Source organism: Pseudoalteromonas sp. OFAV1 (assembly GCF_021532595.1).
Taxonomy (GTDB): Bacteria; Pseudomonadota; Gammaproteobacteria; order Enterobacterales; family Alteromonadaceae; genus Pseudoalteromonas; species Pseudoalteromonas lipolytica_C.
Genome location: NZ_JAKGBG010000007.1, coordinates 57672 through 156616, shown reverse-complemented (window position 1 = coordinate 156616; position 98945 = coordinate 57672). Strand labels below are relative to the sequence as shown.

Genomic DNA, 98945 nt, shown 5'->3' with positions numbered 1-98945 from the left:
AGCACCTATGGGTTTAATAAATCAGCAAGTTATTTGAATTTTGAAACAACAACAAAAACCAGTATCCAAGATATTGCTAAAGTATCTGACGATACAGTCATTGTTATTGCTGGTTCTAAATAATTATGATGAATTCTAAGTAGTAGGCCGATACCGGCCTGCTACACACCCTAACCCTATTATATTAACGCAGCGATAAGACCAAATAAGCCGCCAAACACCCCGCCCCAGATCACTAACCAACCTAAATGTTCTTTGATCATGGTTTGAATAATATCTTTTACCATAGTTGGCGTTAGTTCATTTAAACGCTCATCAACTAAACGCTCAACTGTACCATGTAATGACCCACCTAGATGAGAGTTGGCAAATAGCTTTTCATCAAGAATCGTTTTAAATTCGTCGCTCTTTGATATATCAATCACCGCCGCTTTCATTTTTTCAATGAAAGGTTCACGCATAGGCTCTAACGCATCTCGGCCACCAAACATAGACAGCATGCCACCAAATTGTGAGTTTTCAATGACCTCAATTAAAGAATCATAAGCCGGACTTAAATTAACTTCACTAATAACTGGCTCAAGATCAATATTAGGTTTCGCTAAAGCCATGACTTGATCAATTTTCTCTTCTGCAAAAAACTCGGTCATAACTAAGTTACGTATAGCAACTTTAAAAGAGGCAAATTTAAGAGTAATGACACCTGATCCGTAAAGAAAAGGGACTTTTTCAAACAGCATATGAATTGCAAGCCAGTTTGTTACAGCCCCAGATAAGGCAAATAAACCAACCGTTAATACAACTGTTTGATCAAATAAAAATCCGACTAATACTAAGGCAACTGCCACTAAATTAGTGATGAGACTTTTATTCATCTGAATCCTCGTAAATTAATTACTAAACTTTAATAATATTAACGCCATGGGTTTGTTAATTCACCGTCTTTTTGCCATAGTTTAATTATATGGTTAAAAGGTGAACAGAATTATGTGGAATTCGGTGAATGAGCAGATAAGCCAAGCGATGCATTTTGAGTTTAAGCATACTTTTAAACGCCAGTTACAATCACCCAATAACGATAAATACTTCCATATTGGTGATGATCTACACCACTTCTTTGTTAAGGTAGCTCACTTAAGTGATTTAGAGCGACTCGAATGTGAAGCTTTTAATTTAGAGCTGCTCACGCAAGAGAGTTTATTTATGATACCCGATTGCATCACTACAGGTTGTAACATTGAGTATTCATTCATCGTTCTAGAATGGTTAGAACTTGATAAGCAACCACATTCAAATTGGTATCAAATGGGTGAACATTTAGCCATGCTTCATCAAAAACATACTCAAGCCATGTTTGGCTTTGATAATGATAACTTTTTAGGTCCAACTGTTCAGCCCAATCGATGGCACAGAAAGTGGGATGTTTTTTTTGCAGAGGAACGAATAGGCTGGCAACTGCAATTGTTACAAGAAAAAGGCATTGAGTTAGTAAACCAAGAAATGTTCATCGCCTTTATTAAAGATGCACTGCATAGCCATGTAGTGGAACCATCTCTACTCCATGGTGATTTTTGGCGAAGAAATATGGGGTTTTATAACACCGTACCCAGTATTTTCGATCCAGCTTGTTATTATGGTGATCGGGAATGTGATATCGCAATGAGCGAATTATTTGCTCCACTGCCAGACGCCTTTTACGAGGCATACAACGCGTTATACCCATTACAATCTGGATATGAGCAACGAAAACTCATCTATCAACTTTACCCTGTTCTTAACCATGCAAACATTTTTGCAGGACACTATCTTACTGAAGCAAAACAACAAATCGAATTACTCCTTAAATAACATTAAAATCGTTGTAAAACGAATGTCATAAACCGTTAATCGTGGCTATAGTTTACTTATAACGCGTTCAGATACAGGTGCTAGCCGCTTGTTTAGCGGTTAGTAAGTTATACCAATCTGATTAAATCTAGATTCATTTTTCATGGGTTAAGGTTTAATTCTGATTGCAATTTAACGAACTCAGGCATGCCTGATTAAGGTAAAAGCTGATGAAAGAACATTTCACACAACGTATTTCATGCCCTCATTGTGGCCACTATATACATGTTGCTCTTGATGCAAGCGACGGTGACCAGGATTACTACGAAGATTGCAGCGCATGCTGTAACCCGATCCACTTAAATATGCATATTGATTACGCACACAACAAACTAGAACTTTTCGTTGACAGCGACGACGAGCAAATTTTTTAATTTGCTCGTTTGCTATGTTCTTGTTGGGATAGGTAATTTTCTACGGTGTTTATAATGGTATAGGTTTGTTGATCAACTTCGATATTAAGCTTATCACCAACACTGTACTTATCTAAATTTGTGATTGCGAGTGTTTCTGGGATTAGGTGCAACCAAAAGCCCTGTTCATCAACTTCGCCAACGGTCAAACTTGCGCCATTAACACTAACAAAACCTTTGTAGAGTACGTATTTTTGCCAATCAGCTGCTAATGATAAGTGCATTTTACAATTATTTTGATCATCGTTAATTGCAATAATTTCTGCCATACAATGAATATGACCAGAAACAATATGCCCTCCTAATTCTGTGCCAAAGGTAACTGAACGCTCAAAATTTACTGTGTCATGCTCAGTTAATGCACCTAAATTAGTTAGTCTTAGTGTTTCATCTATTACATCAAAATCAATAAAACTGAACTCTGCTGATTGTTTTTCAAAACTCACGACTGTCAAACAACAGCCATTAATAGCAATACTCGCCCCCAAAGTTAAGTTAGCAGCATAGTCATTAGCTACCTGTAAAGTGAGTCGTAAAATTCCACCTTCGTGAATCGCTTTTTTTACAATAGCTTGGGTTTGTACAATTCCGGTAAACATAGCAACACTTCTTTTCTTCACTAAATAGATAACTGCGATTTTTATTGATCTATGAATAGATTACAATGTTTGTCTGTTTTTTTAGTTGTGTGTTTTTTATGCTTTTTTGTAGTTGGGAAGCCAAGCGCTTAATTTCTTTAGCCATCCCTGTGTTTTTGGCGCAAGTTACACTTATTTTAATGACTGTGGTTGATACAGTAATGGCAGGTCAAGTAAGCGCAACTGACTTAGCTGCTTTATCAATTGCAACTGGTATCTGGAACCCATTAATGCTTGCCCTTCAAGGAATTTTACTTGCGCTTACAGGAATTATTGCGCAATTTTCAGGTTCAAATGATAAACAAGGAATTAGTCATTATTTTCAACAAGGCTTATATTTAGCACTGATACTCAGTTTCATAGGTGTCTTAGTGGCAGGTTTTGCTGATAGCGTATTAAATCAACTGGACACCAGCGCTGCGATTACATCTCTGGCTGAGCAATATATTTACTTTGTTAAATGGGGAATGCTGGGCTTTTTGCTATTTAGCGTGTATCGCAATATTACTGAGGGTATGGGTATGACAAAGCCAGCCTTCTATATCAGTCTAATCGGTTTAGCTGTAAATGTTCCTGCAAACTATGTGTTTATCCACGGTAAATTAGGGTTTGATGCCTATGGTGGTGCCGGATGCGGTATAGCCACAGCACTTGTATTTACTTCTATGGCGCTAACTCAAGTCATTTACTGTCATTTCAGTAAAAAAGTAAATGCTAAAGAACTCCTCGCTAATTTTGCATTACCAAAATTCTCAACAATGTGGATCATTACCAAAGTAGGTATTCCTATCTCACTTGCTACCTTTTTTGAAGTAACCTTATTTGCTTGTATTCCTTTATTTATAGCTCATTTAGGTGCTGTAGCAGTCGCTGGCCATCAGATTGCAGCTAGTGTAACCACCTTGCTATTTATGATGCCACTAAGTCTCTCAATTGCGATAAGTATACGTATTGGCAATTTATTTGGTCAGCAGCACTTTGAGCAATTAAGAAATGCAGTAAGAACTAGCTATATTCTGGCAGCTGTAATTGCATTTATGCTAGCCAGTATTACTTTCTTTGCTCGTGATATCATCAGCCAATTGTATTCAGATAATCCTGAGGTATTAGCACTTGCCTCTTCAATTATGGTATTGGCTTGCATCTACCAATTGCCAGACGCTTTACAGGTCTCAGCTAACGGCATTTTACGTGGATTAAAGCACACAGCCCCTATTGGCTACATAACATTTGTTTCATATTGGCTGATCGGATTTGCGCTTGGATTCGTACTTGCTCGTACAGATTTAATTGTTCCAGCAATGGGCCCTCATGGCTTTTGGATAGGCATTATTGTGGGGTTAAGTGCCGCAGCGATTATGTTGATGTTCACTGTTCATAGGCGATTTAAACATGCACCATTTTTGCAAAACCAATAGCCTTCTAAACTCTATTATTGCTCTAGTGTGTGTGGCACTTATTGCCTGCACACCCTCTTCTGGTGATGTAAATCACACCTATGCGCAAAGACTAAATAACGTGCTTAAAACCGAAGGTTTTAAGCTATCTAAACCGAGTACACTAACTGTTAAGCACTTCTCTTATGACGATGAAGACAAAACAACGATCGGCATGCTTGAACTTGCCCAGTTACGTCAGTGTAAGCTTGCAACTCTGATTGCTGAGCACAATAACCAGCTTGGCAAAACGGCAACACCCGCTAATGTTTTGAGTTATCAAATTAAGTTTATACAAAGCGCAAATAAATGCTTAGAAAGCATTGATGAACAAGATGAACTTTCTGAAAAAATAAAACTCACCGCAGCAAAAAAACAAGCAAACTTAGCCAACTACTTTAAAGCTATGCTGTTCAACGAAACCGAGTTTAAACAAAGCTGGCAACTAAGTTCGACTTATATTGATGAAAATACGTCAGGTTTTAGCGAAACCGTGAGCGCATTGGAGCAGATTGCTAAATTAAACAATCAAATTACTACCAGCAAAATAAACGATATGGAGCCCGATAAAATCATCAGCCAACTTGAAGTGTTAAACCGTTTTAAATACAACAAGCTGTTAATTTCGGCGGCTCGAGCCCAAACACATTACAATCAACAATTAACAGAGCTGCTTATGCAGTACACAAATGATGAACTCTGTCCTGCCAACAAGAATAAACAAAAAGCACAAACGCTAAGTAATGTGTTTAAAAAGTTTTATTTGGAGCAGTTACAACCTTATCAATCATTCTTGGTGGGAAGATTAGAAACCCTACAACCACTTTATCATCAAATATGGCGTGACACTGAAATGAGCCCATTAGTAGATAGCGAAAGTAATGAGGCAATTTTACGTAATCTTAAGCGCTCTGCTAAAAGCCATGTAACTTGGTGGCAAGGTTTTTATCGAGCGTGCGAAATTAGTCCGTTATGAGTAAAAAACCAGCACTTAACATAAAAATAGCTAAAGCTGCTTGATTCACACAAGCAGTCGCTATATATTAGCCTCCGTTGTTTAGCCAAGCTGACAACTTTTTAAATCAAAATACAACCGTAGCTCAGTTGGTTAGAGCACTACCTTGACATGGTAGGGGTCGGTGGTTCGAATCCACTCGGTTGTACCATGATTTAGGTATAACCAAAAGAAAGAGCACTACCACTCTTAATGGCCCGGTCCAAAGGTCGGTGGTTCGAATCCACTCGGTTGTACCACGATTTAGGTATAACCAAAGGAAAGAGCACTACCACTCTTAATGGCCCGGTCCAAAGGTCGGTGGTTCGAATCCACTCGGTTGTACCACTATTGATTTTGACACTTCTGTACGACCGTAGCTCAGTTGGTTAGAGCACTACCTTGACATGGTAGGGGTCGGTGGTTCGAATCCACTCGGTCGTACCAATTCTAAATATCCTATAGCATAAAGCTCAGTCGCTTAGCGCACTACCACTCTTGATGGCCCGCTCCAAAGGTCTGTGGTTCGAATCTACTCGGTCGTACCAAATTTATTCCAACCTTTACTAAGATATTACCCGAAAATCTGAATTGTACAGTTGTAGCTAAGTCGGTTAGCGCACTACCACTCTTAATGGCCCGGTCCAAAGGTCGGTGGTTCGAATCCACTCGGTTGTACCACTATTGATTTTGACACTTCTGTACGACCGTAGCTCAGTTGGTTAGAGCACTACCTTGACATGGTAGGGGTCGGTGGTTCGAATCCACTCGGTCGAAGCAAGTTTATTCCAACCTTTCAAAGATATTACCCGATAATCTGAATTGTAAAGTTGTAGCTCAGTCGGTTAGCGCACTACCACTCTTTATGACCCGCTCCAAAGGTCGGTGGTTCGAATCCACTCGGTCGTACCAATTCTAAATATCCTATAGCATAAAGCTCAGTCGCTTAGCGCACTACCACTCTTTATGACCCGCTCCAAAGCTCGGTGGTTCGAATCCACTCAGTCGTACCAATTCTAAATATTCTAATTTGATAATTGGGATCACTCATACCCTAATAGCTTCGACAACTCTAAAGCTGTTACCTGCATATTTTCGTGGATCATTGCCATATCAGTTGTATGAGAGCCATCAGTGAAATCAATAAATGGCACAACTAACGCCGCTGCGATTTGACCTGTGGCATCAAACACTGGATAACCAATATCATTTACTCCATGAGCTTGCGCACTAATTACACTCTCATAACCCTGACTTTTAACGCGATTGATTATATCCTCGAGTTGTTCAGAATTTGCTTGTGGGTGGTCACTTGGCACACGACTTAGCATTAAATCACGCTTTTCTCGTTCAGAAAACGCCAACAATAAATGCCCTGAACAGGTATTTACTAAGGGTGCTTCAGCGCCAAGTCTAACGCTAAAGATACGCGCCGAAGGTGAATCTTGCTGCACTACAACATGACCTTTACCTTCGTAGTAGATCACTAAATGGCAAGATTGCTCTATGGTATAAGATAATCTGTGCATCAAAGGGTTAGCTAGCGATGTTAAACGCTTAATAGGTGGAAACCGATTGGCTAGCCCAAAGAGCTTTAAGGTTAATCTATGCCTATCACTTCCCGCTGGCGTTTCAATATAGCCGCGTTGCTCTAATACCGCCAACATTCTAAACAACTCGCCGACCGAACGATCGAGTCGTGCTGTGATATCCGTGATATTGAGACCGTCTACTTCACTTGACAGCAATTCAAGCAAATCCAATCCTTTTTCAAGCGCAGGAGCTGAATACACTTTTTTCCGTGATTTAGAATCCGTTTCTTTTTCCACTGATATTCACCTTAATATAACTCACTAGTTTTTTGAGACTAGTTATAAAATTTCCTCAGATTACAAAAGTATACATTAGTTTCATTTATGAGAAAAAGCGCCATACCCATTTAATAAGCTGCTATTTGTTCATCCAGTGAAAAAATCCTCTCAACAAGCTTCCACTTAGCAGATTTACTGGATGACGTATCAACCTTTTGAAACTTTTCCATTAATGCTTCCCATTCTTGAACTTTACTATTTTGAGCATCGAATCTGGCTTTGTGTTCAAAACTAAAATCATCGCTGGTATCAAGTATCATAATTAATTGTGTGCCTAGCCGATGAATCACCATGTTCGTTATACCCACTTCTTTGATTGCCGCAACAACTTCAGGCCATACATTTCCCGGGGCATGGTATTTCTCATATTCGGCTATTAAATCATCGTTGTTTTCTAGCTCTAATGTTAAGCAGTATTGCATTTCATTTCTCCACTGATGTTTTATGTATATAGATAACGCGATAAGCAAAAACAGCTATCACCATAAAACTAATTAAAGGTAGTAAAAAAGAGGTTTGTACTGCACTTAGTGACTTTATCAGTGGTCCTGCATCAATCATCTGCCCTTGTAGAGGTGGCATTAGCGCTCCTCCAACAATCGCCATGACCAACCCTGAGGATGCGATACTTGCATCGGCTTTTAAACCGCCTAAACTGATAGCATAAATTGTTGGGAACATTAAAGACATACACCCCGAAACAGCAATAAGACAATACAATCCGAGCATGCCCCCGGTAAAAATGACAGCAAACGTCAAGCTCGCTGCAGCAATTGCAAAGATCATCAGCAGTAATGCGGCGTTAACCCAATTAAGTAAAAACGTACAAATAAAGCGACTGGCCAGAAAAACACACATAGCAACAATGTTGTAATTCTGCGCTTCAGAAGCGGTTAAGCCTACTTCAGTCATCCCGTAATGGATAATGAAAGTCCAGCACATAATTTGTGCACCAACATAAAAAACTTGAGCAATCACACCTTCAACATAGCGCTTATTTTTAATAAGTTTTACAAAAACCTCCTTCGCGCTATTGTCACTTTGATTTACTTTAACAGCCTGTGTATTAGGCAAGCGATAAAATAAATAGATAAAAAATAAGACAATGACAATCATAGCAATTACCACATAAGGGTCTCGTATTGTCGCCAAATCAGCTGCCTGCATCGCCATATGATTAAATGGTTCTTCTTTTGAAAAGGTATAAAGTGCTTCGGTAAGCTTTTCATCAACAACTGCGGGGAGCCAATGTGCATATTCTGGATGTTGTAATTTTTCTTCAGCTCTAAACTGTTCTATTTCAAGCTTATTTAGAATCATAGTTGAGGCAACAAACATGCCCATCAACGAACCAACAGGGTTGAATGCTTGCGCTAAATTTAACCGCTTTGTGGCTGTCCGCTCATCTCCCATCGATAAAATATAAGGATTTGCAGTTGTCTCTAAGAGTGCCAATCCACAGGTTAAAATACACAAAGAAGCCAAAAAATAATTAAATTCCATGTAATAACTGGCAGGAATAAATAGTAATGCACCCAGTGCATATAGCCCAAGTCCAAGTAGTATCCCAGATTTATAAGAATAACGCCGAATATACAATGCGGCAGGAATAGCCATCACTCCATACCCTAAGTAAAAAGCAAATTGCACAAGAGAACTCTGTGCATTTGAAATTAGAAAAATATCTTTGAACGCTTTTACCAGCGGGTTGGTAATGTCATTTGCAAAGCCCCAAAGAGGAAAAAGTGCTGCAACCAGAATAAAAGGTATCAGCATATCCGTTGCGATTAATGGTGCAGTTTCCCCTCCCTCTTTTGTACCTAATTGATATGTGTTCATTGTTAATTACGCTCTTAGTTAGATGCTGTTAATACGAACTGCTTAGTACAGTTCATGTTTAAAAGATTGCACGATAAATTCATATATACAATTAAATTTCATATAAGAAAAATATTATTTTGAATATGTCTATTAAAAACAATTGGTTATTTACTATTTTTTTAAAGGTTCCTGGCTGTAGCAACAAATGACAGTGGCTAGAGACAAAAGAAAGATGTTGACTTGTTAAATCATTACAAATATTTTAAATATGAAAAAATAATTCATACTTAAAATAAATTGCTAATGTACCAACAAACTTTAATTGTGAGGATTGAATGTCTGGAAATAAATTTGTGTTACTGCATGAACAAGACAACGTCATTGTTTGTTGTCAGGCTGCATACCTTGGTGAAGCGATCACCATTGCAAATGATGAGCTAACGCTAAATACAGATGTCACTGTTGGTCATAAAGTTGCCTGCCGTGCAATTCAAAAAGGCGAACAAATTTTAAAATACGGTGTGCCTATCGGATCTGCCACTGACGATATTGAAAAAGGACAGCATGTGCACCTTCACAATATGAAGAGTGACTATATAGCAAGCCACACTAGGCACTCAGTTAGTGGAGATTAATATGCAGGGCTATTTAAGAAGTAATGGTAAAAAAGGTATTCGTAACACTGTGGTTGTAGCCTACTTAGTTGAATGTGCACACCATGTGGCAAGAACAATCGTTAATAAGTCAAATAACCAAGACATCCAACTTATTGGCTTTCCTGGCTGCTATCCAAACAATTATGCACTTTCTATGATGACTAAACTGTGTACCCACCCTAATGTTGGCGGTGTGTTACTCGTTTCTTTGGGATGTGAAGGGTTCAACCGTGAACACTTAAGTGAAGCTATCAGTCAGTCTGGTCGCCCCGTTAGTACGCTTGTTATTCAAAATAACGGCGGAACAAAAAACACCATTGATAAAGGGGTTCAAGAAGCTGCGGCTATGCTAGAACAAATTTCTTCATGCCCTGTTGTTGATATGACAGTTGATGAATTAGTTATTGGCACAATTTGTGGTGGTTCAGATGGCACCAGTGGTATCAGCGCAAACCCTGCTGTTGGTAAGTGTTTCGACCGTTTAATTACGCAAAATGCAACCTGCATTTTTGAAGAAACCGGCGAACTTGTGGGCTGCGAGCAAATAATGGCGCAAAGGGCCGAATCGAAAGACCTTGCAGACAAGCTTGTATCTTGTGTAATTAAGGCTGAGAAATATTACACGAAAATGGGCTATGGCAGCTTTGCTCCGGGTAATGCAGAGGGTGGCTTAACAACACAAGAAGAAAAATCAATGGGAGCTTATGCTAAGTCAGGTGGCTCGTTAATTAATGGCATTATTAAACCGGGTGAAGAGCCTCACAAAAAAGGCTTATTCTTGATGGATGTAGTCCCTGATGGAGACCCTAAATTTGGATTTCCAAACATTTCTGATAATCAAGAAATCATCGAAATGATTGCATCAGGTGCCCACATCACATTATTTACAACCGGTCGTGGCTCCGTTGTTGGTTCAGCTATTTCGCCAGTAATTAAAATCTGCGCAAACCCTGAAACATACAAAAACTTAAGTGATGACATGGATATAAATGCTGGAAGTATTATCGAAGGTCAGAAAACGGTAGAGCAAGTGGGAGATGAAATCTTTGATCTTATTGTCCGCATTGCAAGTGGTGAACAAAGTAAATCTGAACAAATGGGACATCAGGAATTTTTGTTAACTTATAAAACATTCGACAGCATAGGACCTGCTTGCTTGAATTAATGTGAGCAGAGGACATCATCATGAATAATTACTTTAATCATAAATACCCTGATATATCGGACCTCAAGAAAAAAGCCAAACAACGCATACCACGCTTTGCATTTGACTACCTTGAAGGTGGCTGTATGGAAGAGCGAAGTGTTCAGAGAAATCGAGACGAGATCAATGCTGTACAATTGCGTAGTACATTATTAAAGCCTTTTTCTGGCAGCGATCAATCAGTTGAACTATTTGGCCACACCTACTCTGCTCCTTTTGGAATTGCACCCGTTGGTTTGCAAGGCCTAATGTGGCCAAAAGCGCCTGAGATACTGGCTAAAGCTGCCGCTGAAAAAAACATCCCTTATGTATTAAGTACTGTTTCGTCATCTAGCCTTGAGCGTATTGCAGAAGTGTCTGAGGGTCATGCTTGGTTCCAATTATACAACCCAACAGATGAGAGCATTCGTAAAGATCTATTAAGTCGCATAAAAGCAGCACACTACCCTGTATTGGTTGTCACAGTTGATGTGCCAACATTTGGCTATCGCCCAAGAGATATCCGCAATGGTTTGGCGATGCCACCTAAAATGACACTCTCAAACATCATGCAAATGCTAAGTAGACCCCGTTGGTTTTACGAAACATCGCTTGCTGGCAAGCCTGAAATGCAAACCCTAAAACCCTATATGCCTAAAGACATGCCAACCGATGAACTTGCAGCATTTATGAATAAAACAGTTATGGGCCGTGTAGATATTGAGGGACTAAAGCCTATACGAGATATGTGGCAAGGGCCATTAGTAATAAAAGGATTAATTAGTGAACAAGATGTGAAATCGGCTATAGAACTTGGCGCTGATGCTGTCGTAATTTCTAATCATGGTGGTCGACAACTTGATGCAGGTGAATCACCAGTAAAACCACTACAAACTATCGCATCTAAGTATTCAAAAGACATAAAGATATTTATGGATAGCGGTTTACGAAGCGGCACTAATATTGTGAGTGCCCTAGCAAGTGGAGCAGATTTTACTTTTCTGGGTAGACCTTTTGTATATGGCGTTGGCGCATTAGGTGATAAAGGAGGCATTCATACCATTAATGCATTGATGATGCAGGTAACGCAGATAATGAACCAATTAGGCTGTGAAAAAGTAACGGACTTACCAAGCTTCCTAGTTAAATAGCTGAACAATATGGTAGGAGTATTATGAAAAACGTTTTCAACACTCGTCAACTTGGTAACACAAACCTAAATATATCAACGTTAGGTTTTGGGGCTGCGTCTATGGGTAATTTATATCAACCAGTCAGTGATGAAGAAGCTAAAAAAACTTTATCATCGGCTATTGATATAGGTATCAACTATTTTGATACAGCTCCGCGTTATGGTGCAGGACTAAGTGAACGTCGAGTGGGAGATGCACTAAGGGAACTTCCAAAACAGGATTATATATTATCCACAAAAGTTGGAAGACTCATTAAACCAGACGCGAAAGCGGATGTAACGCAGCTTCGCCATGGTTTTGCTACTCCGATGCCTTTTGATGCTCAATATGACTACAGCTACGATGGCATTATGCGCTCATTTGAGGATAGTCAGCAACGTTTAGGGCTCGCTGAAATTGATATTCTTCTGGTTCATGATCTTGGCAGAGATACTCATGGAGATAGAGATTCATTTTATTTTATGCAGTTCGAGCAAGGTGGTTATAGAGCACTTGATGAACTTAAAAGTAGCGGACAAATCAAAGCGATTGGTTTAGGTGTAAACGAAGTCGAAATTTGTAAGCGAGCCATGAATATTGGCCAGTTTGATTGTTTTTTATTAGCCGGCCGATACTCATTACTTGAACAAGAACCAGTCAACGAGTTTCTTCCTCAATGCATTACAAATGGTACGTCGATAATTCTCGGCGGTCCTTACAACTCGGGCATATTAGCAACTGGCGTTCGCACTAACAAAACGCCCTTTTATAACTACAACCCTGCCCCTAAAGAAGTAATTTTAAAAGTAGATAAAATTGAGCAAATTTGTATAGACCATAATGTCACTCTCGCAGCTGCTGCACTGCAATTTCCGCTTGCACACCCGGCAGTTGCATCGGTTATTCCAGGCCTTGGCAATGCAAAGCGAGTTGCAAAAACTGTACAGCTATTTAATGAAGTGATCCCTTGTGCATTTTGGCAAGATTTAAAATCTGAACAGTTACTTGCTGAAAATGCCCCAGTACCGATGTAATGAGCGTAATTATGAAATCAACATCTAGCTCAATAATAGAAAAAGTAGATAGCCATCAACACTTTTGGCAATTAAGCCGAGGAGACTATAACTGGCTAACTTCTGACTTTACTTGTCTCTATAAAGATCATTTGCCTGAATTACTAGCTCCAGCATTAGAGTTATATGGCATAACGAGCACAATTGTGGTTCAAGCTGCAGATTCAATAGATGAGACATACTTCTTGCTCGAACTAGCTAATAAAACTGATTTCATAGCAGGTGTCGTCGGTTGGGTTGATTTTCAAGCCAACGATGTCATTTCTTATTTAGCGTCATTAAGTAAAAATCCCTATTTCAAAGGTATTCGTCCAATGTTGCAAGATATTGACGACCCTGACTGGATACTCAATGACGATTTTGCTGCTATTTTTGATTTTTTAGCAAACAACAGCCTTACATTTGATGCACTCATACTTGATATACATCTTGAGCAGATAACATCAATTGCAAAGCGCTATCCACAATTAAATATTGTAGTTAACCACCTTGCTAAACCTGACCTAACAAAACCTATGTCAACGAAATGGCAACACCAGTTAACCTGCTTGGCAAAGTTAGAAAATGTTTCTATTAAGTTTTCAGGACTAATGACACAAGCTGCAACAGATTGTGTTGATGTTGCTATTTATCGTCAATATTTTCAGCTCATTTATCAATTGTTTGGTCCGAAAAGAATTCTTTGGGGCAGTGATTGGCCTGTTGTCAACATGAATGGCAGTTATGCTCTGTGGCATGACATTAGTCAGGCATTGATCAATGAATTGCCTAAAGCAGAACAGCAGTTGATATGGTCAGAAAATGCGCGAAATTTTTATAAGTTACTCTAATCACACCTTTTAAGGACACATTATGAATCAGCAAAGCTCAAAAAAAATTGCCTTAGTTACAGGAGGTGGTAGCGGAATAGGTCGAAGTATCTGTTTACGTTTAGCGAAACGGAATATGCATATTCTTGTTGTTGATTTAAATATCGATGCTGCAAACACAGTGATGCAAGAAATAAATGAAAACGGTGGATCTGCACAAGCATTTGCAGTAGATGTAGCTAACCATCAACAAGTTGCAGAGTTGTTTGCAACTATAAAAAAACACTATGCCATTGATATTCTGATAAACAATGCAGGTATAGCCCACATTGGCAATATCGAAAATACCACAGAATCAGACTTAGACAGACTCTATAACATCAATGTTAAAGGTGTGTATAACTGTATGCATGCAGCCATTGCAAGCATGAAAGAAAAACAAAGCGGCGTCATCATTAACCTAGCATCTGTTGCTTCATCCGTAGGAATTGCCGATAGGTTTGCCTATTCAATGACTAAAGGTGCCGTTTTAACTATGACCTACTCTGTTGCAAAAGATTATTTATCATACGGTATTCGTTGTAACTGTATTGCCCCTGGTCGTGTTCATACCCCTTTTGTTGATAACTTTTTAGCACAAAGCTACCCAGATAATCAGACTGAGATGTTTGAAAAGCTCTCAAAAAGCCAACCTATTGGTCGCATGGGTAAACCTGAAGAAATCGCAGGACTTGTTGATTACTTATGCTCAGACGACGCTGCATTTATAACAGGCAGTAATTTCCCGATTGATGGCGGTTTCGTCACACTTAATAATTAACTGAAGTAAAGAGAATCATTATGAAACTACTCAGATATGGCCCTGAAGGCCAAGAAAAACCCGGTATTATAGATGGTGACGGTAAAATTCGTTGCTTAAGTGGCATTATTAATGATGTTAATGGAGCCGCTCTTTCAGTTGAGAGCCTAGAAAAAATAAAACGCTTAGACCTTACATCACTACCTATTGTAGATGAGTCAGTAAGAATCGGCGCATGCGTTGCTAACGTTGGTAAGTTCATTTGCATTGGTTTGAACTACGCAGATCACGCTGCAGAATCTGGCATGGCAATCCCAAAGGAGCCTGAAGTATTCAGTAAAGCCACCAGCGCCATCAGTGGACCTAACGATAATATTATCAAACCTAAAAACAGCGAAAAATTAGACTGGGAAGTTGAACTTGCCATCGTCATTGGTAAGCACGCCTCCTATGTCGATGTTGAAAATGCCAATGACTACATAGCTGGTTATTGTGTTTGTAATGATGTATCTGAGCGTAACTTTCAACTAGAGCGTGGCTGCCAATGGGATAAGGGTAAAGGCTGTGACACATTTGGTCCACTTGGTCCTTGGCTAGTAACCAAAGATGAGATTGCTGATCCACTTAATTTAGATATGTGGTTAAAAGTAAACGATACCCAATTCCAAAATGGTAATACTAAAACCATGGTATTTGATCCTGCGTTTATTGTTAGCTATCTCAGCCAATTTATGAGCCTACAACCAGGCGATGTTATCTCTACAGGTACTCCACCGGGAGTTGGTTTAGGGCAAACTCCGCCAATTTATTTGAACGATGGTGATGTTGTAACCCTAGGCATTGAAGGCTTAGGTGTACAACAGCAACGGGTCGTTGATTATAAGAAATTACACTAAGTAATAAATCCCAAATTACATTTGATCAGGACCAAAATCCGATAGAGCGACAGCCTATCGGATTTTTATTTAATACCAATCCTAAAGATTACTTAATTATTTTCAGAGATAAAAAATCTAACTCGCTAGTTTCAAACCAATAATTCCAAGGGCAATCAGCAGTAAGCTGGCTATTTTTAATAGACTCACGCCTTCTGCTAGTAGCGTCATACCTAGTATTGCAGACCCAATCACGCCAATACCTACCCAAACGGCATAAGCCAAACTAAGTGGTAATGATTTAAGCGCCACACTTAAGCAATAAAAGCTCGCAGCCATAGTTAAAATTGTAAAGAATGAGATGAGTGGTTTAGTAAAACCGTTTGATTGTTTTAGGCCATAAGCCCAAGCGACTTCAAGTAAGCCAGCGGTAATAAGTAGGATCCAATTCATGGTCGACCTCTTTATGGGGTCGTCCCCGAATTTAATTTCAACTTTAAGGTCGTCCTCAAAGCGGTGTAACACTTCGCCACACCCGACGAAATCTACTATGTTGCGAATACCCTGTCAACGATATGAATTAGATTTAAGCCACAGCTTAGAGGTATATTGATCAAGTGATTAGGTTGTATATTTACAGCAAAAGACTAAGCTATATGTAAATAACAAAACTTAAATACTATATGAAACTGTTTGCAGCGTTATTTTTATTTTTTTCATATCAAGCTATTGCTAACCTTACTCCTGTTACTTATGAAATGGATGGCGAATTTATTACAGAGCAAGCGGTACGCTTTAATGGCGGGTACGGTTATAACCTAGATGCCAAACACGTTCTAAAGCTCGTTACCCTCGATTGGCCCCCTTATATAGACGAAAACTTATGTAATAAAGGTTGGCTTTTCCAATTTACGGTCAGTGCTCTTCTTGAAAAAGGCTACGGCGTCCATATTAGTTTTTACCCTTGGGCACGTGCAGTTAGAGAAGCTGAATTAGGCCGAGCTGACATCCTCTTTCCTGAGTACTTCATTGAAGGTAATGTGATTTCTGATAACTTTTTAGATAAAACCCGTAACGATTTACTCGCTTTAAGTCATGCACTCCCGGGAGGAGATCTATCTTTCGTGGCGTTAAAAGGAAACCAAATCCCTTTCAATGGTGACTTAAACTCAGTAAAAGACCTGCCTATTGGAGTGGTACGCTCATATAAAAACACCAAAGAATTAGATGCCATGATCGATAACAAAGAAATCGATACAATCGTGGCAAATAATGAGTATCAATTAATACACCTCTTATTAAGTAATCGTGTAAGCCTCATTGTGGCAGATCTTGAAGTGTTAAAAGCCAGCGTTCATAAATCTGAGTTATCAATTAAGGGTAAGCGACAAATATTAGAATCACTGGTCGCACTAGAACCAAAACTTGAATACAAAGCACTTTATTACTCTGTCAGTAAATCAACACCGCATTGGCAAAAAGTTTTACAAGATTTGAATGATGAAATAGAAATGATGCAACAAAGCGGCAAGTTTGATGAGTTTATTGAAGGCATGAAACAACAGTGCTACGGATTAGAAAAAGCGACGTAACCGCCGCTTTATTTTGAGCATATCAGTACGCTATAGAGTACTACTCAGGCACTCTAACCCAGCCTTCCATTAACACGCGCGCACTTCGGCTCATACTTGCTTTTGTGACTTGCCATTTGTCATCAACAAGCGTTGCAGCGGCACCCACTTTTAAAGTACCAGAAGGATGACCAAAGTTTACCTCCTGACGCTCACCACCGCCTGCAGCAAGGTTAACCAAGGTGCCAGGAATAGCAGCTGCAGTACCAATAGCAACAGCAGCTGTGCCCATCATCGCATGGTGTAATTTACCCATCGACATAGCACGTACCACTAAATCAATATCAGTATCACTAACAACTTTACCGCTTGACGCATGATAAGTTTTAGCTGGTGCAACCCAAGCTACTTTTGGCGTATGTTGACGTGCTTTTGCTTCATCAATATGAGAAATTAGCCCCATTTTCAATGCTCCGTAAGCACGAATCGTTTCTAATTTTTCAAGCGCAGATACATCACCGTTAATGGCTTCTTGCAGCTCTGTACCATCATAGCCAACTTCACTGGCGTTAATGAAAACCGTTGGAATACCCGCATTGATCATGGTCGCAGACAACATACCAATGCCTGGCACTTCTAGTTCATCGACTAAGTTACCTGTTGGGAATAAGGCCCCTTCGCCATCTGCAGGGTCCATAAATTCAAGTTTCACTTCAGCGGCAGGGAATGTCACACCATCAAGCTCAAAATCACCAGTTTCTTGTACTTCACCATTTGTAATTGGCACATGCACTATGATGGTTTTACTAATATTGACTTGCCATACTTTAACTTCGACAACGCCGTTTTCTGGAATTTTGTTGGCATCAACAAGGCCGTTCGACACAGCAAAGGCCCCGACTGCTGAAGTTAAATTGCCGCAATTACCACTCCAATCAACAAACGCTTTATCGATAGCCACTTGACCAAACAAATAATCGACATCGTGATCAGCTTTAGCGCTTTTCGATAAAATCACCGTTTTACTGGTGCTTGACGTTGCGCCGCCCATGCCATCAGTTTGTTTTTGGTAAGGATCGGGGCTGCCAATTACACGCAATAACAGGTTATCGCGCGCCTCACCTGCCACTTGGGCAGGCTCAGGTAAATCAGTTAAGTTAAAGAACACCCCTTTACTGGTGCCGCCACGCATATAGGTCGCTGGCACCTTAATTTGTGGTTTAAACCCCATTACTTAGTGCTCCTCAGATTCTAAGAAATCTTGCGCGAAACGTTGTAGTACACCACCTGCTGAATAAATTGACACTTCTTCAGCGGTATCTAAACGACACGTCATTGGTACTTCAACAGTTTCACCATTGGCACGGGTGATCACTAAAGTCAGGGTTGCACCTGGTGTTGGCTCACCTTTCACACTAAAGGTTTCACTGCCATCAATACCTAATGTAGTTCGCGTAGTACCTGCTTTAAACTCAAGCGGTAATACGCCCATACCAATTAAGTTAGTGCGGTGAATACGCTCAAAGCCTTCCGCTGCAATCACTTCAACACCTGCAAGGCGTACACCTTTTGCAGCCCAGTCACGTGATGAGCCTTGACCATAATCGGCACCTGCCACAATAATAAGCGGTTGTTTACGCTGCATGTAGGTTTCGATTGCTTCCCACATACGTGTCACTTTGCCTTCTGGTTCAATACGAGCGTATGAACCTTGCTTCACTTCACCATTTTCTTTAACCATTTCATTCAATAACTTAGGGTTAGCGAATGTTGCGCGCTGTGCAGTTAAATGGTCGCCTCGGTGCGTAGCATACGAGTTAAAATCTTCTTCTGGAAGGCCCATTTTAGCTAAGTACTCGCCAGCTGCACTTGACGCTAAAATCGCATTTGAAGGCGATAAGTGGTCAGTGGTGATGTTGTCACCCAGTACCGCTAATGCACGCATATTACTAAGCGAACGTTCACCCGCTAATGCACCTTCCCAATAAGGAGGACGGCGAATATAAGTACTTTGTGGACGCCATTGGTAAAGCGGATCGTTGTCTTCACCGTAATCTACACTTAAATCAAACATTGGCTCGTAAACCTTTTTAAATTGTTCAGGTTTAACACTTTGTTTGATCACTGCATCAATTTCTTCATCTGATGGCCATAAATCCATTAAGCGAATTTCGTTGCCTTGTTGATCGTACCCTAATACATCTTTTTCGATATCAAAGCGAATAGTACCAGCAATGGCATAAGCAACAACCAGTGGTGGTGAAGCTAAGAATGCTTGTTTAGCATAAGGGTGAATACGGCCATCAAAATTACGGTTACCCGAAAGTACAGCTGTTGCATATAAGTCACGGTCAATCACTTCTTGCTGAATCTTTGGATCAAGCGCACCACTCATGCCATTACAGGTCGTACATGCAAAGCCAACGATACCAAAGCCAAGTTGCTCGAGTTCAGGTAATAAATTTGCTTCTTCTAAGTAAGATTTAACCGCTTTAGAACCCGGTGCCAGTGATGTTTTAACCCATGGCTTACGGGTTAACCCTTTAGCGTTAGCATTGCGCGCAAGTAAACCAGCAGCAATTACGTTGCGTGGGTTACTGGTATTAGTACAACTTGTGATTGCTGCAATGATACAGGCGCCATCTGGCATTAAGCCTTCTTGATTTTCAACGATGCCAGTGATACCCGCTTTATCAAGGTCCTTTGTTGCAACACGGCGATGTGGATTCGATGGGCCCGCAATATTGCGCCCAACTGATGACAGATCAAAGGTTAACACACGCTCATATTCTGCCGTTTTAAGGCTATCGCTCCAAAGACCGGTTTCTTTTGCGTAAGTTTCTACTAGTTTAACCTGCTCTTCTTCGCGACCTGTTAAGCGTAGGTAATCAAGTGTGTTGTCATCAATGTAGAACATCGCAGCTGTTGCGCCAAACTCTGGCGTCATATTAGAAATAGTTGCTCTGTCACCCAAGGTAAGTGCATCGGCACCTTCACCATAAAACTCAAGGTAGGTCGACACAACTTTTTCATTGCGTAAAAACTCGGTGATCGCTAATACGATATCAGTTGCAGTAATACCTGGTTGTGGTTTGCCTGTTAGCTCAACCCCAACAATGTCAGGTAAACGCATGTAAGACGCTCGGCCAAGCATCACGCTTTCAGCTTCAAGACCACCCACGCCTACAGCAATAACACCTAATGCATCGACCATAGGTGTATGGCTATCAGTACCAACTAGTGTATCTGGGAATGCCACGCCATCGCGGTTTTGGATCACCGGTGACATTTTCTCTAAATTGATTTGATGCATAATGCCGTTACCCGGCGGGATCACATCAATATTTTTAAATGCTGTTTTCGTCCAATTGATAAAATGAAAACGGTCATCATTACGACGATCTTCAATAGCACGGTTTTTTTCAAAAGCATCCGGTTCAAAACCTGCGTGTTCAACCGCTAATGAATGGTCAACAATTAACTGTGTTGGTACCACAGGGTTTACTTTTGCAGGATCGCCGCCTTTTGAAGCAATAGCATCACGTAGGCCCGCTAAATCAACTAACGCTGTTTGACCTAAGATATCGTGGCACACAACACGAGCAGGAAACCATGGAAAATCTAAATCACGCTTACGGTCAATCAATTGCGACAGCGCATCATTTAGCATTTCAGGTTCACAACGACGAACTAAGTTTTCGGCAAGTACTCGCGATGTGTAAGGAAGTGTGGCATAGCTGCCCGGTTTAATTGCATCAACAGCAGCGCGAGTATCAAAGTAATCGACTCCTGTGCCTGCTAATGGTTTTCTAAAATTTGTATTCATGATGATTCTACTTGTACTTGGTGACGGTGAACAAAGGTGGGCTGATTGTTTTTGTATTTATTTCGCCCCTTCATAAAGGGGCAGCTAAGCTACCCCTATCACTGATTTAATTAACGATTAACGCTCAGAAATTGGCGTATAGCTGCGTGCTTCTGGGCCCGTATAATCTGCACTTGGGCGAATGATACGGTTGTTAGCACGTTGCTCTTTCACGTGTGCTGTCCAACCCGTAACACGGCTCATCACGAAAATTGGCGTGAATAACTTAGTTGGAATACCCATGAAGTGATACGCAGATGCATGGAAGAAATCAGCATTACAGAATAATTTCTTTTCACGCCACATAACTTCTTCACAGCGAACAGACACTGGATAAAGAACATCGTCACCCACTTCTGCAGCCAGTTTTTCTGACCATTTTTTGATGATCACGTTACGTGGATCTGATTCGCGGTAGATAGCGTGACCAAAGCCCATGATCTTGTCTTTACGCTCAAGCATACCCATCAGTGCATCTTCAGCTTGATCTGGGCTTGTGAAGCCTTCAATCATATCCATAGCGGCTTCGTTTGCACCGCCATGCAGTGGACCACGTAAGCTACCGATAGCACCCGTTACACAAGAATGAATATCCGACAATGTCGATGCACACACACGCGCAGTGAATGTCGATGCATTAAACTCATGCTCAGCATAAAGAATTAAAGACACATTCATTACTTGCTCAAACAGTGCTGATGGTGCTTTGTCATGTAATAAACGTAAAAAGTGTGCACCTACCGAATCATCATCAGTTTCAGTGTCGATACGAACGCCGTCATGACTAAAACGATACCAGTAACAAATAATGCTTGGGAATACGGCAACTAGGCGGTCAATCGCATCATTCGCTTGTGAGAAATCTTGCTCCATTTCTAGGTTACCTAGCATAGAACAACCGGTGCGCATTACATCCATTGGGTGTGCGTCTTTAGGGATGTTTTCAAGCACTGTTTTTAGTGCTTCAGGTAAACCACGTAGTGATTTTAGCTTTGCTTTATATTCAGTAAGCTCAGATTCTGTTGGTAATTCACCACGCGACAGTAAAAAAGACACTTCTTCAAACTGCGCTTTATCTGCTAATTCACTAATATCATAACCACAATAAGTTAAACCTGAACCTGACTTACCTACTGTACACAGTGCTGTTTCACCTGCTACTTGACCACGTAAACCTGCGCCGCCTAATGCTTTATCTACCATGAGTGTTCTCCTTATATGTTGTCGTTATGATTTTTTAGCTGAGAAAAGGTTATCGAGTGTGTTTTCATATGAGTGGTAATCTAAAAACTCATATAATTCTGCACGTGTTTGCATGTTGTCTAATTGGCTTTGTTGTGAGCCTTCGTTAAGAATAGACGAATACACATTAAGCGCTGCTTTGTTCATCGCTCTAAATGCACTTAATGGATAAAGTACAATTTCAACACCAACTTCGCTTAACTGCTCTTTTGTATAGAGCGGTGTTTGACCAAATTCAGTGATATTCGCAAGAATTGGCACATTTAACGCTTTAGCAAACGCTTGGTAATCTGCTAAATCATGCACAGCTTCTGCAAAGATAGCGTCTGCGCCAGCTTCAACACACGCTGCTGCGCGGTCAATCGCTGCATTTAAGCCTTCTTTTTGGAATGCATCAGTACGCGCCATAATGTAAAAATCACTGTCTGTTTTGGCATCAACCGCAGCTTTAATACGGTCAACCATTTCATCTTTAGACACGATCTCTTTATTAGGACGGTGACCACAACGTTTTTGTGCTACTTGGTCTTCAATATGGAAGCCCGCAGCACCCGCTTTAGTCATTTCTTTAACGGTACGAGCAATATTAAATGCACCGCCCCAACCTGTGTCAGCATCAACAAGAAGCGGTAAGTCGGTAGCGCTGGTAATTCGACGAATATCTTCAAGTACGTTATCTAGGCTAGTCATACCTAAATCTGGCATGCCGTATGACGCGTTAGCAACACCTGCACCTGAGAGGTAAAGTGCTTGGTGACCTGTTTTCTCTGCCATCATTGCGCAGTACGCATTGACGGTGCCAACCACTTGCAATGGCTTGTTGTTGGCAATTGCCTGTTTGAACTTTAATCCTGCTGACATTGGATAACTCCTATCTTTGAACGGTTTCAGCTCTTTGGCTGACTCTATTTTTAAATCTAAATTGTGACTGTTTAACTACGGTGCTACTGATTTTTTGCTGCGAGTAAGTCAAACTTAGTCTGAATATTTGCCTGAGACGCGCTGATATGGCGTTTCATAAGCATTTCGGCTAATTCACCGTCATGGTTTTCAATGGCATTAATAATAGCCAAGTGTTCATCAAATGCTTTTGATACACGTGGCCCAACCATACCCATTTGTACACGGTACATACGAATTAACTGGTACAACTCATTGCATAAAAGATGAATTAAATGTGCGTTTTTCGACCCTTTTATAATGCGATAATGAAAATCAAGGTCGCCCGCTTCTTGGTAGTATGATTCACCTTCTTTTACACGCTGTGTTTGTAAGTGCTGGTTCAATAACTGCTTTAAACCCTGCACTTCTTCAGGTTCCATGTTGTCGGCAGCTAACCGACAAGCGAGCCCCTCAAGGGCACTACGTACCTGATAGACTTCGATTAAACGCTCAGCGGTCAGTGCGACTACACGGCAACCAACATTGGCTTTACGCTCGACCAAATAACAGCTCTCTAAACGATTTAGCGCCTCGCGAAGGGTGGCACGGCTTACACCATAGCGTTTAGCAAGTTCTGGCTCAGAAATTTTGCTACCCTGCTCAATGGTGCCTTGTACAATTTCACGACGCATGTCGACAAACACTTGGTCTGATGCCGTTGTTATCGTGATATCGTTGTAGTTATCGTTGGCTTTTTGCTCTGTCATAAATAGGTCTATTTAAGTACTAAATTAAGATTGTCGACAATTTGTGAGTTCACTATGCGCCCTATCATCGAATGTGTCAACCTTGAGATCGGAAAAACAGACTAAAAAACCAGCAAAATGTCGACATAAAATGATACTTATCAAAAATAATGACTATAAAAGACATTTATACCGGCAGTTTGTCGACACTTTAATATCGCCCGTAAAAAGCTAAAAATATCCCCTGACAGCGCTATAAATGGTATGATCCGCCTATTATTACGTGACGTGAGAGCCATTTAGTGGACGCTAATACATATATTCCAGATTCATTTATTGATGATGTAAAAAGCTACCTTCCTGAACATTTATCATTAGACGACTTTATTGCAGCCTGTCGTCGCCCACTTAGACGCTCAGTTCGCGTAAATACATTAAAAATGTCAGTCTCAGAATTTCAGCGTCAATGCGCCAAAAAAGGATGGGAGTTAACAGCAATTCCATGGTGCGAAGAAGGATTCTGGTTAACACGTCCAAGTGAGGAAGAAGAAGCCCTTGCAATCGGTAATACCGATTTACACTTAAGTGGCGCTATGTATGTGCAAGAAGCCAGCTCAATGCTGCCGCCGGTTGCACTGAGAGCCGAGGTTGAGCAAAGCAATACGGTATTAGATATGGCATCGGCACCAGGTTCAAAAACATCACAAATCGCTGCCATGATGGATAATAGTGGCGTGTTAGTTGCCAATGAATTGTCCTCGTCACGCTTAAAAGTATTGGCAGCAACCCTCAAACGTATGGGTGTTGGTAACTGTGCGTTATCACATTTTGATGGTGTGATCTTTGGAGATTACATGTATGAGTGCTTCGACAGTATTTTACTAGACGCCCCGTGCTCAGGTGAAGGCACAGTTCGTAAAGATGCAGACGCCCTAAAGAATTGGTCAATCGAATCTAATATTGATATTGCTGCTGTGCAAAAAGCACTCATCAAAAGTGCCTTTTATGCCCTAAAACCCGGCGGCACATTAGTTTATTCGACTTGTACTTTAACACCCCTTGAAAACCAACAAGTGTGCGAATACCTATTAGCTGAGTTCCCTGATTGCATCGAAGTACAATCACTCGATAGCCTGTTCGATGGCGCAGATAAAGCGACAACCAGCGAAGGTTATTTGCACGTTTGGCCGCAAACTTACGATAGTGAAGGTTTCTTCATCGCTAAATTTAAGAAAATAGCGTCAAGCGATAACCCCAATCAAAAAGTTAAGAAAGGCGCATTTCCGTTTGCTAAGTTTGATAAAAAGCAAAGCGAAGCGTTTATGCAAACAATTAAAAAACAGTTCGGTCTAAAATCACTTAAAGGCACCTTAATGCAGCGTGATAAAGAGCTTTGGTTGTTTCCTGATGGCTTTGATGAACTGCAAGATAAAATTAAATACTCACGTTTAGGTATTCAACTTGGTGTAATTCACAAAGGTGGGGTTCGCTTAGCGCATGAATTTGCCACCGTATTTGGTCAAGATTGCGATAAAAATACCTTTGAGATGTCTGCTTGCCAAGCAAACGATTACTTTAACGGTAAAGATATTCGGCTCGAAAAACCAACTCAAGATAATGGTGAAGTAGTGTTAATGTTATGTGGCTGTCCTGTAGGCCTTGGTAAGTGGCAAAAGAATAAAATTAAGAACTCATTACCACGTGATTTAGTACAAAATGCCCAGTTGATAACTTGGGTATAACTTGCGCATAAGGCTTGTATAAAGTAGGCACCTTTTTAGGTAAAAAGCCGTAACAGGCTGATTTTAAACTAGTATAAAATTTGTACATTTACCGTGCAATTTCCTGCTTATTAACTACACTTAAAAGTACTTTCTACTTCTCCCTACTGAATTTAGAAGGTGTTTTTTTATAGTTAGCGCAGGCTCGCACGAGCCACCCCTAAGCCCAGAACAATGCGGATTCGTTCTGGGCGTTTTTTTATTCTGAGTATTCGATTAATGTGTGTTTAAATCGAATTCTGTAATTTGGTTGTCAGCATGAATTAGTTCATATTTTGCGAGCAAACCATCATTGAGCTCTATCAAACTGATAGCTGCATTACTAACCAAATACTTTTGCCCTTCACCCATGGTTTGGTGTTTATCAACTTCCATCTGCCAACGTTTAGTAAAAAAGTTAAGTGGGCTTTTTGGGGCATATAAAATCGAATCTAGCTTATCGAGTACATTAATGAGCTTGCGAGGAAACTCATTTTTAATACCACTGGCGGTTAACTGCCAAATACGGTTTTTATGTTTGCCAAACCGCTTTTGCACTGAAAAACAAAATGAATAATGTACATCACCAGAGAGTATCAAGGTTTCTTTTGGTGTATCTTCACGGCGGAAAGTATCAAGTAGCTTTTTAGCGGAACCTTCGTGGGCCATCCAGTTTTCAACATCAACTAGTAAAGGTTGCCCACAAAAATTAAAAATAGCTTGGATTGCTTCAATTGATTTAACACCAAACACTGGGGCTGGAGATACAATAATCACTTTATCGTGAGACAATAAGCTTTCTTCTAATTCCGTTAGCCTCTCCCAATCAAGTAAGCCAGATGGTTCATTGAAGTTTTGTTCATTACGCCAGCGATGGGTTCGGGTATCGAGCACCACAACTTTGGGTATGGTATTAAGCTCATAATGCCAATGGTTAAAATTGAGTATTAGCTTATCAAAGTCTTTAAAATGCCAACTCTGCTGCTTTAAACTCTGCTTAAAACTTGGCAATAAAGACAATGAGTTAGTACCCGCATCATTACCAATCCCTTGCATTAACCAATAACTAATCAGGCCATTATTTACTATGCGTCGGCTAGCTGGGTGCTGATAAATAGCCTGCTCCCATCCTGCGGTTAAGTTCCAATCATCGGTGACATCATGATCATCAAACATCATCAATGTCGATACATTGGCAAATAATCTTTCGACACTACCAAGGCCTTTTGCGAAACCAAGTAAAGCGTCTTTTTCAAGTTTGAATAAATTAGCGTATTTAGGAGCTAATGCTGGGCATTCAATTGTTTCAAACTCGATTAACTGCCAAGTAATAGTGCTAAAGTTTAGTAAATAAAGCGCTATAAATTCTTGAAAATGGATTAAGTGGTTTTCAGCTTTTAAACTTGAGAAGTGCGGCTCATCTTTTTTGAGCCAATAACCAACACCAAATTTACTGCGTTTTTGCCAAGGCACTTTAGGTAAGTGTAAATGGCGCTTATAAAGTTGTTGTTCAAACCCTGCTGGTAAATCTAAATCAAGTTCGGGCTCTACAAACACACCAAATAAACTAATCACTTTTTCAATCGCAAGTAACATGGGTCCTGCGACATCATCTGCATATATTTGATCGCCAGATAACAATAATAAGTCAGCACCTGCATTAAGAGATTGACGCTGGTCATTTTGCCATTTGTCAGCAGCAACGAGACTATCTTTTGCTGGGTGATGAGGGTTACGACAGGAACCATGAAGAATTCTATCGAGCCTATTGGGGATCACAAATGCAGGAGATTCAGCTCGCTCGTAGCAATAAGACAACAGATCAATGCTTTTATCTTCATCATGTAACGAATAATAGATCAGTGAATCTACTGTAAACTGGCCACTGACTGGCATGACATTGATGAAATTTAAGTAAAGATGTTGCCCTAATTGAATTGACTCTAAGTTAGAGTAAGTATCAACACCTTTAAACTCAATTCGGTATTGGCAAGGCACAGTTGTAACAAATTGAAAGCACACTCGCCCTGCATCTGCTCGGCGTACCATTGGCCCCATTACTAACTGAGGTAAATTTGATACGCCTTGCACCACTACGCCCTTTTAGCTTGATTGAACAACGAGTAAAAGTTGTTAGTTGTTGCTTCGGCTAACTCGTCAAAAGTAAGTCCTTTTAACTCAGCGATGTAGTAAGCTACATCTTCAACGTAGGCTGGTTGATTTGTTTTACCACGATAAGGAACAGGCGCTAAATAGGGTGAGTCTGTTTCAATTAATAAGCGATCAAGCGGGATTTGCTTTACAACATCTTTTAGCTCAACGGCATTTTTAAACGTAACGATACCCGAAATCGAAATATAAAAGCCCATATCAATGGCTTTTTTGGCCATTTCCCAATTTTCTGTAAAGCAGTGTAATACACCACCACAATTCTCTGCATTATGCGCACGCATTAGATTAATGGTGTCTTCTCTGGCATCACGAGTATGAATAATTAGCGGCTTATTGAGCTCATTAGCAACCTCGATATGACCAACAAAACTTTCTTGCTGAACTATATGGGTGTCTTTTGAGTAATAGTAATCTAGACCGGTTTCACCTATCGCAACCACTTTATCGTGGCTAGCAAGTGAAATAAGTTTTTGCTTATCGAGTGCGTCTTTTTGATCAAGTGGGTGAACGCCGCATGATGCAGAAACATCTGGATAGTGTTTGATTTTATCCAGCATCGTTGGGAATTGATCTAAAGTGACACTCACGCACAAGAAATGTTCAACTTTCTTTGCGCGAGCATTTTCAAGTACTTGGTCTAAATTAAGGTCGAGTTTATCGAAATCGAGCCTGTCTAAATGGCAATGAGAATCTACAATCATGGTACTACTTTTATTACATGGTATAGGTCGGATTGCCAGAGTTTAACATAGTACCCAAAAGTTTTTCGATCTTCGCATTCAAATTCGTTTTGTCATCAATAAAATTCACACCGATACCCGGTGGATTTGAACTTTGAGCACCTTGCGGGGTGATCCAAGCAACTTTACCTGTCACTACATCGTCTTCCAATGCATCAGGTAAAGTAACTTTTAATGCAAGTGAATGGCCCATTTCAAAACGCATATTAGTGCGAACAAATAAACCACCATTTTTTAAGTACGGCATGTAACAGCGATATAATTCTTCTAAGTCTTCAATATCTACTAATAATTCTTGCACGATGTATCCTAATTTTGGCTTTCACGTAATGAAAACGCTAACTTCGAAATGGCCAGCGACATATTTAAACCTAGCACATGCGAGCTATTATACAGAAATTCTGCTATGGCTTGTTGCGCTTTTTGGTAGCTGAAAAAATCCATCCCTAATACTAATTTTTCCTTTAAATGTTCTGTTAAAAACAGAACAAATACATTAATCAAGGTGCTATCTTTGCTAAGGATCTCGACTAAAGCACTGAAATTATCGCTGTCTTTTAACTCAGTTGCAAATTTATAGAGGGAATCTATTGAGTCTAATTGCTTTTCATTATACCAATGCTCAATAAGTATTGGCTGCTCTACAAATAGTTCTAACCAAGAATAATGAGGTATATTAAATTCACCCAACCATTTTTTAGCTAGGCTAGGATTTACCTTTACCTCATGAACTGCACAGCGGCTTAAAATTGTGGCTGGCAATAAAGCCAGTTGTTCACAGGTTAGAAGCAGGTATCGATTTAAACTGGGTTCTTCAAGAGTTTTTAACAAGGCATTTGCAGCTGCGGTAGTCATTTTATGACTGTGTTCAAGTACCACCACTTTATTACCATTTTGAGCTGATGAATGATTAATAAAATCTGTAATTTCACGCACTTCATCAACACCAATAGTTTGGCCTTCAGCCTTTACAACGCGCTTGTCGGGATGTGTGTTTGCTCGGTTTAATTGACAGCTTTTACATTTTCCACAGGCAATTAGGTTGTGGGCATTAGAGCACAGTAACGCATCAGCTAACATATCAACTAGCTCACGTTTTCCTACACCGATATCGCCATTAAATAACTGTGCATGATGGAAACGTTGCTGCGAATAGCTTTGAGCTAATTGCTGATATAAAGGTTCAAGCCATGGCAAAGGCATGCTAATTTACACCTTTGAAGAATTCATCAAGCACACTGGTAATAGCTGCATGCACTTCAGGCATGGTTTGATTAGCATCTACTGTTTTGATGCTGTTGTCAGTGCTTGCAATTTCAAGATAACGTTCTCGAGTGCGCTCAAAAAAGCCTAAAGCTTCTTGCTCTATACGGTCTAGTTCACCACGTCCTTTTGCACGTTCAAGACCCACTGCAGGTTCTATATCTAAATATATCGTTAAGTCTGGTTTTAAACCCTTTAGCACCATATCAGCTAAAAAAGAAAGTTGCTCTTGTGCAATCCCACGACCACCCCCTTGATACGCTTGCGATGAGAGATCATGACGATCACCTAACACCCAAGTGCCCTTTTTAAGTGCTGGAGCAATGACATTAGCAACCAGTTGTGAACGTGCCGCATACATAATTAAAAGCTCAGTTTCAGAAGTGACAGTTTCTTGATGAGCCTGTTTTACGATACTACGTAGTTCTTCTGCCATGGGTGTTCCGCCTGGCTCACGCACATTGATAAATTCGATCTGCTTATTTTCTAAATAAGCTTGGCACACGGCAATTGCCGTTGATTTTCCAGCCCCTTCAAGGCCTTCAATCACTATAAATTTCGCTGTCATATGACTCTATTCTGGTTGTTAATTCAATTGATACTGTTTAACTGCGCGATTATGTTCTTGTAACGTTTTCGAAAATTGATGGCTGCCATCTCCCTTCGAGACAAAATACACGTACTCAGACTCAGGCGGATTAACTGCCGCAAGTAGCGCTGCTTTCGATGGCATGGCTATTGGTGTTGGCGGTAAACCTTTTATTTTATATGTATTATACGGTGTATACGTTGTTAAATCTTTGCGCTTAATATCACCATCAAAATCCGCACCTATACCATAGATAACTGTCGGATCGGTTTGCAAACGCATATTGGTTTTTAAACGATTAGTAAATACTGCCGAAATTAATGGTCGCTCAGAAGCAAGGCCGGTTTCTTTTTCAATAATCGACGCGAGAATTAAAGCTTCATAGGGTGAGTTTAAAACTAAATCTGGCGCTCTTTTTTGCCATGCAGCCTCTAATTCTTGCTGCATTTTGCTGTATGCGCGTTTTAATAAGCCACTGGCACTATCTTCACTATGGTAATGATAGGTGTCTGGGAACAACCAGCCTTCTAAATTTTCTTGCGTGTTACTAATCTGAGTCGCTAAATTTTCTGGATCTAAATCTTGTGTTAAATGAGGTTGTTTTGCTATGTTTGCCACTACTTCACGAAGAGGTTGCCCTTCAATAATTGTAAAGCTAAAGCTTACTTGTGCGCCTTCATTGATACGGCGAATATTATCAATCACAGCGCTTGTATCAAGTTCATACAGACCCGCTTTTAAATCAGTAAGAGTCGGATCTAATTTAGCGAGTACCTGAAATTTAAAGCAGCTATCAACCCATTGTTTTGCTTGCCATGCTTGGCAGAGTTGATTAAAGCCAGTGCCGCGCTCTACTTTGAATAAAGTACTGTTTTCAACTTTTAACGGCATTTTTAGTGCTGATTGAAGCTGTTGATAGCCAATACCACAACATAGCAATGCTAATAACAGCACGCTAACAATGACTTTTATCACGTATTCTCCTTGGCAAACTGCGCCGCTAATAGCGCGTTACTGCGTACAATATCAAACTGTGTATCAGCAATACTTGTAACCGGAACCACACCCATTAAACTGTTGCACATAAATACGGCATCCATAGCTAGCAACTCATCCAGTTGGATTGCTTTAAACTCAATGGCTAACTTACCACATAAAGCGTTTAGATAAACCCCTGTAATACCGCAGCCATCTAACTTGGGTGAAACGATTTTACCGTTTTTAATGGCGAATATATTTGCAGCTGAGCACTCAATCACATTATTTTTATAGTCAAGCACCACAACGTCATCACACTCAACAGTATGCATGTGCTTTTTTATAAGTACTTGCTCTAAACGATTTAGGGTTTTTAGTCCAGCAAGTAACGGTTGGTATGCAAGTCTCACGTCACTTATTGCTAATTTAACACCCTGCTGTTGCCAGGATTGATAGTGTGAAACCTGAGGTAATACAGTGATAAGAATTTGGATATTGGGTGTATCTGGTAAACCATAACCACGACCACCTGCGCCACGAGTGACGACTATTTTTAAAATACCCGTTTGTGTATCACTAATTGCTTGGTTAACTTCACACTCAATTGCGGTTAAATCTAACTCTGGGAAAAATAGCCTTTGTGCGCATTCTTCTAAACGCGCTTTATGTAAATCCCAGTGCTCAACCTCTGAGTCCACCACTGAGGCGGTCGTGAAAAAGCCATCACCGTAATTTAAGCCACGATCTTGTGTGCTTATTGTGGTGTCTGGTGCGGTTATTTTTATTGTTTGTTTTAATTTACTCATACAAAAAAGCCCAGTTAAACAACTGGGCTCTTCTTTTAGTCCGTTGTTAAAAAGAATTATACCTTTTTAAACAGCAACGAGCCATTAGTACCACCAAAACCAAATGAATTACATAGTGCGTAATCCAATTTAGCGTCACGTGCAGTGTGCGGTACATAATCTAAATCACAACCTTCATCAGGGTTATCAAGGTTGATTGTAGGGCTTACTTTCTGGTCAACAAGTGACAAGATAGTAATAATTGACTCTACTGAGCCTGCTGCACCTAACAAGTGGCCCATCATTGATTTAGATGAACTTACCATCACATCTTTCGCTGCATCACCAAAAATAGTTTTAACGGCTGATGTTTCGGCTTTATCGCCTGCATTAGTCGATGTACCATGAGCATTAATATAACCAACTTGGTCTGCATTAACTTGTGCATCGTTTAATGCATTTTCCATCGCCAGTGCTGCGCCTGCACCGTCTTCAGGTGGAGAAGTCATGTGATATGCATCACCACTCATACCAAAACCTACCAGTTCAGCGTAGATTTTCGCACCACGTGCTTTTGCATGCTCATATTCTTCAAGTACGATAACACCGGCACCATCAGCAAGAACAAAACCGTCACGGTCTTTATCCCAAGGGCGTGATGCTGCTTGTGGATCGTCGTTACGTGTTGATAGTGCACGTGCCGCATTAAAGCCACCCATACCAATTGGTGTAGATGCTTTTTCTGCACCACCGGCTACCATTGCGTCTGCATCACCGTATGCAATCATACGCGCAGCATGACCAATGTTATGTAAGCCTGTTGTACATGCCGTAACAATTGAAATGTTTGGACCACGTAAACCATGCATAATCGATAAATGGCCCGAGATCATATTGATAATAGTCGAAGGCACATAAAATGGTGAAAGCTTACGCGGACCACTATTTAGTAGTTTAATGTGGTTTTCTTCGATTAACGTCAAACCACCAATGCCAGAACCCACTGCAACACCAACGCGCGTGGCGTTTTGTTCAGTGATCTCTAGACCAGAATCTTGTAGTGCTTGTACACCCGCTGCAATGCCATATTGGATAAACAAATCCATTTTCTTTGCATCTTTCGGTGACATGTAAGCTGATGCATCAAAGTCATTCAGCAAACCTGCGAATTTGGTGCCGAAACTTGAGGTATCGAAATGTGTGATAGTTTGAATACCACTTTTACCGTTTAACAAACCTTGCCAAGTAGATTCAACATCATTACCTAGCGGTGTCAACATTCCTAAGCCAGTTACGACGACTCGACGTTTAGCCACGGGTTGCCTCCAATAAGGAAATTATTTTAGGTAGGTGTAAACCAAATTATACCAATAACGTTATATCGCGTCATTTGAAGAAAAAGCTAAATTGGTAATATGGCAAAAGTTTCATTGTTAGTGATTTTGAATCAGAAACTTCCACTACATTGTTGCTAGGCTTCACCTTCATAATTAGCAATTTTTACTGCTAATTGGTAATAATTAGTATCATTCTATAGATAGACTAAGGGCAGCTAAACGCTGCCCTTAAAAATCAAAATGCGTAAAATTACTCAGCGTGAGCTGTAACGTAATCGATTGCAGCTTGAACTGTAGTGATCTTTTCAGCTTCTTCGTCTGGGATCTCAGTGTCGAACTCTTCTTCAAGAGCCATTACTAGTTCTACAGTGTCAAGTGAGTCAGCACCTAAGTCGTCAACGAAAGAAGCTTCATGTTTTACTTCTTCTTCTTTAACACCTAGTTGCTCAATGATAATTTTCTTTACGCGTTCTTGGATGTCGCTCATTCTTCTTTCCTTTATTAAAAACGCCAATGCGTTATTTTCAGATTGCGGCGTAGTTTACGCCGCATAATTCTGTGATTCAAGGATTTGCTGATAATTACTTATCTGGTCAAACCTCTTGATTGGTATTTGTTCATTTATCGCTTATTTTCATAGCGAATTCAAGTATGTTTAAAGCAAGATCACAAAAAATTCAACAATTTTCGATAATCTTTCGTTAGCAAATTTTTGCCAACTTTCATTAAACCATGTACATCGCGCCATTTACGTGCAATGTTTCGCCTGATACATACGCAGCAGCGTCAGATGCTAAATAACACACTGCAGCAGCAATTTCTTCAGGTTGACCTAAACGACCAGCAGGTACATTTGCAAGCGTAGCTGCTTTTTGCTCATCAGTCAGCTCATCTGTCATGTCTGTTTGGATAAAACCTGGCGCTACTACATTAACTGTAATACCACGTGAGGCAACTTCGCGTGCTAATGACTTAGTAAAACCAATAACACCCGCTTTCGCCGCGGCGTAGTTTGCCTGACCCGCGTTACCCATAGTGCCCACTACAGAACCAATATTAATGATACGGCCATTTTTCTTTTTCATCATAGGGCGTAATACAGCCTTTGATAAACGGAAAATTGAGCTTAAGTTAGTGTCGATGATGTCATCCCACTCACCGTCTTTCATACGCATTAATAAGTTATCACGGGTGATACCCGCATTGTTAACTAATACGTCAATATCACCTAAATCAGCCTTAATTGCAGCAAGTGTTGCCTCAATCGACTCAGGATCGGTTACGTTAAGAGCATAGCCTTTACCGTTGTCACCTAAGTATTCACTGATTTTAGCAGCACCTGATTCGCTTGTTGCAGTACCCGCTACTTTTGCACCTTGTGCAACTAACGTGTTTGCAATTGCTTTACCAATACCACGGCTTGCACCAGTGATTAGGACAACCTTGCCCTCAAGAGAAAATAAATTTGTCATTCTATTCCTACTTATTTCGCTTCATCAATCGTAGCTTGCGTATTAACCGCAGCGCATACCATTGCTTTATCAATTCGTTTCGCAAGACCCGTTAAAACTTTACCAGGGCCAAACTCATAGCTTTGTGTAATACCTTGTGCAACCAATGCTTGTACTGTTTCAGTCCAGCGTACTGGGCTGTATAGTTGACGTACTAATGCATCTTTAATTGCTTCGCTTGATTGCTCAGCTTTTACATCAACGTTGTTGATTACATCACACTTAGGTGTATTAAATGTTAAAGCAGCTAAATCAGCAGCTAATTTTTCAGCGGCTGGTTTCATTAGTTCACAGTGAGAAGGTACGCTAACTGCAAGTGGTAAAGCACGTTTAGCGCCGGCTTCTTTACATGCTTCTGATGCACGCTCAACCGCCGCTTTGTGACCTGCAATTACAACTTGACCTGGAGAGTTGTAGTTTACTGGTGAAACAACGTCACCATTTGCTGACGCTTCACAGGCAGCTTTAATTTCATCATCACCTAAACCGATGATTGCAGCCATAGAACCAACACCCGCAGGTACTGCTTCTTGCATGTATAAACCACGGTTCTCAACAAGTTTAACGGCTTCGCTTAAGCTTACAACGCCAGCACAAACAAGCGCTGAATATTCGCCTAAACTGTGACCGGCCATAACAACATCAGCTTCAGGGTTTGCGTCTAACCATTGACGGTAAATAGCAACACTGGCAGTAAGAAGTGCTGGTTGTGTACGATGGGTTTGATTTAATTCTTCTTCTGGACCATTAAGTACAAGTGCAGCTAGATCATAGCCAAGTGCTTCAGATGCTTCAGCGAATGTTGCTTTAGCAATTTGTGAATCAGCTAATAGTTCAGATAACATGCCCACAGCTTGTGAGCCTTGACCTGGAAATACGAGTGCAATTTTATGTGCCATACTTTGCTCTTATAATTAAACAAAAAAATATTCATCAGTAGGCAGCATAACAAGTTTTAACTATGCTGCACTACTTTGTTGTTGGATGTGTTTGCTCAAAAATCGCAGCGATTTTTTCAGGGAGTTGGCGTTCGACTTCCCGCGCGGCTTCATCAATAGCAGCATGAAACGCCTTCGCAGAGGCATTACCATGGCTTTTAACAACAATACCGCGCAATCCTACCAGACTTGCGCCGTTATACTGGTCGGGGTTCACCCGCTTGTAGAGTTTTTTTATCACTGGACGTAATAAAAATGCTAAACACTTGTATAAGAAATGTTTGTGTAAGGCTTTGGTGAGTTTATGCATGATGAGTTTGGCAATACCCTCACAGGTTTTTAATGCCACATTACCTACAAATCCTTCGCAAACTATAACATCGGCTTTGCCACTGAAAATATCACTACCTTCACTATAACCTGTGTAATTAAGATATTTACACTGCTGCATTAACTGTGCAGCCTGTTTTATTCCTTCGTGCCCTTTTATGTCTTCAGAGCCAATATTCAATAAACTAACTCTAGGATTTTCACAACCTAGAGCTTGCCCTGCTACCACAGACCCCATAATGCCAAATTGATAAAGTGTTTGTGCATCACAATGCACATTGGCACCTAAATCTAACAAATAGACAGGGTTTTTACGTTCAGTTGGAACAGCAGAAATTAATGCAGGGCGTTTTACGCCTGGAAGCATCTTTAATACATAATGCGCCATAAAAAATAATGCGCCCGTATTACCAGAGCTTACACATGCTTGCGCTTCACCCGATTTAACTAAATCAAGGGCAACTCGCATTGAAGAATCTTTTTTAGAACGAACTGCTAAAGCGGGTTCACACGCATTAGTAACGACTTCGCTACAATGACGAATAATTAAACGAGGGTGTGAAACAGAATCGAGTGCTTCGAGTTCTTTTAGAATAACCTGCTGATTACCACATAAGATGAGTCTTAAGTTGGTATTCGCATTAACTGCGTTTACTGCAGCGGGGATAGATGAACGGGGGCCGTAATCGCCCCCCATCATATCTAACGCTATGGTTAGATTGGTCAGCATATAGCAATCTCTTAGTTAGAAATTACTTTAACGCCTTTATAGTAACCGTCAGCAGTTACGTGGTGACGACGGTGAGTCTCACCAGAAACTTGATCTACAGTTAAAGTTGGACCACTGATCGCATCGTGTGAACGGCGCATGCCGCGTCTTGCACGAGACTTTTTGCTTTTTTGTACAGCCATTAGTCTTCTCCTAAGAATCTTTCTTAAGTTGTTTCAAAATATCAAATGGATTTGGTTTGTCATCTTTTGCTGCTAATTTACCAAAGCTGGCAGGCTCTGATGAATAACTGCACGAGGTTTCGTTGTGTGTAGGCACTATTGGAATAGCCAAAATCAATTCGTCTTCGATTAACTCAAATACGTTGATTTCACCGTTTTCGTCCAGTTCTACTTCATCGTAACCTGCAGGTAGATGTTCTGACTCTGCATCCAAACCAACTGGCGAATACACAAAGTCTTGTTCCAAATCCAACCCTAATTCACCATTGCAGCGTTGACAAGTTACAGTTACATGTGTTGATAAGTTTCCACTTATTACCACTAAACCTTGCTCATCAATTTTGCAATGAATCTTTACCGCTATTTCACCTGCTTCTTCCTGCACAACTTGCTCTAAACGAGAAAGTTTTTCAAGCGGTACAATACCGTCATACGTTAAACGATGTTGTGCTGCTTTGCTGGGATGAAGAGTGATGGGAATTTTCACCTTTTGCATAGGGGCTGCATCATATAGATAGTTAGTAAGTTAGTCAAAGTAAAAAACCATTTTTAGCCGGTTTTTAACGATCTTCTGCTTTGTTTTCGGATTCAATGTGGCTTATCCTTGGCAAAATACAATTTTCATCCAGAATTTATTATGAAACCAACACTTATATTAGCGTCAAGCTCACCATTTAGACAGCAATTATTAACTAAATTCAATCTACCTTTTGAAAGTTTCTCTCCAGATATTGACGAAACCCCTTTTAAAGCTGAAACACCCGAGCAATTGGTAGCGCGTTTAAGTGAACAAAAAGCCCGTGAAGCAATAAAGCATTTTGATGAAGGTTTAGTCATAGGCTCTGATCAGGTTGCGGTATTCAGCAATACAATTTTAGGTAAGCCTCATACTAAAGAGAATGCTATTAAGCAACTATCGACATTTAGTGGCCATACAGTGACATTTTTAACGGGTTTGAGTGTATTTGATATAAAAAGTGGTAAAGCAATTACTACCGTAGTGCCCTTTGATGTGACATTTAAAACGCTCACATTTGAGCAAATTAATGCCTATTGTGATGCTGAACAACCATACAATTGTGCTGGAAGCTTCAAAAGTGAAGGGTTAGGTATTTGCCTATTTGAAAAACTCAGTGGCGATGACCCTAATACATTGATAGGCCTGCCACTGATCACATTAACTAAACTACTGGCTGAGTTTGGTGTTGACGTATTGACATGCCGCAATACTTAGTAAAATCTATTAAATAACATAGATTAAAATTCAAGCTAAAAAGGAAAGGCTTTATGACTCGACAAGGATTGTTAAAAACTTTTTTTCTATCAGGGTTAAGTTTGTTTACGGGCAAAATACATGCCTCACAAGAATTAATAGAAGTTTACTCATGCAATACGTGTAATTATGAAAAAGCCAAAACAATTGCTAAAGAACACCTCGCCCAGCCTGACTGCCAATGGGAACCTTCATCTAATGAAAGGTTAAACCTTAGTCAGCCTATTTTAAAATGCGATACTTCATCGAAAAACTTGATAATAGCAAATCCATTAGATAAAAGAGCTTTTAAATTTAATGTTAAAGCGACAAACAACTCATCAACTCCTCAAGAAAAGGAGATTATCTCAACGATCGAAAGCTTGTCATTAACCACCTCAGAAAAAGATTTATTAAAAGCTTTTTACAATATAGACAGAGGTTTCAGAACCGCAGTATCGAAAAGTTCTTACATAATATCCTCTAAAATACAAAGTCCGCTTGAGCTTAAATCAACGAGTTCAAATAACGAAGATAGTTGTGCCTCACACCCAATTAGTTATTTTGGCAATCAACAATATCAAGCTAACCTCCATGAAGATTTAACAAAACTCATAGAAAAAGAACTTTTTGATGCAAATTGGTTTGATAACTTTAAAGTCTCTGATGTGACTGAAAGTGTGCTAAAACTCAGTAAAGGCGACTTTGGATTTCAAATAAGTCTTCAACACAATGAAATAGGCTCTTATATTAGTAAGGTTTATGGAAGTTCGGATAACCTTTTAAACTTTGAAGTGAAATATAATGGTGAATTTAATATTGGTGGTACTCGTAAATTAAACTTAACTTACAAGTTAAACCGTGGCGCATCGACTATAGATGGTATTAGAATGAACTTATTATTCAGTCCTGTAGTAGATTTAACCGATGTTGCTATTTCAAATTGTTTAAGTGATTTTATTGAGGAAAATAGTAAAGTAATTGAAACGATTGATAGCCACACACGTAGTAATAAGCATTTAGCAAGAAGTTGTAGCCGAAAAATTAAAAAGGAATTGTGCTCTACTGAACACAATGGCCAAAAATGTACAAACTCGATTATTAGCTTGCGTTGTTAGTGTTTAAATTGGCTAAGCAGTTAAAGCAAATATTGCTTTAACTGCTGGTATGAATCAACAACACATAACGGCGTATGTTTTTGTAACTGCGCCGGGCTATGAGCGCCAAAACTAACACCAATACAGGCAATACCTGCAGCGTTAGCCATTGCCATATCGAGTTGGCTATCGCCAATCATTACGGCATCACGTTTAGCTATGCCCTGCTCGTGCAAAATTTGCTCAAGCATATCCGGTGATGGCTTCGACTTAGCATCATCTGAGCATTTTACATTTACAAAGTACTGACCAAGACCTGACTCATTAAGTAATCTGTCGATGCCTTCACGCCCTTTACCGGTAGCCACAGCGAGTTGCATGCCAGCCTCGCTTAGCTGCTTTAGCACAGTTTCTACATCTGCAAATAGCGGCGTAGGTGTTACATCCAACTCACGATACTGCGCTTTATAACCTGCCACTAGCTCATCGTTTAAATGTGCATGGGCAGGAAAAAGCACTTCAGCGGCTTTTGTCAGCGACAAACCGATAACATCCTTGGCTTGCTGTTCAGATGGAATATCAATTCCTAATTCACGAGCCGTATTACGCAAACAGTTGACGATTTTTGGCACTGAGTCCATTACAGTGCCATCCCAATCAAAAATAACTAACTTAAACTTGTTCATTATCTGCACGTAGCTTTTTGATACAGTTTTGAAGTGCATTATCTAATGGCGCTTCAACATGCATAGTCGTTTCATTTTTAGGGTGCATAAAACGCAAATCATGGGCATGTAAGAATAAACGATTCAACCCAGTTAACTTATTCACGTACTGATCAAACTCTGCCACACCGTATTTATCATCACACGCAATTGGGTGGCCTTTGCATTGTGTATGCACACGAATTTGGTGTGTACGGCCAGTAACTGGCGATGCTTGTACTAATGAGCATTCAGCATAACGCTCAAGGACACGAAAACGTGTATGCGATGGTTTACCCTCGGTATTATCTACACGCACTACTCGCTCACCTGATTTTAAGGTGTTTTTACGAAGCCCTTCAGTAACGTTTTTAGTTTTCGCATCCCATTGACCATCAACAAGTGCCCAATAGTTTTTTTCCATGGTTTTTTCGCGCAACTGCTTATGTAAATCAGTAAGCACTGAACGACGTTTTGAGATAAGTAAACAGCCTGATGTGTCGCGGTCTAATCGATGGACAAGCTCTAAGCTGCGCTCTTCAGGACGAAGCACACGTAGTGCTTCGATTAAGCCATAGCTTAAGCCACTGCCACCGTGAACAGCCATTCCTGAAGGTTTGTTGATAACCATTAAATACTTGTCTTCAAACAAAATCGCATCTTCAAGTTGTTTAACTTTATCAAGTTTCTTCGGAACGAACTCTTCCTTTTCAGCGACTTTAATAGGTGGAATGCGAACAACATCGTTAAGTTGTAATTTGTAAACAGGTTTAATGCGTTTTTTATTTACTCGCACTTCGCCTTTACGAAGGATTTTGTAAACTGCACTTTTAGGCACACCTTTTAGGTGGGTAATAAGAAAGTTATCAATACGTTGACCTAGATGGTCTTCACTGATGGTAACAAACGAAACTTGTAAGCCGGTTTTTTCTGACATTGCCTAATCACTGATTTAAGTAAATAATTTAGTTGCTAACCCGGTTGTATTAGTGGGATAATCACCGCTGCGAACATAAGTTTGCAAGTAACAACGGTGCTTTTATCACATTAATACATTCGTGATGCATATTCTGGGTTGCCGATCATACAGATCCGCGCTAAGTTTTCCAAAGCTTTTATAATTACCCAGCCAACACGAGCGTTCAATTATCGGCGGTGCGCGTAATATATCGCCTGAATAATTTGAGCACGAATGTTGATTAATGAACATAAAAAGCAATTGAACAAGATAAATTGACTGATAGTGACAACGTAACATCGTCATTCAGAAGCAGCTGTTGTAGCAAGACATTGAATAAAAATTGAAATCTGGTCGACTTCAGGACAAAACTCGTAAATTAAAACCGCAAAAAATGCGGCAGTTTTGGCACCAAATAGAATCTAATAACATGACAGCATGTTATTGTCTGCCACACTATACTGATGCTCAATGTAAGCAAACAACCTAGGGTTTTGACTTTACCCAGTCGTGAGACTGCACAAGAATAACCGTCAAATACCACTGAACAGACGATTTTACTTCGTCATGTCAGCGACAAAATTAGTAGAGTAACAATATGAAACGTATGCTAATCAATGCGACGCAGCAAGAAGAAATGCGCGTTGCACTGGTTGATGGCCAGCGCCTGTATGATTTAGACATAGAGAGCCCGGGTCACGAACAAAAAAAAGCAAATATTTACAAGGGTAAAATTACCCGTATCGAACCATCACTAGAAGCTGCCTTTGTAGATTATGGCGCTGAAAGACATGGTTTCCTTCCACTTAAAGAAATAGCTCGCACCTACTTCCCACAAGGCTATACGTTCCAAGGCCGTCCGAACATTCGTGACGTGATCAAAGAAGGCCAGGAAGTTATCGTGCAAGTTGATAAAGAAGAGCGTGGCCAAAAAGGTGCTGCGTTAACAACCTTTATCAGTGTTGCTGGTAGCTATTTAGTACTTATGCCGAACAACCCACGTGCAGGTGGTATTTCTCGCCGTATCGAAGGTGATGAGCGTACTGAACTTAAAGAAGCACTAAGCCGTTTAGAACTTCCTAAAGGTATGGGCTTAATTGTTCGTACTGCAGGTGTTGGTAAGTCTTTTGAAGAACTAGAGTACGACTTAAAAGCATTATTGGTGCATTGGCAAGCTATTCAGCAAGCAGCTGACAGTGGCCCTGCTCCGTTCTTAATTCACCAAGAAAGCAACGTAATATTCCGCGCGATTCGTGACTATTTACGTCGTGATATTGGCGAAATATTAATTGATAAAGCACGTGTATTCGAAGAAGCGAAAGCGCACATTGAGCGTTTCCGCCCAGACTTCATGAGCCGCGTTAAGCTTTATCAAGGTGATGTGCCGCTATTTACTCATTACCAGATAGAAAGCCAAATCGAATCAGCTTTCCAACGTGAAGTTCGCTTACCATCAGGTGGCTCAATTGTAATTGATCCAACTGAAGCGTTAACATCTATCGATATTAACTCGTCAAAAGCCACTAAAGGCGGTGATATCGAAGAAACTGCGCTTAATACAAACTTAGAAGCAGCAGACGAAATTGCGCGTCAATTACGTTTACGTGATTTAGGTGGTCTTATTGTTATCGATTTCATCGATATGACCCCACCACGTCACCAACGTGAAGTTGAGAACCGTTTAAAAGATGCCGCTCGCCCTGATAGAGCACGTGTTCAAATCGGTAAGATCTCACGCTTTGGTCTACTTGAAATGTCGCGTCAACGCTTACGCCCTTCATTAGGCGAAGCGAGCCAAGGCCCATGCCCTCGTTGTAATGGTCAAGGTACTATTCGCTCAAACGAATCAATTGCTCTGTCTATCCTTCGCTTAATCGAAGAAGAAGCAATTAAAGACAACACATCACAAGTTAATGCACAAGTGCCTGTTGCTGTTGCCGCTTACTTGTTAAACGAAAAGCGTCGTAGTGTTCAGCGCATCGAAAAGCGCCACAACGTTGATGTAGTGATCATTCCTAATCAACACATGGAAACGCCACATTACGAAGTAATTCGCTTACGTAAAGACGAAACAATCGAAACAGTGAGCTACGAGCAAGTTGTTGCGCCTGAGCCAGAAGCATTTGAAATGGCTAAAGCGCCTACAGCACCAGTTCGTGAAGAGCCAGTTTTAAAAGGTGTCGTTATGCCGACTACACCGGCTCCTCAAGCAGCACCTAAAGCTGAGCAAGCAACTCCTGCAGCTAAAAAGTCTGAAGGTGGTTTATTTGCTGCAATTGGTAAGTTCTTCAAATCGTTATTTAGTACTACTGAAGACGAAACAGAGAAAGAGCAAGAAGAGAAAAAGGCAGCACAAAGACGAAGCAATAATCGTCGCAACAACGATAACCGTCGTCGTAGCAACAATCAGCGCCGTCGTAACTCTCGTAACAAACGCCCTGAAGACGCACAGGCAAAAGAAGAAAATACAAATACTTCAACACCTGAGCAAAAAGAAGGTAACGAAAATCGTAACAAGCGTCGTCGTAATTCTAACAACAGAAAGCGTAATGAAAAACGCACTGATGATGTAGAGCAAACGACAAAAGAAACGGCACAAGAAACACAGTCTGAGCAACCAAAGGAAACTAAACCTAAGGTTCGTCGTCAACGCCGTAACTTGCGCAAGAAAGTTCGCGTTAAAGACGAAAATGCAGATGATGCGAATTCAGTACAAACTAATGAACCGGTAGAGCAAGCACCAAAAGCTGAAAAACCAGCTAAGCCTGCAAAAGAATCGGTTGCAGTTGAGACTGAACAAGCAGAGCAACCAGTTGCTGAATCACAAGTAAAAGCTGAACCAGTGAAAGCTGACGCTGAGCCAAAACAAACAGAGCAAGTTGAATCCGTAGTTGAAGCATCAACTGATGAAGAACAAGCTCAACCTCGTACTCGCTCTCGTCGTTCACCGCGTCATTTACGTGCCGCTGGTCAACGTCGTCGTCGCCCAGAGCAAGACGAAAAATCAAGTGATGCGAAAAGTGACGCTCCTGCGTTTATTCCAGTCGCTGATCAAGCCGCTGCAGAGTATGAAGCTGAGTTAAAAGCAAAGCAGTCACAAACTGAACAGCCAGTACAAGCTGAAGAATCAGTTAAAGCTGAAGAACCAGTAAAAGCTGAAGAACCAGTAAAAGCTGAAGAACCAGTTAAAGCTGAAGAACCAGTTAAAGCTGAAGAGCCAGTAAAAGCTGAAGAGCCAGTAAAAGCTGACGAACCAGTAAAAGCTGACGAACCAGTAAAAGCTGACGAACCAGTACAAGCTGAAGAGCCAGTTAAAGCTGAAGAACTAGTAAAAGCTGAAGAGCCAGTTATAGCTGACGAACCAGTACAAGCTGATGAGCCAGTACAAGCTGACGAACCAGTACAAGCTGAAGAGCCAGCACAATCTGACGAACCAGCACAAGCTGAAGAGCCAGTACAGGCTGAAGAGCCAGTTAAAGCTGACGAACCAGTACAGGCTGAAGAGCCAGTACAAGCTGACGAACCAGTACAAGCTGAAGAGCCAGTTAAAGCTGAAGAGCCAGTACAAGCTGAAGAAGCTAAACCAACACCTAACAATGAAAAAACAATGTTAGTTAAAGGTTCAGCAAGCGCAGCAATGGCAAAACCAGCGCCAGTTGCAGACAGCGAGCCACAACCTACTCCGGCGGCTATGGCACATGATAAACGTGACGCTATTCCTGATAGTGGTCTACGCCCAGGTTCAGTAAAACCTGCAGGTAGAGCGCGAGCAGAAATGACGAAAACATTATCTGCCGACTAGTTGATAGCTATATAAAAAAGCCGCGTTATGAAACGCGGCTTTTTTGTTTTAGATGTTCACTAAATCTCGATTTTTTGTGTGCCGATGGCACTGGCGTATCCGCCCACTAACACTTTTCTCACGCCCTGCTCATCCGAGTAAACACTTGTAGAAATATGTGAGCGACAGCCCATTGCTCGACCTTGTTCAAACTGAAAATGGTTTTCTTGCTGAACAAATACATGTTTAGTTAAATAGCAAGCAAGCGCACCATTGGCACTCCCCGTTGCTGATTCTTCAGGTATACCAACCAAAGGAGCAAAATTACGACAACTTGCTGTTAGCCCACTTTCGCTCTCTAAAAGCTCAAATGCGTGAACACCGATCACTTTATGTTGTTGACAAAATTCGCTCAGCGCTGCTTCATCAATAGTCATTTTATCTAAGTAGCCATTAGGCACAGCAACGATAATATCAGGCAAGCCTGTGGTTATTATGTCAATTGGTAAACCTGTTGCTGCAAGTATAGTTTCATCAAGCCCTAATAAGCCTGCAAGGTCACTATAAGAAAAGCCACCAAGATATTTTGGTAAAGCTTGCTCCATAGTAATTTTGCCGTCTTCGGCAATTGTGACGCCTAACAAACCCGCTTTTGTTCGCTGAGTATAATAACCTGGTTTTAATAAACCCTTTTCATAAAACGTAGCGAACACCGCAAGTGTTGCATGGCCGCAAAAATCAACTTCTTCTGTTGTCGTGAAAAATGATACTGCAAAGTCAACTTCATGATCTTGGGCTACAAATGCCGTTTCTGAAAAGCCAACTTCTTTTGCAATCTTCAATTTTTCTGTATCTGAAAGATTGTCAGCATTTAATACCACACCTGCAGGGTTGCCACCTGTTCCCTCTGCGGTAAATGAATTAACTAAAAATGCAGTTATTGTCATTACTTTTTCCATACTTAAGTTAAAAACTAGGATCACCGCACAAGCTTAAGATATATCGTTATGTCACTAGTGCCTTGTTAGTTGAGATCCAAATTGGCTGATTTTTTATATATTAGCTGAATTAAAAACACGAGTATAAGCCAAATAGTAAAAGCACAAAAACACTAAGATGTGTTGGTTATTTAAGGTTTAATTCTTACTGTTCTGAATCTGACATCGACATTATCGCTACACCCATACATCATTTGTTGCAGTCAATTGCCCACCCGCATTACCTGTATTTACCACCCCTTTGGGTTCAACAAGCATTATTTTGCATTCGCTGTTTGCTTTTGGTTTATGCTCAACGCCCTTAGGAATTACAAATAACTCACCAGCTTCCAAAGTCACAGCGCCATCCCTAAACTCAATTTCAAGCATCCCTTCAATAACTATGAATACTTCATCAGTATCAGGATGATCATGCCAAACAAACTCTCCTTCAACTTTAGCGAGTTTGAATTGATAGTCATTCATTTCGGCAATGACCCGTGGCGACCAATGTTCAGTGAATTTAGAAAACTTATCTTTAAAGTTAACTGCTTGGTAAGTCATCGTTACTCTTCTCCAAAAGGCTCTTTGCGTAAGTCAAATTCATAAAACAACATATCATTTATCACTTCATCTTGCTGAATAAATGAAAGTTTATTTAAAAGCTTAACTGACGCGGTATTTGATTTATCAACACCAGCGATAAGCTTATGCCATTGTGGGTGGGTATAAGCCAAGTCGATAAAGCCATGCAGTAATTCAAATGCAAGGCCCTTCCCCCAATATTGCTCAGCTAATAAGTAACCAATGTGGGCATTTGGGTTATCGCTATATATGAACAAGAACCCTATAATTTCACTTTCTGAAGACTGCAGCATTAATAAATGGCATTCTTTAAGCATTTTATTAAGCCACTCCTCAGCCGCTAATTTAGATTCTATGCCTTGAAAATAACTCGGTAAATTTGCAACTACAGCGGGGGTTAATATCGAAGGTAAAGCTTTAACTAGAGCAGTACGCTCTGATTTAGCTGCATTAGAATTTACTTCAATGACATTTAATCTTGCAGTGTTAAATGAAAGTGTCATTTACCCTCTTTTTAAATTTTAGCTTAAAAGAATACCCTAATGGATTTACCAGCATTGAGCCAGATAAATCATAGTTAGATAAAAATTTCGACTAAATAGCACATGTTTAAGAAGCTTATAAATGTCAAAGCAAGAATTGATTTTCGTAAGAATTAAAGCCTGTGTATTTGCTTTTTTAGGGGGCACCATGACCAAAAGCCACTGTGAAACATACATTAGAAATACATAAGAGCTGGCACATACTGATATTGATAAACATATTATCGATATAAAAAATTAAATTTAGTTAATTAGCTGCCAAGTTTAAGGCGACTCATCTGATTTAAAAATGACCCACCCTTTACTAAACCATATTAAAGAAAACACAGCACTAATCAGGCTAACAATAAACACTATTGTTGCGCTAAATTGCATATGCGCTAACCCTTGTTCTAAATGTGATGCTCCCTCTTGATTGTTCGGAACATAGTTGAAATACCAAATCAAACTAATAAATAAGCTTATGATATGTAGGCCTATAATTGTATAAAAAAATGGCTTAGATACTTTTACTTTTGGATAGAGCGAGTTTAATAACGCGAAAACAACAGGCCAAAGCATCGTCATAATATAACGCTGAACTTCAACATGAAAATACATTAAAATATCTTGTGGTTGCTCTTGTGCAGTAAGAATTGTCACACCATATTCTGGGCGTGTTGTAGCCAAGCTTCTCCCTAACAGCACAATACCTAGCAAAAATAACAAGACTCGAATATTTTCAGGTTTTAATAATCTAAGGATTCTATCCATATATCCCCCAAATAGCGCTAAAGTTAAGAGACCTAGCCAAGGCACTGTTAAACCAAATTTACAGTTTTAACTTATAATCTCTCCAGCTTTTCCTTTATTTATTCTCTAACAACCTCGTATAAAGCAGGCTGCCCGACTAAACCTTCTACTCTTTCGCTGTTAAGTGCTAATTGCATCTTTTGCACTGCAGAATTAAAGGCGTCTTGGCTTTCCCACTCAGCTACATTGATTAGTTTATATTTGGCTTCACCCAAAAATGATTGTGTTTCTAATGAACGGTGTAACTTAGTTGATATATACCCCGGTTGCGTTTTTAAAAAATCTCGATGGGATTCCCAATATTTGATTGATTCTTCTAACTTGCCTTCAGGAACAATAAATGGATTGATTAGTACAATACTTGATGACATTCCTTTACCCTCGATATTTAAAATGCAACTCAATTAGATACTAAGCAGCTATTGTGAGCTCATACTCAAAAATACGACTTATTCTTGAATATCCATTTCTATTGTTATCACTTTATTTACGGCTTTAGAATACTAAAAAACAACGTATCTCAATTTAAAACCAACCATAAAGGACCAGCTCACACTCTTCTTATTTGAGATAATTGCAAAAATTTTCAACGTGAGTCCAAATAGTAAAAAAAGCCCAGCTAAAGCTGGGCTAAATAAGAAAGGTTGCGGTAGCTAAGAAAGTTAACTTTCTTCTTGCTCCATAAAGCGCTGTAACTGGTCTTTAAGATTAGGTGGAATACCTTTAATAACAAGTGTGTCTGTTGCTTCGTTGTAGGTAACTCGCTCACCTAAATGTTTGCGTTCGAAGCTCACACTAACACCACCGCCCATACCTGAAAACTTAACCATGCTGGTAACTGTTTTCTTATCAACAGGGAACGACTCTTCTAAGTCATAATTTTGTTCTTGGCAAAAGCTTTCAAATGGGCTGTCGTCACTTTTTGATAATGTCGCCGAAAGTTCTTTAACATTGGCATCTTCACCTGTAGTCACACAATCATTACAGTAATCAAAAACTTGTTTGCGTAGCTCGTCTTTTTCTGACTTATCGTATTGTTGCTCAGATAAGTAATCTTCTACGGCATTAAGCATAACTTGGCTTTGCTGTTTCGGATCAATGCCCTCTTCACAACCTAAAAAGTCTAAGAAGAAGTCTGCTACTTTACGACCGGCACGACCTTTAATAAACGACACATAGCGATTATCTTCTGGTTGCGCATCCCACGCTGTTAAATCTACACGTGCAGCTAATTGCATACGCGAAATATCTAAATGACGTGATGACGCTAGATCAAGCTCAGAAGTAATTGAGTAGTGCTCTTTAATATTAATCATGGCAATTAACAAAAAGTCACTCGCAACATACTGATAATGGCAAAAAACTAAATAACCCGTTTCGTTGAAGGCATACTTATTTAGCTCTTCTTTTAGCACATTTGTCGCTTGCTCTGTCATGTGCCAAAAACCAAGCTCGTTATTACGGTAGCTTTGCATAGCTGAAGCAACAATACTGTTTTTCTCGCCACTGAATGCGCAATAACCTTTACCCGGCTTACCATTGTATGCATGGTGTAGCTGTTCAATAAAAACGGCTACTTTATCGTTAACAACCATCTCATCATTGCGTAAATGAATATCTGTGTCGTCATCTTTTTTGTCTACATAATGAACGACTAATTTTTTAACATCTATTGTCATCTTTGTTTTTCACGCCTCTGGTGTTAAAATACGGCAATATAACTCTTTTTACCGAACCAACTGATGCCTATCATATCAAAATATTCTAATGAGCAAGTAGAACAAATCGTTGATCAGCTGATCGATGTACTAACAGAGCACAAAGCGCCTGTTGATTTAAGCCTTATGTGTTTAGGAAATTCTATCACGCATATTTTAAAAGAGCATGTACCATCAGAGAAAAGACAAGCGGTTGCCGACAATTTCGCCAAAGCATTAGCGCAGTCGGTTAAATAAGATTTATGAATTTATCGCAACAAAGTCAATTCTCATCAAAAGTAAGTCAGCTTCTAAGTTGGGGACATTGGTTCACCTTTGCAAACATAGGCTTAGTACTATTTATTAGCGTAAGCTACTTAGTTGCAGACAGTGCACCAACCACCTTTATGGGCTATTTATACATGCTCGTAACTTGGTTAAGCCACACCAGCTTTATTACTTTTATTGCCTTTGTTTTGACGATATTTCCATTAAGCTTAGTGTTTCCATACCCTCGGCATATCCGAGGGATGGCGGCTATTATCGCAACGCTTGGTGCTTCATTATTGACACTTGATGCCTATGTGTATTTCAACTTGGGTTATCACTTAAATACATCTGCACTACCCGAAATTGTGTCTTTGCTTTGGCACCGCTTAACAAGCTCACCTGCTCTTACCACGATTCTAGCGGGTGGTATTGTACTTTTAATTTTAGCGTTTCAGTTATTAGTAAGTAACTATACATGGCACCACTTAGCACGCTTAAAGCAATATAAATTTCCGCGTTATGCGACAAGCACGATTCTAGTGTGTTTTGCACTGAGCCATAGCATTCATATTTGGGCTGATGCCAACTTAAAGTTCGACATCACTAAACAAGATAATGTATTGCCATTGTCTTATCCAACAACGGCAAAAAGCTTATTAGCTAAAAATGATTTACTAGATATCGAAAGCTATAAAGAAGCGCATGATGTTAGATTAGACCCACACAACATAGATTACTTAGCACCTACTCCACTTGCTGAATGTAAGGCTGACTCAAGTGCCACAATTGATATTTTGGTATTTGAAAACAATAACGCTCTTGAGCAATTTGTTAGCACTGAACCTGCACTGCGTAAGACAGACTTATTCTTACAACCTATCGAAGCTGAAGACACGTTATTTAGTTTAGTGTACGGCCTACCAGCATTTTACAAAGCCCCGATTCTAGACAAACAGCAACTCCCTGTTTGGCTTGCAGATAATCGCTCAATACAAATTAATGGTTTTGAACAATTCGAATTTATTAACAACGAAGATATAAATCCGGCTATTCGTCTTATTCGCGCGGACGAATCTACACGCCCACGTGAAGCAGCAAATGCCGTTTTTGCCTTTAGTTTAGCTAATAACAGCAATGGTATTGTCACTGCCTCACGCTTATACAGCTCAGACAAAAAAGTGGTGCAAACTGATGGTCTTATCCAACCAAGCGATATCATTGCCACAAGTGTTGGCCATTATTTCAGCTGTAATACGCTCGCAAAGCAAACTATGCTGGGAAGCAATTTATATAAACGCCATGATGATACCGGTGTTAACTATTCTCAAGATGTTTTCATTGCCTTTAAGAAAGACCGAATTACTCTGATTGACTCTGATGGTAATTTTAAAAATATTTCTGCTGCACAAGGTTTTGCGATTGAGCAAAGACTTGATGTTCCGTTTTTGGTGCAAAGTATTAAAAAACTAAAACGTTATACGCCTTAGTGATTATTGATAAATCATTATTACGAGCTAGTTTTAAATATACCCACACAGAGCCCTATTACTGATTTAGGAGACATGGATGTCATGAAAACTATAATCACTTTTTCAATAATAGTTTGTTTGTTGACCTGCTCCCTTTCATCACTTGCTGCAACAACTGAATACTATAAGTGCGTCACAGACAGAGGCACCGTTTTTAGTGAATACCCCTGCGGTAACCGTGCAACCAAGCACAAAATCCACGTTACCGATCCCGACATTAAAGCACCTAATAATTATGTTAAAGAGCTGAATGAATTAGAGCGCCAGCAAATTATTAGAGATCTCGAAGCAGAGATCCGTAGTTATAAGTATCGTTTAGATATTTTGAGCCGCGATCGAGATAGAGCGCAATATCAACAAGAACAACGCTTAAATAAAAGGTTGTCAGATAAAAAAGCGAAAGAAATTAACAAAGACATAAATAAACAGCTTAAAGCAATTAATAAGCAATACGTGCGAGACGTGAAAAACATTAACAAAAAAATCGCAAACTTAGAGAAAAAACTCGCTCGATATAATTAAATACACTTTACTATTGGGTTTAAAGAATAAATAACATATTCTTAACACCTATAGAGTTATTGCTCTATATTGGTATAAGTAAGGAGTTTATATGCAGCCACAACACATTGCAGAGTTAATTTTATCTGGGTTTCGCAATCACTATAAACTCTTTCAAGCAATTACTGCTAAAGCGCCACTCGCGTTTGCACAGCGTGATTGGCAAAAAATAAATGAAATAAGCAAACTCAGAATTAGCCATTACGATGATCGGGTTAACGAAACCATTGCTAAGCTCAAATCGCTTAATGAACAGCAAATTATTACCTTAGACCAAACCTGCTGGCTTGAAACCAAACAACTTTATCAGCAATTTTTGCGCTTTCATCCTCAAGCAGAACTCGCCGAAACCTTTTACAACTCAGTTTTTTGTCGTTTATTCCATCGCCGTTATTTTAATAATGACTTTATATTTGTAAAAGCAACTCTAGCAGATGCCCCAGCTTTGCCAATGGAAGCCGAATACCGTAGTTACCACCCGGTTGTTGATGGTTTAAGACCTACTATTCGCAAAATTATTAACCAGTTTGATTTTAAAGCCCCCTTTGTTGATTTAGAACGCGATATTCGCTTGCTGGTAAAAGCCTTTTATAAACAAGCGCCCGATACACATCATCAAGCATGGCAAATGCGCTTTGATATACTGCAAGCCCCTTTTTACCGTAACAAAGCCGCTTATATTGTTGGCCGGGTCGTTTCAGAAAGTGGCGTACAGCCATTTATTATTGCGGTATTGCACCACGAAGACAAAGGCCTATACCTCGACGCCCTACTTACCAAATCATCGCAAATGCGGGTTATCTTTGGTTTTGCCCGTGCTTATTTTATGGTTGAAACCCATGCACCATCTGCGTTAGTGCGCTTTTTAAATCAGCTTATGCCTAATAAAACACTGGCAGAGCTTTACAACGCCATAGGTTTTCATAAACAAGGTAAGACCGAATTTTATCGTGAGTTTTTAAGTCATTTAGATCATTCAAATGACCAGCTCGTTATAGCCCCCGGTACACCAGGTATGGTAATGATGGTATTTACCCTACCCTCGTTTGGCTATGTATTTAAAGTCATTAAAGACACCTTTGGTGAAAGCAAACCCTTTGGCCGCGATACCGTATTAAAACGCTACCAATTAGTAAAAAGTCATGATCGTGTCGGTCGCATGGCCGATACCATAGAGTATTCGAACGTCGTATTTCCACTAGCCCGATTTGATAGTAAATTACTTGAAGAGTTACATAAAACCATTGGTTCTTCGATGATTATTGAAGGCGAATGGCTAATCATCAAGCATTTATATATTGAAAGACGGATGACACCGTTAAATCTTTATCTTGAAAATGCCAGTGAGCAACAAGCTTTTGAGGCAATAGAAGAATATGGCCAAGCCTTAAAAGAAATGATCGCCGTTAATATTTTCCCAGGCGACATGCTGTTGAAAAACTTTGGGGTGAGTAAACATAATCGCGTTATTTTTTATGACTACGATGAAGTTCAGTATCTAACCGATATGAATTTTCGTGCTTTGCCTAAAGCCAAAACGTACGATGATTACCTAACTAATGAGCAAAGCTACTCTGTAGCACCACAAGATGTGTTTCCAGAGCAATTATGTACCTTTGTGACAGCAAACCCGGTGTATAAGCAATACTTATTGAGTACACACCCAGAGCTTGAAGATCCAGCCTATTGGCGACAAGCACAATACAACTTTAAGCAAGGTGTAGTAAGCCATATTTACCCATACCCTGCTGCACAACGATTTATCCATTATTGGTAAACACCAAGGACACAGAATGAATATTAGTAAAATAGATTTAAACTTACTTGTTTACCTAGATACTCTTCTCAGGGAATGTAATGTAACCAAAGCAGCTAACCAGCTTAGCATTACCCAGCCAGCAATGAGTAATGGCTTAAAACGCTTACGTAATTTATTTAACGACCCAATTTTGGTGCGTACCAGTGAGGGTATGGTACCGACAGAGCGTGCAAAAGAGTTACAGCCAGTGATCCGCGGCATATTAATGACCCTTGAGGAAACACTTGCACCAAACCGCGAGTTTGAAGCATCGCAAAGTAAACGTGTTTTTCGCATCATGGCCAGTGACTATGCAGCAAGTACCCTTGCCCCACGCTTATTAAGTAAATTACACGAAGAAGCCCCTGATACCACGCTCGATATTTTGACCCCAAGTGATGTAACCTTCCACGATGTTGAAAACGGTAAGGTAGATATGGCTATCAACCGTTTTGAAAACTTACCGCAATCGTTTCACTATAAACAAATTTGGAAAGACAGCTTTTGTTGCCTAGTAAAAGCAGATAACCCGATTATTAAAGACTTCAGCCTCGACAGCTATTTAAAAGCGCGTCATATCTGGGTAAGTAAAACAGGCTTTGGTGTAGGTGTTGGTATGGACCCTAAAGATGTGCAAAAGCTAGGTTGGGTCGATGAAGCGCTCGCTCACTTTGGTAAACACCGTAATATTGCCACCTTTACCCGTAATTACCACGTTGCTATTCACTTAGCGAAAGAACAAAACTTGGTTGCAACGTTGCCTTCAAAAGCCGCAAATATTTATTTAGACGATCCGGGCCTTAAAATTCTTGAGCCACCATTCCCTATTCCGCCATTTGAGCTCGATATGATTTGGAGCCCGTTATTACACCGTGATGCAAGCCATATTTGGTTACGCCAAAAGGTTGCAGAAGTGGCCGACGAGCTTAAGTAAGATTTTACCCACCAAATTGTAATTATTGCTGATAAGCCAAGTATTAGCTTAGCTTATCAGCAGTACCCCTCCTATTAAAAAACAACAACCACCTGAAATACAATAACTTTATATTTAAGTAATGAACTGGAATATGCTTTGCAAGTATCTAATTGCATTGTTTTTAATATTCAAAAAGAGGTCATTATGAATACTCATCAAGGACAAGACGTTCATCATATTGCAGATATCATCCAAGTTATGAATAGCGGTATCGATTTTTATGAAAAAGCACAGGAAAAAGTAACCGACCCAAGCATAATTGCCTTATTTCAACGCATGATAGATGCGCGTAAAGTAAGTGTCGAGCGCTTACAACCTTATGCTATTAACGAAAATGGCGAGCGCGAAAATGGCTCTGATTTTGCTGTAGAAGCACGTAAAGCCTATACATCACTAATTACTAAACTAGGTGCCGACAAAAACGCCACCTATGTTAGCGAACTTGAAGAAGTTGAAGATAAAACACTAGCTGAAATCAAACATGCGCTTAAAAAACCACAACCACATGATTGTGAAGCCGCGTTATCAAAAACCCTGCTGACAATTCAAAGTTGTCATGCTGAAATGAGTAAAATGAAAAAGCATTAAATTGTGAGAGTGCAAAGCCCAGTTAAGCTGGGCTTTTATCTGTTTAGATATAGATGTTACTTCAAACTTTTGGCGCTCAAGCCTCCAATAACAAGTAACGCCCTATTAAAGTGTTGGAATAGCAATACCGGTTTGCCGAACACCAAATTAGTTATTAAAATCAGCGCATGGTAAAAATGTCACGAATTGCGAATAGTTTTTTAGGTTAACGTCGTTCACATAGAAGACCATTGCTTATTTAACCCTATTAAATGAACTATGCCTAAAGATAGGCAAATTATCGAACTCCAAACCCAAAACTCAGGTGAGCGTCCCATAGGTGAGTTTATAAAGAAAAAGCCTGCTATCCCACGAACAAAATAAATTAACGTTATTAATATAAGAACAGTCCGAATTAAAGGGAGTTTAAATATTACTCCAGCAGCTGAAAACGCATACATTGACCAGATGGAGAGTACAAAGAAAATTCCAGTAGTAATCAAAGTTGGTTCTAAGCTCCCCTGCTCAGAAAGTAACGCCATTCTCTCACCCGCACCAAAAAAGCGATACCATGGTGCACCAAAATAAATACAACCTAAATGAAGAATGGCAGCTAAAGCATTTAATGCACCCGCAATAATTAGATAAATATTCATACCTTATGGAACCTCCATTTAAACCTCTTTTACCAATGCCATAACCGACAGAAAGAATAGCAGGCTAAAAAATTAAATACGTAGGAGGGCAAGCCCGCTGTTTTATATCCTTTGCAGCTAAAGCATTTATGATGCTTACAATACTCCAACCAGACCTAAAAGCCCAATGGGTAACAATAAAGTCCATTGCGGCAACTTTACGAATGTATGATACTTAAAAAAATACCAACCCACAGTTATAAAGACACAAGAAAAAATAACAAAGCTTATCGATATTCCAATGACAATGTTTTGATATAACCCTAAATTGAACCAACCAATATATGATAAAACAAAACCTGAGATAACGAGGATAGTTGATACAATGTGCCAACACCCTAATAGAGTTGCTTTAGGAATGTCAGGAAGATTAGACTTTAGAAAAGGTTTAACTGGATCAACTTGACCTGCGAAGATATGCACAATCGAAGTAAATATACATACGATTCCTGCTGCAAATACCCAAGTATTCATCGTACACTCCTTGTAAAAATAATCCCACATTAAATCGTGAGCAATACATTACAATATTTAAGCACACTCTAAATAACTCAACTAAAAAAAGATAAAACATCACGCATTATATTTCTTTTAAAAAATTTATGTGCACTTATTTACTGTAGCCAAACCTAAATCTATATTCGCAACAATATATCCATATTCTTTTTTATTTAAATTTTTAGTCTGATATTGTCGCTTAGCTAGTTCGTGTGTCCAAGCCTTTTCACACGGAGCTAAGGGAATAGCTGTATCAATCGATAAATGATGCTCTTCCTTTATTACACCGCCTTTTTTAACAATATTTTTGGCACAAAGGCTTAAAGCATATTCAACAGCAAATTTATCGACACTAGGCATACCAATAAATTCTACGTCGTAAGCAAGCTTTTTATGACCTTCAGTATCAACATAATAAAGCTGACCCGATGTAGTACAGCCTGAGCTAAAGAAAATAATGATAATCAATAAAATATGCTTAGTGCTCACTTTGCTTCCTTTAAGTAATTTATTATTACTATTACTAAACCTTGCTCCATTAGCCTATACACTGCTGTAATACTCATTGAAAGCTATGTAAGAAACTAATTTTTGAGATTTCTATATTAATCACTTAAGACATAACGACATCATAGAAAATGTAATAATGTTAGCTAAAATCACTGAGGGACAAAAATCTAATCACCTTTAAGACAGATTTATCATTTTTTATCTTATTATGTCTCAATTACCCATGATGTCGACGAATGTGTTTGATTAAGCCTAATTGATTAAACTCAAGTGAAACAATATTGGTTTTATTGTACTTGATAGTTTTGTCTAAATGAGCTGGTTTAACTTTACCTGATTCAGTCATTTTTACCAAAACTACGTTAGCACCAACCATAATCTCATTTATTTCTATTGAACTATAAATAACTTCATCATTTAGCTTACTTATCATATCCTCGCGAAGTTTTATTTATCTGAATAAACAAATTTATATTTGACGTGTTCATCAATGAAATCATCAGCTAGTAACGAGATAAAGTAGTCTACTTCTTTAATTGTTGTGTCGGGCTGCTGACGCGCATTTTTGCCGCTACAAATGCTTTAGCTTTCTCAATTAATTGCTCTGAAGTGAATTGGTCATTTGCATTACTGGTAAATGAAAAAAGAAAACAAATGAACACTAAAATAGATTTTTTCACGAAACTCTCCTTGTATACCTAACATTATGGTATTTATACGACACGTTGTTTGCGTTGCATAATAGTTTGTTGAGCTGAGTTGCTACATGCTCAGTTGGTTAAGTGGGTGTTGTTTATGCTACAGCTCCCTGTAATGCTCAGCGCTTGTAATGTATCCATACACATAAATTTGGCTACATTAATAATTATATTTTCACGCTTAAAAGACCTTTAGCCTGAACAGTGAAGGAAGTTAACTAATAGACTTTATACAGTTGCATTAGCCGCTTAGTAATTCGCATTTATTTAGTCACTGTTCGTTCTCTACCGAAGTTCGTCTAACTGCCAATTATAGGCAATCAAGTATGATTCGTAACTGCCACGCAAAGGTTTATTTCAAATATTTTAAGATCTGTTTCGAGCGATAACCAGTCATCGATATTTACTAAAATCAGTTTGGTTAGCTAATATAATAAATAAAACTTGCTTCGATAATTTTTTACAATTAACTTATTAAGCACCAATGAAAACTCATCATTTACAAAAAACAAAATTTTGTTAAAAATAAACCCATCATAAAAAAGCTTTAAATCAAAATTAAAACGCAATATTATCATTATATTTTTATGGATTTATATAATATGGAATACAAAACTAATAATAACTATGGATTTACCAAGCTTTTCTCTAGTTATTTTTGGCTAGGTTTGGTTTTGGTTTTATTTTCTGTTATTTTGGATTTAAAGTTTCCTAATATGCCTTTTTGGGCATTAGCATGTACAGGACTTCTAGAGTCTGTAGGTATAGCCATTTTAGTCGCCTCAATCTTTACTTATGCATCAGGAACCTCTGAATTTGTTAATAAAATCAAGTCACTATTGCAAGATATTGTAGTAAGCAGGAATTTTTTAGGGAATATTGATTCTGAAAGTAAACGGGACGCATTAAGCGCGTTAATAAAACCATCGATAGAAGAAAAAAGAATTTATTCAAATATCGAAGATTACTTAAATACATATATCATTCAAACTATGGATGTAACAAATAAATGTGTAAGAAGTAATTACAATGTTCACGCAAGAGCTTATTTAAATAAAGAACACAATACTATTTGTGTAGACTCAAATATTAGCTATCGTTTGTACCCGACTAAAGATGGCTATAGTGATATTAAAGTTGGTTTTTTAGCTTCGGAAATACTTTCCACATGTAATCAAATTGTAGTAAATACGCCACATGGTGATAGAGAGGTATTTGAAACGCTCGAATTTAAAGAAGTTGAAATTGATGTTGGTAAAGCTAGAATTGCCACTATAGATTTATCAAAACACGCTAAAAAATGTTCCCATTTAGACATTTCTCTTGATATGACTGAATCAGGATCGGACCATTGGATTATGTTATCTTTTGGAGCAATGATGCCAACGGATGGTTTCAAACATAGTTTACGTTGTGATGATGGCTTAAAAGTAAATAGTTTTCATACTTTCATTCATGGCGCTCAATTTTATACTGACAAGCCATCTGATACAGAAATGATTACTTCTTGTAATGAATGGATAAACGAGGGTACAGGTCTTTCAATACTTGTATCTCTTCCGCACGAAATGGCTAACAAACCAATCAAACAGGACTAAAAAGTTTACTTAGTTTCGCTTATCTACACTTTTTTGCAAATAAATTTTAGTCGTATATTAGGACCTAAGCCCATAAAAATTATTACCAGAAACTCATCTAATACTGCCGACAAACTAAATTCCCCCTACTGTCTCTTCTAACACATACACACCTGTCAGGTTTATTAATTACTTTTAATCAAACCTGACGGATACACTTAAGATTTATTGACCCGTTAAACGCTTAGCAAATGAAATTGCATAAGCTGTTGAGCGTAATTTGAGTACTTTGTCATCGCTTGGCATAAAGCCTTTAGATAGTAGGTTTGGGTCATAATTAGTGAGATCGCAACCTGACTCACTTGTCGATTCTATGGTGAGCTTCCCTAATTCAATTGTTTTGCGATCAGCAGGCCATTGTACTGAAGGGTCAGTTAATGCATCACCGGGCTCGGCGAATTCAGCTTGAAAAAGATAATGAACCTTCCCTTTCTCTAAATCCTCTTCAAGTCGCTTAGCCAGAAATGACTTAGGGAAGGTTTTCATTTGCTCTTCAGTTAGCACCTGCTCTGGCTCTTCTGGCACCATGGTCCACCTAAAGGCATGCTTAGCGCCCTTTTCATCAACCATGTAAAAGGTATGCACACCAAAATAACGCGAAGACACATACGATGCTGGCGGGTTATGGCTTTGTAGCCAATTAAATTGCCCTAAGATACTCGGGTTTTGTTCTCTGTATGCTTTTACTTTCGCAAAATCGATTTGACCTGTTTTTTCGTCAGGTACTAAGGTACTTAGCAAACCAAAAAATGCTTCTGGGCTGTTGCCTGCAAATACTGGCGTAGTAAGCCCTGCAATATTATGTACATCACCATTTTCTAGCACAAACTGCACCCCCATTCCACGCGGCGAGCGTGATGTTTCATCAGCATGAGGGTTACCACCGCCCATAGAAAAACGAATATTTGCTTTTGACGGTGCGTTAAATAAAGGGCTGATTGAATACTGTTTTGCTGCTTGATTAGGTGTAAATGTGCCAACAGCGCACACCCCTTTGGCGTGACCTTTTCTGATTCCGGGCTGCTTTCCTGACAGCTTTTCAAATAAATTAATAAAATCTTGCCCGTTTACTGGTTGCTCAGCAAAACTTGCTGTTGGTAAAACAAGGCACATAGCACAAACTAAAGACTTAATTTTTAGCATTTATCCATCCTTTAAACTTAGTTCCAACAAAAATGACCAGACTAACCTCAAAATCATTTCATCAAAGCTAATAAATATTTTTACCAACAAAAACGCTACAAACATTTAATAAACTTAGAATATTTATTTAACTACAGTATTTTTAAAAGCTGCTAACTTTAAATTTAGGATCCTAAAAACTGCTGTGGCGCCCAGCATTTTAAAAATAATCCGTGGTATTAATCACGACTATGACTAGTCCACTTAATCGTGACTTTTGTGGCTTGGTCAAAAACAACAAGGACCTAATTATGGTGAAACAACATAAAAAAACCACTGCAAACGCTGATGTAGATATGACTCCTATGCTCGATATTGTGTTTATCTTGCTGATATTTTTTATCGTCACAACCTCATTTGTTAAAGAGCGCGCTATTGAAGTGAATCGCCCTTTAGCAAAACCAAGTCTTGAAAACCCTAAAAAACAAGCGCAATTTACTATTACTGAAAACGACAGTATTTATTTTGCAAACCGGCTTATCACACCAGAGCAAATAATCGCTAACCTTGCGTTATTTGCCGCACAGTTTGAAATGACCAACGTGCAAGTAACAGCAAGTGAGCAAAGCAGCCACAAAACCTTGGTCACCTTGCTTGATAAAATAAAACAATATCAAGATGTGCCAATTTCTATAAGTACGTCTTTATAACTAAAAAAGGGCCAAATGGCCCTTTGCAAAGTTAAATAATAAAAGAATCTAAAGGGAGTTTAGAACTTGTACTCTGCACCTACGTAATAGTACGCACCGTTAAAACCAAATGGTGCTGAACGACGTGAGTAAGTGAATACACCTGGGCTTGAAACAATTGTGTTGCCGCTTGCATCAACAATCGTACCCGAGCGTGAATTACCAATGGTGTTCTTATCTGGGTAAACATCAAATAAGTTATTTGCACCAATGTTAAATGACAGATTTTCGTTAAAGAAGTAGTTAACTTTTACATCAGTTAAGATTTCAGCACCGTATGTTTGACGACCACCGTCTTCAACTGTGTATTCGCCGTAACGGTTTAGTGATAGGTTTACAGTCCAATCTTCTAAACGGTAAAGCGCACTTAAGTTAATGCGGTCTTCTGGTTGCCATTCTTCAATAATTGAGGTTTCTTGCGCAGAAAACACATCTTCTACCGGAATAGTCTCAAGGCCACTGCCTGATGGCGTAAATAAATCAACCACATCTGTTTTAGTGAAGTTAGCAGCAAAGGTGAAATCAAGCGTACCGCCAAGGCCTTCTGTGTTCCATGTTGCAACTAAATCAACACCTTCGGTTTCGGTGTCTGCACCATTTAAGAAGAACTGCCCCGCACCTGCGCCTGAACTTTCAAGTGCAGCATCTAGCGTATCTGATAAACCTTTACCTAAACGGTTAGAAATAACGATACGGTCGTCGATATCAATCGAGTAGTAGTCAATGGTTAAATTGATATTGTCGGTAACGTTATACACAATACCTAAACTGCGGTTTTGTGATTTCTCTTCTTTTAGCTTAGGAATACCAATTGATTGCGCTAAGGTACTGTCGTTTCTGAACGTACCTACTTGCTCAGCGACTAAGCTGCCATCATCACCCACAACAAACTGTGTACTTACGTTATTAAAGTAAAGTTGTTGCATAGAAGGTGCTCTAAAACCTGTGCTTAGTGCACCACGTAAAGACACATCTTCAGTAATTGACCAGTTACCCGCTAGCTTAAAGTTAACTGTATCGCCAAAGCCTTTGTAGTTATCGTAACGTACCGCACCTGAGATGATGACATCATCGATTACATAGGTTTCTGCATCCATGTAGAATGAGATCACATCGCGCGACTCATCAACTGATGATGCCGGATCTGAGCCACCAAAACCTTGCGTACCACTTGCTGCATCAACACTACCAACACCGCCATTTAAGCCAGAGTAAATGCTAACGCCATCAACTGTGTCGTAATCACGGTATGCGTATTCACTACCTTCAAGAATGCGGAACTCATCAGTACGTAGCTCAGCACCCAGTGCTAATGAAAAATTGTCGTAGTCTTTAGTGTAATCAAGGTTGAGTGTTTGAAGCGATAATTCAAGGCCATATGCATACGCTGAACGCGGGATAGTGGCACGAATTTCATCAGCGCTTAAACCTTGGTTATAACGAAGGTAGTTTGCGTATGAGCCATTGATTGTGTCGCTTGTTGTGTAATCAATGCTGTTTTCACCATAGGTGTACGATAAATCAATGCTTGAATCATTATCAAACGACTTTTTAAAGCCCACGTTGTAAGACACGTCATCAATGATGGTATTAATCTTAGGTAAGAAACCCATAGGAATGGTTGCATCACCATCTTGTAATACTGGGTTACCATTTGTATTTGCGTTATGACGGAAAAACGCTGCTGATTCGTTTTCACGATTTGAATAAGTGATAAAGCCATATATCTCACCACCAGCAAGCTCATAGCCAGTATTAACAGTTAGAGCAAATTGCTGTGAATCTGCATCACCAATCCTAAACGTATCACGAGGTGCTGTTAACTCACGAGGGTCGCCAGCTAATAGTGTACCGTCATCAAGTTCTGTACAGCCGTAAAATTGACAAGAACCATGAAGGCCTGCACGGTTAGTTGGCGCACGGTCACGGTAATTAATTGTGGTGTTAAGATAACCTTCATCACCTAAAGCAAAACCTTTGTTGAAATCAACAGTAACCGTTTCACCATCGCCTTCTGAATACTCACCGTAGTTGATAGCAGCTTTACCGCCTTCTTCGGCGTCTTTTAATACGATATTGATAACACCTGCAATGGCATCTGAACCATATTGTGCAGCAGCACCATCACGTAATACTTCGATACGTTTGATTGCAGCAGCAGGGATAGCGTTCATGTCAGTACCAGCCGTACCACGACCTACTGACGTATTAATGTGGATAAGGCTCGCTTGATGGCGGCGTTTACCGTTGATAAGCACTAAGGTTTGATCTGGCCCTAAGCCACGCAATGTTGCTGGGCGAAGTGCATCTGTACCATCACTGATAGACGAGCTTGAAAAGTTAAACGATGGAGCGATTGCTTGAAGCATACGGCCTACTTCTGTTTGGCCTGTATTCTCAAGTGCTTCGGCACTTAAAATGTCAACCGGAACCGGTAAATCTTCAACCGAGCGTCCTGCTACACGGCTACCGACAACGGCAATTTTTTCGATGTTTTGTTCTGCTGCTTGATCTTCTGCTAATGCTTGCGTATTGGCGGCTAGCAGTAATGGCACGACTGCAGCGCTGACCCCTGATACTTTGATCATGTTGTTATCTTTCCTATCTACTTGTTTGAGTTTTATCCTCAGCAAGCCTTGTTGATCAACAACCGCATCAAGCTCAGTACCTTCTAGCATCGCATTCAGTGCATCGAGTTTAGTGTAAAAACCAAATAACGATTGTGCCTGATATTGCTTCGCTAATTCGAAAGAAAATATGACTGTTTGTTCGGTTTGCTTTGCAAATTCGATTAAAGCCAAATCAGCTCGTTGCGCTTTGATGTCAAATTGCAGCATTTGTTTTTCAGCTGCAATTGCTGTTTGGCCGACGGTAAGGCCATAAACAACAAATGAGGCTGGTAACAACTGCAATTGCTTACTGTGCAACTTAAACAAACAGGTGAGGGAAAAAAATCCACTATGTAAATTTAATTTTTTTTTAATTAATTTTTTGTGACGAGAAAGTGGCGCACAATTAACATCATAATATTGGCGTATTCTCATAGGCAGAACTAACCTTTTGAAGCGAACGTTAAGCTAACACGATGCTCACCCAAACGTTGATGATTAACTGACAAATTTGCCTGTAGTGAATCAAGTAGGCCTTTAATATCGCCAGCTTTAAACACACCAGCTACCTTTAAAGATGCAAGTTCAGGATCGCTAAGCTCAAATCTCGTTGCTGTATAACGACTAACTTCTTGAAGTGCCTCGCTTAATGGTTCACCACTAAAGATCAGCATTCCATGTTGCCATGCAAGATCGCGTTGCACATCATCTGCTGAAAGCTGCTTAATTGGCTCAGTTTTACTGTGTTTAATCAGCGCTTTTTCACCAGATATAACAACATTCGCTTTTAGTTTTTTTATGTCAGAGCTGTTATCTGAAGCACTTTTTAATCTGTCAAAGTCACTTGCATCTACATGAGTATTTGGATCGGCAATCATTACTTTGCCTTCAGTGACCACTAATTCTAAGTCTGATGCAGTATTTCGCTGAACATTAAACACTGTACCAAGTGCAGTAAAAGATTTATCACCCGCGATCACTGTAAATGGACGGCTTGCATCTTTAGCAACGTTAAAACGCCCTTCGCCACGGTTTAAAATTAACTGGCGACGAGTTCCCGTATAAGCCACTTCAAGTTTTGTATTGGTATTAAGTTGTACAATCGTGCTATCTGGCAAGACGAATGTAGCTTGCTCACCCACTTTTGTCCGGTAAATCTTATTAAATTTCGCGTAATCGTTCTCTTCACTTTGCCAATAACTAGAATAAATCAACATAATGCAACCAAACAGCATCACAATTAAAAAGCTGGCGGCTGTTGCCATGCCAAATACTGCGGGCTGTTTTTGTGGTGCTTTGTAAGGAAACAGGCTACTTAGCTCGTTAAGTACACTCATTTCATCCCACAAGGTTGCAAGCTCAAAAAGTGCTTCTTGGTGTGCAGCACTTTGATGGGCCCACATATGTAATTGGCTTACTTCATCTTTTGATAAACCACGGTCAATGGCGCTTATCCACTGACTCGCCTGCTCTTGAATCATTTCTTTTGATGAAAACGGGTGAACATTACTCATTTGTTCACCTCTTTAGCAGCGAACTCTGTGGTTGTAGGGTGACTGTGGGTTTGAACGTCGTGAGATTTCATTGCTCGGTGAACATGTAATAAGCCTTTGGCTATGTGTTTTTCAACAGTGCTTTCGCTGAGTTCCATTTTAGCAGCAATTTCCTTTTGGCTTAGGCCGTAGACTTTCTTTAAAATAAAGCATTTTATTACTTGTGGACTTAGTTCGTTAGTTACTCGGCAAAAAAACAAAAAGCGTTCTTTTGAGGTCACTTCATCTTCTAAGGCCATTGAGCGCATTTGATACTCAACTTGTTGTTGCTCATCTAACGACTCTTTATATTTATTATCCCATTTAGCAATATGGTTTAGTGCTAAATGTTTTGCCGTTTTCAGCATATAACTATGAGTGTACTCGATATTTTGTCTAAGATCGGCCTCATAACTTTTGATAAACGTCTCTTGCACAATATCTTCTACATCATCAGGGCTGACGATACGTGATACAAAGCGCCTAAGCTTGCTCGATATCTCAGTAAAAGCAGTGATCACACCTGTTCTATCTGTCATCCTTAACTCACATTTATTATATTTTTATTGCTTTAGGGTACGAGATTTCAGTTTAATTACAAGCCATTTGTTAAAATTTTGTGCCTCACGTTAATACACCCAAATAAAATCATATTTATACCTTACATTTATTTAAGGAAAGCTGCTGATTTTAGTACATTTGTATAACCAACTTACCATCACAGCAAATCTAATAAACAATAACTAACCAAGCCTCAAAAGTAGATAAATATGATTTCTACTGGTTTACTTTGCTAACTCGTTTTAATAATCCTCATTAAAGTAGTTTTTTGTATCGATATAATCCGAGCAAAAGTAAACTAAAGGGTGTACCTTTTGCTATTTTGGGTATAAACTAATCGGACTTTAAAATTGCATAGGACTGCCTTTGAGTTTTGGATGGCATTTCTTTGCTTACTTGCTTAACAATTGGACTGTGGAGTAAACATGCGTCTGCCTTTCGCACCTGCCAAATTATCTTTATCTGCTTTATTATTGGTTACTGCACCTATACTTTTATCTGCTTGCTCTAAAGCACCGGAGCAGCAAGGTCAAATGCACCCAGCTGCGGTTGCCACAATGACCATGAAAACTGAAGATGTGCCTTTTACTATCGAGCTGCCTGCAACGTTATCTGGTTCAAAAGAAATCGAAGTTCGTGCTCGCGTTACCGGTATTCTTGAATCACGTAACTTTGAAGAGGGCCAACGTGTAGAGCAAGGCCAGTCATTATTCACTATTGATCTTGAACCTTATCAACTTGCGGTTGACCGCGCTCAAGCAGCACTTGATGGCGCAAAAGCAGCTTTAATTCAAGCAGAGCGTGATGTAAAACGTTTAGCAAAGCTACGTGCCGAGAAATCCGTTTCGCAGCGTGACTACGATAACGCAAGTTCAGCCAATGATATTGCAAAAACAGATTTAGCTGCCGCTAAAGTAGCTCTGAAAGAAGCACAACTTAATCTTGAATATGCGCAAGTTAAAGCCCCTGTCGCAGGTGTAATGGGTCGTGAGTTTGTTTCTGAAGGCACTTATGTTTCTGGCCCAGATTTATTATTAACGCAAATGACTCAGTTTGACCCGATTCGCATTCGTTTTGGCTTATCTGAGCGTGAACAATTACAAATGCGTCAAGATGTTAAAAATGGCTCACTCACTTTACCTGAGCAAGGCCACTGGCAAACACAAATCAAATTACAAGACGGTTCTTTATACAGCAAAACCGGTGAAGTTAATTTCTCTGATGTCCGTATTAACCCGAACACAGGTACCAGTGAGTTTCAGGCAATTATCCCTAACCCTGATTTCCAACTTCGCCCGGGGCAATTCGTTCGCGTTGAGTTAAGTGGTGCAGTTCGCAAAAACGCTTTCATCGTGCCACAACGAGCCGTGCTTGATAACGGCACCGGTAAGTTTGTTTATGTAGTAAGCAAAAACGAGCAAGGTATGGATGTTGCGTTACCTGCCCCTGTCACTGTAGGTGAATGGATCAAAAAACCAGAAAACGAGCAATACCAAAATTTTTGGTTGATTCGCAGTGGGTTAAAAGAAGGCGACCAAGTTATTGTTGATGGCATGGCACGTATTTTCTTCCCGGGTATGCCAGTCAATGTTGGCAAACCAACCACTAACTCAAGCCACGCAGAATAAGCACAGGGAGTCTTATGTTTTCTCGTTACTTTATAGACAGACCCATTTTTGCGTTTGTTATATCTATTGTTATTGTGCTTGCGGGCCTTGCTGCGATGCGTAGCTTACCAGTTGCGCAATACCCTGAAATAGCACCACCGGTTGTACAAGTCACCGCGGCCTACCCTGGCGCATCTGCAGGAGTACTCGAACAAACCGTTGCTACACCGATAGAAAATGCCATTACCGGTGTTGAAGGCATGATGTATATGTCATCAACGTCAACCAGTGCTGGTTCAACCACAATCGAAGTTACTTTTGAAATTGGTACTGATGTTGACCAAGCCGCTGTAAACGTAAATAACCGTGTAAAACAGGTTGAAGCACGTTTACCTGAAGAAACACGCCGCCAAGGTGTCGTTGTTCAAAAAGGCTCTTCTAGCTTTTTACAAGTGCATGCCTTTTACTCACCAGATGGTACACGCTCGAGTTTATGGACATCTAACTATGTCACTATGAACGTGCTTGACCGTATTAAACGAATTCCTGGTACAACGAGTGTACAAATTTTTGGTGCTAAAGATTACGCTATGCGTATTTGGCTACGCCCTGATGTTATGAGCCAATTAGGGGTTACGGTTGAAGAAATTGCCGGCGCAATCCGCGTACAAAACTCGCAATATGCCGCAGGTAAAATTGGTGCTACGCCAACAACTCAATCTCCTCAAGAACTGGTTTATAGTGTTACAGCACAAGGCCGTTTATCTGAGCCTGAGCAGTTTGAAAACATCATTATTCGTTCAAATACTGACGGCAGTAGCTTACGCTTAAAAGACGTTGCCCGCGTTGAGCTCGGTTCGAAAGATTATAACTTCAAAGGGACGATTAACGGTAAAGAAGCGGTACTGCTAGGTATCTTCTTACAGCCGGGTGCTAATGCTCTTGATGTGGCTGAAGAAGTAAACAGTGTTATTGAAGAAATGAAAAGCCAGTTCCCTACCGGTCTTGCTCATTTAACCTCTTACGACACAACCCGCTTTGTTGAGGTATCAATTCGTGAAGTAGTAAAAACATTGCTTGAAGCCATGGTACTGGTATTCTTAGTGGTGTATTTATTCTTACAAAACTGGCGCGCAACGCTTATTCCGACTCTTGCAGTACCGGTTTCACTACTAGGCACATTTGCTGGCATGTATATGCTGGGTTACTCAATTAACTCACTCACCTTATTCGGTATGGTGCTCTCTATTGGTATTGTTGTTGATGATGCCATCGTGGTACTTGAAAACGTTGAACGTATTATGCACGAAGAAGGCCTAGGTGCTCGAGAAGCTGCCGTTAAAGCCATGGGCGAAGTAAGTGGCCCAGTTGTGGCAATTGTTTTAGTACTTTGCTCTGTGTTTGTGCCAATTGCATTTTTAGGTGGCTTAACCGGTGAGTTATTCCGCCAGTTCGCAATTACTATTTCGATTGCTGTAAGTTTATCGGGTGTGGTTGCCTTAACGATGACGCCAGCTCTTTGTGTGCTTATTTTAAAACAAGAACACAAACAAACCGCCCGTTTTTTCTTATGGTTTAACGACATGTTTACCAAGATCACTGGCCGTTATGTAGGTGCTGTTGGTTTTATGGTGCGCCGTGGTCTGTTAGGTGTGATCTTAATGACGGGTATGGTTGCTGCTACAATTGGCCTTTGGCAAAATACGCCTGGTTCACTTGTACCAGATGAAGACCAAGGTTATTACATCTCTGCCATCTTCTTACCAGATGGGTCATCACTTGAACGCACAGAGCAAGTAACACAGCAAGTTGTCAAAGCCGTACAATCAAACCCAGCTAACGAAAACGTAGTGGCGTTTACAGGTTTTGACTTTATTGGCGGTGGTTACAAAAACAGTGCTGCAACCTTATTCGTGACTCAAAAGCACTGGGATGAGCGTGAAGTTGATACCAAAGCGCTAGTGCAAGAGCTCTTCATGAAAACAGCGGGTATTAAAGAGGCGCTTGTACTTGCCTTTAACCCTCCTGCTATTTTTGGTTTAGGTAACACTGGTGGTTTTGAATTCTACATTCAAAACAAAGGTGACAGTGACCCAGATAAACTACAACATGCAATGCAGTTGATGACAGCTGAAGCACAAAAAAGCCCTATCATCAGTGGCTTGCAAACACTTTGGCGCCCTGATGCACCACAGCTACGTGTTGATGTGGACCGTGAGCAAGCGCGTGCTATGGGTGTCGAAATTGATGACGCGTTCACTGCCCTTGCGGGTAACTTAGGTACTTATTACGTTAACGACTTCAATAAATTTGGTCGCGCATGGCAAGTACTGATGTCTGCAGACGCTGAATTTAGAATGAAGCCTGATGACATTGGTCGTATCTATGTTAAAAACAACCAAGGTACTATGGTGCCACTTTCAGCCTTTACCACTATTGAGTATAGCCGTGGCCCTGAAAACCTTAACCGTTATAACAACTTACCAGCAGTTAAACTAATGGGTAATGCAGCACCGGGTTACAGCTCGGGGCAAGCCATTGCTGAGGTAGAACGTATTGCACAAGCAGTACTACCACCTAATATGACCTACGAATGGACAGGCTCTGCATTCCAAGAAAAACGTAGTTCAGGTACCACAGGAATTGCCTTAGGCCTTGCTGTGATCATGGTATTTTTGATTCTAGCAGCTCTTTATGAGCGTTGGTCACTACCGCTGTCTGTCATGCTTGCCCTGCCATTTGGTACATTTGGTGCGCTTATAGCAGTATGGGTTGTCGGTATGACAAACGATGTGTATTTCCAAATTGGTCTTGTCACACTACTTGGTCTTGCCAGCAAAAACGCGATTCTTATCGTTGAATACGCCTTGATGAAACATCAACAAGGTTGGAGCGCAAGTACTGCTGCACTTGAAGCTGCACGTTTACGTTTTAGACCAATTATTATGACCTCTCTAGCCTTCATTTTAGGTGTTGTGCCGTTAGTACTGAGCTCTGGTGCAGGTGCGGGAGCTCGTCATAGTGTTGGTACGGGTGTTATGGGCGGTATGATGGCTGCAACATTCCTTGCGGTATTCTTTGTGCCACTGTTCTTTTATTGGTTAACGGCGCGTAAGTTAACTGAAAAACGCTCAAGACAAGAGCTTGCTGATGAGATAGCAAAACATCACCAGCAAGAACATGTCAAAACCCAAGAGGGTAACCTGTAAAAAATGAAGGGCAAACAATGAGTTTGCCCTTTTTTTTGATTATTTGATTACTAGCAATTTACTGCTTCGAGCGCTAGTATTAAGGAAAGATGTGTGGAGTGCAGCATGAATAATCAAAAATTAGCCGAATTTGAACAATTTTTTCAAATCAACGAGAGCAATCGCGTCAATTTATACGCCGTTGAACCTGAAGCTGTGCCAAAAACCAATGCTGAACTCGAAGCTGATATCCCCGCTTTATTTAAACTTGCTAACGAAGTAAATGAGCTTGAACAAGCAACCTTACGCCCGCTTAGAAACCTAGGTGATGTTGCACAAGAACTAGCACTATTTTTACAAGCACAATCACGTAAAATTGATTTAATTATGAGCCATATTTTAGCCTCTGAACAGCCAGAAGATGACGCTAACTATTGCGATAGCTATGGCGGTGGCGGGGTAAAATTAACCTCATCAGAAGTATATGAACTTGGACAGACATTTCGCACTAAATTATTCTTACAACACGAAGCATCTGCCATTTATTGCTATACCGAATTAGTCGCCATTGAAAAATGTGATGATGATAAATACCAATATACCTTATTGTTTACGGCGATTCGTGATGCTGACCAAGATTTAGTCGTAAGAGCGGCCTTACATGCCCAAACTCGCCAACTAAAAAAACGTCAACAAGAAAACAATTCGCAAGACAGTTAAAAATCACGCTTTATCGCGCACAAAAAGCTGACATCTATGGCTAAAATGCTAAACTAGCCCCACCTTAGTTTGTTTATTACCTTCATGAAATTTAGACTTTTACCTGAATGGGCTGAGCAAGATGCTGTTATGCTTACTTGGCCACACCAAGATACTGATTGGGCTGCAAATTTAACGGCTGTAGAGCCTGTGTATGTGGCACTTTGCCAAGCAATAAGCCAGCAACAAGATGTTGTGATTGTGGCCCATGATAATGCCCTTAAAGCACATATTGCCGGATTACTTGAAACCGCAAATGTTGATGCTAAGCGCATTCACTTTGTGGTGACACCCTGTAACGATACTTGGGCACGCGACCATGGCCCATTAACCTGTGCGAATATTGATGACGCAACAGAATTAAAAGTAATGGATTTTATTTTTAATGGTTGGGGCAATAAGTTTGCAAGTGAACTTGATAACCAAATTAACCAAGTGCTTGTAAAGCAAGTTGCAAACCCTAAAAATGGTTATCAGCAAAGTGAACTGGTTCTTGAAGGCGGCGGCGTCGAAATCAACGAGCACGGCGTACTACTGACTACAAGCGAGTGCTTGTTAAACCCAAATCGTAACCCAGCACTTACAAAAGCAGATATAGAAAAAACGCTAGTTGAGCAACTTGGCGCTACGTCTTTCCTTTGGGTTGATCACGGTTATCTTGCGGGTGATGATACCGACAGCCATATTGATACACTGGTACGTTTTGCACCAAACAACACCCTTGTATATGTACAGTGTGATGATAAAAATGATGAGCATTTTGCTGCCCTTGATGCAATGGAAAAGCAACTGCAATCATTTAAAACAGCAGAAGGTGAAAACTACACGCTGATTGCCTTACCTTGGCCAAAAGCAGTGTTCAATGAAGATGGTGACAGACTCCCTGCCACATACGCTAATTATTTAATTATCAATAAAACCGTTTTAGTACCAATTTATGGTGATGAAAACGACCAACTTGCGCTTGGTCAGGTTGCCAAAGCATACCCAGATCACACTGTGGTGGGTATTAATTGTGTGCCAATTATTCACCAATTTGGCAGCTTACACTGTATTACAATGCAATTACCGCGCGGCTTTTTAGCAGGAACAAACAATGACTAAACCAACGCATTTAAAGGTTGCTCTTGTTCAGCAATCAAACACCGATAATGCTCAAGACAATATGGCAAAATCTATTGCTGGTATTCGTGATGCAGCAAGCCAAGGCGCTAAGCTTATTGTTCTTCAAGAGCTGCACCGTAGTTTGTATTTTTGCCAAACCGAAGATGTAGACGTTTTTGATTTAGCAGAAACAATTCCGGGCCCAAGCACAGACACCTTAGGCGCACTCGCTAAAGAATTAAATGTGGTGATCGTGTCATCATTATTCGAAAAGCGTGCCACAGGTCTTTATCACAACACCGCTGTGGTTCTAGAAACTGACGGCAGTATTGCCGGCAAATACCGTAAAATGCATATTCCTGATGACCCAGGTTTTTACGAGAAATTTTACTTCACACCGGGTGATTTAGGTTTTCAGCCTATTCAAACCTCTGTTGGCAAATTAGGCGTGTTGGTGTGTTGGGATCAATGGTTCCCTGAGGCTGCACGCTTAATGGCAATGGCCGGTGCTGAAATTTTAATTTACCCAACAGCCATTGGCTGGGATCCGCGTGATGAAAAAGACGAACAAACACGTCAAAAAGACGCGTGGGTTATTTCACAACGCGCTCATGCAGTTGCCAACGGTGTACCGGTGATCAGCTGTAACCGTGTTGGTCACGAAAGTGATCCAAGCGGTCAAAGCGAAGGTATTCAGTTCTGGGGCAACTCGTTTATCGCGGGCCCTCAAGGTGAAATCTTAGCCGAAGCTAACAACAGTGATGAGCAATTATTGGTTGTTGAATTAGACCAAGCGCGTAGTGAAAACATTCGTCGAATTTGGCCTTACCTTCGTGATCGTCGTATCGATCACTATCAGGACTTAACCAAGATTTATCGAGACTAAGCAGTAAAAACAGTTTAAAGGAGTAGTAAATGGCGTTTGCGCAATGGGCAGCATTGCCTTGGGTAAAATCTGAAAAAGATAAAATTCAATGGGGACAACTTACCGGTAGCGGACTGAGCATCGCCATCGCAGAAGGTGTAAAACAACACAACGAGCTGGTTGTGATTGTCACCCCAGATACGCCAAGCGCCCTACGCCTTGAAACTGAGCTCGAATTTCTATTGCCTGAAAACCCAGTCATGGTCTTCCCTGACTGGGAAACTCTACCTTATGATCATTTTTCGCCGCATCAAGATATTATTTCTGCACGCCTAGCCACCTTAAATACATTAAAAAAAGAACAACAAAGCGTATTAATCGTGCCAGTATCAACCTTGATGCTACGTACAGCCCCTGCTTCGTTTATTTACGGTTCAACCCTTAACTTTAAAGTGGGCGATACCTTAGATACCCATACACTGCGTGAAAACTTAGAACAAGCGGGCTATTTACATGTACAACAAGTGATGGAGCATGGTGAATACGCTATCCGTGGTTCTATCGTTGACTTATACCCTATGGGTAGCCCTCACCCATTCCGTTTAGACTTTTTTGATGATGAGCTCGACAGCATTCGTTTATTTGATGTTGAAAGCCAACGCTCTGATGAAAAAGTCGACAAAATTGAGTTACTGCCAGCTCACGAGTTTCCAACTAACGACTCAGACATCGAGCGTTTTCGTATCAATTATCGTGAACAATTTGGCGCAAGTTCTGAGCAAGACTCAATTTATATGCAGGTTACCAAAGGAACTTGGCCTGCCGGTATCGAATATTACATGCCACTGTTTTTTGATGGACTGGCGACTATCTTCGATTACTTACCAAGCAATACGACGTTTATGCATTTTGGCGATATTGAACATGCTGCTGACCAATTTTGGCACGATGTAAATGTTCGCTACGAAAATCGCCGTGTTGATCCACTTAGACCACTACTTGAGCCAATTAAGCTCTATCAAAGTGTTAATGAGCTGTTTGGTGAATTTGGTAAATACGCACGTATTCGTTTATCGCAAGCCAAATTAGGCACCAAAGCAGGCCATACAAACCTTGCCAGTAAAGAGCTGCCAAATGTACGTATAGATCATAAGTTACATGAACCGTATCAAGGTTTAATAAACTATGTTGCTAGCGAGAAAAAACAAAAAGGCCGCGTGCTGCTCTCGGTTGAATCGGATGGCCGCCGCGAATCATTACTGACATTATTAAAACCAAGTGGTTTAAAGCTCAAAGAGTTTGAAACTTTTAGCGATTTTACCAATAGTACAAGCGATGTTGGCCTCATCGTTTCGCCACTTGAACAAAGTGTGGTGTTAGACGGTAAACCGCGTTTAACCATTATCACAGAGCAAGAATTATTAGGTATTAAGGTATCGCAGCGTCGACGCCGTAAACACAAATACGAAGCCAGCCAAGATGCGCTTATTCGTAACCTTGCTGAGCTACGTGAAGGCCAGCCAATCGTACACCTTGACCACGGTGTAGGCCGCTATCAGGGGCTTGAAACCATCGATGCTGCCGGTGTTATCACCGAGTTTGTTACCATCATTTACGCCAACGAAGCGAAGCTTTACGTACCTGTTTCAGCGTTACATATGCTGAGCCGCTATTCTGGTGGCGAAGAAGCCTCTGCCCCGCTCCATAAATTAGGCTCCGATGCGTGGGAAAAAGCTAAAAAACGTGCTGCCGAAAAAGTTCGTGATGTGGCTGCTGAGCTATTAGATATTTACGCAAAGCGCCAAGCAAAACCGGGTAACCAATTTAAGCTTGATGGCAGTGCATATCGTCAGTTTAGCGATAGCTTCCCATTTGAAGAAACTGACGATCAACGCAACGCCATTGAGTCTGTTCTTGGTGATATGCAAAGTAAACAAGCGATGGACCGTTTGGTGTGTGGTGACGTTGGCTTTGGTAAAACTGAAGTGGCAATGCGCGCAGCCTTTGTGGCCGTTAACGATAACAAGCAAGTTGCGGTGCTGGTACCAACGACACTGCTTGCTCAGCAACATTATGAAAACTTTAAAGACCGTTTTGCCGATTTACCAATTGAAGTTGGTGTTTTATCACGCTTTAATTCTACAAAAGAGCAAAAAGATACCCTAGATAAAATGGCTGAGGGTAAATTAGATATCGTTATTGGTACACACAAGCTTATTCAGCAAGATATCAAATTTAAAGATTTGGGCTTATTAATTGTTGATGAAGAGCACCGCTTTGGTGTGCGTCAAAAAGAAAAAATCAAAGCATTACGTGCCGATGTTGATATTTTAACACTTACAGCAACCCCTATCCCACGTACCTTAAACATGGCAATGAGTGGTATGCGTGACCTGTCAATTATTGCCACACCACCTGCAAAACGTTTAGCAGTTAAAACCTTTGTTAGACAAAGGGATGCAGAACTAATTCGCGAAGCAATCCTGCGTGAAATTAAACGCGGTGGTCAGGTGTATTTCTTACATAATAATGTTGAAACTATCGACCGTGTTGCTGAAGAAATCAGTGAATGGGTACCCGAAGCCAGTGTTACAACGGCACATGGTCAAATGCGAGAGCGCGAGCTTGAGCAAATTATGAGTGATTTTTATCACCAAAAATATAATGTCATTGTGTGTACCACCATTATCGAAACCGGTATCGATGTACCCACTGCCAACACCATTATTATGGATAGAGCAGATAAGCTAGGGCTGGCCCAACTACATCAGTTACGAGGGCGTGTTGGCCGAAGCCATCACCAAGCGTATGCATACCTTCTAACAGGTAATCCTAAGTCGTTAACCAAAGACGCTGTAAAACGTTTAGAAGCGATAGAATCGCTTGAAGATCTAGGCGCTGGCTTTGCACTTGCTACCCATGATTTAGAGATTCGTGGAGCGGGTGAATTACTTGGTGACGACCAATCAGGGCAAATGCAAACCATTGGTTTTAGTTTGTATATGGAAATGCTTGAGCAAGCCGTTAACGCATTAAAAGAAGGTAAAGAGCCAACTCTTGAGAATTTACTAGGTCAACAGACTGAGGTTGATTTAAAACTACCAGCCTTATTACCTGAAGATTATATTCATGATGTAAATGCTCGTTTAGGAATCTATAAACGCATTGCAAGCTGTGCTAACCTCAACGATATGGACGAATTACAGGTAGAGCTAATAGACCGCTTTGGTCTGCTACCTGATGCCACTAAAAACTTATTTAGTTTGCAGCAATTAAAACTGCAAGCAAGCAATATTGGCATTAAGAAAATTGAAGCAAATCCGAAAGGCGGTTATTTTGAGTTTAGCCAGCATACAAAGGTTAACCCTAGCTTCATTATAGGTTTGATACAAAGTGCACCACAGGTGTATAAAATGGATGGCGCGAATAAATTGCGCTTTGCGATTAGTGAGGCAAACCCTCGCGAACGCTTGAAAATGGTCACTGCAATGATTGCAGATTTCGAGAAAAAGGTTAGCCATTAATGTTGTTAAGAAATAGTTTTTTGTTGCTGTGTTGCTTATTTACAAGCTCATCGTTTGCAACGAGATGGTTTGAAATTGAAGTACTTATCTATAAACAACGCCCAGCACCTTATTTACAAGAAGATTTTTCTTTAAAGCATGATGAGATTACTGCTAAGCGCGAAAAAGATCTGCTTTCTCCAGCTTATACAGCGCAAGCTAGACAAGAGTGCTTAAATGGCGACAGTCGATTTCAGTCTACGACATTTGCAGATGCTATTATTACCTCGAATCCCCACTCTAACGTGTGCGATGAAAGTGTTGATTATTTATCTAGTTATGACGAATTACCCGTAACACCCGTAGTCGAAGCTCGCGACGACACGGATGAAATTTATCTACTCGCGCCCGAGCAGCTACAGTTTATCGAACAAAAAAAGCAACTAGATCGTAAAGGTCTCACGCCGATACTTCACACAGGTTGGCGTTTTCCTGAAATGAGCGAAAGTAAAGCCCCCAGTATTAGATTGTTTTCAGGTGATCACTTTTCACAAGCGCTCGATAGCCAAGCAACTACTGATAATGACTTTATTAATCTAGTTAGCCCGGTACAGCAATATATTCCCGAACAGTTACAAACGATACCGAAGTGGGAATTAGAAGGTTTGATGAAAATATACGTTCGCCATTACCTGTTTATTCATGCTGATTTTGATATTAGTCAGCGTTTAGAGAGTGGCGACTATGAAAAAGCACGTTTTTCACAATTTAAGCGTGTAATAAGTAATGAAATTCATTATTTCGATCACCCTCGCATGGGGATGATTGTACAAATAAGACGTTATAACCATTAATGGAAACTATTATGAAAAAATATATGGCAATTGCTGCTGCAACGGTAGCGCTTACTTTAGCTGGCTGTTCAAAAGTTAACTTAGAAAACTATGAAAAAATTAAAATCGGTATGGATAAAGCTGAAGTTGAAGCGATTTTAGGCTCAGCGGATAAGTGCGAAGAAAAAACACTTCATACTAATTGTATTTGGGGCAGCAAAGACAAAAATATCGAAATTACATTAGTTTCAGATAAAGTGTCGCTGTACAGCAAAACAGGTCTAGACGCTAAATAAACCTACCAGGGTGGTAATGTACCACCCTCGTTTCTCTTTATTTAACTGACGTCGAATATATCCTTTCAATATTAACAATTTTGCTGCGATTTAAGGTGATTTTGTAGCGCTGCATCAGTGTTTTTTCATCGTTTTGTGTAAAAACCAATACCATATTTAGTTGATACCTACGCTCAACTGCTTGCTTAGATATTTTATTGCTTTCAAGATGATAAAGTTTACCTTCACCGCGTTTTAAATAACGTGCGAATGGCGCTAAACTAAATTGCATCGTTTGTTGTAGGGTATCGTAACCCGGTAAAAACTCTTTAGCATTAACGTGTGTTTCACTAGCAAAATGTAACCATTGAGAAGCCTGCTTGTTCTGATGGCGACGCTTAGAGAATATTTGTCTAACCTCTTTAGGGATACGCTTAAAAGCTTCGTATTCTAGCCAAATATACTGACTAGCAATGCGGTCTTTAGTGATACTATTTCTAAATTGAAAACGCCATTTTGGCCGCCCTCTTACTATTGCACGCCATATAACGCGGGTAATATCCTCTTTGAATATCTCTCGCAACCCATAAATTACACCTAAAATCAAAATTAAGGTTGCAGTTACCTCAGTAAAGGTTGAACGGGCGTTTAACACAACTAACATTACAAAGGCCATGATAACAGCCGTTACAGATCCCTTTACAATGCGCTTTAAGTAGCTATTCAAATGTCGGGTATGACGAGTTAAAACCACACCATGTTCAATCAAACGTTGTAACAGGCGCATTTTATTAGTGATTCGATTGGCATCTTCAAGGGTTGATTGCGAGTTATATTCCTGCTCGTCACGGTAACTATTTTCAGTTTTACAAAACTCTAAAAGCTCGCTGCGCTCTTTTGCAAAATCGCTACTGCGTGGTCCTTCGTCTAGCAACTTTAAAAATGACTGTTCAACATGCCAACTTAAATAGTTATCGGCATTTTTATAAAATGGCAGTAGTTTTTCATCATCTGGTGTGTAGCGTCTCAGCTTTTTAAGCAGCCCTTTGGTTTGCTCACATAATTCAATGGCTGCAGGATAAAACTCTTCAGCTTCTTGGTATTTTAAGGTGTCTTTAATATCAGCATTCAGCGCTAAACGAACTTGGTAGCAATATAAGTTTAAATTTTGTCGATAATCTTGCTGCTCACCTTTGTTTTTACTAACAAAGCGACTTCTCACCAAGGGTAAATGAATATTGTTGGCGTTATAAGCTAAATGTGATTTGAAATGGTTATTAAAAAATGACTCTTCACTAAGTGTTTGTGGATTAACACTCATCTCATTAGGGATTGAGAAATACAGATCTAACCGCTGCTCTGCACGGGGAGTGAGTTCAGGCTCAATAATAAAAGATAGGTTTTCGTCTTGTTTAAGCAATATCACCTCGTTTGTTAAAAGTACCTCTACAGTTTACGCGTTGATAAGCTTTCAGACAATAAAAAAGCCCCGTAAAACGGGGCTTTAATAATCATTTCAAACTAGATTAGAACTTAACGTTCACACCAGCGAAGAAACGACGACCTAGTACATCGTATGTGTACGGGTCAGTGTTTGAGTCATTGTTACCTGAGTAGTAAGGTGCTTGCTTATCGAATAAGTTGTTAACACCTGCAGAGAATGACACTGTGTCGTTCATGATGTATGAACCACTGATGTCGTGGTATACAACAGTACCAACGCTTGGTACTAGACACTCGCTGTCGTCAGCAAGACATGCATAGCTGTCTAGGCCGTCGATCATACGTGCTTGGTATTGTGCATCCCAGTTGTCGCCAGACGCGTTAAGAGTGAAGTTAGACTTAACTTTCGCGTAGCTACCGATACCAGAAGTTACAAGACCTGTGTAATCGATTGTGCTTGTGCCTGAATCAACGATGTACTCATCAAGGATAGTTACATCAAGACCTGTGCGCCAGTTAAGACCTGCAGCTTCAAATGCATACTTGAAGTTTACGTCGTAACCTTTAGTCGATTCGTTACCAATGTTTTGTAATTGGTTGTTGAAGCTAATACGACCAGTGCTTTGGTTGAAGTTGATTGCAGAAGACTGACAAAGTGCAGTATCTTGGTTTTTGTATGAACCTGTAGCAGCGTCAAGACAGTTCTCAACGATGTATTGGTTGTTTACGCTTGAAATTGAGTTTTCGATTTCGATTTCATAGTAGTCAACAGTCATTGAGAAACCATCTAACCACTCTGGAGCGTATACGAAACCAGCTGTTACTGTATCAGCAAGCTCTGGCGTTAATTGGTCATTACCACCCACAGTTACTTCAGCTTGGTCTTGAGCGCCAGGGAAGTTAACTTGTTCGAATGAAGGTGATTTACCTTGGTAAAGCTCAGATACTGTAGGAGCACGGAATGCAGTTGAACGAACAGCACGTAGCATTAGTTCGTCGTTTACACGCCAAGTTAAACCTAGTTTCCAAGTCTCATCTGAACCAAATGTGCTGTAATCAAATGCACGTACAGCTGCGCTTAAGTCAACCATTTGTGCAAATGGTGCATCAGCTAGAAGTGGAACAGCAAATTCTACGTATGCTTCGTTAACGTCGAAACGACCACCTGTTGGTTCAACACGTGGGTCATTTGCAAGACCTTGTGAAGTTAGTGAATCTGGAACGTACCATGCTTTTTCTTCACGACGTTCGATACCCGCTGCGAAACCAACGTAACCAGCAGGAAGTTCCATTACTTCACCATTAAGGCCAGCTGAAAGAACTAATAATTGGCTACCACCTGAGTTGTTTTCAGTGTAGTTGTACTGTGCAAGGTTGCCAGCAGACCAGTCAGCTTGGTTTAGTGGGTTAAACTCACCTTCACCGATTGCATCTTGGATTGAACCCATGTTTAGAAGGTTTGTTGCACGGTCAACTGAATCGTTACGACCGAATACTACTGAAGTATCCCAGCCCCAACCGTTGTCGAATGAACCGTCTAGACCGATTACTGCGCGTACTGTGTCAACTACTTGCTCATAACCACGAGGACCTACGTCTGTCATACGACGACCGTAAGAGATGTCTTCTCCGTCAGCAACACCATGAGAAAGAAGTGAATCACCCATAGTTTCTGCATCGTATTTGAAGTCAAACCATACTGGCTGTGGAGCCATTTGTTGAGTTGACCAACGCTTAGAGTAAGTGAATTCAGACACTAGACGCGTTTCATCAGTTACGTCAAAGTGGCCGATACCTGTAAGGTTTAAACGACGCATTGGCGTGTATAGGTAGCTTGTTGCTGAGTAGTTGTATGCATCACCAGCAGCAGTGAAATCATGCCAACCACCATCTGCTTGACCTTGAAGGTCTGCATTTTCAGCCCAAACGTGGCCGAAAGGTGTATAAGAAGAACCACCACAGTAGAAGCTACCGTTGTCGTAATCTTCTTCGATAGGACAATCAGAGAAATCACGATCTGCTTGAGAAGCATCACCACGGTCAGTGTATTGTAAACCGATTACAACGTTACCACGGTCAAAGCTTGAACCCATTGTGATATCGAAAGACGTTTCGTCTGCATCGCCTTCACCAGTGATAGCACCGTTAAGGTTCATGTCTAGACCTTCGAAGTCGTCTTTTAAGATGATGTTAACAACACCCGCTACCGCGTCAGTACCGTATACAGCAGATGCGCCGTCTTTTAGTACTTCAACTTGCTTAATCATTGATACTGGGATTGTATTTAAGTCAACAGTAGATGCAGCACCAGTACCAGAGTTGATCATACGACGACCATTTACTAGTACTAGAGTACGTTGTGCACCAAGACCACGTAGGTCAACACGTGCGTTACCACCTGAACCGTTGTTAACAGCAGGGTTGGTCATTGCACCGCTTGCTGCAGTCATTTTTTGTAAAACGCCATCGATGCTTGATGCACCCATTGCTTTGATGTCATCTGCACCAATTAATGTTACAGGACTAGACGTCTCCATATCGGTACGCTTAATGCGAGAACCTGTAACTTGAATCTTTTCGATTGAATCTGCCGCATCTTCAGCAGCTAATACTTGCATGCTTGAGAACATTGGGATTGCTGATACAACAGCTAAACCAAGAATTGATTTTTTCATGTGAAAACCCTACTTGTTGGAAATTTACCTTAGTTAGGTAGCGCTCGTTATTATTCGAATCACGAGTCAGCGGCAGGCAACTTAGGCTCAGTTAACTGAACGAAAACTGAATGATAGAACAATAAAAAAACAGCCTAAATTTCTAGTTTCCAATTGGGGTAATAAGGTTTCACGATGTATCAATGTTAACAGAAAAAAACACTATAAAATCAGATTTCTACAATACTTTACAACCAAAAAAAATACGATTGAAATCAATTGCACGAACTTTGTAATCAAGTGTAACTAGGGCCGTATTGAGGCTACAAATGAAATTTTTACAACTTGATCACACATCGTTATAAAAACCGTAAAAGCTTGGTAAGACTGCTAACCATAGTTATTCACTAAAATTAACTAATTAGACAAAGTTAGTCGGTTAATCGCTGTATTGGAGGACGTTTTTTTAGATTTGTTCCAAAACTTTGTGGTTTTCTTGGAATAAGTTAGTTAAATGGCGTCGATTTGTAGGAAAACTAATTTGATGGTGTGTATCACTTAGTCAAATAAACAGTTACTTGGTGATACACATATAAATGTTGCGATATTAAGGTTGGATAGAATCGAAATAATAAAAAAGCGTGTGTGTTTTGTTACTAGCATCTTGATAGGTCACGGTCATCTTCCATGTCATGACGGGTTCTGAACACGCCCCTACCATTGTATTAGCAGTCCATATTTGTTCAGTGTTAGTAAACTGAACTGGGATGAACCCCATATACATAGATACACCTTCAAGTTTAGCTGAGGGATTTTTGGCATCATCTGGCAACTTCAAGTTAATTGTAAAAGGGGTTTCTGGGCTAACTTTAGAATTACTTAACCAAACTTCTACATTATTAGTAAATTGACATCGGCTATTATTTTCACAGCTTGTACTTGCGCTACCCTCTTCTATACTTTGGTAATCACACGCAGCAGTAAAAATACTGATCAGGAAAACTGGGAGTAAACTAATTCTCACTTTCTTTGCCTGTATAAAATAAAAGCGGATACTAGTCAGGTCATAGATAAAAGACAACTATGCTCGATGGAATAAGCTAATAAAAATACAATCACTGACAAAAAATAACCAACAAAACATCAAAAATTGATTGATGTCATAATTTTATGCAATTGACCTATCTTTTTTAGGTCAAAAATTTTATCATTTCCATCGCAAAAATAAGGGTTTCTCGAGTTTGTTTTCTGAAGCTAACACCTTTTAGCTAGCTTTAGGTAACACACTTGTGAAGTAATAGTAGGCCCCACTTTTATCAAGTGGGTAATTCATTTCTAAAACGCATTAATTGCAGCGGAAGCCAGAAAATGAGCCAAACAGTAGCATCACAAACTGAGTACAATTATAAAGTTGTACGCCAATTCGCTATTATGACAGTGATTTGGGGCATCGTTGGCATGAGTGTTGGGGTTCTGATTGCTGCCCAATTAGCTTGGCCAGCACTTAACTTTGATACACCATGGTTAACTTACTCTCGACTACGTCCGTTACATACGAACGCAGTAATTTTCGCATTTGGTACAAGTGCTCTTTTTGCGACGTCTTATTACGTCGTACAACGTACGTGTCAAACGCGCCTTTTCTCAGATAAACTAGCAGCCTTCACCTTCTGGGGTTGGCAACTTGTTATCGTACTTGCAGCGATCACCTTACCTTTAGGTATCACAAGCTCAAAAGAATACGCAGAACTTGAATGGCCAATCGATATTCTTATCGCCGTTGTTTGGGTTACATACGCAGTTGTATTCTTCGGTACGCTAATCAAGCGTAAAGTATCGCACATCTATGTTGCGAACTGGTTCTACGCTGGTTTCATTATTACTGTTGCCGTTTTACACATTGTAAACAGCATGGCAATTCCAGTTTCACTTACTAAATCATACTCTATCTACGCAGGTGCTGTAGATGCAATGGTTCAGTGGTGGTACGGTCACAACGCTGTTGGTTTCTTATTAACTGCTGGTTTCTTAGGTATGATGTACTACTTCGTACCAAAACAAGCAGGTCGCCCTGTTTACTCTTACCGTTTATCGGTAGTTCACTTCTGGGCACTTGTTTCTTTATATATCTGGGCAGGTCCTCACCACCTACACTACACTGCGCTTCCAGACTGGACGCAAAGCTTAGGTATGGTTATGTCAGTTATCCTATTCGTTCCATCTTGGGGTGGTATGATCAACGGTATCATGACGTTATCAGGTGCATGGCATAAACTACGTACTGACCCAGTACTTCGTTTCTTAGTTGTTTCTCTATCTTTCTACGGTATGTCTACGTTCGAAGGCCCAATGATGGCTATTAAGTCTGTTAATGCGCTTTCACACTACACTGACTGGACTGTAGGTCACGTACACTCAGGTGCACTAGGTTGGGTTGCAATGATTTCTATCGGTGCTATCTATCACCTAATCCCTGCACTATTCTCACAAGGCCGTATGTACAGTGTTAAACTAGTTAACACGCATTTCTGGTTACACACTGTGGGTGTTGTTCTATACATCGTAGCAATGTGGATCTCAGGTGTAATGCAAGGTCTAATGTGGCGTGCAGTGAACTCAGACGGTACGTTAATGTACAGCTTTGTACAGTCATTAGAAGCTTCGTATCCGTTCTATATCATGCGTTTCCTAGGCGGTGTTTTCATCGTAACAGGTATGCTAATTATGGCTTACAACGTTTATCGTACTATTGCTGCGAAGAAAGATTCGCTTCAATTAGACGCTGACGCACAATTAGCATAATGGAGTAGCACGATGAGCAATAATAATTCACAAAACAAACACGAAATAGTCGAAAAGAACGTTGGCCTTATGGCTATCTTGACTGTTTTTGCTATCAGCTTTGGTGCATTGGTAGAGATTACACCACTTATGTTCCAAGACGATACGACTAAACCTGTTGATGGCTTACGCCCTCTTACAGCGTTAGAAATGGAAGGCCGCGATATCTATGTACGTGAAGGTTGTTACAACTGTCACTCACAAATGATTCGTCCTTTCCGTGACGAGGTTGAGCGTTATGGTCACTACTCTGTAGCTGGTGAGTCAGTATGGGATCACCCATTCCAATGGGGTTCTAAGCGTACTGGTCCTGACCTAGCTCGTGTTGGTGAGCGTTACTCAGACGATTGGCACCATGCTCACTTAATGGACCCACGTGCTGTGGTTCCTGAGTCAAACATGCCAGCGTTTCCTTGGTTAGATGAAAACAGAGTCGATACAACCCATACTCTTAAAAAGCTTCAAATATTCCGTGATAGCTTCGGAATTGATAAATCAAGCGACCGTTACGACGGTAAAGGTTATGGTAGCGACGAAGAGTTAAAAGCTGACATTGCGAAAATTGAAGCCATGAACGATGGTAAAGGCGCGACTGAAATGCAAGCTCTTATCGCTTACTTACAACAGCTTGGCACACACTTGAAGTAATTATTATGGATTACGGAACATACAGAGGCATTTTAACTCTGGTAATTTTAGTACTGTTTATTGTGATTGTTGTATGGGCATACAGCAAGCGTAGCAAAAGTCGATTTGATAATGCTGCTAATGCCATATTTGAAGATGAAAAAAAACACAACAACACAATCTCTAACGAGGAAAAGGAGTCTGAGAAATGACTAGCTTTTGGAGTATATGGGTTATTGTATTAACCCTTGCGTGTCTTGCTATCATCTTCGGCCTACTTCTGTGGAACTTGAAAAACTACACAGGTGTTAAAGAAGGCGAAAGCTGTGGTCACGAATTTGATGGCATTGAAGAACTAAACAACCCACTACCAAAATGGTGGACTTACATGTTCTTCGCGACATTTGTATGGTCTGTTTATTACCTTGCAGCTTACCCAGGTTTAGGTAATTGGGAAGGTTTAGGTAAATGGACAAGTTCTAACCAAGGTATTACTTCTCTAGCTGAGTCTAAAGAAGCAACTGAACAAGCATTAGCTAATGGTGAGAACGTTCAATTAGACCAAGAGTTTATTGCAGCAGATGAGCGTTTTGGCCCAATCTTTGAGTCGTACGCGAAACAAGATATTGAAGCACTTGTAAAAGACGAAAAAGCGCTTGAGATTGGTCAACGTTTATTCTCTCAAAACTGTGCTCAGTGTCATGGTTCAGATGCACGTGGTGGTTTAGGCTTCCCTAACCTAACTGATAAAGATTGGTTATATGGTGGTACGCCAGACAAAATCAAAGAAACACTTCTTTATGGTCGTGTTGCTGCGATGCCACCTTGGGGTGATGCACTTGGTGAGCAAGGTATTAAAGAAATGACTGCTCACGTACTAAGCTTATCTGGCCGTACTGTAAACCAAAAAGATGCCGAAGCAGGTGCTGCGAAGTTCGCAATGTGTGCAGCGTGTCACGGTGCTGACGGTAAAGGTTCAGTTGCACATAACTTACCATTTGGTGCACCTAACCTAACTGATAACATCTGGTTGTATGGTGGCTCTAAACGTGCTGTTGAAGAAACACTTAGAAATGGCCGTGCAGGTGTAATGCCAGCATGGAAGGACATTCTAGGTGAAGATAAAGTACACCTATTAACAGCGTACGTTTACAGCTTATCGCAAGATAAATAACCACGTCGTTAATAAAATGTATAAACAATTAATCTTTTAATTCAATAGATTAATTAAGATCAAAAAAGCCTCCATCTGGAGGCTTTTTTTTAGTCTTTTGCTTTTAGATCCGATAAAATGCGTACAACATTTTTTAAGGTATAAGTACTATGAAACCGACTCCTTGGTATAAAAACTTTTGGCCATGGTTTTTAATCTCCTTCCCGCTTGCTGCAATTATCGGCTGTTTTGGTCTAATTTATATGGCTATTGGCAATGGCCCTGATATGGTTGTTGATGACTACTATAAAAAAGGCAAGGCAATTAACCTTGAACTCAGTAAATTCAATAAAGCCAAAGCACTATATCTACATGGTGATTTAGACGTAACTGATGATAAAGTTAGCTTTAAGTTTACTAAAGGTGATGCAAGCCAAGTTCACTCTTTAAAAATGTCATTTTATCATCGCACCATTAAAGCCAACGACTTCAATGTTAGTTTAATGAAAAACGCTCATGGTGACTTTACAGCCCTACTCGACACTCACGTTGACGGTGCATACACAGTGTTTATTGAACCTATCGATAATAGTTGGAAGTTAAAAGAAGACATTACTCTTCCTACTGATAAAACAATTTCGATTAGCCCTGAATATAAGTAGTAAACTCAAATGTCCGATAATTGCTTTCATTGTCTTGAAAGTGTGCCAAAAGGCTTTAATGCGACTGTCGAAATAGACGGTAAGGCACAACCTATGTGTTGTATTGGTTGCCAAACGGTTGCTGAGAATATCGTCGCCCAAGGCATGACCGATTACTATAAGTTTAGAACTGTGCGCTCTGGTAAAGTAGAACAACTTGTTCCAGAGCAGCTTGAGTTAATTAAGAGTTACGATAACGAAGATATACAAGATGAGTTTATTTCAGCCACAAATGACTTATCAGAAGTGCTTCTTACCGTCGAAGGTATCACCTGTGCTGCCTGTGCTTGGTTAATCGAGAAACAATTACTCAATTTAAAAGCAATTAAGCGTGTGGATGTAAATACATCGACTAATCGTGCGATGATCCAATGGGATAAATCGGTTACTCCACTTAGCCAAATTATCACCTCATTACACGAAATCGGCTATAAAGCTTACCCGTTTCAGGCTGATCTTGAAGCGAGTCAAAAACAACAAGCCGCTAAAGCCTATATCCGCCGATTAGGTGTTGCAGGTCTGATGACTATGCAAGTAATGATGTTCGCTTTTGCCATGTATTTTGGCATGTTCTCGGGCATGGAAGAAAACTTTGAACAGTATTTCCGCTGGATAAGCTTAGTTCTTGCTTCGCCGGTTATTTTATACAGCGCCCTGCCGTTCTTAACCAATGCAATTAATGGTTTAAAAGCCAAACAGCTCAATATGGACTTACCCGTATCTTTAGCGATTTTTGGTGCTTATGGTGCGAGCTGCTATGCCACATTAATGTCGGTTGGCGAAGTTTATTTTGAATCTATCTGTATGTTTACCTTCTTATTATTACTGGGTAAATATTTAGAATTTAGAGCCCGTTTAAAAGCCAGTGAATTTACTGCTAACTTACAAAAACTTTTGCCTTTAACTGCACGAATTATCAATAGCGATAATCAAGAATCAATTATTGCGGCTAAAAAGCTTAAATTAGGCGATGTTGTTTTAATTAAAGCAGGCGAAACCATTCCTGCTGATGGTGTTGTGATCAAAGGTAAAACAACTGTTGATGAAGCCATGATGACAGGCGAGCATCAGCCAGTTAATAAATTTATCAGCCATCAGGTTTACGCTGGTACTATTAACCACGATGGCGTGATCAGTATTGAGATCAACAAAATCGGCCAAAATACGCTGCTTAATCAAATTATTAAGTTACAACACACAGCATTAACCAAACGCCCTCGATTAGTTGAGATTACAGATAAAGTCGCGCAGTGGTTTGTTGCGTGTTTATTACTGTTTGCCTCCATTACAGCGATTGGCTGGTATCAAATAGACCCTGAGCATGCTTTTTGGGTTACTATTTCGGTGCTTGTTGCAACCTGCCCTTGCGCCCTTAGTTTAGCGATTCCAACTGCCCTAACCTGTGCCGTAGCCAGCCTTACAAAGCGTGGCATTTTAATTAAACAAGCCCATGTTTTAGAAACGCTACCACAATTAACAGATATCGCCTTCGATAAAACAGGTACTTTAACGCAGGGTCGTTTCACTATTGAGCGTGTTGAAATGGTCAGCAGCCATTATAGTGAAGCTGATGCATTACGATTAGCAGCGCAACTTGAAAGCTTCTCAGAACACCCAATTGCTAATGCGTTTGCAACTTACAACGACACGGTTAACCCTATCGAAAATGTCACAATCGAACCGGGTAAAGGTATTACAGCAGAGCTTAATAAACAGCACCTAGCGATAGGTAAAAGCGGCTGGTTTGATACCGAAAAAGCAGATGCACAAGCAACCTTGTATGTCGATAAACAAGTAGTTGCGCGCTTTTATCTCGCCGATAGCTTACGTAACAACGCAGAAAAACTAATCACAGAGCTGCACTCTCAACAAATAAAGTGTCACATGTTAACGGGTGATGCATCAAACAGTGGTGAGCGAATCGCAAAACAGTTAAATTTAGATACCGTGCATGCAGCATGTAGCCCTCGCGACAAACAAACTCATGTTGAAGCACTCGCAAACAAAGGCGCCATCGTTGCCATGGTGGGTGATGGAGTCAATGATAGCCCAGTATTTGCCAGTGCCCATTTATCTATTGCAATGGAAACAGGCGCTGATATTTCCAAAAACAGTGCTGATGTGGTATTACTCAATAGTGATCTAACCGCCATCGAGCATTTGCTCACAGTGTCGAAAAAGACGCGCCGTATTGTTAAGCAAAACTTGGCACTATCACTTATTTACAATGGTTCGATTTTACCACTGGCAGCCCTTGGGCTTGTTGCTCCTTGGATGGCCGTCATCGGTATGTCTGCAAGCTCCATTTTGGTTATTACCAACTCATTAAGGTTATTAAAACTATGAGTATCATCTACATGCTTATCCCGATTGCCATATTATTTGTGCTAATTGCTATTGGGGTGTTCTTTTGGGCTGTAAAGAGCGAACAATTTTCTGATTTAAACAAACAGGGCCACAGTATCCTGTTCGAAGACGATAAAGAGCAGCACAACAAAAGTAATGATTGATCCGCTGTTTATTAGTGCATTTGTAATGGGTTTGCTAGGCAGTGGTCACTGTCTAGCTATGTGTGGTGGCATTGCCAGTAGTTTACAACTTGCTGCTAACAAAAACCGCGCAGTCAGTTTTTCTGTTGCTTATAATCTGGGACGTGCGCTTAGTTACATGATTGCTGGTGCCTTAGTCGCTGGAATTAGCAGCCGTTTTGCAGCGCAAAATACCACTATTTCTATAGCATTATCGTTTTTAAGTGGTATTTTTATGCTCCTCGTTGGGGTTTATATTATGCGCTTAGCGGCGACCCTACAGTGGTTAGAAAAACTAGGAAAAACCCTAGTATGGCAGCATTTAGCTAAGCTCAATCGTTATTTATTACCGGTCGATACAACACCTAAAGCCCTACTCTATGGCGCTTTATGGGGTTGGTTGCCCTGCGGATTAGTTTATTCAGCACTGACTTGGGCTCTCACCAGTCCATCAGCACTACATGGGGCTGGAGTAATGTTATTTTTCGCGTTAGGAACCTTTCCTGCGATGATAAGCGTAGGTCTAGTCAGTCAAAAAATACACGCTATTTTCAACCATGTTTGGACTAGGGTTATTCTAGGCAGCGTAATAATATGGTACGGTATATACTTATTAATTATAGCAACCGATAAGCTAGTTCATTAATCTTACGCGTTGTTAACTTATTTGAATGGATTTGATGTATGGACTTCTCACAAAACAAGTCAAAAGGCTTATGCACAATTAGCTGTAATAATTGCAGTATTAGCCAGCTATGTTTGCCATTTTCATTAAACGGTCAAGAAATGGATCGTCTCGATGAAATCATCGAGCGCAAAAAACCACTGCACAAAGGTGACTTTTTATTTGAGTCTGGTGAAAGCTTAAATGCGATATATGCGGTACGCTCAGGTTCGTTTAAATCTTACACGTTATCTGAGCAAGGCGATGAGCAAATTACTGGTTTTCATTTAGCTGGTGATTTAGTCGGTTTCGATGCAATTAACAAAATGGCTCATCAAAGCTTCTCGCAAGCACTTGAAACCTCAATGGTATGTGAAATTCCATTCGATACCCTCGATGATTTAGCAGGTAAATTACCAAAGCTACGCCAACAAATTATGCGTTTAATGAGTAATGAAATTAACTATGACCAAGAAATGTTATTGTTACTCAATAAAAAGTCAGCTGAAGAGCGCCTAGCGAGTTTTATCTATAATCTTGCAGAGCGTTTCGGTGAGCGCGGTTTTTCGCGTAAAGAATTCCGTTTAACCATGACACGTGGCGAGATCGGTAACTATTTAGGCCTTACTGTTGAAACAATTAGTCGCCTTTTAAGCCGCTTCCAAAAAGCTGGTTTTATTAAGGTTGAAGGTAAATTTATCACCATTTTGGACCAGCAAGCACTTGCAACAACAGCAGCGATTAAATGTAAGTAGAGTTTGATTTAAAGCAACTTTCTATTGTTTGCCCCTTTAACTGTTCTAAATTTAGGTTACACTCAAAGTACTACTTTTTGCGGAACAGTTAAGGAGCAGCACATGGACGCAATTAAACGAATTTTAGCAGTTATAGACCCAACCAAAGAGCAGCAACACAGTTTAAGTCGCTCAATTGATCTAGCCAAAAAATCTGGCGCGACCATCACCGCTTTCCTCAGTATCTACGACTTCTCTTACGAAATGACCACGATGCTTTCTGCTGATGAGCGTGAAGCGATGCGTGAGGCGGTAATCAAAGATCGCCAAGCATGGCTAGACGAGCAAATTGCACTTTATCCTGAGCTTACCATTGATAGCTGTGTTGTTTGGCATAACCGTCCTTACGAGGCAATCATTAATACTGTTATTAATGACGGCTATGATTTAGTCGTAAAAGGTACCCATCAACACGATACGCTTAAATCAGTTATCTTCACACCAACTGACTGGCACCTAATTCGCAAGTGCCCTGCTCCAGTTTTACTTGTTAAAGAAAAAGAGTGGCCAGCACAAGGTAATATTCTTGCAGCAGTGAACGCGGTAAGTGAAAACGAGCAACACCTTGAACTTAACAAACGTATTATTAATGATGCTCGCTTCATTTGTGATTTAGCGAATGCCACTCTTAACCTTGTGAATGCATACCCTGCAACTCCGGTTAACATTGCTATTGAAATTCCTGAGTTTAACCCGGGTGTTTATAACGAATCAGTTAAGAAACATCACTTTGAATCAACGCTTTCGTTAGCTGAAGGGTTTAATATTGATAAAGCTCATTGCCACATTGAAGAAGGCTTACCAGAAGATGTCATTCCTGATGTTGCTGCACGGTTAAACAGCGAATTAGTAGTGATTGGTACTGTCGGTCGCACGGGGTTAAGCGCGGCGCTTGTCGGTAACACTGCAGAGCATGTCATTGATAGTCTTGATTGTGATGTATTAGCGTTAAAACCAGACGGCTACGTCAGCCCTCTTGCTAAATAACATTTTTAAAATGCATTAAAAAAGCCCCAGTTCGGGGCTTTTTTTATATACAGTTTGAGGGTTTTTATATATTTGTTACATCGATAAATAATGATTCATCAATGTTTGTCGATGAGACCACCGCCTCGCTAAAGTCATAGCTTTCACGATTGCCTTCTCTATCAAGTGGTAAGTTTTCAAAATCAAATAAGTTTCTGTCTGCAAGCTGACTTGGGCTAACATTCTGTAAAGACTTAAAAATACTTTCAACACGACCCGGAGTTTTCTTATCCCACTCTGTCAGCATGGCTTTAATTGATTGACGCTGAAGGTTTTCTTGCGAGCCACACAAGTTACAAGGAATAATCGGGAAATCTTTATGCTCGGCGTATTTAATTAAATCTTTCTCACGGCAATATGACAACGGACGAATGACTACGTTACGTTCATCATCAGAGCGTAATTTTGGTGGCATCGCTTTTAATCGTGAACCATGAAACATATTTAAGAACATTGTCTCAACAATGTCATCCATGTGATGACCAAGTGCTAGTTTTGTCGCGCCAATTTTTTCTGCGAATGAATAAAGTGTGCCGCGACGAAGTCGTGAACACAGACCACACGTCGTCTTACCTTCTGGTACTTTTTCCTTTACTAGTGAGTAGGTATCTTTATCAACGATGTAATACGGGATATTTAGCGTTTCAAAGTAATCAGGCAAAATGTGCTCAGGAAAGCCTGGCTGCTTCTGATCAAGGTTTACCGCAATCACTTCAAATTTAATTGGCGCTGCTTTTTGTAAATTAAGCAAAATATCTAGCATCGCAAAAGAATCTTTACCACCACTGATACACGCCATAACAACATCACCGTCTTCAATCATGTTGTAATCAGTAATCGCGTTACCAACATGCCTTCTTAGACGCTTTTGAAGTTTATTAAATTCAAGAGTTTCTTTTCTAGTATCAGTTTGATTCATTTGCTCTGCTCATACAGGCTTTGCTAAGCCATGTTTCATAGTAAAAAGTTCGGCGTGGATTATACGGACTTTTTATACGAGTTGAAATGATTAGCTTGGGATTATTGTCGTTGTACTCTGCAACTTAATTTATATAAAAGCACAAACAAATCGAAAACAATACATTCGTATTTTACTGTATACACATAGGCTCACTTTGAGCAGGTATAATGCTCCTCTTGGCTGTCATCTGCTGGTGTGCACCACTTTAACAATACCTCTTTTAGAGATTCATACTTTATTGGTTTAGCAATGAAATCATTCATCCCAGCATCAAAACAGCGCTGCTTATCTGCACTTAATACATTAGCAGTCAATGCAATGATAGGTGTTGATTTAAAGGCTTCTTTCTCGCGTATTTTTATTGTTGCCTGAGGGCCATCTAAAACAGGCATTTGCATGTCCATGAAAATAATATCAAATAACTGTTTCTCACATTGTAATATGGCTTGTTCGCCATCATTTGCTATTTTTATTGAGCTAATATTAAATTCATTTAGCATCGCTTCGATAACGACCTGATTGATTTCATTGTCTTCAACAATCAGAACATTTAGTCTTGAGAAATCAAAAGACTCATCTGGAAATTTCATCAGCGTTACCTCTTTTATATCAGCATGCTTAAAGCTCTGTTTTGCTACCATCTGAAAATAAAAACGTGAACCAACACCAGCTTCACTTTCAACATGTAAAGTTGTGCCCATCAAATTGAGTAACTTACTCGAAATAGCCAAACCTAACCCTGTACCACCAAAGCGACGTGTAATTGAGGCATCAGCTTGTGAAAAGGCTTCAAATAAATTACTCATGTGCTCTTTGACTATACCAATCCCAGTATCTATTACGTTAAACGTTAAGCTAAATTCATCATTACGTTGAGCAATTTCAACACTCAACGTCACATTACCCCGCTCTGTAAATTTAATTGCGTTACCAAGTAAATTAATTAGTACTTGTTTCAAACGCGTTTCATCTCCTAAGAAGATGGCCTCTTTGCCATCAGGGCTTGTTTCAATATTAAATTGAATATTCTTGCTATGTGCTTGTTCTAAAAATAGATGCTGGAGTTCATCTAACATACTGCTTAACTTAATTGGTTGAGATTCTAGCTCAATTTTAGAAGCCTCTATTTTACTTAAATCCAAAATATCATTAATAATCACTAATAAACTCGAACCAGAAGACTGAATAATAGCAAGCATCTTTGCCTGTTCTGTAGTGAGTGTTGTTCTACTCAATTGTCGAGCCATTCCTAAAATACCATTCATAGGAGTTCTTATTTCATGACTCATATTGGCGAGAAACTCTGATTTTACTTTTGTCGTGTGCTCTGCAACTTTTTTTGCTTCAGAAAGATCACGACTTAAAATACGAAAGCTATCTGCTGCGCTTGCAAGAACTCCAATTTCATCTTTACGGTTTAAATCATGTATTGGTGCCGATAAATCCCCTTCTAAAAAGCGTTGAAAACTGACAGTGAGCCTCTTGATGGCTTGAGATATTTGTAGATGAAAAAAAGCGGCAAGCGCTAACACATAAATAAACACGACAGCCGCCAGTGCTTTTAATATTTTTTCGGTTTTAGAAACTGTGATTTCCGCGTCTTTTTTGATCTGATTCAAATGGGCTAAAGAATTCTCTCTTAGCTTATTTGCTAGTGTACTAAACTCGATTGCATCCCCCGCCATTACAACATTTACCAAACTAAAGTAGTTGCGATTAGCCTGAATAGCTTTTGAAAAAGCGTTCTGATAAGTGCTCGCTAATGTCGCTGTTCTTATAATTTCACTCTGAACATCATCTTGTTGTGTCATAGCTAGATCATTATTAAGCCCAGATAACACTTGCAAAGCATTATTAACGGCAGTTCGTTTTGTATAGTCTTTTTTAGTTAAAAATTGATAGGCATCACGATGTAGCACATGCCACATATTGAGGCTTTCGGCGATGATCAACATTTGTTCGTTTGAAACAGCTAGCTTCTTTAGGTTTTCAAGATGAGTAACGGCCTCAAAATAAATGCTCGGAAGTTCAACTTCGATGAGCTCTGATCTAATTTCATATCGCTTCGTGAGCACACCTAAATTATCACTATATCTGTCGATTAACTCAGACATAGAGTCTAAATATACTTGGCTATCACTCTCATCTGATTTCAAGTTAACTTCATTTAAACGGCTTTTTACACTGTCGAAATTCTCTATGATTTTACTAAAAACAGCTTCACTTCCAGACGAGCCATAGACAGAGATATCTCTTTGCATTTCAACAATATCTTTGTTTATGCTTAAGATGCTTACTGCATAATTGCTTATACGGCTAATATCATTGAAAGACACTTCAATTGTTTTGAGGCGCTTGTTCATCACAACAAAGCTTATTCCCATGACTAATATCACCAGCATTAATGCAAGTAATACTTTAGCTGCCAGTGACTTAGAAATGATATTAATCAATTTAATTCCCTATGAGTTTAATAGCTCATACCACTTATCTAAGCTGTAATCATAATTAGGCATTACTGTATTCCAAACGGCAATATTCGAAAAACGCTTTATATAACTGCCACCATCTCGCATTTGGCCCGCTTTAACTGACACTTTTCCATCTGTACCTTGCAGGTCTATTGATGCAGCTTTTCCTTCATACCAATAATCCCATTCCGGCTTTGACATAAGCGGCTGACTGCGCTCGGGGTTAGAAATATAATATCCTTGGCGCGCAATAAATGCTCCAGGATAGCCAGATAACCACCAATTCATATACTCATATGCCGCATCTTTTACATGCCCTTGTGTATTTGAAGATAAGCACATAACCCCATGCCATGCACGGTACCCTTCTTTGGGAGAAGCATAGACAACAGGTATCCCCTGTCCTTTACATGCACTTACACCTGGAGAAAACATACTTTGAATATTGACCCGTTTCATTTTCATGAAATCTACAGACTGCGGAACAGACGTCCAAAAGCCAGCGAAATGACCTTGCCTTTTTTTCTCGAGTAGAATTGCAAATAGCTGATCTATTTCAGAAATACTCATATTGCCAATATCGTTGAAACGCATCAGTCCTTTGCCTTGAGCTGCTAAAGCTGCATCAAAGATTCCAATAGTGGGAGCATTCACTAAAGCCACTTTACCTTTGTTTTTTTCATCAAGTAACCAAGCCCATGACTCTGTTTCATAAGGAATACCTTGCTCTATAAAATTAGTGTTGTAGCCAAATGAATCAACATTATGGACATAAGGCATAAAACTAATTTGCTTTGTAGGTGTAGTTCCCAAGGAGCCATCGGCTTGAACATAAAGTAACTTGTTAGGTGAATCTCCGGCTCCTATGCTTGCTTCAGGTGTAATCTTGCCTGTTTTAGTCAAAGGGTTAATTTCTTGCCAATAGTTTAACCTATCAATATCTAATGGCTGTATTGCACCAGCTTGCCATAGTATGTTGATTGAATCAGACCATTGCTCATAGAGATCGAATGAATTTGGGTTTGCAGCTGCTTTTTGTAGTACAGCAGCACTGCCCATTGGGGTAAACTCAACATTAATGCCTAACTCACGCATTGCGCGTTGTCTGAGCTCTTCTTGTAATGTGACATGTGTCCCCATAACGCGCAAAGTGATTTGCTTTTTAGCAAAAACATAGGGGGCTTTAAACGCCAACGTTGATACCGCAGCACCTACGCTAAGAGTTTTCAAAAAGCGCCGACGATTTTGAGCATGATTCATTACATTACCCCAAATTTTTATATACATTAAGTATAGGTTAAATTTGAAGATAGCCTAAACTTAGGCAATCGCAATGTATTGTTAGGGTTAGGGATATAAGTATAAAATTGCTTTAAACCTTATGTTTAAAGCGCTAAATGTCCTTTTGCTGCAATAATGGATTGTTCAATTGCCGTATTTTTAACAGGCTTTGATACAAACAAATCCATCCCCGCTTTTTTACAGGCGGCTTTATCATCTGCAGAAGTATTCGCAGTTAATGCAATTATAAACGTTTTATTTTCAGGACAAATACCATTAGCTCTCAGATAACGTGTTGCTTCTAAACCGTCAAGTTCAGGCATTACGCAATCCATAAATATCAAATTGTAGTTATTTTGTTTGCATTTATTGATCGCATCGACGCCATCACATGCAAAGTCTGCAGTTAAGCCTAATTTTTCTAAATGGGCTTTCAAGACTAACCGGTTAATCTGATTATCATCAACGACCAAAATAGCGAGAGGAAGAGTTGTAAAATCAATATTACTTACATCTTGTTGTTGATGGCTTTGAGGTTGACCTTTTTCTAGAGGAAGTTTAATTTCAAAACAACTGCCTTTTCTATGTTCGCTCTTCACCTCAACTGTGCCACCCATATAATCAATTAGCTCTTTAACTATTGCTAGGCCAAGCCCTGTACCGCCTTTTTTTCGATCTTTACTTATCTCTTGTGTAAAGGGTGAAAATAGCGACTTCATAAAGTTTTCAGTCATTCCAATCCCTGAATCAGTGACTTTAAAAGACAGAAGCACTTTATCATTGAGCTCTTTAGCACTGGCAGTTAACGTTACCTCACCTTGCTCAGTAAACTTAAGTGCATTACTCAACAAGTTCGAGACTATTTGTGTAATGCGAGTATTGTCACTGAATGTCCAACACTCATCACTGATATCAATCGTCGCATCAAAGCTAAGGTTACTTTGTTGATACAAAGGAGAATACAAAGAAACAATATCAACAAAAATGGTTTTCAATAAGAAGTGACTAGGTTCAAGCTTAAGTTCGCCGTGATTAATTTTTGAAAAATCCAACACTTCATTAATAATATTCAGCAAAATATCTGCACTACGCAACGCTATTTTGAGTTTCTCTTCACGCTTTTGCTCTGATTTTTCATACAACAAAGTCGTTAACATGCCTGTAATACCATTGAGCGGAGTACGAAGTTCATGGCTTATTTTGGCAAGCAAAATGCTTCTATCTTCAAGTGTACGTTCTGCATCAGCTTTTTGTTTTTTAAGCTCTTCACGTAGCAGTACCGACTTAGTAACATCTTGAAAAGTACCAATTATCCGAACACACGCCTCCTCTTTAAATTCAGCTTTTCCGACTGTTGATACCCATATAGGGTTGCCTTTAGCTGTTATCAATTCAATTTCAATATTCCAATCTTTACCTTGCTCAATAGCTTCTTTGACAACTTTTTCAATGGCTTGGCGGCTTTCGCCTTGTTTGTAAAATTGAATAGCATTCTCGAGATCGGGCTTGAAATCTTCAGGGACTTCATGAATAACTTTAGTTTGCTTACTCCAGTAAAGATGATTGGTGATTAAATCTAGCTCCCAAGAGCCAATTTTTGCCACCTCTTCAACTTGTGCAAGCATAGAGTTCTTTTTAATTAATTTTTCTGATGATAAATTACGAGCAAACTCATTGCCCAAC

The 98945-nt window shown here is 40.0% G+C and carries 91 protein-coding genes and 3 tRNA genes (1 of these 94 only partly in view); 45 read left to right on the top strand and 49 right to left on the bottom strand.

The window, feature by feature from the left end; translation table 11 throughout:
- Nucleotides 1-179: 179 nt before the first annotated feature.
- Complete coding sequence (locus tag L1267_RS06355; protein WP_199526560.1) at nucleotides 180-875, bottom strand: DUF445 domain-containing protein; 696 nt, start codon at nucleotides 873-875, stop codon at nucleotides 180-182.
- A gap of 112 nt (nucleotides 876-987) precedes the next feature.
- Between L1267_RS06355 and L1267_RS06350 the strand changes: the two genes are divergently transcribed.
- A complete protein-coding gene (locus L1267_RS06350) occupies nucleotides 988-1848 on the top strand; it encodes a fructosamine kinase family protein (protein ID WP_135924368.1) in 861 nt (286 codons plus the stop codon).
- A gap of 209 nt (nucleotides 1849-2057) precedes the next feature.
- Nucleotides 2058-2261, top strand: coding sequence for a CPXCG motif-containing cysteine-rich protein (locus tag L1267_RS06345; RefSeq protein WP_235382400.1), 204 nt, complete (start codon nucleotides 2058-2060; stop codon nucleotides 2259-2261).
- Here the strand turns inward: L1267_RS06345 and L1267_RS06340 are convergent.
- Nucleotides 2258-2899 (bottom strand): riboflavin synthase subunit alpha, encoded by a 642-nt coding sequence (locus tag L1267_RS06340; RefSeq protein ID WP_235382399.1) that lies wholly within the window; start codon nucleotides 2897-2899, stop codon nucleotides 2258-2260. The genes L1267_RS06345 and L1267_RS06340 overlap by 4 nt on opposite strands.
- 98 nt (nucleotides 2900-2997) lie before the next feature.
- Here L1267_RS06340 and L1267_RS06335 point away from each other — a divergent pair, with 98 nt between their 5' ends.
- The 5 genes from L1267_RS06335 to L1267_RS06315 all read left to right on the top strand — a co-directional run bounded on the left by L1267_RS06335 (nucleotide 2998) and on the right by L1267_RS06315 (nucleotide 6145).
- Complete coding sequence (locus L1267_RS06335; protein WP_138556870.1) at nucleotides 2998-4356, top strand: MATE family efflux transporter; 1359 nt, start codon at nucleotides 2998-3000, stop codon at nucleotides 4354-4356.
- On the top strand, nucleotides 4331-5350 hold the full coding sequence (locus L1267_RS06330; protein WP_235382398.1) for a DUF3080 family protein: 1020 nt from the start codon (nucleotides 4331-4333) through the stop codon (nucleotides 5348-5350). The genes L1267_RS06335 and L1267_RS06330 overlap by 26 nt, the downstream gene beginning before the upstream one ends.
- A 113-nt stretch (nucleotides 5351-5463) precedes the next feature.
- A tRNA-Val gene (locus L1267_RS06325) sits at nucleotides 5464-5540 on the top strand.
- Between the two features lie 198 nt (nucleotides 5541-5738).
- Nucleotides 5739-5815: transfer RNA gene (locus L1267_RS06320), tRNA-Val, on the top strand.
- Nucleotides 5816-6071: 256 nt separating this feature from the next.
- A tRNA-Val gene (locus L1267_RS06315) sits at nucleotides 6072-6145 on the top strand.
- A gap of 266 nt (nucleotides 6146-6411) precedes the next feature.
- Here L1267_RS06315 and L1267_RS23740 read toward each other — a convergent pair.
- The 3 genes from L1267_RS23740 to fucP all read right to left on the bottom strand — a co-directional run bounded on the left by L1267_RS23740 (nucleotide 6412) and on the right by fucP (nucleotide 9078).
- Nucleotides 6412-7197 (bottom strand): IclR family transcriptional regulator, encoded by a 786-nt coding sequence (locus tag L1267_RS23740; RefSeq protein WP_235382397.1) that lies wholly within the window; start codon nucleotides 7195-7197, stop codon nucleotides 6412-6414.
- A gap of 110 nt (nucleotides 7198-7307) precedes the next feature.
- A complete protein-coding gene (locus tag L1267_RS06305; protein ID WP_235382396.1) occupies nucleotides 7308-7661 on the bottom strand; it encodes an L-rhamnose mutarotase in 354 nt (117 codons plus the stop codon).
- A gap of 1 nt (nucleotide 7662) precedes the next feature.
- On the bottom strand, nucleotides 7663-9078 hold the full coding sequence (gene fucP, locus L1267_RS06300) for an L-fucose:H+ symporter permease (RefSeq protein WP_235382395.1): 1416 nt from the start codon (nucleotides 9076-9078) through the stop codon (nucleotides 7663-7665).
- 317 nt (nucleotides 9079-9395) lie between these two features.
- Here fucP and L1267_RS06295 point away from each other — a divergent pair, with 317 nt between their 5' ends.
- From L1267_RS06295 to L1267_RS06265, 7 genes are read left to right on the top strand one after another with little or no spacing between them, the layout of a single operon-like run.
- Nucleotides 9396-9695, top strand: a complete 300-nt coding sequence (locus L1267_RS06295; protein WP_135924360.1) for a UxaA family hydrolase — start codon at nucleotides 9396-9398, stop codon at nucleotides 9693-9695.
- A gap of 1 nt (nucleotide 9696) precedes the next feature.
- Complete coding sequence (locus tag L1267_RS06290; RefSeq protein ID WP_138558462.1) at nucleotides 9697-10881, top strand: UxaA family hydrolase; 1185 nt, start codon at nucleotides 9697-9699, stop codon at nucleotides 10879-10881.
- A gap of 20 nt (nucleotides 10882-10901) precedes the next feature.
- The gene (locus tag L1267_RS06285) at nucleotides 10902-12050 is read left to right on the top strand and encodes an alpha-hydroxy acid oxidase (RefSeq protein ID WP_235382394.1); all 1149 of its coding nucleotides are present in this window, start codon (nucleotides 10902-10904) and stop codon (nucleotides 12048-12050) included.
- A 23-nt stretch (nucleotides 12051-12073) separates the two neighbouring features.
- Nucleotides 12074-13105 carry an aldo/keto reductase gene (locus L1267_RS06280; protein ID WP_235382393.1) on the top strand — a complete coding sequence of 344 codons (1032 nt, stop codon included), beginning with the start codon at nucleotides 12074-12076 and terminating at the stop codon, nucleotides 13103-13105.
- Nucleotides 13106-13116: 11 nt separating this feature from the next.
- Nucleotides 13117-13974, top strand: coding sequence for an amidohydrolase family protein (locus tag L1267_RS06275; protein WP_235382392.1), 858 nt, complete (start codon nucleotides 13117-13119; stop codon nucleotides 13972-13974).
- Nucleotides 13975-13996: 22 nt separating this feature from the next.
- Nucleotides 13997-14773 (top strand): SDR family NAD(P)-dependent oxidoreductase, encoded by a 777-nt coding sequence (locus tag L1267_RS06270; protein ID WP_235382391.1) that lies wholly within the window; start codon nucleotides 13997-13999, stop codon nucleotides 14771-14773.
- Between the two features lie 20 nt (nucleotides 14774-14793).
- Nucleotides 14794-15648, top strand: a complete 855-nt coding sequence (locus L1267_RS06265; protein ID WP_235382390.1) for a fumarylacetoacetate hydrolase family protein — start codon at nucleotides 14794-14796, stop codon at nucleotides 15646-15648.
- Nucleotides 15649-15765: 117 nt separating this feature from the next.
- Here L1267_RS06265 and L1267_RS06260 read toward each other — a convergent pair whose 3' ends face one another.
- A complete protein-coding gene (locus L1267_RS06260; protein ID WP_138558456.1) occupies nucleotides 15766-16080 on the bottom strand; it encodes a DMT family transporter in 315 nt (104 codons plus the stop codon).
- Nucleotides 16081-16310: 230 nt separating this feature from the next.
- Between L1267_RS06260 and L1267_RS06255 the strand changes: the two genes are divergently transcribed.
- Nucleotides 16311-17219: a substrate-binding periplasmic protein gene (locus L1267_RS06255; protein ID WP_235382389.1), complete on the top strand. Its 909-nt coding sequence runs from the start codon at nucleotides 16311-16313 to the stop codon at nucleotides 17217-17219.
- A 40-nt stretch (nucleotides 17220-17259) separates the two neighbouring features.
- On the opposite strand, the gene prpF is transcribed toward L1267_RS06255, so the two are convergent.
- The 5 genes from prpF to L1267_RS06230 all read right to left on the bottom strand — a co-directional run bounded on the left by prpF (nucleotide 17260) and on the right by L1267_RS06230 (nucleotide 23954).
- Entirely contained in the window at nucleotides 17260-18429 is a 1170-nt protein-coding gene (gene prpF / locus L1267_RS06250) for a 2-methylaconitate cis-trans isomerase PrpF (protein ID WP_235382388.1), read from the bottom strand.
- A 3-nt stretch (nucleotides 18430-18432) separates the two neighbouring features.
- Nucleotides 18433-21024 (bottom strand): Fe/S-dependent 2-methylisocitrate dehydratase AcnD, encoded by a 2592-nt coding sequence (acnD, locus tag L1267_RS06245; protein WP_235382387.1) that lies wholly within the window; start codon nucleotides 21022-21024, stop codon nucleotides 18433-18435.
- Nucleotides 21025-21141: 117 nt separating this feature from the next.
- Complete coding sequence (gene prpC / locus L1267_RS06240) at nucleotides 21142-22266, bottom strand: bifunctional 2-methylcitrate synthase/citrate synthase (protein WP_135924349.1); 1125 nt, start codon at nucleotides 22264-22266, stop codon at nucleotides 21142-21144.
- Nucleotides 22267-22290: 24 nt separating this feature from the next.
- Nucleotides 22291-23166 carry a methylisocitrate lyase gene (prpB, locus tag L1267_RS06235; protein ID WP_135924348.1) on the bottom strand — a complete coding sequence of 292 codons (876 nt, stop codon included), beginning with the start codon at nucleotides 23164-23166 and terminating at the stop codon, nucleotides 22291-22293.
- A gap of 83 nt (nucleotides 23167-23249) precedes the next feature.
- Complete coding sequence (locus L1267_RS06230) at nucleotides 23250-23954, bottom strand: GntR family transcriptional regulator (RefSeq protein WP_054554723.1); 705 nt, start codon at nucleotides 23952-23954, stop codon at nucleotides 23250-23252.
- Between the two features lie 281 nt (nucleotides 23955-24235).
- On the opposite strand from L1267_RS06230, the gene rsmF reads away from it, so the two are divergent.
- Complete coding sequence (rsmF, locus tag L1267_RS06225) at nucleotides 24236-25675, top strand: 16S rRNA (cytosine(1407)-C(5))-methyltransferase RsmF (protein WP_235382386.1); 1440 nt, start codon at nucleotides 24236-24238, stop codon at nucleotides 25673-25675.
- Between the two features lie 255 nt (nucleotides 25676-25930).
- Here rsmF and L1267_RS06220 read toward each other — a convergent pair whose 3' ends face one another.
- The 14 genes from L1267_RS06220 to yceD form a co-directional block, all read right to left on the bottom strand.
- Nucleotides 25931-27787: an alkaline phosphatase D family protein gene (locus L1267_RS06220; RefSeq protein WP_442960552.1), complete on the bottom strand. Its 1857-nt coding sequence runs from the start codon at nucleotides 27785-27787 to the stop codon at nucleotides 25931-25933.
- Nucleotides 27787-28566, bottom strand: a complete 780-nt coding sequence (locus tag L1267_RS06215) for a TatD family hydrolase (protein ID WP_235382385.1) — start codon at nucleotides 28564-28566, stop codon at nucleotides 27787-27789. The genes L1267_RS06220 and L1267_RS06215 overlap by 1 nt, the downstream gene beginning before the upstream one ends.
- Nucleotides 28567-28579: 13 nt before the next feature.
- Entirely contained in the window at nucleotides 28580-28906 is a 327-nt protein-coding gene (locus L1267_RS06210) for a PilZ domain-containing protein (protein WP_054554720.1), read from the bottom strand.
- A gap of 8 nt (nucleotides 28907-28914) precedes the next feature.
- Nucleotides 28915-29808 (bottom strand): DNA polymerase III subunit, encoded by an 894-nt coding sequence (locus tag L1267_RS06205; RefSeq protein WP_235382384.1) that lies wholly within the window; start codon nucleotides 29806-29808, stop codon nucleotides 28915-28917.
- A 1-nt stretch (nucleotide 29809) separates the two neighbouring features.
- On the bottom strand, nucleotides 29810-30436 hold the full coding sequence (gene tmk, locus L1267_RS06200) for a dTMP kinase (protein ID WP_235382383.1): 627 nt from the start codon (nucleotides 30434-30436) through the stop codon (nucleotides 29810-29812).
- 18 nt (nucleotides 30437-30454) lie between these two features.
- A complete protein-coding gene (gene mltG / locus L1267_RS06195; protein ID WP_235382382.1) occupies nucleotides 30455-31432 on the bottom strand; it encodes an endolytic transglycosylase MltG in 978 nt (325 codons plus the stop codon).
- On the bottom strand, nucleotides 31429-32241 hold the full coding sequence (gene pabC, locus L1267_RS06190) for an aminodeoxychorismate lyase (RefSeq protein ID WP_235382381.1): 813 nt from the start codon (nucleotides 32239-32241) through the stop codon (nucleotides 31429-31431). The genes mltG and pabC overlap by 4 nt, the downstream gene beginning before the upstream one ends.
- 56 nt (nucleotides 32242-32297) lie before the next feature.
- Nucleotides 32298-33536 (bottom strand): beta-ketoacyl-ACP synthase II, encoded by a 1239-nt coding sequence (gene fabF, locus L1267_RS06185; RefSeq protein WP_135924341.1) that lies wholly within the window; start codon nucleotides 33534-33536, stop codon nucleotides 32298-32300.
- A 271-nt stretch (nucleotides 33537-33807) separates the two neighbouring features.
- A complete protein-coding gene (gene acpP, locus L1267_RS06180; RefSeq protein ID WP_016707440.1) occupies nucleotides 33808-34044 on the bottom strand; it encodes an acyl carrier protein in 237 nt (78 codons plus the stop codon).
- Between the two features lie 238 nt (nucleotides 34045-34282).
- Nucleotides 34283-35029, bottom strand: a complete 747-nt coding sequence (gene fabG / locus L1267_RS06175) for a 3-oxoacyl-ACP reductase FabG (RefSeq protein WP_063704919.1) — start codon at nucleotides 35027-35029, stop codon at nucleotides 34283-34285.
- An 11-nt stretch (nucleotides 35030-35040) separates the two neighbouring features.
- A complete protein-coding gene (gene fabD / locus L1267_RS06170; RefSeq protein WP_135924340.1) occupies nucleotides 35041-35967 on the bottom strand; it encodes an ACP S-malonyltransferase in 927 nt (308 codons plus the stop codon).
- Nucleotides 35968-36037: 70 nt separating this feature from the next.
- On the bottom strand, nucleotides 36038-37066 hold the full coding sequence (gene plsX, locus L1267_RS06165; RefSeq protein WP_135924339.1) for a phosphate acyltransferase PlsX: 1029 nt from the start codon (nucleotides 37064-37066) through the stop codon (nucleotides 36038-36040).
- Between the two features lie 11 nt (nucleotides 37067-37077).
- A complete protein-coding gene (gene rpmF / locus L1267_RS06160; RefSeq protein ID WP_036967969.1) occupies nucleotides 37078-37248 on the bottom strand; it encodes a 50S ribosomal protein L32 in 171 nt (56 codons plus the stop codon).
- 10 nt (nucleotides 37249-37258) lie between these two features.
- On the bottom strand, nucleotides 37259-37783 hold the full coding sequence (gene yceD, locus L1267_RS06155) for a 23S rRNA accumulation protein YceD (RefSeq protein WP_235382380.1): 525 nt from the start codon (nucleotides 37781-37783) through the stop codon (nucleotides 37259-37261).
- Between the two features lie 141 nt (nucleotides 37784-37924).
- On the opposite strand from yceD, the gene L1267_RS06150 reads away from it, so the two are divergent.
- Together L1267_RS06150 and L1267_RS06145 are read left to right on the top strand one after the other, a co-directional pair.
- On the top strand, nucleotides 37925-38521 hold the full coding sequence (locus L1267_RS06150; RefSeq protein WP_235382379.1) for a Maf family protein: 597 nt from the start codon (nucleotides 37925-37927) through the stop codon (nucleotides 38519-38521).
- A 53-nt stretch (nucleotides 38522-38574) separates the two neighbouring features.
- Nucleotides 38575-39657, top strand: a complete 1083-nt coding sequence (locus tag L1267_RS06145) for a hypothetical protein (RefSeq protein WP_235382378.1) — start codon at nucleotides 38575-38577, stop codon at nucleotides 39655-39657.
- Nucleotides 39658-39677: 20 nt separating this feature from the next.
- Here L1267_RS06145 and L1267_RS06140 read toward each other — a convergent pair whose 3' ends face one another.
- Both L1267_RS06140 and rluC read right to left on the bottom strand, forming a co-directional pair.
- Nucleotides 39678-40322, bottom strand: coding sequence for an HAD family hydrolase (locus L1267_RS06140; RefSeq protein ID WP_235382377.1), 645 nt, complete (start codon nucleotides 40320-40322; stop codon nucleotides 39678-39680).
- Nucleotides 40309-41277 (bottom strand): 23S rRNA pseudouridine(955/2504/2580) synthase RluC, encoded by a 969-nt coding sequence (rluC, locus tag L1267_RS06135; protein ID WP_138558443.1) that lies wholly within the window; start codon nucleotides 41275-41277, stop codon nucleotides 40309-40311. Before rluC ends, L1267_RS06140 begins: the two co-directional genes overlap by 14 nt.
- Before the next feature lie 619 nt (nucleotides 41278-41896).
- On the opposite strand from rluC, the gene rne reads away from it, so the two are divergent.
- A complete protein-coding gene (gene rne / locus L1267_RS06130) occupies nucleotides 41897-45100 on the top strand; it encodes a ribonuclease E (RefSeq protein WP_235382376.1) in 3204 nt (1067 codons plus the stop codon).
- A 59-nt stretch (nucleotides 45101-45159) separates the two neighbouring features.
- Here the strand turns inward: rne and L1267_RS06125 are convergent, their stop codons facing one another.
- The 6 genes from L1267_RS06125 to yejK all read right to left on the bottom strand — a co-directional run bounded on the left by L1267_RS06125 (nucleotide 45160) and on the right by yejK (nucleotide 49654).
- Entirely contained in the window at nucleotides 45160-46026 is an 867-nt protein-coding gene (locus L1267_RS06125; protein ID WP_138558327.1) for a PhzF family phenazine biosynthesis protein, read from the bottom strand.
- 228 nt (nucleotides 46027-46254) lie between these two features.
- Nucleotides 46255-46620, bottom strand: a complete 366-nt coding sequence (locus L1267_RS06120; protein ID WP_235382375.1) for a cupin domain-containing protein — start codon at nucleotides 46618-46620, stop codon at nucleotides 46255-46257.
- A gap of 2 nt (nucleotides 46621-46622) precedes the next feature.
- Nucleotides 46623-47144 (bottom strand): GNAT family N-acetyltransferase, encoded by a 522-nt coding sequence (locus tag L1267_RS06115; RefSeq protein WP_235382374.1) that lies wholly within the window; start codon nucleotides 47142-47144, stop codon nucleotides 46623-46625.
- A 303-nt stretch (nucleotides 47145-47447) separates the two neighbouring features.
- A complete protein-coding gene (locus L1267_RS06110) occupies nucleotides 47448-47936 on the bottom strand; it encodes a hypothetical protein (RefSeq protein WP_135924330.1) in 489 nt (162 codons plus the stop codon).
- A gap of 98 nt (nucleotides 47937-48034) precedes the next feature.
- The gene (locus L1267_RS06105; protein WP_135924329.1) at nucleotides 48035-48346 is read right to left on the bottom strand and encodes an antibiotic biosynthesis monooxygenase family protein; all 312 of its coding nucleotides are present in this window, start codon (nucleotides 48344-48346) and stop codon (nucleotides 48035-48037) included.
- Between the two features lie 291 nt (nucleotides 48347-48637).
- Nucleotides 48638-49654, bottom strand: coding sequence for a nucleoid-associated protein YejK (yejK, locus tag L1267_RS06100; protein WP_135924328.1), 1017 nt, complete (start codon nucleotides 49652-49654; stop codon nucleotides 48638-48640).
- 63 nt (nucleotides 49655-49717) lie between these two features.
- Here yejK and L1267_RS06095 point away from each other — a divergent pair, with 63 nt between their 5' ends.
- The 6 genes from L1267_RS06095 (at nucleotide 49718) to L1267_RS06070 (ending at nucleotide 55394) form a co-directional block, all read left to right on the top strand.
- On the top strand, nucleotides 49718-49930 hold the full coding sequence (locus tag L1267_RS06095) for a DUF1414 domain-containing protein (RefSeq protein ID WP_036967930.1): 213 nt from the start codon (nucleotides 49718-49720) through the stop codon (nucleotides 49928-49930).
- A gap of 5 nt (nucleotides 49931-49935) precedes the next feature.
- A complete protein-coding gene (locus L1267_RS06090) occupies nucleotides 49936-51429 on the top strand; it encodes a DUF3413 domain-containing protein (RefSeq protein ID WP_235382373.1) in 1494 nt (497 codons plus the stop codon).
- A gap of 84 nt (nucleotides 51430-51513) precedes the next feature.
- Nucleotides 51514-51993: a DUF4124 domain-containing protein gene (locus L1267_RS06085; RefSeq protein ID WP_235382372.1), complete on the top strand. Its 480-nt coding sequence runs from the start codon at nucleotides 51514-51516 to the stop codon at nucleotides 51991-51993.
- Between the two features lie 91 nt (nucleotides 51994-52084).
- Entirely contained in the window at nucleotides 52085-53809 is a 1725-nt protein-coding gene (aceK, locus tag L1267_RS06080) for a bifunctional isocitrate dehydrogenase kinase/phosphatase (RefSeq protein WP_138558333.1), read from the top strand.
- Nucleotides 53810-53825: 16 nt separating this feature from the next.
- Nucleotides 53826-54764, top strand: a complete 939-nt coding sequence (locus L1267_RS06075; RefSeq protein ID WP_054554698.1) for a LysR family transcriptional regulator — start codon at nucleotides 53826-53828, stop codon at nucleotides 54762-54764.
- 186 nt (nucleotides 54765-54950) lie between these two features.
- The gene (locus L1267_RS06070; RefSeq protein WP_054554697.1) at nucleotides 54951-55394 is read left to right on the top strand and encodes a ferritin-like domain-containing protein; all 444 of its coding nucleotides are present in this window, start codon (nucleotides 54951-54953) and stop codon (nucleotides 55392-55394) included.
- Between the two features lie 215 nt (nucleotides 55395-55609).
- On the opposite strand, the gene L1267_RS06065 is transcribed toward L1267_RS06070, so the two are convergent.
- The 5 genes from L1267_RS06065 to L1267_RS06045 form a co-directional block, all read right to left on the bottom strand.
- Nucleotides 55610-56029: a hypothetical protein gene (locus L1267_RS06065; protein ID WP_235382371.1), complete on the bottom strand. Its 420-nt coding sequence runs from the start codon at nucleotides 56027-56029 to the stop codon at nucleotides 55610-55612.
- 135 nt (nucleotides 56030-56164) lie between these two features.
- The gene (locus L1267_RS06060) at nucleotides 56165-56542 is read right to left on the bottom strand and encodes a hypothetical protein (RefSeq protein WP_235382370.1); all 378 of its coding nucleotides are present in this window, start codon (nucleotides 56540-56542) and stop codon (nucleotides 56165-56167) included.
- 126 nt (nucleotides 56543-56668) lie between these two features.
- Complete coding sequence (locus tag L1267_RS06055; RefSeq protein WP_235382369.1) at nucleotides 56669-57055, bottom strand: hypothetical protein; 387 nt, start codon at nucleotides 57053-57055, stop codon at nucleotides 56669-56671.
- A 238-nt stretch (nucleotides 57056-57293) separates the two neighbouring features.
- The gene (locus tag L1267_RS06050; RefSeq protein ID WP_235382368.1) at nucleotides 57294-57509 is read right to left on the bottom strand and encodes a hypothetical protein; all 216 of its coding nucleotides are present in this window, start codon (nucleotides 57507-57509) and stop codon (nucleotides 57294-57296) included.
- 91 nt (nucleotides 57510-57600) lie between these two features.
- Complete coding sequence (locus tag L1267_RS06045) at nucleotides 57601-57756, bottom strand: hypothetical protein (protein WP_235382367.1); 156 nt, start codon at nucleotides 57754-57756, stop codon at nucleotides 57601-57603.
- 620 nt (nucleotides 57757-58376) lie between these two features.
- On the opposite strand from L1267_RS06045, the gene L1267_RS06040 reads away from it, so the two are divergent.
- Complete coding sequence (locus tag L1267_RS06040; RefSeq protein ID WP_235382366.1) at nucleotides 58377-59372, top strand: hypothetical protein; 996 nt, start codon at nucleotides 58377-58379, stop codon at nucleotides 59370-59372.
- A gap of 204 nt (nucleotides 59373-59576) precedes the next feature.
- Here the strand turns inward: L1267_RS06040 and L1267_RS06035 are convergent, their stop codons facing one another.
- Nucleotides 59577-60554: a catalase family peroxidase gene (locus tag L1267_RS06035; protein WP_235382365.1), complete on the bottom strand. Its 978-nt coding sequence runs from the start codon at nucleotides 60552-60554 to the stop codon at nucleotides 59577-59579.
- Nucleotides 60555-60844: 290 nt separating this feature from the next.
- On the opposite strand from L1267_RS06035, the gene L1267_RS06030 reads away from it, so the two are divergent.
- Nucleotides 60845-61243: an ExbD/TolR family protein gene (locus L1267_RS06030; RefSeq protein WP_055021032.1), complete on the top strand. Its 399-nt coding sequence runs from the start codon at nucleotides 60845-60847 to the stop codon at nucleotides 61241-61243.
- A gap of 59 nt (nucleotides 61244-61302) precedes the next feature.
- On the opposite strand, the gene L1267_RS06025 is transcribed toward L1267_RS06030, so the two are convergent.
- The 3 genes from L1267_RS06025 to L1267_RS06015 form a co-directional block, all read right to left on the bottom strand.
- Complete coding sequence (locus tag L1267_RS06025) at nucleotides 61303-64119, bottom strand: TonB-dependent receptor plug domain-containing protein (protein WP_235382402.1); 2817 nt, start codon at nucleotides 64117-64119, stop codon at nucleotides 61303-61305.
- Nucleotides 64120-64334: 215 nt separating this feature from the next.
- Nucleotides 64335-65405, bottom strand: a complete 1071-nt coding sequence (locus L1267_RS06020) for a FecR family protein (RefSeq protein ID WP_235382364.1) — start codon at nucleotides 65403-65405, stop codon at nucleotides 64335-64337.
- Complete coding sequence (locus L1267_RS06015) at nucleotides 65402-65962, bottom strand: RNA polymerase sigma factor (protein ID WP_235382363.1); 561 nt, start codon at nucleotides 65960-65962, stop codon at nucleotides 65402-65404. The genes L1267_RS06020 and L1267_RS06015 overlap by 4 nt, the downstream gene beginning before the upstream one ends.
- A 447-nt stretch (nucleotides 65963-66409) precedes the next feature.
- Between L1267_RS06015 and L1267_RS06010 the strand changes: the two genes are divergently transcribed.
- The 8 genes from L1267_RS06010 (at nucleotide 66410) to L1267_RS05975 (ending at nucleotide 78139) form a co-directional block, all read left to right on the top strand.
- Nucleotides 66410-67612, top strand: a complete 1203-nt coding sequence (locus L1267_RS06010; protein ID WP_235382362.1) for an efflux RND transporter periplasmic adaptor subunit — start codon at nucleotides 66410-66412, stop codon at nucleotides 67610-67612.
- 14 nt (nucleotides 67613-67626) lie between these two features.
- Nucleotides 67627-70800 carry an efflux RND transporter permease subunit gene (locus L1267_RS06005; protein WP_235382361.1) on the top strand — a complete coding sequence of 1058 codons (3174 nt, stop codon included), beginning with the start codon at nucleotides 67627-67629 and terminating at the stop codon, nucleotides 70798-70800.
- Nucleotides 70801-70905: 105 nt separating this feature from the next.
- A complete protein-coding gene (locus L1267_RS06000) occupies nucleotides 70906-71499 on the top strand; it encodes a PilZ domain-containing protein (protein WP_135924304.1) in 594 nt (197 codons plus the stop codon).
- Between the two features lie 84 nt (nucleotides 71500-71583).
- Complete coding sequence (locus L1267_RS05995; protein ID WP_235382360.1) at nucleotides 71584-72642, top strand: agmatine deiminase family protein; 1059 nt, start codon at nucleotides 71584-71586, stop codon at nucleotides 72640-72642.
- Nucleotides 72635-73528, top strand: coding sequence for a carbon-nitrogen hydrolase (locus tag L1267_RS05990; RefSeq protein WP_235382359.1), 894 nt, complete (start codon nucleotides 72635-72637; stop codon nucleotides 73526-73528). Before L1267_RS05995 ends, L1267_RS05990 begins: the two co-directional genes overlap by 8 nt.
- Nucleotides 73529-73557: 29 nt before the next feature.
- Nucleotides 73558-77031 (top strand): transcription-repair coupling factor, encoded by a 3474-nt coding sequence (gene mfd / locus L1267_RS05985; protein ID WP_235382358.1) that lies wholly within the window; start codon nucleotides 73558-73560, stop codon nucleotides 77029-77031.
- Nucleotides 77031-77864, top strand: coding sequence for a CsiV family protein (locus L1267_RS05980; protein WP_235382357.1), 834 nt, complete (start codon nucleotides 77031-77033; stop codon nucleotides 77862-77864). Before mfd ends, L1267_RS05980 begins: the two co-directional genes overlap by 1 nt.
- 11 nt (nucleotides 77865-77875) lie before the next feature.
- Nucleotides 77876-78139, top strand: coding sequence for an outer membrane protein assembly factor BamE (locus L1267_RS05975; protein ID WP_135924299.1), 264 nt, complete (start codon nucleotides 77876-77878; stop codon nucleotides 78137-78139).
- Between the two features lie 37 nt (nucleotides 78140-78176).
- Here L1267_RS05975 and L1267_RS05970 read toward each other — a convergent pair whose 3' ends face one another.
- The 3 genes from L1267_RS05970 to L1267_RS05960 form a co-directional block, all read right to left on the bottom strand.
- Nucleotides 78177-79538, bottom strand: a complete 1362-nt coding sequence (locus tag L1267_RS05970) for a hypothetical protein (protein WP_235382356.1) — start codon at nucleotides 79536-79538, stop codon at nucleotides 78177-78179.
- Nucleotides 79539-79644: 106 nt separating this feature from the next.
- Nucleotides 79645-82236, bottom strand: coding sequence for a TonB-dependent receptor (locus tag L1267_RS05965; RefSeq protein WP_135924297.1), 2592 nt, complete (start codon nucleotides 82234-82236; stop codon nucleotides 79645-79647).
- Between the two features lie 586 nt (nucleotides 82237-82822).
- Nucleotides 82823-83239 (bottom strand): hypothetical protein, encoded by a 417-nt coding sequence (locus tag L1267_RS05960; RefSeq protein ID WP_235382355.1) that lies wholly within the window; start codon nucleotides 83237-83239, stop codon nucleotides 82823-82825.
- Between the two features lie 344 nt (nucleotides 83240-83583).
- Between L1267_RS05960 and ccoN the strand changes: the two genes are divergently transcribed.
- From ccoN to uspE, 10 genes are all read left to right on the top strand, one after another.
- Nucleotides 83584-85017 carry a cytochrome-c oxidase, cbb3-type subunit I gene (ccoN, locus tag L1267_RS05955; protein ID WP_036967883.1) on the top strand — a complete coding sequence of 478 codons (1434 nt, stop codon included), beginning with the start codon at nucleotides 83584-83586 and terminating at the stop codon, nucleotides 85015-85017.
- A 12-nt stretch (nucleotides 85018-85029) separates the two neighbouring features.
- Nucleotides 85030-85704 carry a cytochrome-c oxidase, cbb3-type subunit II gene (ccoO, locus tag L1267_RS05950; protein WP_135924295.1) on the top strand — a complete coding sequence of 225 codons (675 nt, stop codon included), beginning with the start codon at nucleotides 85030-85032 and terminating at the stop codon, nucleotides 85702-85704.
- Nucleotides 85705-85709: 5 nt separating this feature from the next.
- The gene (locus L1267_RS05945; RefSeq protein WP_054561331.1) at nucleotides 85710-85895 is read left to right on the top strand and encodes a cbb3-type cytochrome oxidase subunit 3; all 186 of its coding nucleotides are present in this window, start codon (nucleotides 85710-85712) and stop codon (nucleotides 85893-85895) included.
- Complete coding sequence (ccoP, locus tag L1267_RS05940; protein WP_135924294.1) at nucleotides 85892-86857, top strand: cytochrome-c oxidase, cbb3-type subunit III; 966 nt, start codon at nucleotides 85892-85894, stop codon at nucleotides 86855-86857. Before L1267_RS05945 ends, ccoP begins: the two co-directional genes overlap by 4 nt.
- A gap of 149 nt (nucleotides 86858-87006) precedes the next feature.
- Nucleotides 87007-87498 (top strand): FixH family protein, encoded by a 492-nt coding sequence (locus L1267_RS05935; RefSeq protein WP_138558550.1) that lies wholly within the window; start codon nucleotides 87007-87009, stop codon nucleotides 87496-87498.
- 9 nt (nucleotides 87499-87507) lie between these two features.
- A complete protein-coding gene (locus L1267_RS05930) occupies nucleotides 87508-89883 on the top strand; it encodes a heavy metal translocating P-type ATPase (RefSeq protein WP_138558551.1) in 2376 nt (791 codons plus the stop codon).
- A complete protein-coding gene (gene ccoS, locus L1267_RS05925; protein ID WP_054553052.1) occupies nucleotides 89880-90047 on the top strand; it encodes a cbb3-type cytochrome oxidase assembly protein CcoS in 168 nt (55 codons plus the stop codon). The genes L1267_RS05930 and ccoS overlap by 4 nt, the downstream gene beginning before the upstream one ends.
- Nucleotides 90040-90711 (top strand): sulfite exporter TauE/SafE family protein, encoded by a 672-nt coding sequence (locus L1267_RS05920; RefSeq protein ID WP_235382354.1) that lies wholly within the window; start codon nucleotides 90040-90042, stop codon nucleotides 90709-90711. Before ccoS ends, L1267_RS05920 begins: the two co-directional genes overlap by 8 nt.
- 38 nt (nucleotides 90712-90749) lie before the next feature.
- A complete protein-coding gene (locus L1267_RS05915) occupies nucleotides 90750-91484 on the top strand; it encodes an FNR family transcription factor (RefSeq protein WP_135924290.1) in 735 nt (244 codons plus the stop codon).
- A 102-nt stretch (nucleotides 91485-91586) separates the two neighbouring features.
- Nucleotides 91587-92510, top strand: a complete 924-nt coding sequence (gene uspE, locus L1267_RS05910; RefSeq protein WP_135924289.1) for a universal stress protein UspE — start codon at nucleotides 91587-91589, stop codon at nucleotides 92508-92510.
- 64 nt (nucleotides 92511-92574) lie between these two features.
- Here the strand turns inward: uspE and ttcA are convergent, their stop codons facing one another.
- From ttcA to L1267_RS05890, 4 genes are all read right to left on the bottom strand, one after another.
- Nucleotides 92575-93468, bottom strand: coding sequence for a tRNA 2-thiocytidine(32) synthetase TtcA (gene ttcA, locus L1267_RS05905; protein ID WP_235382353.1), 894 nt, complete (start codon nucleotides 93466-93468; stop codon nucleotides 92575-92577).
- A 191-nt stretch (nucleotides 93469-93659) separates the two neighbouring features.
- Nucleotides 93660-95963, bottom strand: coding sequence for a hybrid sensor histidine kinase/response regulator (locus L1267_RS05900; RefSeq protein ID WP_235382352.1), 2304 nt, complete (start codon nucleotides 95961-95963; stop codon nucleotides 93660-93662).
- A gap of 9 nt (nucleotides 95964-95972) precedes the next feature.
- Nucleotides 95973-97241, bottom strand: a complete 1269-nt coding sequence (locus L1267_RS05895; protein WP_235382351.1) for an ABC transporter substrate-binding protein — start codon at nucleotides 97239-97241, stop codon at nucleotides 95973-95975.
- 125 nt (nucleotides 97242-97366) lie between these two features.
- Nucleotides 97367-98945, bottom strand: the 3' portion of a protein-coding gene (locus L1267_RS05890; protein ID WP_235382350.1) for a GAF domain-containing hybrid sensor histidine kinase/response regulator. It continues 440 nt past the right edge of the window; only the last 1579 of its 2019 coding nucleotides appear in the window; the start codon falls outside the window, past its right edge; the stop codon is at nucleotides 97367-97369.

Excerpts from the sequence above, each read along its gene's own strand:
- L1267_RS05915 (WP_135924290.1), top strand. The coding sequence starts at position 90,750 with ATGGACTTCTCACAAAACAAGTCAAAAGGCTTATGCACAATTAGCTGT.
- L1267_RS05990 (WP_235382359.1), top strand. The coding sequence starts at position 72,635 with ATGACTAAACCAACGCATTTAAAGGTTGCTCTTGTTCAGCAATCAAAC.
- L1267_RS05920 (WP_235382354.1), top strand. The coding sequence starts at position 90,040 with ATGATTGATCCGCTGTTTATTAGTGCATTTGTAATGGGTTTGCTAGGC.
- L1267_RS06140 (WP_235382377.1), bottom strand. The coding sequence starts at position 40,322 with ATGAACAAGTTTAAGTTAGTTATTTTTGATTGGGATGGCACTGTAATG.
- L1267_RS06340 (WP_235382399.1), bottom strand. The coding sequence starts at position 2,899 with ATGTTTACCGGAATTGTACAAACCCAAGCTATTGTAAAAAAAGCGATT.
- pabC (WP_235382381.1), bottom strand. The coding sequence starts at position 32,241 with ATGAGTAAATTAAAACAAACAATAAAAATAACCGCACCAGACACCACA.
- L1267_RS06215 (WP_235382385.1), bottom strand. The coding sequence starts at position 28,566 with ATGATTGTAGATTCTCATTGCCATTTAGACAGGCTCGATTTCGATAAA.
- L1267_RS06125 (WP_138558327.1), bottom strand. The coding sequence starts at position 46,026 with ATGACAATAACTGCATTTTTAGTTAATTCATTTACCGCAGAGGGAACA.
- L1267_RS05895 (WP_235382351.1), bottom strand. The coding sequence starts at position 97,241 with ATGAATCATGCTCAAAATCGTCGGCGCTTTTTGAAAACTCTTAGCGTA.
- L1267_RS05975 (WP_135924299.1), top strand. The coding sequence starts at position 77,876 with ATGAAAAAATATATGGCAATTGCTGCTGCAACGGTAGCGCTTACTTTA.
- ccoP (WP_135924294.1), top strand. The coding sequence starts at position 85,892 with ATGACTAGCTTTTGGAGTATATGGGTTATTGTATTAACCCTTGCGTGT.
- L1267_RS05930 (WP_138558551.1), top strand. The coding sequence starts at position 87,508 with ATGTCCGATAATTGCTTTCATTGTCTTGAAAGTGTGCCAAAAGGCTTT.
- L1267_RS06010 (WP_235382362.1), top strand. The coding sequence starts at position 66,410 with ATGCGTCTGCCTTTCGCACCTGCCAAATTATCTTTATCTGCTTTATTA.
- fabD (WP_135924340.1), bottom strand. The coding sequence starts at position 35,967 with ATGGCACATAAAATTGCACTCGTATTTCCAGGTCAAGGCTCACAAGCT.
- rluC (WP_138558443.1), bottom strand. The coding sequence starts at position 41,277 with ATGTCAGAAAAAACCGGCTTACAAGTTTCGTTTGTTACCATCAGTGAA.
- L1267_RS06275 (WP_235382392.1), top strand. The coding sequence starts at position 13,117 with ATGAAATCAACATCTAGCTCAATAATAGAAAAAGTAGATAGCCATCAA.
- L1267_RS06345 (WP_235382400.1), top strand. The coding sequence starts at position 2,058 with ATGAAAGAACATTTCACACAACGTATTTCATGCCCTCATTGTGGCCAC.
- L1267_RS06145 (WP_235382378.1), top strand. The coding sequence starts at position 38,575 with ATGACTCGACAAGGATTGTTAAAAACTTTTTTTCTATCAGGGTTAAGT.
- fabG (WP_063704919.1), bottom strand. The coding sequence starts at position 35,029 with ATGACAAATTTATTTTCTCTTGAGGGCAAGGTTGTCCTAATCACTGGT.
- L1267_RS06255 (WP_235382389.1), top strand. The coding sequence starts at position 16,311 with ATGAAACTGTTTGCAGCGTTATTTTTATTTTTTTCATATCAAGCTATT.
- L1267_RS06150 (WP_235382379.1), top strand. The coding sequence starts at position 37,925 with ATGAAACCAACACTTATATTAGCGTCAAGCTCACCATTTAGACAGCAA.
- L1267_RS06000 (WP_135924304.1), top strand. The coding sequence starts at position 70,906 with ATGAATAATCAAAAATTAGCCGAATTTGAACAATTTTTTCAAATCAAC.
- L1267_RS06295 (WP_135924360.1), top strand. The coding sequence starts at position 9,396 with ATGTCTGGAAATAAATTTGTGTTACTGCATGAACAAGACAACGTCATT.
- plsX (WP_135924339.1), bottom strand. The coding sequence starts at position 37,066 with ATGCTGACCAATCTAACCATAGCGTTAGATATGATGGGGGGCGATTAC.
- L1267_RS05945 (WP_054561331.1), top strand. The coding sequence starts at position 85,710 with ATGGATTACGGAACATACAGAGGCATTTTAACTCTGGTAATTTTAGTA.
- acpP (WP_016707440.1), bottom strand. The coding sequence starts at position 34,044 with ATGAGCGACATCCAAGAACGCGTAAAGAAAATTATCATTGAGCAACTA.
- tmk (WP_235382383.1), bottom strand. The coding sequence starts at position 30,436 with ATGACAGCGAAATTTATAGTGATTGAAGGCCTTGAAGGGGCTGGAAAA.
- L1267_RS06350 (WP_135924368.1), top strand. The coding sequence starts at position 988 with ATGTGGAATTCGGTGAATGAGCAGATAAGCCAAGCGATGCATTTTGAG.
- rpmF (WP_036967969.1), bottom strand. The coding sequence starts at position 37,248 with ATGGCTGTACAAAAAAGCAAAAAGTCTCGTGCAAGACGCGGCATGCGC.
- L1267_RS05980 (WP_235382357.1), top strand. The coding sequence starts at position 77,031 with ATGTTGTTAAGAAATAGTTTTTTGTTGCTGTGTTGCTTATTTACAAGC.
- L1267_RS06005 (WP_235382361.1), top strand. The coding sequence starts at position 67,627 with ATGTTTTCTCGTTACTTTATAGACAGACCCATTTTTGCGTTTGTTATA.
- ccoS (WP_054553052.1), top strand. The coding sequence starts at position 89,880 with ATGAGTATCATCTACATGCTTATCCCGATTGCCATATTATTTGTGCTA.
- prpC (WP_135924349.1), bottom strand. The coding sequence starts at position 22,266 with ATGGTAGATAAAGCATTAGGCGGCGCAGGTTTACGTGGTCAAGTAGCA.
- L1267_RS06040 (WP_235382366.1), top strand. The coding sequence starts at position 58,377 with ATGGAATACAAAACTAATAATAACTATGGATTTACCAAGCTTTTCTCT.
- L1267_RS06075 (WP_054554698.1), top strand. The coding sequence starts at position 53,826 with ATGAATATTAGTAAAATAGATTTAAACTTACTTGTTTACCTAGATACT.
- L1267_RS05965 (WP_135924297.1), bottom strand. The coding sequence starts at position 82,236 with ATGAAAAAATCAATTCTTGGTTTAGCTGTTGTATCAGCAATCCCAATG.
- L1267_RS06260 (WP_138558456.1), bottom strand. The coding sequence starts at position 16,080 with ATGAATTGGATCCTACTTATTACCGCTGGCTTACTTGAAGTCGCTTGG.
- L1267_RS06330 (WP_235382398.1), top strand. The coding sequence starts at position 4,331 with ATGCACCATTTTTGCAAAACCAATAGCCTTCTAAACTCTATTATTGCT.
- fucP (WP_235382395.1), bottom strand. The coding sequence starts at position 9,078 with ATGAACACATATCAATTAGGTACAAAAGAGGGAGGGGAAACTGCACCA.
- L1267_RS06265 (WP_235382390.1), top strand. The coding sequence starts at position 14,794 with ATGAAACTACTCAGATATGGCCCTGAAGGCCAAGAAAAACCCGGTATT.
- yejK (WP_135924328.1), bottom strand. The coding sequence starts at position 49,654 with ATGACAATAGATGTTAAAAAATTAGTCGTTCATTATGTAGACAAAAAA.
- L1267_RS06015 (WP_235382363.1), bottom strand. The coding sequence starts at position 65,962 with ATGACAGATAGAACAGGTGTGATCACTGCTTTTACTGAGATATCGAGC.
- aceK (WP_138558333.1), top strand. The coding sequence starts at position 52,085 with ATGCAGCCACAACACATTGCAGAGTTAATTTTATCTGGGTTTCGCAAT.
- ttcA (WP_235382353.1), bottom strand. The coding sequence starts at position 93,468 with ATGAATCAAACTGATACTAGAAAAGAAACTCTTGAATTTAATAAACTT.
- L1267_RS06085 (WP_235382372.1), top strand. The coding sequence starts at position 51,514 with ATGAAAACTATAATCACTTTTTCAATAATAGTTTGTTTGTTGACCTGC.
- L1267_RS06230 (WP_054554723.1), bottom strand. The coding sequence starts at position 23,954 with ATGACAGAGCAAAAAGCCAACGATAACTACAACGATATCACGATAACA.
- L1267_RS06020 (WP_235382364.1), bottom strand. The coding sequence starts at position 65,405 with ATGAGTAATGTTCACCCGTTTTCATCAAAAGAAATGATTCAAGAGCAG.
- L1267_RS06335 (WP_138556870.1), top strand. The coding sequence starts at position 2,998 with ATGCTTTTTTGTAGTTGGGAAGCCAAGCGCTTAATTTCTTTAGCCATC.
- L1267_RS06060 (WP_235382370.1), bottom strand. The coding sequence starts at position 56,542 with ATGAATACTTGGGTATTTGCAGCAGGAATCGTATGTATATTTACTTCG.
- L1267_RS06105 (WP_135924329.1), bottom strand. The coding sequence starts at position 48,346 with ATGTCATCAAGTATTGTACTAATCAATCCATTTATTGTTCCTGAAGGC.
- acnD (WP_235382387.1), bottom strand. The coding sequence starts at position 21,024 with ATGAATACAAATTTTAGAAAACCATTAGCAGGCACAGGAGTCGATTAC.
- L1267_RS06290 (WP_138558462.1), top strand. The coding sequence starts at position 9,697 with ATGCAGGGCTATTTAAGAAGTAATGGTAAAAAAGGTATTCGTAACACT.
- L1267_RS05935 (WP_138558550.1), top strand. The coding sequence starts at position 87,007 with ATGAAACCGACTCCTTGGTATAAAAACTTTTGGCCATGGTTTTTAATC.
- rne (WP_235382376.1), top strand. The coding sequence starts at position 41,897 with ATGAAACGTATGCTAATCAATGCGACGCAGCAAGAAGAAATGCGCGTT.
- L1267_RS06095 (WP_036967930.1), top strand. The coding sequence starts at position 49,718 with ATGCCTATCATATCAAAATATTCTAATGAGCAAGTAGAACAAATCGTT.
- L1267_RS06305 (WP_235382396.1), bottom strand. The coding sequence starts at position 7,661 with ATGCAATACTGCTTAACATTAGAGCTAGAAAACAACGATGATTTAATA.
- L1267_RS06030 (WP_055021032.1), top strand. The coding sequence starts at position 60,845 with ATGGTGAAACAACATAAAAAAACCACTGCAAACGCTGATGTAGATATG.
- L1267_RS06355 (WP_199526560.1), bottom strand. The coding sequence starts at position 875 with ATGAATAAAAGTCTCATCACTAATTTAGTGGCAGTTGCCTTAGTATTA.
- L1267_RS06280 (WP_235382393.1), top strand. The coding sequence starts at position 12,074 with ATGAAAAACGTTTTCAACACTCGTCAACTTGGTAACACAAACCTAAAT.
- L1267_RS06065 (WP_235382371.1), bottom strand. The coding sequence starts at position 56,029 with ATGAATATTTATCTAATTATTGCGGGTGCATTAAATGCTTTAGCTGCC.
- L1267_RS06025 (WP_235382402.1), bottom strand. The coding sequence starts at position 64,119 with ATGCTGCAATTTGACATCAAAGCGCAACGAGCTGATTTGGCTTTAATC.
- L1267_RS06205 (WP_235382384.1), bottom strand. The coding sequence starts at position 29,808 with ATGCCTTTGCCATGGCTTGAACCTTTATATCAGCAATTAGCTCAAAGC.
- L1267_RS06120 (WP_235382375.1), bottom strand. The coding sequence starts at position 46,620 with ATGACTTACCAAGCAGTTAACTTTAAAGATAAGTTTTCTAAATTCACT.
- L1267_RS06115 (WP_235382374.1), bottom strand. The coding sequence starts at position 47,144 with ATGACACTTTCATTTAACACTGCAAGATTAAATGTCATTGAAGTAAAT.
- mfd (WP_235382358.1), top strand. The coding sequence starts at position 73,558 with ATGGCGTTTGCGCAATGGGCAGCATTGCCTTGGGTAAAATCTGAAAAA.
- prpF (WP_235382388.1), bottom strand. The coding sequence starts at position 18,429 with ATGGGGTTTAAACCACAAATTAAGGTGCCAGCGACCTATATGCGTGGC.
- prpB (WP_135924348.1), bottom strand. The coding sequence starts at position 23,166 with ATGTCAGCAGGATTAAAGTTCAAACAGGCAATTGCCAACAACAAGCCA.
- L1267_RS06285 (WP_235382394.1), top strand. The coding sequence starts at position 10,902 with ATGAATAATTACTTTAATCATAAATACCCTGATATATCGGACCTCAAG.
- ccoO (WP_135924295.1), top strand. The coding sequence starts at position 85,030 with ATGAGCAATAATAATTCACAAAACAAACACGAAATAGTCGAAAAGAAC.
- uspE (WP_135924289.1), top strand. The coding sequence starts at position 91,587 with ATGGACGCAATTAAACGAATTTTAGCAGTTATAGACCCAACCAAAGAG.
- yceD (WP_235382380.1), bottom strand. The coding sequence starts at position 37,783 with ATGCAAAAGGTGAAAATTCCCATCACTCTTCATCCCAGCAAAGCAGCA.
- L1267_RS06270 (WP_235382391.1), top strand. The coding sequence starts at position 13,997 with ATGAATCAGCAAAGCTCAAAAAAAATTGCCTTAGTTACAGGAGGTGGT.
- L1267_RS06090 (WP_235382373.1), top strand. The coding sequence starts at position 49,936 with ATGAATTTATCGCAACAAAGTCAATTCTCATCAAAAGTAAGTCAGCTT.
- L1267_RS06035 (WP_235382365.1), bottom strand. The coding sequence starts at position 60,554 with ATGCTAAAAATTAAGTCTTTAGTTTGTGCTATGTGCCTTGTTTTACCA.
- L1267_RS06110 (WP_135924330.1), bottom strand. The coding sequence starts at position 47,936 with ATGGATAGAATCCTTAGATTATTAAAACCTGAAAATATTCGAGTCTTG.
- L1267_RS05995 (WP_235382360.1), top strand. The coding sequence starts at position 71,584 with ATGAAATTTAGACTTTTACCTGAATGGGCTGAGCAAGATGCTGTTATG.
- L1267_RS06070 (WP_054554697.1), top strand. The coding sequence starts at position 54,951 with ATGAATACTCATCAAGGACAAGACGTTCATCATATTGCAGATATCATC.
- ccoN (WP_036967883.1), top strand. The coding sequence starts at position 83,584 with ATGAGCCAAACAGTAGCATCACAAACTGAGTACAATTATAAAGTTGTA.
- L1267_RS06050 (WP_235382368.1), bottom strand. The coding sequence starts at position 57,509 with ATGATAAGTAAGCTAAATGATGAAGTTATTTATAGTTCAATAGAAATA.